This is a genomic window from Streptomyces sp. NPDC001796, assembly GCF_042892355.1.
Taxonomy (GTDB): domain Bacteria; phylum Actinomycetota; class Actinomycetes; order Streptomycetales; family Streptomycetaceae; genus Streptomyces.
In genome coordinates, this window is record NZ_JBIAUC010000010.1 from 171,453 (window position 1) to 265,801 (window position 94,349).

Sequence of the window (94,349 nt, forward strand, 5' to 3'; positions counted from 1 at the left end):
TCGCTCATCGTGGTCTCCCGAAGTGCGTCGAAGTGCTTCACAGAACGTCTGGGTTGGCCACGGGCTGTGTGGCGGATTCAGCAAATTTTGAAGATATATGTCCAAGTATGGTGAGGCTGCGGTTCACGCCGAAGCGGAGGATCTGATGGAGCGGACCACGTGCTGCGTGGTGGGTGGCGGCCCCGCCGGAATGGTCCTCGCCCTGCTGCTGGCCCGGTCCGGCGTGGAGGTCACCGTCCTGGAGAGGCACGGCGACTTCCTGCGCGACTTCCGCGGTGACACCGTGCATCCCTCGACCCTGGCCCTGCTGGACGAGTTGGGGCTCGCCGAGCGGTTCGCCCGGCTGCCGCAACGGCGGGTGAGGACCGTTCAGTTGCCGATCGGCCCGGACGGTTCACTGGTCACCGTCGGAGACATCGGCGCGCTGAGGGGCACGTACAACTACATCGCCATGGTGCCGCAGTGGGACCTGCTCGACCTCCTGGCGGACGAGGCCCGGCGGGAGCCGTCGTTCTCCCTGCGGATGAACACGGAGGCGACGTCCTTCCTGGTGGAGCGCGGAAGGGTCACGGGGGTGCGGTACCGCACGTCCGACGGCCGTACCGGTGAGCTGCGGGCCGCCCTCACCGTCGCCTGCGACGGCCGGGGCTCGCTGGCCAGGGCACTGCCCGAACTGCGGCTGCGGCAGTTCCCCTGCCCCATGGACGCCTGGTGGTTCCGGCTGCCGCGGCGGCAGGAGGATCCGCAGGGGCTCGTGGGAGGCGTCGGCGACCGGCTCCTCACGGCCATGATCGACCGTGGGGACTACTGGCAGTGCGCCGTGCTGATCCCCAAGGGATCCGATGGCCGACGCCGTGCGGCCGGCCTGGAGCGGTTCACGGCCGACTTCACGGCCGCCGTCCCCTGGCTCGCCGACCGTGTGCACACCCTGCGGTCATGGGACCAGGTGAAGCTGCTCGACGTACGCCTGGACCGCCTGAGGCGCTGGCACCGCCCGGGTCTGCTGTGCATCGGCGACGCGGCGCACGCGATGTCACCGGTCTTCGGCATCGGCATCAACCTGGCCGTGGAGGACGCCGTGGCGGCCGCGCGGCACCTCGTCGAGCCGCTGCGCGCGGGCACGCTCGGCCTGCGTGACGTACGCGCCGTGCAGCGCCGCCGTCGGCCCACCGCGGCCGCGACCCAGGCGCTGCAGCGGACCGCCCATGCCCGGGTCATCGAACCGCTGCTGGCGGGCCGCCCGCCCTTCGGGAACCCCGGGCGGGCACAGCGTATGGCCGGCCTGCTCACCACCTCGCGGTGGCTGAGTCGGGTGCCGGCGTACTTCCTCGCCTACGGCGCCGTGCGCGAGCGACCGCCTGCTGCGGCGGTTCGCTGAGGGTCGGTTCGTTCTCCGTCGAAGCTCTTCTCCGCCCTCTTCTGACTCCAGCCCAGCGGCGATGAAACCGCCGCCCTTCAGACCAAGCGGCCCACCGTGATTGAGGCCCACTGCGCTGCTCCTATAGCTTCGCGGCCCGGCCGGCGACGCATCCGGCATCGTTCAGAGGACCGATCAGACCTGCCGAATCATGCGGGCCGGGCCTCCCGGCCCGGGTGAGCACGGACAGTGATGACGTCGGTCACAGTCCGCTGTCCGCCCGAACCGGGCACTGCAGGCGGTCCACACGGGCAACGCTGGATGGGACAAAACGAACGGCGCCGCTGTGACCTGCGGGTTCACGTAATCCCATCAGGCATCATCGGGCGATTTCAGGCCCACTGTGGGCCACTTTGCGCCAAAAGTTGGTTGGTATAAATGTGCGGCAAGACCGGGCACGCCGTGCCCGGACCGGGTACGGAAGGCGAGGTGAGTGCGATGAACGCCGAAGAGCGTCAGAGCCGGATTCTCGCGCTCGCTCGTCACCATGGACGAGTCGAGGTCACCACCACGGCCGTCGACCTTGCTGTCGCACCGGAGACCATCCGTCGCGACCTCAGCGTCCTGGAACGCAGGGGCCTGCTCCGCCGCACCTACGGCGGCGCCTATCCCGTCGAGGGCGCGGGCTTCGAGACGGGCCTCCCCGAACGAGAGACCCTGCACGTCAAGGACAAGCGCCGGATCGCCGCGGAGGCGGTCAAGCTCCTCGGTGACGCGGAGACCGTGTTCGTGGACGAGGGCTACACCCCCCAGCTCCTCGCCGCACTGCTCCCCGGCGACCGGCCCCTGACCGTGGTCACCGCATCGCTGTCCACCGCAGCCGCGATCGTGGACTCTCCGCAGGTCACCGTGTTGCTCCTCGGAGGCCGTGTCCGGGCCCGGACCCTGGCCACGGTGGGCTCATGGGCCTGCGCCATGCTCGAGAGATTCGTGATCGACCTGGCCTTCCTCGGGTCGAACGGGATCTCCCGGGAGCTCGGCCTGACCACTCCCGATCCGGTGGTCGCCGACGTCAAGGCCAAGGCGCTGGCCGTGTCGCGCCGACGTGTGTTCATGGGGCACCACAGCAAGTTCGGCGCGAGCAGCTTCTGCCGCTTCGCCGGCGTGGGCGACTTCGAAGCCATCGTCACCGACATGGGACTGTCCAGCGCCGAGGCGCACCGCTACTCACTGATGGGCCCCCGCGTCCACCGGGTCTGACCGCTCAGCCCGCCCCCTACCGCCAGGGACGACTCCGCCGGAGCCGCGCCGACGGCACCTCCCTGCCTGCACAGTCGAACACCACCGTCTGCCCGATCCCACATCCCCCCTCGCCCTCCGCTGCACACACCCGACATTTCATGAAAGGGACGATCATGATTTCGAGACCGACTGTTCTGCGGCGCGCTGTACCGCTCGGCGCGCTGGCCATGTGCGGCGCACTGCTCACGGCCTGTGCGGGCGCGGGTGGCGCCGGAGGCGGCTCCGGCTCCCACTCCATCAACGTGCTGATGGTGAACAACCCGCAGATGGCGGACCTGCAGAAGCTCACGGCGGCCAACTTCACCAAGGAGACCGGCATCAAGGTCAACTTCACGGTGCTGCCGGAGAACGACGTCCGCGACAAGATCACCCAGGACTTCTCCAGCCAGGCCGGCCAGTACGACGTGGCGACGATCAGCAACTACGAGACGCCGATCTACGCCAAGAACGGCTGGCTCGCCCCGCTGACCTCGTACGCGAAGAAGGACACCGCCTTCGACCAGAGCGACATCCTGCCCGCCATGCAGCAGTCCCTGACGGCGTCCGGCCAGATATACGCCGAGCCGTTCTACGGCGAGTCGTCCTTCCTGATGTACCGCAAGGACGTCTTCAAGGAGAAGGGGCTGACGATGCCGGCCAACCCCACCTGGCAGCAGGTGGCCGCCCTGGCCGCCAAGGCCGACGGCGCCAGGCCCGGGATGAAGGGCATCTGCCTGCGCGGTCTTCCCGGGTGGGGTGAGGTGATGGCTCCGCTGACAACGGTGGTCAACACCATGGGCGGCACCTGGTTCGACAAGGACTGGAAGGCCCAGGTCGACAGCCCCGCCTTCACCAAGGCGACCAAGTTCTACGTCGACCTCGTGCGCGCCCACGGTGAGGCCGGCGCCCCGCAGTCCGGGTTCGCCGAGTGCCTCAACAACATGGAGCAGAGCAAGGTCGCCATGTGGTACGACGCGACCTCCGCGGCCGGGTCGCTCGAAGCCAGTGGGTCGCCGGTGGCCGGCAAGATGGGCTACGCACCCGCACCGGTGGACCAGACCAAGAGCTCGGGCTGGCTCTACACCTGGGCCTGGGGCCTGCAGAAGGCGAGCAAGCACCAGGACGACGCCTGGAAGTTCATCTCGTGGGCGTCCAGCAAGCAGTACGAGGACCTGGTGGGCAAGAAGCTCGGCTGGTCCCGCGTCCCCGCGGGCAAGCGGACCTCCACCTACACCAACCCGCAGTACGTCGCCGCGGCGTCGGCCTTCGCCGATGCCACCGCGAACGCGCTGAAGTCCGCCGACCCGAACAACCCGGGCGTGCAGCCCCGGCCCGCCCCCGGCATCCAGTTCGTCGGCATCCCCGAGTTCACCGACCTGGGCACGCAGGTCTCCCAGCAGATCAGCTCCGCCATCGCGGGCAAGACCAGTGTCGATCAGGCACTGAAGGCCGGCCAGGCGCTCGCCGAGAAGGTCGCCGCCAAGTACGCCGACAAGTGATCGCTCCCCGTTCCACCCGACGTTCCCGCACTCCCGGTCCCGCCCTCGCGGGACCGGGGGACGGGGGCACAGCGGAGACACACCGATGACCCTCACTCACTCGCTCACCAGGCGTGCCCGAGCGCCGCAGACCGCCGGGCAGGCGGCACCACCACGGCGATCCCGCGGGGCATGGGCCCGGCGGGCCCCGCTGCTCCCGGCCCTGATCTTCATGATCGTGGTCACCCAGCTGCCGTTCGTCGGCACCGTGGCGATTTCGTTCATGCGCTGGAACGCCCTCGACCCCGGTAACCGGGCCTTCGCGGGCCTGCAGAACTACAAGGACGCGGTCACCGACCCGCAGCTGCGTTCCTCCCTGCTGACGACCGTGGCGCTGACGGTCACCGTGGTGCTGGTCAGCCTGGTTCTGGGCCTCGGGCTGGCTCTGCTTCTGGACCGCCGGTTCCGCGGCCGCGGCATCGTCCGCACCATGCTGATCACACCGTTCCTCGTCGTGCCCGTGGCCTCCGCGCTGCTGTGGAAGCACGCGCTGTACAACGCCACCTACGGGCTGATCAACGGATCGCTGACCTGGCTGTGGAGCATGTTCGGCAGCGACACCGCGCCGCAGCCCGACTGGCTGTCCTCGCTGCCGCTGATGTCCGTGGAGGCATCGCTGATCTGGCAGTGGACGCCCTTCATGATGCTGATCCTGCTGGCCGGACTGCAGAGCCGCCCCATGGACGCCGTCGAGGCGGCCCGCGTGGACGGAGCGACCACCTGGCAGGTCTTCCGCTACCTCACCTTCCCGCACCTGCGCCGCTATCTGGAGCTGGCCGCACTGCTCGGCAGCATCTACGTGGTGCAGAACTTCGACGCCGTCTTCACGCTCACCGGCGGCGGCCTGGGCACCGCCAACCTGCCCTACACCGTCTACGAGACCTTCTACCAGGCGCACGACTACGGGCAGGCCTCAGCGGAAGGCGTCATCGTCGTCCTCTGCTCCCTCCTCGTAGGCAGCTTCGCGCTTCGTACCGTCTCGTCCCTGCTCCGAGAGGAGACCCGCTGATGGCCGCGACCATCGCCACCCCCGGGAGCCTTGCGTCGCGTCGCCGGAGCGGAGCGCTCGGCCTGCTGGCCTGGCTCTGCGGAGTCGCATTCTTCCTCCCGGTCGCCTGGATGGTGCTCACCTCGCTGCACAGCGAATCCGACGCCGCCACCAACCCACCGAGCCTGGGGGCGCCGCTGACCCTCCAGGGCTACCGGGAGTTCTTCGGCGCGAGCACCGGCGTCTCCCCCTGGCCGCCGCTGATCAACTCCTTCTCGGCGAGCCTCATGTCGACGCTCCTGGTGCTGGTGCTGTCCATCCCGGCCGCCTACGCCCTGTCCATCAAGCCGGTCCGCAAGTGGACGGACGCGATGTTCTTCTTCCTGTCCACCAAGATGCTGCCCGCGGTGGCCGGACTGCTGCCGATCTACCTGATCGCCCAGAACAGCGGCCTGCTCGACAACGTCGCGCTGCTGGTCATCCTCTACACCTCGATGAACCTTCCGATCGCGGTGTGGATGATGCGTTCGTTCCTCGCCGAGGTCCCCGTCGAGATCCTGGAGGCCGCCTCCATCGACGGCGCCGGACTGCCCACCGTCCTCGCCCGGATCGTCGCTCCGGTCGTCGCCCCCGGCATCGCCGCCACCTCGCTGATCTGCTTCATCTTCAGCTGGAACGAACTGCTCTTCGCACGTGTGCTCACCGGCGTCGTGGCCGGCACCGCTCCCGTGTTCCTCACCGGCTTCGTCACCAGCCAGGGCCTCTTCCTGGCCAAGGTGTGCGCCGCCGCCGTCTGCATCTCCCTGCCGGTTCTCATCGCCGGATTCGCCGCCCAGGACAAGCTTGTCCAGGGCCTGTCCCTTGGAGCAGTCAAGTGAAAGCCGCCGTCATCAGCTCGCCCGGCCAGGTCGGCGTCGAGACCGTCGACGACCCCACGCCGGGCCCCGGGCAGGTGGTGATCGAGGTCTCGGCCTGCGGCCTGTGCGGCACCGATCTCCACATCCTCCAGGGCGAGTTCGCCCCCACCCTGCCCATCATTCCCGGGCACGAGTTCGCCGGCGAGGTCGTCGCGCTGGGCTCCGGGGTACGCGACCTCAAGGTCGGCGACCGGGTGGCCGTCGACCCCTCGTTGCACTGCCACGAGTGCCACTACTGCCGTATCGGGCGCGGCAACCTGTGCGAACGCTTCAACGCCATCGGTGTCACCGTCCCCGGCGGCGCGGCACAGTACACGGTCGCCCCGGCCGCCAACTGCGTCAGGCTCCCCGAGCACGTCCGCACCGAGGACGCCGCCCTCATCGAGCCGCTGTCCTGCGCGGTACGCGGATACGACATCCTGCGCTCCACACTCGCCAGCAACGTGCTGATCTACGGCTCGGGCACGATGGGCCTGATGATGCTGGAACTCGCCAAGCGCACCGGCGCGGCCACCGTCGACATGGTCGACCTCAACGAGGACCGGCTCGCCACCGCCCGCACGCTCGGCTGCAGCAACGCGGTGACCACCGCCGACGCCCTCGTGCGCCCCCGCGGCTGGGACGTGGTCATCGACGCCACCGGCAACGCCCACGCCATCCAGGACGCCCTGGGCCGGGTCGGCAAGGGGGGTACGTACCTCCAGTTCGGCGTCGCCGACTACGCGACCCGAGCCACCATCGACCCCTACCGCATCTACAACGAGGAGATCACCATCACCGGATCGATGGCCGTCCTGCACAGCTACGAGCGCGCCGCCGAACTGTTCGCCGGTGGAGTCCTCGATCCGGAGATCTTCATCAGCGACCGGCTGCCGCTGACGGACTACGCCGAGGCCCTGCGGCAGTTCCAGGCCGGGAAGGGCCGCAAGATCCAGGTGCTGCCGTGACCGGGAGTACCGGACCCCGCCCCGGTCGAGCCCGCACCGAGCCGACGTCCGGGGCCCTGGCCGGCGGGGACACGGCAGCCCCCGGACTCCCGGCGCTCGTCATCGGCGAAGCCCTGGTGGACATCATCGCCGGTCCCGACGGCCCGTGCCGCAGCCACCCCGGTGGCAGCCCCGCCAACGTCGCGCTGGGGCTGGGCAGGCTCGGCCACCCGGTACGGCTCGCCACCCGCGTGGGACACGACCACTTCGGCAGCCTGGTCCGACAGCACCTGGAGTCCGGCGGTGTCGGCCTGGTACCGGGATCCGTGGTCGAGGCCGCCACCTCCACGGCGACCGCCGTACTCGATGCTGCGGGCGCCGCGAACTACACCTTCGACATCACCTGGGCGCTGTCGGCGGCCGTCGAGGAAGCGCTGCGCGAGGGGCCGCCGGCGCACGTCCACACCGGATCCATCGCCACCGCCCTGAGTCCGGGAGCCGACCAGGTCTTCGGCATCCTGCACGCCCTGCGGGCCTCGGCCACCGTCTCCTACGACCCCAACCTGAGGCCCGCGCTGCTCCGCCCCGCGGCGCAGGAGCGTGAACGGGTGGAACAACTCGTCGTCCTCAGCGACGTGGTGAAGGCGAGCGAAGAGGACCTGGTCTGGCTCCACCCGGGCGAGAACCCCGACAGGACGGCGGCCCGCTGGGCACGGAACGGCCCGGCGCTGGTCGTCCTCACCCTGGGAGCGAACGGCGCCCGGGCCTGGTGGCGACACGGCTGCCAGGACATCGCGCCGGTGCCCGTCCAGGTCATGGACACCGTGGGGGCGGGCGACGCGTTCATGGCCGGCCTGACCAGCCGACTGCTGCACGCCGGGCTGCTGGGCGGCGGCCCCGGAGCCGAGGCGGCGACCGCACGCGCGGCACTGCACGCGGCGACGGACACCGACCGACTGCCCGCGGTGCTCGGCGACGCGCTGGCGGTCGCCGCCCGAACGGCCGCTCTCACGTGCGCCCGTGAGGGAGCGGACCCGCCCACAGCGGCAGAACTGATGGTGTGAGCCGACGATGGCCGTCCGTCCCGCTCCGGCGTGGCCGGAGCGGGACGGACGAGCTGTGCAATCGTGCATCTGCTGCTCGGCGCGGAACTGGTTGCCGGTGGACAACGAGTAGCCGTTGCCGCTGCCATTGCCGGAGGCGGACCTGGCCGGCCGCGGTGAACGGCTGACGATCCTGCCCCCCTCGGCGGCCGATCGTCGTCGCGGAGATGCCGGCGTCCGCCTCTTCGACGGGCCCGTGGCGCGGTACGGGAGGCGCGGCACACGGTGCCGAACACCGTGAAGGCGGCGGCGCGCCCCGTATGACGGAGGCCCGGTCGCTCCACAGGAACGACCGGGCCGGACTCAGCGCCGGGTCAGGACAGCTTCCATTCCCCGGTCTGATTCGCGAATCCCGAGTCCATAGTGAACTGGACCGTCGCCACCTTCGAGCCCTTGGGGACCTCGAACACGATCCAACCCAGCGCCTTCGCGCCCGGCTTGAGCTTCACATCGGCGGACATGGACGGCCCGGCGGTGATGTCGGCCAACGTCGACTCGAACTGCTGCCCCTGCCCGTCGGCGACCTGGGCGCCGTTGGACGGGCTGTCGCTGTAGGCGGCGCTACCGGTGTTGACGAGCCGGAACTGCACGCCGACGTACCGCTTCCCGGGATCGGGGGTCATGAAGTCGTCGCTGGACTTGGCGGGGTCGACCATCTTGACGACGGTCACGTCGAGTTGGCTGCCGTCCTGCGTCCCCTTCACCGTGATGGTGTCGCCGACCTGCGCCACGTCAGGCTTCTTCGCGGCCGGCTTCTCCGTGGCCTTCTGCTGACTGCCGCCCGCGCCTGCGGTGGCGGAGGTCTTCGCCTGCGGCTTGTCCGTGACGGTGCTGCCGCCGCCGCTGCCGGCGACCGCGGCGATGATGCCGATGACGACGGCTACGGCGACCAAGCCGAGACAGCCGAAGCCGATCACCTTGCCTGCGCTGGACTTCTTCGGCGGCTGCGGCTGGAACGGCGGCGGCGTGCCGTAGCCAGGCTGCTGCGGGCCACCCCAGCCGGGCTGCTGCTGCGGGTACTGCTGCTGACTCATGGTCCCCCCATGGCTCGTGTTGTACGTGTGATGGACACGCAAAGGATCAGTATGGTTGCACGATTCACGTAAAAAAGTGGAGGGGTGGAAGCAACCTGCGTCGCCGAACTTGCGTCCGCCCTCACGCAGTACGTCCGCTCCCGCACTCCATCCGGCGTCACCCGGCGAGCACGACCGCCAGTTCCTCCGGTGAAAGAGCCGCGTCCACGCAGCTGCGCCCGCCGGACAGCCACCTCCCGCGCGTAGGCGCACCCGCTGCGGCGGGCCACGGCGAAACCGCGTCAGGGATACCTCAGGGGCGAACGGCGACTCTGGGACACACGCACATCCGGGCGACTACGGGGCGGCTACGGGCAGCTCTCACCGAACTTCACCGCGGCGAACTCCACCGGCTGCCCCCTCAACGCCGCGTCAGCGGCGGGGTTCTGGCTGCACACCTGCCAGTTCGACTCGACGAGCACCATCCGGTCCTGCCCGGACGCGTCCTTCACCGTGATCGACGTGCTCGAGTCGAGCGCATCCCGGGCGGCCTTCACGCTCTTGCCGCGGAAGTCCGGCATCTTCCCGCCCGCGGCCGACGGCGGCGCCTGGTCGTGGGCGGGGCAGGTTTCGGCGAGCTTTACCGCGCCGAAGTCCAGCTCCGTGCTGGTGGCCGCTGCGCTGCCCGCCTTCACGTTCTGGGAGCAGACCTTCCAGTCGCGGTCGAGGATCTGGTGCCGGCCTCGACCGAGGGAGTCGTGCGACTTGAGCGCGTAGAACCCGGTGGACTGGGCCGTGTCCTGGGCGGACTGGAGGCCCATGCCGACGAAATTGGGCACGGCCTTCCGGGCGGCGGTCGTGCCGACGCCGCTGCTGCCGGCGGCTGCAGCGGTGGCGGCTGTAGCGGTGGCGGCTGTAGCGGTGGCGGCCGCAGCGGTGGCGGCGCTGCCGCCACCGCTGGTCGTCTTGGTGGGCTGGCAGGCGGTGCCGACGCCGAGGACGGCGATGATGACGGCGGTGGAGGCGAGTGCTCTGCGGCTCATGGTCCCCTCTGGGTTCATTGGTGTTACATGTGCAGGACATGTGAAGGAACCGTATGGTTGCACGGACCATGGAAAAAAGTTGAGAGCCGGAGCAACTCGAACGCCCATTCCAACGTCCGCACCGGGATCGCAGAGTTCGAGGCGTCCCACAAGCGCCGAGGGAGCATTGCGGCCGACGGCAGCGAGCCGAAGCCGTGCCTACGACGGCAGTGACCACCGCTGGTTCGGTGTGCCTGCGCAGCCCCAGATCTGCAGACGCGTGCCGTTGGCAGAGCTGTTGCCGATCGCGTCGAGGCACTTGCCGGACTGCGGGTTGACCAGCTCGCCGTCGGCCTGGTGCTGCCACCGCTGGGCGCCCGTGCCGTTGCAGTCCCACAACTGGGTCTTTGCGCCGTCGGCGGTCGACCCGCCGGACACATCAAGGCATTTCCCAAGGGCTCGGACGGTCCCGTCACCGGAAAGGGTCCAGTGCTGGGCACCTGTGCCGTTGCAGTCGTACAGCTGCACCGCGGTGCCGTCGGCGGTGTTCGCACCCGCCACGTCGACGCATTTGCCGTCGATGCCGCGGATGGGGCCGGAGGTGCCGGAGGAGGAGACGATCTGCTCGGTCACCACGATGTGGCCGGGATCGGGCGAGAGTGCCGCGAGACGGCTGAACGCGCCGTCGGTGAGGTCGAGGCACACCGGCGAGGTGAAGGTGCCCCGATCGTTTATGCGAACGGTGACGGATGCGCCGTTGGCCACATTGGTCACCTTGACCAGGGTTCCGAACGGCAGCTGCGGATTGCGGCTGAGGGACGTCGCGGCGGTCAGCGCGTTGCGGTCGAAGACCTCGCCGCTGGAGGTGAAGGAGCCGGGCGGTATCTCGGAGCCGTAGTGCGTGGCCCAGCAGGTGGCGTCCGCAGACGTTGCCTTGTGGGCGTCGGCGGGTGCCGCCGCAGCGGCCGGCGACGTGGGTGCTGCAACGAAGCCGGCGAAGGCCGCCGCAGCGGCGAACGCACCGGCAAGCAGGCGGCGTGAAAGCAGGGATCGGGTGTTCACAGGATCCTTCCGAGCATGTGGGAGATGTCGGTGAGCGGGGGCGCTGCTTCACTCTGAGGGGTGCGCGTTGGCGCAGCACGGCGCGCGTCGCCGTTTCACCGTGCAGGGTTGACCGGTCCACGACCTGCCGGCTTGGTCGGGTGCCGATACCGGTGGTCTTCCGATCGCCGGATCAGACGGCGGTCGGCACCGCATGTGCCGGCGTCAGCGACAAAGCCGGTGAACAGGGTCCACTGCTGGAGTGTGCGACCGCCCGACCCGACCGGTCGGCCTTGGGTGAGCCCGGGCGACGGCAGAGGGGCCGCCGCCGGGCGGGGCGGCACCTCTGCCCCCGTGTGTCACATGGTCTGCGCCGGAATCAGGGGTAGTTGACCAGGTACGCCACGTTGTTCCCGGCAGTGACCTGGTTGCCGGTGTTGTCGATGATGTGATTGATGGTGCCGGCGCCACCCAGAACCGTGGTGACCATGCTGTGGAACTTCACCGTGGGCGTGGTGGGCACCTCGATGGCATGGCCCAGTACCACGGAGGGGTTGTCGCGGAGGTAGGCGTAGACCCCCACGCCCCAGGCCTCGTGGGAGGTGACCGAGTTGGCGACCTTGTACGAGGCGTAGCCGAGATCGCCTCCGCTGGTGGTCCAGCTGGACTGATCGGGGACGTCGTAGGGGGTCTCGCTCTGGTAGAAGTACGTGCGGCCGCCGTTGCCGTTCCAGGTGGTCTGGTACTTCTGGTAGTGCTCCACGGCCAGGCCGTACACGGTGACGTTGTTGCCGTTGACGATCAGTCCGTTGACGGCCGGGTTGGTCGTCCAGCCGACGCCGTTGGTGTGGTCCGCCCGCCACAGCCACAGGTCGTCGCCGATGACGTCGTTGCTGTTGATCACCAGTGTCCGGGTGGCCTTGCCGGCGATGTCGCCGCCGATGCGGAAGAACACGTCGTGCAGCACGATGGGGTCGGCGGTGTGAGCGGCGGTCGAGCCTGCCGGCCCGACCTGCATCAGCGTGTTGGAGTTGGTGGTGTTCGCGCTGATCAGCAGCCCGGCGATGTCGATGCCGTCGACATCGGCGGTCGTGATCGCGGTGACGCCGTTGTCCGGCACGAGGGTGGCCAGGCCCAGCCCCAGCACCACCGTGTCGGGCCGGGTGATGTTCAGCGGGGCGGACAGGTGGTAGACGCCCGGAGTGACGATCAGGTTCTTGCCCGCGGCGAGCGCGTTGTTGATCGTCGTCGCGGTGTCACCCGGCTTGACGATGTAGAACTGGCTGATCGGCAGCGAGGTGCCCGGGGCCGTCCCGTTGACCCAGTCCGGGCCCTGCACATTCGTGCGCACCGACGGGACGAACACCTGCCAGTTGCCCGAGCCGTCGACGTAGATGAACGGCTTCTCGCGCATCACCGGGCTCTGGGCGACGGTGGTGTACTGCGGATTGGGGAAGCTGGTCGCAGGGGCGCCCGTGTCGCCGACGAAGACCATGTTCCAGTTGTGCCCGGTCCAGCCGCCGTCCATGGCGGTGTCCTGGGTCAGGAACTGTTGCTGGGTCCCGGAGTTGATCTGGCCCGAGATGCGGGAGTTGCCGATGTAGCCGCCGCTGGACCAGTTGGTGGTCGTGCCATGGGTGTCGTCCCACAGCTTCATGCTGCCGTGGACGTCCATCCGCCGGAACGGGTCGGCCTGCGAGACGGCCCACATGGTGCTTCCCGAACTCGGGCTCACCGACATGTTCTCGACGTCGCGCCAGAAGTTCTGGGTGGCGTTGCCGTCGCTGGTGTGACCCTCGACGTGCACGCCGCCGCCCGTGATCGACACCTGGTCCGGTGACAGGCCGAGACCGGAGACCTGGGTGTAGTAGCCGACGGGTATGTCGACGTTGTAGGTGCCGGGGGTGAACAGCAGCGCGTTGCGCTGGGTGCCGAACTCGTTGGTCCGCTGGGTGCTGTAGACCGAGTTGATCTCCGACTGGATGGTGGACATCGGCATCGACGGATCGAACACCGTGACGTTGGGGCCGAAGTCCGGTGTGTTGGGCGGCGGGGTGACACCGCCGGAGAGCGTGAAGGACTGGGCGGCGGTGCCATTGCAGGTGTACTGCTGCAACTGGACGCCGTCGGCGGTGGACGCCGACGGCACGTCGAGGCACTTGCCGCTGTTGCGGTTGACGAAGTGGTACGTCCCGGAGGCCTCCGCGACCGGCAGCCACTGCTGGTTGGCGCCGCCCCCGTAGAGCCACAGCTGGGTCGGCGCGCCGTCGGCCGTGGATACGCCGGTCTCGTCCCAGACCTGATCGGGCGCGGAGGCCGCGCCGATCCGGTAGTAGCCGCTGTCGGTCGCGGTGAACTGCCAGGACTGGGCGCCTGTGCCGTTGCAGGTGTACTGCTGCACGGCGGTGCCGTTGCCGGTGGCAGCGGCACGCGCGTCAACGCACTTGCCGCTGCCTGCGTTGACGACGGTGGTCGCAGTGGTGGGGATGGTCGCGGCGCCGGCACTCGGTGCGGAGGCCAGCGCGATACCGGCGGCGGCCGGCAGCAGGACGGCGGTCGTGAAGGCGGCAGTGCGTCTGCGGTACCGGGGGGCGCGGACGAGCACGGCGAGAACGTCGGTCACACGTATCTCCTGGGTCGCGTTGGGGGGCGCGATGTTGATCGGACGTTAGGCGGCGCCCGACCGGCCGTCAATACAAACGAAAAGTTAAGTCGTGAATTATGCGACGGGAAGGGGGCGCGGGAGGAGATAAGTCTCAACTGTCCTTATTGCCATCGCAGTTACTGGGCGGCTTCTGGGCTGCTGTCGATCCGGACACGTCCCGTTCGACGTCATGATGTGCGGCGCTCCGCCACACCATGCCGGGACGAGGGAACACATGGATCAACTGCTGAGAGTCATGAACTTCAACGTCTCGAGTGACGGAATCGGTGCCGGTGAGCACCAGAGTCTCGAGCGGCCGTTCGGCCACGACCATCCCGAGACGTTGTTCGCCTGGGCCGGAGCCACGGCGAGCTGGCCCATGCGCACGGATCCTGGGGGGAACCGGGGCCTCGACGACTACTTCACGCGAGACTTCGCTCGCAACATCGGTGCCGAGATCATGGGCCGCAACAAGTTCGGGCCTCAGCGCGGGCCCTGGCAGGACCATGAGTGGCGCGGCTGGTGGGGGGAGGAGCCTCCGTTCCGCACGCCGGTGTTCGTCATGACCCACCACAAGCGTCCGTCGTTCACGCTCTCCGACACCACGTTCCACTTCGTCGACGGCGACCCGGCCACGGTCCTCGAACGGGCGCGGGAAGCGGCACAGGGCAAGGACGTCCGACTCGGCGGCGGGGTCACCACCATCCGGCAGTTCCTCGATGCTGACCTCGTCGACACCATGCATGTGGCCGTCTCGCCGGTGAAGCTCGGGTCCGGACTACCACTGTGGGAGTCCCCCGATGAACTGCTCGACCGGTTCCATCTGGAGGTCGTGCTCAGCCCGAGCGGCGTGATGCACCACCTGTTCTGGCGTAGGTGACGCGAGGGCCCGCTCGGGTTCAGGCTGCGACTGCGAGGGGGCGTCCGCCCCGGCGGACGCCCTTCTCGCCGCGGATGCGTCATCGAGCGCCCGGTCACGCAGGGGCGCAGCGGAATGCCGAGCACGTGGCCGAGCCGGCCGAGGACTTCGAGGGCCTGGACGGAGCGGTCGTGACCGTACTGGCCACCGTCGGCGACGCGCTGACGGAGTTCGCGGCCGGCGGTAGCGGCGGAACATCGAAGAGGCGGCGTTCGACAACGTATGGCATCGGTTCGCGCTCGCTGCCGCCGACTCCCGGATCGCTCCCGCTCATACGTCAGGGGCCCTCCGAAGAGAGCCTCTGACCTGCGGAAGCATCCGACTTCACCGTCGGGACGACAGGATTTGAACCTGCGACCCCTTGACCCCCAGTCAAGTGCGCTACCAAGCTGCGCCACGTCCCGTCGCGCTTCCGCTCGTTCCGCGGGAGTGCGCAGGTAAACCCTACCGCACTGGCCTGAGGGGCCCTCATCCGGCAGTCGGCGCCGGCTGCCGGCCGCCGCCCGTGGCGCCCTACTCCGGCGGTGTCGGCGTGTCGTGGGTGCGGTACATCGCCTGGACGTCCAGCTCCAGCTGCACCGTGGGGCCGACCACCGCGATGCCCCGGGCCAGCATCGAGCGCCAGTTCAGGGTGAAGTCCTCACGGTGCAGCTCCGCCTTGGCCAGGGCCGCGCAGCGCAGTTCCTCGCCGTACCCGCCGTTCACCATGCCCAGGTACGTCGTGTCCAGCGCGACCGAGCGGCTCACGCCGTGCATGGTGAGGGAACCCTGCAGCGTCCACTTGCTGCCGCCCCGGTACGCGAAGCGCGTGCTGGTGAAGTCGATGTACGGGAAGCGCTCGACGTCCAGGAAGTCGCCGGACCGCAGATGGTTGTCGCGGGTGGTGTTGCCGGTGTTGATGCTGGAGGCGTCGATCCGGACGTGGACGCGTGACTGCGTCATGTCCTGGGCGATCTGGATACCGCCGTCGAAGCGTTCGAAGCGGCCGTGGACGTTGGCCATGCCGACGTGCTTGGCGATGAAGCGGATCGCCGTGTGCGGCGGGTCGAAGAGCCAGGCGCCCGGCATCGGCAGCTGCTGGGCCTCGGCCGGCTGCAGCCAGATCCGCTCGGTGCGCGCCGCCGTCCCCGCCACGATCTCGACGGTCTCGCGGTGCGGCCTGAGGCCCTCCGCAGCGACCAGCAGGCTGTAGTGGCCCGGCGGCAGCGCGGCGAGGAAGAAGCCGTACGGGTCGGTCGTGCCACGGGCCGCGACGCGGTGCGTGTCCAGAGCGGTGACGGTGACGTCCGCGGACCCCATCGGCGAGCCCATCGGGTCGACGATCTCCCGTGCGACGGCACCCGCGCCGGGCGGGAGGGGGAGCGAGAGGCCCGCCGCCTCGGCCGAGGCGCCCCAGGGGCGCCGACGCCGGAGCAGTGAGAGGGCCATGATGTTCACCTTTCTTCACGGTGGCGCAGCCGTGCGAGCGGCGGCTCGGGCCACGCCGAAGCGGCCGCGCCTGCATGCGGTCCCCCCCCTTCTCGATCTTGGGTCGGATCGCGTCGCCGCGGGTGTCTCATTACGAGACAGTTCAGACGACAGGGTGCATGCGCCGTCGTGCAGCCCCTGTGCCGCAACCCCCTATGCCGCGGCGGTCTCCGGCGGCCGTCCTTCGTACGCCGCCCTCAGCACGCCCCGCACCCCCTCCGCCGTCACCGGGCGCGGGTTGGCGTACGGCTGGGCCGCCACCTGGGCGGCGGCCGCCGTCACGTCGGGCTCCGCGAGGCCGAGTTCGGCGAGGGAGCGCGGCGCGCCGAGGCGTCCGCCCAGTTCCCACAGGGCGCGCGCCACGTCCTCGGCGCCGAGCGCCCGCCGCAGCGCGGTCACCGCCTCGGGGGCCGCGGGAGCGTTGTGGGCGAGGACGTGCGGCAGCACCACCGTGTGCGTCTCCGCGTGCGGCAGCCCGAAGGTGCCGCCCAGCACGTGGCACAGCTTGTGGTGCAGCCCCATCGTGGTCGAGCCGAGACAGGCCCCGCACAGCCACGCCCCGTACAGTGCGCGGCTGCGCGCCTCGAGGTCGCCCGGGTCGGCGGCGAGCAGCGGCAGCGCCTCGGCCATCGCCCGGGTGCCGTCCTCCGCCATCAGCTGGACCAGCGGGGAGGTGTCGGGGGCGTACAGCGCCTCGACGGCGTGGGCGAGCGCGTTGATGCCGCTGGTCACGGTGAGCGGTACGGGCAGGGAGAGGGTCAGTTCCGGGTCGTAGACGACGCTGCGGGGCTGGACCTGCGGGTCGCGGCCGGTGCGCTTGGCCCCGTGTTCGGTCAACCCCCACACGGGGGTCATCTCGGAGCCGGAATAGGTCGACGGAACGGCGATCAGCGGCAGCCCGGTGCGCAGCGCGATCGCCTTGCCGAGGCCGATCGCGGAGCCGCCGCCGACCGCCACGCACCCGTCGGCCCCGGCCGCCCGCGCCGCCTCGACGCCCCGGTCGGCGATCTCGGCCGGTACGTGCATACGGGCCTCGGCGTGCAGTCCCGCGCAGGCGTCGCCGAGGGCGGCGGCGACCGACCGTGCGGTGGGCTCGCCGCGGCTGCCGGAGATCACGAGCAGCCGCCGCAGGCCCAGGCGCGCCGCCTCGTCCGGGGTCGCGGTGACGGCGGCGCCGGGCCGGAAGACGACCCGCACGGGCCGCGTCTCGTAGGTGAAGTCGGTGGTGAAGGTCATGTCGCACGCTCCAGGACGAGGTCGAAGCGGGCCTGCCGGAACGGGTTGGGTACCCCGAACTCCCCTGCCTGGAACGGGTCGTCGGTGAGCGTGAAGTCCTGCACCAGGCTCTTCTTGACCGCGAACACGGCGTCGGAGTCCAGGTAGTCGCTGCCGGCCACGAAGATGTGCGTGGTGACGGGGGTGTGTCCGTCGGCGGTGGCGATGAAGTGGATGTGTGCGGGGCGGTACGGGTGCCGGCCGCTGGCCCGTAGCAGTGCGCCGACCGGGCCGTCGGTGGGGATGGGATACGGGGCCGGTACGCAGGTGCGGAACCAGAAGCGGCCCTCGGTGTCGGCGGTGAACAGCCCGCGTCCGTTGCCCGCGGGCCGGAGGTCCGGCTGCTGCACGTCGTAGTGGCCGTCGGCGTCGGCCTGCCACACGTCGAGGACGGCGCCCGGCAGGGGTGTGCCGTCCTCGGAGAGCACCCGGCCGCTGACCACGCACGGCTCGCCGCTGCCCACCAGGTCGATGTCGTCGCCGAGTTCACGCACCGGGGACTCGGTCATGTGGAAGGGGCCGAGGACGGTCGACTCGGTGGCGCCCGGTGCGCGGTGGCCGTTCAGGGTCTCGACGAGCATGGAGACGCCGAGGACGTCCGACAGCAGGACGAACTCCTGACGGGTGTCCGTGCAGGCCTGCCCGGTCGCCGTCAGGAAGCCGACGGCCTGCTCCCACTCCTCCTGGGTGAGTCGCGTCTCGCGCACGAAGGCGTGCAGGTGGCGGATCAGGCCCGTGAGCAGCTCACGGAGCCGGGGGTCGGCGGTCGCGCCGATACTGGCGACGGCCTCCTCGGTGACCGTGTCCTGTACGGCGGTGCTGTCGATCGTCATGCCGTGCTCCTCGTCGTCCACGACCTGTCTGTCGCTCCCTCCATGCTCCCGCGTTCAGGCGTGTCCGAGGATGCGCCGCAACGCCTCGGACAGCATTTCCCCGGCATCCGGGGCGGCGGACGCGTGCCGGAACGCGACGAAGCCGTCGGGCCGCACCAGCAGGGCGCCCGCGTCGGAGATCTCGCGCAGCCGCGCCCAGTCTCCGTAGGGGTCCTCGTACTCCTGGCCCGGACCGATCACCACGGTCGCGATCCCGGTCTCCTGGGCCTTCGCCGCCCGCACCCAGCACTCGCCGCCGATGCCGGTGAGCAGGGTGAAGCGGCCCTTGCCGACCGTGTCGAGGGTGGACAGGGTGCGGGTTCCGGAGGTGATCCAGGCGTGCGGGAGCCGGGCGCCGGGGCGGGAGGAGGGCTGGTGGTACAGCTCGGGGTCGCGGGTGAAGCCCGGGTCGGGGGTGCCGTCCGGGACGATCGCGTCGGAGACGTAGCGCTGGTTGAGGTCGACGCCGTGCGCGTTGAACTCGTACACCTTGAAGGCGATCGCCTCGCGCAGCTTCGCGCGCTGCTTCTCGGCGGCCTCGGTGGCTTCCCTGCGTGCGGCGATGTTGGCCCACAGCTGCTCGGGGGTCTGCGGGGACAGCCCGTCGAGCGCCTCGAAGACGGGCGCGGTCTCGCCGATGGACCGGTTGGCGCGGGTGACGATCTGCTTGCCGACGGGGGCGCGCTCGGCGGTGTAGGACTGAAGCAGCTCGGGGCTCGCCGTGCCGTCCAGGACCAGCTTGAGCTTCCAGGCCAGGTTGTAGGAGTCCTGGATGGAGGTGTTGGAGCCGAGGCCGTTGGACGGCGGGTGGCGGTGCACGGCGTCCCCGGCGCAGAAGACACGCCCGCTCGAGTAGGTCTGCGCGTACATCTCGTTGACGGTCCACGCGGAGGACGACTTGACGGTCACCGGTATCTCGTCGTCGCCGACCAGCCTGCGGATCACGGACTCGGCGTACTCGGTGGTCAGGTCGGGGGCGCCCGCCTCGACGTCGTAGCCCCAGACGATGAGCCACTCGGTCCAGGGCCGCACGCAGCGCACCAGTCCGGCGCCGATGCCGCCGACCGTCGCTCCGGGTGCGAGGACCCAGTAGAGGGTCGAGGGGCGGTGGGCCGTGTACTTCGTCAGGTCGGCGTCGAAGACGATGTTGATGCTGCCGGCGACGCCCATCTGACCGCCCATCGGCAGGCCCGCGTCCTCGGCGACCCTCGAGCGGCCGCCGTCCGCGCCGATCAGGTACTTGGCGCGGATCTCATAGGTGTCCCCGCGCTGCCGGTCGCGGACGGTGACCGTGACGCCGTCGGCGTCCTGGGTGTGGGAGAGGTACTCGGTCTGGAAGCGCAGCTGCGTGCCGCGGGCGACGGCCGCGTTCACGAGGACCGGCTCCATGAGGTGCTGCGGCATGTCGCACATACGGGTGGGGCTGGCGAGTTCGTGCGCGGCCTGCACCAGCGGGTCGTTGCCCCAGGAGCGCACCCGACCCAGTTCCTCCCCGGCGAGGCTGGTGCAGAAGGTGGTGTTGCCCATGAGGTGCTGCGGGGTGGCCTGCCGGACGACGTCCTGTTCGACGCCGAGGTCGCGCAGCACCTCCATCGTGCGCTGGTTGGTGATGTGCGCGCGGGGCGTGTCGGCGAGGCTCGCGTAGCGGGTCACGACGAGGTTGGGCACGCCGTAGGTGCTCAGGGCGAGCGCGGCCGAGGCACCGGCCGGGCCGCTGCCTACGATCAGAACGTCGGTCTCGACGACGGTGGACACGGGGCGCTCCTGATGGGGGGGCGGACAGCGAGCGTTCATGATCTTGGGTCCGCGCGAGGGCGTGCGGGTGTCTCATTACGAGACATTGCGCCGTCCGCGTGGCACCGGGGGCGGTTGTTGCATCTTCAACCGACCCGCTACGGTGGGGACGTTGTGACCACCACAGAGGAATCCCCCGCACGCTCCGCGCTCGACCCGCTGCGTCTGGCACGCGAGCGGTTCCTGTCGGGGCGTCCGCTGCCCGACGGCGTGCCGGAGGAGGTTGTCGCCGCCTGGCGGCGCGCGAGGTTCTTCGGGGTGCCGCACGACTTGAAGGAGCCGCCCGCCGATCCGGTACGTCCGGTGGAGTCCGCGCTGCTGGAGGCGGCCCGGCCCGTGCTCGGACGGATCGCCCCGGCGCTCGGCCGAGGACGGTCGGTCCTCGTCCTCACCGACGAGCGGCTGCGGGTGCTGTGGACGGCCGGGAGCGTGGCCGGGCTCGGTCCCTGGCCGGATCTGTCGGAACGGGCGGTCGGCCACAACAGCGCGGCGCTCGCCCTGCGCACTCGGCGGCGGGCCGAGGTGCACGGGCCGGAGCACTTCCTCGACCGGTGGCAGGACGTGTCGGCGGTCAGCGTCCCGGTGTCGGCGCCATGGACCGGGCAGACGCTCGGCTCGGTGACCGTGGCGTCACAGCTGCGCGCCGGGTGCCGGCCGCATCCGGGCGCTGCGCTGGCGGAGGCGGCCGCCGCGGCGGTGGAGGCCGAACTGCTCGCCCGGGCACGGCCCCCCGAGCGGGTCCTGCTGGACGCCTATCTGCGGGCGGCACGCGGGCCGGAGGCCGCGGTGGCCGCGCTGGACGGCCTCAGCCGCCTGGTCAGCGCGGCGGCGGAGCGCATGCTGGCGCCGGAGTCCCTTCAGGCCCTGGAGCGTACAGCGGTGGCGGCACGGCACCAGGCGCACGTGCCCGCCGAGGCCGTCCTGCCCGAGGGCGCGGGGTGCACCGCGCGGATCACTCCGGTATGCCGGGACGGCGCGGTCATCGGCATCGTGGCCGTACTGGAGCCGCTGGCCGATACCCCACCGCCGGTGCCGCGCCCGGCCGTCGCCCTGGTCGGCTGCTCGGTCCCCTGGCGCCATGCCGCCGGGCGCGCCGTCGAGCTGGCCCGCTCCCGGGAGCCGCTGTTGCTGACCGGTGAGCGCGGCACGGGGAAGACCGCGCTCGCGCGGGAGCTGCTGGGCGAGCGTGCCGCACGGGTGGTCGACGCGGCGGAGAACGGGGAACTCGACCGCGCGCTCGCCGAGCTGGTCGAGGGCCGCCCTCTCCTGCTCCGCCACGCCGAACGGCTCGCCCAGTCCGGTGTGGCCGCCCTCAACACCCTGCTCGACGCGCATCCCGAGGCACCGCTGCTGGTCACCTACACGCCCGGTGCGCCGCCCGGCCCGTGTCTCCAGCGGCTCCTCGACACGCTGGCCGCCCGTTCGGTCACCCTGCCCGCACTGCGCGAGCGCCCCGAGGACATAAGGGAGTTGCTGCCGGCGCTGGCCCCGCGGCCCGCACCCGGCCGGCCGCCGTTGACCTGGGCACTGGACGCCCTGCGCGCCCTGGAGCGGTATCCGTGGCCCGGGAACGTGACCGAACTCGCGCATCTCGTGAGGGCGCTGGCGGAGCAACGCCGGGCGTCCGGGCCGGTGCGCCGGGCCGAGCTGCCGGATCCCGTGCGCGACGGACCCGCGGTCCGCCCGCTCAGCCCGATGGAGCACGCCGAGCGCACCACGATCCTGGAGGCACTGCGCCGCCACGGCGGCAACAAGGCGCGTACGGCGGCGGCGCTCGGCATCGGCCGCGCGACGCTCTACCGCAAGCTGCGCGGTTACCGGGGCTGACCGCAACGTCGTTGCAACGTGTCCGGTGCTGGGATCGTGGCGTGACCATGGACATGATTCCGCGCGTGGAGCTGACCCCTGCGGCCGCCGAGCTGGTGCGGCGGCTGCGGGAGGTCCACGGGCCGCTGATGTTCCACCAGTCCGGCGGCTGCTGCGACGGCAGCGCGCCCATGTGCTACCCGGAGGGCGAGTTCCGCACCGGCGGCTCGGACGTGCTGCTCGCGGAACTGGAGGTCGACGGGGTCGGCGAACCGGTCGGTTTCTGGATGTCCAGGAGCCAGTACGAGGCGTGGAGCCACACCCGGTTGATCGTCGACGTGGTGCCGGGCCGTGGCAGCGGCTTCTCCCTGGAAGCACCCGAAGGAGTGCGTTTTCTCATCCGTTCCCGCGTCGTCGACGCCTGAGCACCGCGCGGGACACCGCCGTCTGGTGCACTTCCCCCGAGTCCTGCGCAAGTTGACGAGACATCAGGGGGAGCTGTGACGCGTCGCGACAGACGGTTCAGAGCCGTACTGACGGCTTTGCTCGCATGGAGCGCACTGGCCGGTGCCGCCCTCGCGGGGGCCGCACCGGCCAGTGCCGCGCCGGGCGCGCGGAGGATCGCGCCGGGTGTCCAGTACAGCGAGTTCGACATCTCCGCGGCCCACGGGGTGACGCGCGCGCACCTCGTCACCGTGGACCTGCGCGATCCGCGGGTACGGGTCGACCTGCTGCATCCGCGTGCCGTGGCCGCCCGCGCCACCGTCTCGCAACTCGTCGGCGCACAGCGTGCGGTGGCGGGCATCAACGGCGACTTCTTCAACATCACCGAGACCCAGCATCCGTGGGTCCCCGCGACCGGCTCGGCCGTGGGCCCGGCGGTCGCGGGCGGGCACACGCTCAAGGCCGCCGTGCCGCGCGGTCAGCGCTTCGGACCGGCCCTGCCGCCCGGCACGAGCACCGAGGACGTGCTCGGCGTGGGCACGGACCGTACGGCGCGCCTCGACCGGCTGACCCTGGACGGCTCCGTGACCGCACCGGGCGAGCGACTGCCGCTGCGCGGGCTCAACCAGTACGCGCTGCCCGAGGGGTCGATCGGGGCGTACACCTCGGACTGGGGCAGTGTCTCGCGGCTGCGCGCCATCTGCGGGACCGACACCGACCGGGGCGGGCCGTGCAGCGCGGACTCGTACGAGGTGACCATCCGGGGCGGCCGGGTCGCCGCCACGGCCGATCATCCGGGCAGCGGCCCCATCGCGGCAGGCAGCACGGTCCTGGTGGGCCGTGAAGCGGGGGCGCAGCAGCTGCGCAAACTCTTCAAGGGCGAGAAGGTCCAGGTGCGGCACCGGCTGGTGGCGGCCGAGTCCGGGGTTCCGTACCGCTTCGCCGTCGGCGGCTTCCCGGTACTGCGGCACGGCACGCCGCTGGCCGGCCTCGACGGCAGGACATCCGCCGTGCGCACCGCGGTGGGCATCGAGGACGGCGGCCGCCGTCTGCTGCTGCTCGCCCTGGACGGCTCGGCCGCCTATCGCAGCGGCCTGACCGTCTCGGAAGTCGCCCGGACGTTGCGGATGCTGGGTGCCACGGACGGCTTCAATCTCGACGGCGGCGGCTCCACGACCCTGGTCACCCGGTCGTCGGACACGGGCGCGGTGAGCGTGCGCAACCACCCCAGCGGAGGAGCCGAACGCCCCGTCCCGGACGGGATCGGGGTGTTCAGTTCGTGAGCCTCATGGGCGCAGGCTGCTGACGATCTGCGCGGTCGCCGCGAGCCCCTGGTGGATGGTCGGGGCCATGCTCGTACTGGCCAGGAAGAAGCCGAGCAGGATGCAGACCAGTGCGTGCGAGATCTTCATGGCGTTGTTGCGCACGAAGATCACCGCAATGATCAGGAGCAGCAGCACCACTGAGATGGAAACGGCCATCATCGTCCTCCTCCGCCACGCCCACTTCGCGGCTTTCGGCCGCAAGTGTGGCGTAGCGGAGGGTTCATCCGGGCGGCTGACGTGTCCGCCGAACGTGTGGTTCTAGGACCGTTCGTGGGCGTCGAGGAACGCTTCGAGGCCCGCGAGGTCGTCCGTGTTGACGAAGTCGACCCCGGCGGCCAGCAGTTCGCTCCACAGGGCGTCCCGGGCCGGGCCCGCCGCGTCGGGGGTGGCCCAGAAGCGCACCTTCTGCCGGTGCGCGTGCGCCCGGGAGAGGATGTCGCGCAGCTGCTGCCGCTCGGCGTCGGGGAAGGGCCCCTCCCCCTGCCAGCTGAAGTTGAGGGTCCAGTTGTCGCTGATCAGTGGGACGAAGGTGGCGGGCGCAGAGCTGCCGAGGTCGCCGAGGCGGCCGTCGTAGAAGGCGTGACGCACGGTCTGCGCCTCCATCGGGACACGGGCGGCACGGTCGCCGGAGATGACCGCGGTGACCGGCCCGGGGTGCACGCGGCCGTGCGCGTACGTCGTGAACAGGTGCCGGTGGCGCCTGAGACGGCGGTCCAGTTCCAGGTAGGTCGAGGAGCCCTCGGTCTTGATGTCTATGAGGAGTTGCAGGGGGCTCGGCCCACCGCGGTAGACCGCACCGTCGTTCGCCTTGACGAGGGCGGCGAGCGGGTCGAGGTAGAGGGATTCCAGGGTGCGCCGGGGGTCCAGTTCGACGGGGTCGTGAGCGACGAGGAGCTGGTCGCCGACGAGGTAGATGTCGGCTTCCACGCTGCCGAAGCGGTGGTCGAGGGCGTCGAAGAGGGGTCGCGGGTGCTCGTAGTCGTTGTGGGCGTGGGCCCGCCACAGCGGGCGCGGGCCGCGCTTGCCCTCGCCCGCCCAGGCGTGCGCGGTGGGCAGGGCGAGCGAGCCGGCGAGTGCGGCTCCCAGGGTGGTGAGGGCTCTGCGACGGGTCGTGCCTGCCATGCTCTGCCTCCCTTGATGTGCCGTACGGGACTTCAAAGGAGTATGGGTGCCCCTGCGGCTTGGGAAGCAGGGGCCGGCGGGGAGTTGGCCGGACCGCCGTCCCTCGTTCATCTCGCTCGCCGGGCGCACACGGAAAAGCCCGCCCCGGGCCGGGCGGGCTTCTCCCGGGCGTCACATCAGGGGGCCTGGAGGTCGACCAGGTCGGCCAGCGCCTCGAGGTGGGCGCCCGCCGTGCCGTAGGCGATCGAATCCGCCTTGGCCCGCTTCAGATACAGGTGGACCGGGTGCTCCCAGGTCATGCCGATCCCGCCGTGCAGTTGCAGGGCCTCCTCGGCGGCACGGACGGCGACGGGTGCCGCGTACGCCTCGGCGACGGCGACCGCGATGTCCGTGTCCTCGCTGTCCGTGGCGAGCGCGTCGGCCGCGTGGCGGGCGGCGGCCCGCAGGCCCGCGACCTCCAGCCACAGCTGTGCGAGCCGGTGCTTGAGCGCCTGGAAACCGCCGACGGGCCGGTTGAACTGCTTGCGCTCCTTCAGATAGCGCACGGTCTCCGTCAGGCACCAGTCGGCGACGCCGAGTTGCTCGGAGGCCAGCAGTCCCGCGCCGGCCCGCAGGGCTCGTCGCAGGGCCGGTGCGGCGTCCGCGGTGACCAGGCGCCCGGGCGCGCCGTCGAGGGTGACCGTGGCCGGCGGGCGGGTGAGGTCGAGGGCCACCTGCGGGGTGATCGTGACGGCGGCCGCGTCCACGGCGTACAGGCCTGAGTCGTCCACCGGGACCAGCAGCACATCGGCTGCGGCCGCGTCGGCGACGGCGCTCAGTTCCCCGTGCAGCGCGCCGTTTTCCTGTCGTACGACGCCGTGGGCGGCGCCGGGCCCGGCGGACAGCCCGACCGCGAGCACGGCCACGGTCCGCCCGGACGCGAGCTCCGTCAGCAGCTTGGCGGCCTCGTCGCTGTCGCAGGCGAGCAGGGCCTCGGTCGCCACGACCGCGCTCGTCAGGTACGGCACCGGGGCGACCGCGCGCCCCAACTCCTCCAGGACCACGGCGGCTTCGCGGTGCGAGGCGCCATGGCCGCCCAGGGACTCCGGTACCAGCAGACCGGCGAGCCCCATGCCGTCCGCGAGTGCCTGCCACAGCGAGCGGTCGTGCGGGGCGTCCGACTCGATGCGCGCGACCACGCCCGCGGGGTCGCAGTGGTCCCTGAGGAGGTCGCGGACGGCGGAGCGCAGCGCCTCTTCCTCCTCCGAGTAGAGCAGATCGGGCTGCGTGCTCGTCGTGCTCATCGGGCCAGGTCCTTCCATGCGACGTCCTTGTCGGTGCGCGGCTCGGCGGGCAGGCCCAGGACGCGCTCGGCGACGATGTTCAGCAGGACCTCGCTGGTCCCGCCCTCGATGCTGTTTCCCTTGGAGCGGAGGTAGCGGTAGCCGGCGTCACGGCCGGTGAAGTCGACGAGTTCGGGCCGGCGAAGGGTCCAGTCGTCGTACAGCAGGCCCTCCTCGCCGCGCAGTTCGACCTCCAGGCCGCTGATCTCCTGGTTGAGGCGGGCGAAGGCGAGCTTCATGCCGGAGCCCTCGGGTCCGGGCTGGCCCACGGCGAGCTGCTGGCGCAGCCGTTCGCCGGTGAGCCGGACGACCTCGGCCTCGACCCACAGCCTCAGCAGCCGCTGATGCAGGTCGTGGGTGCGCAGTTCGGGGCGCTCGCGCCAGGTCCTGGCGACCGGGCCGATCATGCCACCCTCGCGCGGGATGCGCATCCCGCCGATGGACACCCGCTCGTTCATCAGCGTGGTCTGCGCGACCCGCCAGCCGTCTCCGACGTCGCCGAGGCGGCGGTCGTCGGGGATGCGGACGTCGGTGAGGAAGACCTCGTTGAACTCGGCCTCACCGGTGATCTGGCGCAGCGGCCGGACCTCGACGCCGGGGTCGGTCATGTCGCAGATGAAGTAGGTGATGCCCTGGTGCTTGGGCACGTCCGGGTCCGTGCGGGCGATGAGGATGGCCCAACGGGCGATGTGGGCGCTGGACGTCCACACCTTCTGACCGCTCACGACCCAGTCCTCGCCGTCCCGGACGGCCCGCGTGCCGAGGGCGGCGAGGTCCGATCCGGCGCCCGGCTCGCTGAACAGCTGGCACCACACCTCCTCCCCCGTCCACAGCGGCCTGAGATAGCGCCGCTTCTGCTCCTCGGTGCCGTAGCGCAGGATCGTCGGCGCGGCCATGCCGAGCCCGATGCCGATGCGGCGGGGGTCGTTGTCGGGGGCCCCGGCGGCCTCCAGCTCGGCGTCCACGACGGCCTGGAGGGAGCGGGTGGCGCCGAGGCCGCCGAGGCCCTCCGGGTAGTGGACCCAGGCGAGTCCGGCGTCGAAGCGGGCCCTGAGGAACTCGAGGCGGTCGGTGGTCGCCGGCGGGTGCGCAGCGAGCAACTCCCGGGTACGGCGGCGCAGTTCTGCGACGTCGGTCATGCGGCGGCTCCGTTCTCCAGGACGACGGCGACCCGGCCGGTCGTCACGCCGTCGGCCACGCGCTGCACGGCGGCCGCGGCACCGCTCAGCGGGACACGCTCACTCACCAGGGGCTTGATGGCGCCGCGGGCGGCCAGCTCGGTGAGCTGCTCGTGGCAGTGCTGGACCAGCTTCGGGTTCTTGGTGTTGTACAGGCCCCAGTGCAGGCCGAGGATCGAGTAGTTCTTGACCAGGGCGTGGTTGAGCGCCGGGCTGGGGATGGACCCGCTGGCGAAGCCCACGACGACGATCCGGCCCTCGAAGGCGACGACCTTCGCGGACTGCGCGTAGGCCTCCCCGCCCACCGGGTCGTAGATCACGTCGGCGCCCCGGCCGCCGGTGGCCTCCTTCACCGCGGCGACGACGTCCTCGGCGCGCCGGTCGATCACCACGTCACAGCCGAGCTCCCGGGCGACGGCCGCCTTGTCCGCGCCCCCGACGACGCCGATGACCCTCGCACCGGCCGCCTTGCCGAGCTGTACGGCCGCGCTGCCGACCCCTCCTGCGGCAGCGTGGACGAGCAGCGTCTCGCCGGCTTCCAGCCCGGCCCGGCGGTGCAGACCGAACCAGCCCGTCTGGTAGCCGATGTGCAGGGCGGCGGCCTCGGAGTCGTCGAGGGAATCCGGGGCGGGCAGCAGGGCCGCGGCGTCCGCGAGCGCGTACTCGGCGAAGCCGCCGTACGGCAGCGCCGGGTTGGCGATCACGCGGCGCCCGTCCTCGGTCTCGCCGCAGATCTCCACTCCCGGCGTGAAGGGCAGCGGCGGGCGGACCTGGTACTGCCCGCGGCACAGCAGCGCGTCCGGGAAGTTGACGTTGGCCGCCCGTACCTTCAGCAGGACCTGGCCGTCACCTGGCGTGGGCCGCTCCACCTCCGCGAGGCGCATCACCTCACTCGGCTCACCGTTCTCGTGCACTTGCCATGCCTGCATGCGGGGCCTCCACCGACTGCTCTGTCCGACCGGGCTCGTCGCATACTAAGCGGTCGCTTGCCCATTGGGAACAGTCGGATGCGTCACGAACGGGCGGGCCGCGCCCGTACGTGCATCCGCTCCCCCTGCGGCCCGAACAGGCTGAGGAACTCCACCGACCCCTCCCCCGTCGACCCGAACCAGTGCGGCACCCGCGTGTCGAACTCCGCCGCCTCCCCCGCGGTCAGCACCACGTCGTGCTCGCCCAGCACCAGCCGCAGCTTTCCGGACAGCACGTACAGCCACTCGTAGCCCTCGTGGGTCCGCGGATCGGGTTCGAGCTCGCGCTGCGGTTCGAGGACCTTGAACGCCTGGAGGCCGCCGGGCTGCCGGGTCAGCGGCCAGTGGGTGCGGCCGCCCCGGACGATCGGCTCGGCGCGCACCCGCGGGTCCCCCACCGGAGGCGCACCCACCAGTTCGTCCAGCGGTACCTGGTGGGCCTGAGCGATCGGCAGCAGCAGTTCGAGGCTGGGCCTGCGCAGGCCCGACTCCAGTCGGGACAGGGTGCTGACGGAGATGCCGGTGGCCTCCGACAGCGCCGCCAGCGTCACCTCCCGCTCCTTGCGGATCCGTCGCAGCCTCGGGCCCACGCCCGCGAGAACGTCGTCGGTACTCATGACTGCATTGCAGTTTCGGCAAACCCATTTGTCAATGCCGCACCGTCGGGGCTGCTTCGCCGCCGACCGGTGAAGACGAAGGTGTAGGCAGGCCGGCCGAGGTGCACCATGACTGCATGCTGCTGAGCCGGCTCGCCCGTGTGTCCCAGGAGGTCGCCGCCACGTCGGCACGGTCCCGGAAGATCGCGCTGCTCGCCGAGCTGTTCCGGGCCGCCGACGCGGACGACGTGCCGATCGTCATCCCGTATCTGGCGGGACGCCTGCCCCAGGGGCGGCTCGGCATCGGCTGGAAGCTCCTCGGCCAGGGCGTACCGCCGGCCGAGGAGCCCACACTCACGGTGCGGGACGTGGACGCCCGGCTGACCCGGATCGGCTCGGTCACCGGCACCGGCTCGCAGGCGGAACGCAAAAGGCTGGTCGGCGCGTTGCTGGCCGCGGCCACCGCCGAGGAGCAGCGGTTCCTGTTCGGGCTGCTCACCGGGGAGGTGCGGCAGGGGGCGCTGGACGCCCACGCCGTGGAGGGACTGGCCGAGGCGACGGGCGCCGACCCGGCGGACGTACGGCGGGCAGTCATGCTCGCCGGATCGCTGCAGACCGTGGCGCGGGCCCTGCTCGCCGACGGCCCGGCGGCCCTGGAGGCGTTCCGGCTCACGGTCGGCCGGCCGGTGCTGCCGATGCTCGCGCAGACCGCGTCCTCGGTCGCCGAGGCCGTCCGCAAGCTGGGTGCGTGCGCCGTCGAGGAGAAGCTCGACGGCATCCGCGTCCAGGTCCACCGGGACGGCGACGAGGTGCGCATCCACACCCGGACCCTGGACGACATCACCGACCGGCTGCCGGAGATCACCTCGGCCGCGCTCGAGATGCGGGGCGAGCGGTTCATCCTGGACGGCGAGGTCATCGCCCTGGACGAGGACGGCAGGCCGCGTTCGTTCCAGGAGACCTCGGGGCGTGTCGGTTCCCGGGTGGACGTGGCGACGGCCGCCGCGTCCGTGCCCGTCTCCCCTGTCTTCTTCGACGCGCTGTCCGTGGACGGCCGGGACCTGCTGGACCTGCCGTTCACGGACCGCCACGCCGAGCTGGCCCGGCTGGTCCCGGAACCGATGCGGGTGCGGCGCACGCTCGTGCACGCCCCCGGGGACCCCGAGGGCGTCGCCGCCGCGGAGACCTTCCTCACCGAGACACTCAAGCGCGGTCACGAGGGCGTGGTGGCCAAGGCGCTCGACGCCCCCTACAGCGCGGGCCGGCGCGGCGCCTCCTGGCTCAAGGTGAAACCGGTGCACACCCTCGACCTGGTGGTGCTGGCCGCCGAGTGGGGCCACGGTCGCCGCACCGGCAAGCTGTCCAACCTCCACCTCGGCGCCCGCAACCCCGACGGCTCCTTCGCGATGCTCGGCAAGACGTTCAAGGGCATGACGGACGCGATGCTGGCCTGGCAGACCGAGCGGCTGAAGGAACTGGCCGTCGAGGACAACGGCTGGGTGGTGAAGGTACGGCCCGAACTCGTGGTCGAGATCGCCTACGACGGGCTGCAGCGCTCCACCCGCTACCCGGCCGGCGTCACCCTGCGCTTCGCCCGGGTGGTGCGCTACCGGGAGGACAAGAGCCCCGAGGAGGCCGACACCGTGGAGACGCTGCTGGCCGCCCACCCCGAGGTGGCGTCGTGAGCGGGCGGAGCCGGCGCAGCGCGGGTCTGCTGCTGTTCCGGCGCACCGACCACGGTCCGGAGGTCCTGCTGGCCCATATGGGCGGCCCGTTCTTCGCCCGCCGCGAGGCCGGGGCGTGGACCGTGCCCAAGGGCGAGTACGACCCCGACGAGCCGTCCTGGGACGCGGCCCGCCGCGAGTTCCGGGAGGAGCTGGGGCTGCCTCCGCCCGACGGGGAGGCCGTCCCGCTCGGCGAGGTGCGGCAGAGCGGCGGCAAGACCGTCACCGCCTGGGCGATCGAGGCGGACCTCGACCCGGCTGCGATCGAGCCGGGCACCTTCACGATGGAGTGGCCGCCGAAGTCGGGGCGCCTGGAGGAGTTCCCGGAGGTGGACCGGGTGGCGTGGTTCGGCTTCGACCGGGCCCGGGAGGTGATCGTGAGCGCGCAGAGGGCGTTTCTGGACCGGCTTGCGGAGCACTCGAGCGTGGGCGGTGTCCGATGACACCGGGACAACGCCGCCCGCGTTGCGGCCGCCACCGCCGCGCGGGAAGGTCGAAACAAGCCTTTCCAGGAGGTCAGCCATGCCCATCGCCACCGTGAACCCGGCGACCGGCGAGACGCTCAAGACGTACGACGCCCTGGGCGCGGAGGAGATCGAGCGCAGGCTCGCCGCCGCCGAGGCCGCGTTCCGCACCCATCGCACCACGACGTTCGCCGAGCGGGCGCTGCTCATGCGCAAGGCGGCCGACCTGCTGGATGAGGACCAGCAGGCCATCGCGCGGGTGATCACCACCGAGATGGGCAAGCCGGTCAAGCAGGCCCGCGCCGAGGCCGCCAAGTGCGCCAAGGCCATGCGCTGGTACGCCGACCGCGCCGAGGAGCTGCTCGCCGACGAGGAGCCCCCCGACGTCGACGTGAAGGACTCGGGCGCCTCCCGGGTGATCGTGCGCTACCGGCCGCTCGGCCCGGTGCTCGCCGTGATGCCGTGGAACTTCCCGCTGTGGCAGGTGATCCGGTTCGCGGCGCCCGCGCTGATGGCGGGCAACGTGGGCCTGCTCAAGCACGCCTCCAACGTCCCGCAGACCGCCCTCTACCTGGAGGACCTGTTCCGCCGGGCGGGCTTCCCCGAGGGCTGCTTCCAGACCCTGCTGATCGGCTCCGGTGAGGTCGAGAAGGTGCTGCGCGACCCGCGGGTCAAGGCGGCCACGCTCACCGGCAGCGAGCCGGCGGGCCGGTCCGTCGCCTCGGTCGCCGGGGACGAGATCAAGAAGACGGTGCTGGAACTGGGCGGCAGCGACCCCTACATCGTCATGCCGTCCGCAGACCTGGACCGGGCCGCGCAGGTCGCGGTGACGGCCAGGGTGCAGAACACCGGGCAGTCCTGCATCGCCGCCAAGCGGTTCATCGTGCACTCGGACGTGTTCGACGCGTTCGCCGAGCGGTTCACGGCCGGGATGAAGGCGCTCAGGGTCGGCGACCCGATGGAGGAGGAGACCGAGGTCGGGCCGCTGTACAGCGAGCGGGGCCGGGCCGACCTCGAGGAACTCGTCGACGACGCGGTGGAGGCGGGCGCGACCGTGCTGTGCGGCGGCGAGCGGCCCGACCGGTCGGGCTGGTACTACCCGCCCACCGTCCTCGCGGACATCACCCCGGAGATGCGGATCCACCACGAGGAGGCGTTCGGCCCGGTGGCCACGCTGTACCGGGCAGCGGACCTGGACGAGGCGGTGGCGATCGCGAACGACTCGCCGTTCGGACTGAGTTCGAACGTCTGGACGCGCAACGGGACCGAAGTGGACCGTTTCGTGCAGGACCTGGAGGTCGGCGGGGTGTACGTCAATGGGATGACGGCGTCCCACCCGGCGTTCCCGTTCGGCGGGGCCAAGCGCTCCGGTTACGGGCGCGAGCTGGCCGAGCACGGAATCCGCGAGTTCTGCAACATCACCACCGTGTGGCACGGGGCGTGAGCGCCACGCGGTTACGATCGCCTCTGTGAACCGCGAAGTGACCCTGCCTCTGATTGTCGACGACCGCGGGACCTTGCAGGTGACTGCCGCCGATGTGAGCAAGTTGCTGCGCAGGCTGGGCGGTCGATGGGTACGGCTTGTGGAGGAGGGGGAGCAGGGGTTGGACGAGGACACGGTGGCCGCGTTGGCCATCGAGCTGGCGAAGCTCGCGGACCGGATCGACGTCGCGTGCATCGCGCACAGCAGTGGTTCGTAGGGCTGCCCGGGACCGCTGCGGTCAGCCCTTGCCGTCCAGTTCCCACAGCGCGTGCCAGAAAGCGGTCTCGTGGTTCTGGATCAGGCGGCCGTAGCGGAGGGCGCGCTCCTCGTTCAGGCGGTCGGCGTCAAGGCCCTCCTGGATGGCCGCGCTCGCCTTCCGGTCCAGGTCCGGGGACGGCTCCGCGAACAGGTCGAAGAAGGCGCAGGCCTCGTCGGTGAAGCCGTAGTAGTCGCGCAGCGCCTGCGCGATCCTGGCGCAGTAGTCGCCCCAGGTCGCGAAGTTCGCGCTCAGGGCCAGGACGACGTCGGCCGGTTCCCCGTTCAGGGCCAGCCAGGCCACGTAGGCGGCATACCCCTGGCAGTCCGCCATCGGCTCGTACCCGGCCGGCTTCGCCTCCTGGCAGGCGGCGGCGTACGCGCCCAGACGGTCCTGGGCCACGGCCTCCGCCTCGGCGAGAGCGGTGAAGAAGTCCGCGCACGCCGGCTGGTCCCGGCAGCGCTCGGCGAGGTGCTGGAACGCCCGGCGGTCGGAGGCGATCACCTCCCGCTGTTCGGCGGCCAGGGCGGCGAGCGTGGCGGGCCGGGCCGCCCCGCGGGCGATCAGCGGAAGCAGCCGGTTGGCGTGCGGGTCGGGGGCGAGCCTCTCGGTGGCCGTCTCCAGCAGTTCCCTGGCCGTAGCTGTCATCGGCTCTCCTCCTCAAACCGCGGGTCTGCGACTCTTCGCGCACACGTCGTCACTGTACGTCCACCACTGGATCGGAGTAGCACCGCGAGATATCCCCGCTGCGCCGGGTGATCGTGGGTGGACCACCCGCGTACGGGTGACGAACCCCCCTTCCGCCGGAGGACGAGGAGTCCTCCGCCAAGGCGAAAGAAGGCGCGCTCCATGGCGACTCTGTGCAAGCCCGCGGTTTCTGTCCCGGAACACGTGATCACGATGGAGGAGACGCTGGACCTGGCGCGCTCCCGCCACCCGGACCACCCCCAACTCCCTCTTGCGCTGCGGCTCATCGCGAACACCGGGGTCAAGACCCGGCACATCGTGCAGCCGATCGAGGAGACCCTGAAGCACCCGGGCTTCGAGGAGCGCAACAACCTCTACGAGGCCGAGGCGAAGGCCCGCGTGCCCGCGGTGGTGCAGCAGGCGCTGGACGACGCCGAACTGCTCACCACCGACATCGACGTGATCATCTACGTGTCGTGCACCGGGTTCATGATGCCCTCGCTGACCGCGTGGCTGATCAACTCGATGGGCTTCAGCACCGACACCCGGCAGATACCCATAGCCCAGTTGGGCTGCGCCGCCGGCGGCGCAGCCATCAACCGGGCGCACGACTTCTGCACGGCCTACCCCGACGCCAACGCTCTCATCGTGGCCTGCGAGTTCTGCTCGCTGTGCTACCAGCCCACCGACCTGGGCGTCGGCTCGCTGCTCTCCAACGGCCTGTTCGGCGACGGCATCGCGGCGGCGGTCGTGCGCGGCAAGGGCGGCACCGGCGTGAAGCTGGAGCGCAACGCCTCGTACCTGATCCCGAAGACCGAGGAGTGGATCGCGTACGACGTTCGGGCCACCGGATTCCACTTCCTCCTGGACAAGCGGGTGCCCACCACGATGGAACCGCTGGCTCCGGCGCTCGACGGACTGGCCAGGCAGCACGGCTGGGACGCCTCCGAGCTGGACTTCTACATCGTCCACGCGGGCGGCCCGCGCATCCTGGACGACCTGAGCAAGTTCCTGCACGTGCCGTCGGAGGCGTTCCGGTTCAGCCGGGCTACGCTCACCGAGTACGGCAACATCGCGAGCGCCGTCGTCCTGGACGCGCTGCGCAGGCTGTTCGAGTCGGGCGGTGCCGAACACGCGGCACGCGGGCTGCTGGCCGGTTTCGGACCGGGCATCACGGCGGAGATGGCGCTGGGCCGCTGGCACATCTCCGGGAACGGGAAGAAATGAGATGACCACCGACACGGACGACAGGCGGCGCGCCGCGGCCGGGGGGACGAGCGGCGGGAGCCTGCCGCCGGTCCGCCCCTGGCCCGCCCTCCACCCGCCCGGCCCGGGCTTCGACCCGGACCTGGCCGAGCTGATGCGCGAAGGCCCGGTCATCCGGGTCGGGCGGCCGGACGGCGAGGGCTGGGCCTGGCTCGTGACCCGCTACGACGATGTGCGCGCGGTCACGAACGACCCCCGGTTCGGCCATGAGCCGGTCAGGGACGGTCGGCCGGCCCGGCTCGCCCCGCACGTCGTCCCGCAGCGGGACGCGGTCGCCTTCCCGAACCCGTCCGACCCTGCCCGGCCGCGCCGCTCGGTCGCCGCGGCCTTCACGGCGCGCGGCGTCGAGCGGGTGCGCGAGACGGCGCGGCGCATGCTCGACGAACTGGTGGACGAACTGCTCCAGGACGGGCCTCCCGCCGACCTCACCGCGGCGGTCCTCGGCCCGTTCCCCGGTGCGGTGATCTGCGAGCTGATGGGAGTCCCGGCCGCCGACCGGCACGACATGCGCACCTGGACCCGGCTCATCCTCTCCCCCGCGCACGGCACGAAGGCCGGTGAGCGGGCCAGGGACGAGATGAGCGCGTACTTCACCGGCCTGATCGGCGCCCACGAGAGCGCCACCGGCGAGGACGTCGTCTCGCTGCTCGGGGCCGCCGTCGGCCTGGGTGAGGTGGCACTCGACGAGGCGGCCGGCCTCGCGGTGCTGCTGCAGATCGGCGCGGAGGCGGTCACCGGCCACACCGGCCGGATCTTCCACCTGCTGCTCACCCGCCCGGATCTGACCCAACGTCTGCGGGCCGAGCCGGCGATCCGCCCGCAGGCCATCGACGAACTGCTGCGCTACGTCCCGCACCGCAACGCCGTGGGACCGCCCCGGGTCGCGACGCAGGACGTGGAGGTCGGGGGCGTACGGATCCGGAGGGGTGAGGCGGTGTATGTGTCGTACGCCGCGGCGAACCGCGACCCGGGCGTCTTCCCGGACCCGGAGACGATCGACTTCGCGCGCTACCCGAACCCGCATGTGGCGTTCGGCTCCGGCCCGCATCGATGCCCGGGCGGCATGCCGACCAGGATGGCGTCCGAGATGCTGCTGGACGCCCTCCTGGACCGGGTGCCGGGGCTGCGGCTCGCGGTGCCGCCGGATGAGGTCCCGTTCCGCGAGGGCGCGCTGACCCGCGGGCCCGAGGCCCTTCCCGTGACGTGGTGAGCGCTCATGACGACGACTGACAGACCAGTGGCCACCGAGGGACTGTTCGTGCCTCCGGGTCATGGACGTGTGGTCCAGACACCGGCCCAGCACGTGACGTTCAAGGTGACGGGCTCGCACTCGCGCATGGCGTCCACGTTCGAGGTGATCGTACCGCCGGGCTTCGACGTCGGCGCCCATGTGCACACGCGCAGCGAGGAGTTGTTCTACGTGCTCGAGGGCGAGCTGGACGTGCTCGCCTTCGAGCCGCGCGTACGGACCCCCGACAACTGGCAGAAGTGGGAGTCGAGCTCGGGCCGCCGGGTGCTCCGCGCCACCCCGGGCACGGTCATCGTCGTACCCCCCGGCTGCCCCCACGCCTTCGCGAACCCGACGGAGACCCCGGCGAAGATGTTCTTCCAGGCGTCCCCGCCCCCGGACCACGAACGCTACTTCGAAGAGCTCCTGGAGATCCTGGGCAACGGGGGCCCACCGGACCAGGAGGCGATCGAGGCGCTGCGGAGGCGGTACGACATCGAGCAGCTGACGCCGCTCAAGCACCGTTAGAGCCTGTGGTGAGGGACCTCAGCGAATGGGCATGCCCGAGATCGTCCGGGCGATCACCAGCCGCTGGATCTCGCTCGTGCCTTCGAAGATCGTGTAGATGGCCGCATCCCGGTGCATACGCTCCACGGGGTACTCCCGGGTGTACCCGTTGCCCCCGAGGATCTGTATCGCCTGCGCCGTGACCTTCTTCGCCGTCTCACTCGCGAACAGCTTCGACATAGACCCCTCGGCAGCGGTGAACGGCTTGCCGTTGACCGCCATCCACGACGCCCGCCACACCAGCAGCCGCGCCGCGTCGATCTGCGTCCGCATGTCCGCGAGCTGGAAGGCGACGCCCTGGTTGTCGATGATCGGCCGTCCGAACTGCTCGCGCGTCCCGGCGTAGTCGAGGGCGACCTCGTAGGCGGCGCGGGCAGTGCCCACGGCCATCGCGCCGACGGCCGGGCGGGACGCCTCGAACGTGGCCATGGCCGCGTTCTTCACGCGCTCGCCGCCCTTCTTCGCCTTCTCCCGGGCGCGAGCGAGCCGCTCGTCCAGCTTTTCCTTGCCGCCCAGCAGGCACGAGCCGGGGACGCGGACGTTGTCGAGGATCACCTCGGCGGTGTGCGAGGCGCGGATGCCGTGCTTCTTGAACTTCTGGCCCTGGGCGAGGCCCGGCGTGTTCGGCGGGACGATGAAGGACGCGTGGCCCTTGGAGCCGAGCTCGGGGTCGACGACCGCGACCACGACGTGGACGTTGGCGATGCCGCCGTTGGTCGCCCAGGTCTTGGTGCCGTTGATCACCCACTCGTCCTTGGCCTCGTCGTAGACGGCGCGCGTGCGCATGGAGGCGACGTCGGAGCCGGCGTCGGGCTCGGAGGAGCAGAAGGCGGCCACCTTGACGTCGTCGGCGTCGCCGTACATCTGGGGGATCCAGGTACCGATCTGCTCCTCGGTGCCGTTGGCGAGGACGCCGACGGCGGCGAGTCCGGTGCCGACGATCGACAGGGCGATGCCCGCGTCACCCCAGAACAGCTCCTCCATCGCCATGGGGATGCCGAGCCCCGTGGCGTCGAAGTACTGCTGGGCGTAGAAGTCGAGGGAGTAGATGCCGACCTTCGCGGCCTCCTGGATGACCGGCCAGGGAGTCTCCTCACGCTCGTCCCATTCGGCGGCCGCGGGGCGGATGACATCGGCGGCGAAGCCGTGCAGCCAGTCCCGGACCTCCTTCTGTTCGTCGTTGAGCTCCATGGTGAACTCGGCCATGTCCCCTCCAGCACTGCGCTAACGTGTTACTTGCGGTAACAGAAGTCTGTTACTCACCAGTAGGAGAAGTCAACTCCCGGGCCTGCCGGTCCGCCGCCTTGGTGAGTCGGCAGCTCGTTCGATACCGACCCGCCATTCAGTGTTACTTTGCGCAGGCGTCACCGAATCAGGACGGGTGGGGAGAGATGATGGACACCACGCAGCGGACCGATCAGGAGCGGTCCGCCGACCGCCGACGGCGAGAATTGCTCGAGGCCGCCGACCGAGTGGTGCTGCGCGACGGCCCCGGGGCCTCGATGAACGCCATCGCCGCCGAGGCCGGCATCACCAAGCCGATCCTCTACCGCCACTTCGGCGACAAGGGCGGGCTGTACGCGGCGCTCGCCAAACGCCACACGGACGCGCTGCTCGACTCGCTGAGGGCGGCGCTGGACGCCCCGGCGGACCGGCGCGAGCGCGTGGAGTCCACGCTGGACACGTACCTGGCGGCGATCGAGGCACGGCCGCAGGTGTACCGCTTCCTGATGCATCCGGCGGAGGGCGGCTCGCAGAACGACCAGGGCTTCGACACCGGCCGCCACTCGATCCCGCTGCTGCGCCGCATGGGTGAGGAACTGGCCCAGGTCATCGAGGAACGCCTGGACCTCGGCCCGGACACCCACCAGCTGGCGCGGGTGTGGGGCCACGGCATCGTCGGCATGATGCACGCCGCCGGCGACTGGTGGCTGGGGGAACGGCCGTGCTCGCGGGCGGAGTTGGTCCGGAGTTTGGCGGACTTGCTGTGGGGTCGTCTGGCTGCGGCCGGGGACCGTATAGGAGGCCCCGGGTTCTGAGGCGCGCCCCTCAGGGGGCGCGGAACTGCGCGACCGGCCGAAGCGGCGAGCGGTCGCCGACGTTCATCGCCCCCACGGCGCTCGCGCGGCCTGCCGCAACGCCCTCCGCCTGCGCCACCCCGAGAGGTGATCCACGTACAGACCACCGGCCAGGTGATCGCACTCGTGCTGCAGGCACCGGGCGAACCACCCGGTGCCCTCCACCCGCACCGGCTCCCCCTGCACCGTGAACCCCTCTACGACAGCCCTGTCGTACCGCTCCGTCCCCGCCTCGAGCCCCGGCAGGGACAAGCACCCCTCCGGACCGCGCAGCACCACACCGTCCGCCGCCACAAGGCGTGGGTTGACCACGTGCCCCAGATGACGGACGTCCTCGTCGTCCGGACAGTCGTACACGAACACCCGCAACGGCTCGCCGACCTGATTCGCGGCCAGGCCGACCCCCCGTGCGGCATACATCGTCGCGAACATGTCCTCGACGAGCCGGGCGAGTTCGGGGCCGAAGTCGGTGACGTCCCGGCACGGCTCGCGCAGTACGCGGTCGCCGAGCACGGTGATGGGCCGGACGCGCCCTCGGGCGCCCGGGATGGTGCGATGTGGCATGCCGGCAAGGGTACGGTCGGCAGGGCCGCGCGGGCGCCGGGGTGGTGCCGCGGTTCGGGGGCGTGCGGGGATCTCGATAGGCTGAGGCCCACACGTTGCCGGAACAGGGCGCGGCGCTGTACGCAAGGAGGATCGAGAACTGATGGCAGGCAACTCGGACCCGCTGACGCCGCGGGCCAAGCTGGCCGTGACCGCGGGCAAGGCGGTCGCTGCGGCATCGCGCGCCGCGGGGCGCGGCAGCGGTTCGGTGATCGGCGGCCGAGTGGCGCTGAAGCTCGACCCCGACCTCCTCGCCCGGCTCGCCCAGAACCTGGACGTCGTACTGGTCTCGGCGACCAACGGCAAGACCACGACCACCCGGCTGATCGCGGAGGCGCTGCGCGCGGCGGGCCCGGTCGTCTCCAACGCGCTCGGCGCCAACATGCCCGCCGGCATCACCTCGGCGCTGGCCGGCGGTTCGGACGCCAAGTTCGGTGTGATCGAGGTCGACGAGAAGTACCTCGCCGGGGTCGCCCGCGACACCGACCCGAAGTGCATCGCGCTGCTGAACCTCTCCCGGGACCAGCTCGACCGCGCCGCCGAGACCCGTATGCTCGCCGAGAACTGGCGTGAGGGCCTGGCCGGGTCCAAGGCCGTCGTCGTCGCGAACGCCGACGACCCGCTGGTCGTGTGGGCCGCGTCCTCCTCGCCCAATGTGATCTGGGTCGCAGCCGGCCAGATGTGGAAGGACGACGCCTGGTCCTGCCCGTCCTGCGGCGGTGTGATGCAGCGCCCCGGCGACGACTGGTACTGCGGCGAGTGCGGCTTCCGCCGGCCGACCGCCAGCTGGGCGCTGTCCGGGGACCACGTCCTCGACCCGCACGGCTCCGCCTGGCCCATCCACCTCCAGCTGCCGGGCCGCGCCAACAAGGCGAACGCCGCCACCTCGGCCGCGGTCGCCGCCGTGTTCGGCGTGCCCCCGCAGGTCGCGCTGGAGCGCATGTACCAGGTGCAGGCGGTGGCCGGACGCTACGACGTCGTCCAGTTCCAGAACCGGGACCTGCGGCTGTTGCTGGCGAAGAACCCGGCCGGCTGGCTGGAGACGTTCTCGCTGATCGACCCGCCGCCGACCCCGGTGATCCTCTCCGTGAACGCGCGCTCGGCCGACGGCACCGACACCTCCTGGCTGTGGGACGTCGACTACACACGGCTGACCGGCCACCCGATCTTCGTCATCGGCGACCGCAAGCTGGACCTCGCCGTGCGCCTGGAGGTCGCGAACCAGTCCTTCCAGGTCTGCGAGAACCTCGACCAGGCGGTGCAGGTCGCGCCGCCGGGCCGGATCGAGGTCATCGCCAACTACACCGCGTTCCAGGACCTGCGCCGCCGCGTCGGCAACTGATCACGAAGGACGATCATCGATGAGTGACAACCAGCTGCGTCTGGTGTGGATCTACCCGGACCTGCTGAGCACCTACGGCGACCAGGGCAACGCGCTCGTCGTGGAGCGCCGGGCCCGTCAGCGCGGCCTCGACGTGGCGCGCCTCGACGTGCGCAGCGACCAGCCGATCCCGACCTCCGGCGACATCTACCTGATCGGCGGCGGCGAGGACCGTCCGCAGCGGCTCGCGGCCGAGCGGCTGCGCCGTGACGGGCATCTGTACCGGGCCGTGGAGAACGGCGCGATCGTCTTCTCCGTCTGCGCCGGCTACCAGATCCTCGGCCACGAGTTCATCAACGACCTCGGGCAGCGCGAGCCGGGCCTCGGCCTGCTCGACGTGGTCTCGGTGCGCGGCGAGGGCGAGCGGTGCGTCGGCGACGTCCTCGCGGACATCGACCCGCGCCTCGGCCTGCCCCCGCTCACCGGCTTCGAGAACCACCAGGGCGTCACCCACCTCGGCCCGACCGCGCGCCCGTTCGCGCAGGTGAAGCTCGGCAAGGGCAACGGCACGGGCGACGGCACGGAGGGCGCGTACAACGACACGGTCTTCGGCACGTACATGCACGGTCCCGTGCTGGCGCGCAACCCGCAGATCGCGGACCTGCTGCTGAAGCTGGCGCTGGACGTCAACGCGCTGCCGCCGGTCGACGACCGCTGGTACGAGGCGCTGCGCAACGAGCGCATCACGGCGGCGCAGCAGCCCGCGTAGGCAGAGCCGCGCAGCAGCCCGCGCGGGCACAGCCGGGCGAGCCGGTACGGGCACACCTCGCCGCAGCCCGGCGGAAACGGTTCCGCAGGGTTGCGTCCGGCGGGCCGTACACCGGCCGGCCAACCTGCGGCAACCGGCCCGTCTGACGGTGCGTCCGCACAGCTGAGCGGGCGCGTCCAGCAGGCGGACGCACGGTGCCTCCCCGCCCCCCTTCGCCGGTAGGGTGGCGGGGATCGAGCCGGACAGCGCGGTCCGGTCCCGTGCCCACGTTGAGAAGGTATTTCGGGCTATGCGCATTGGTGTCCTCACGTCCGGCGGTGACTGCCCCGGTCTGAACGCCGTCATCCGGTCCGTCGTGCACCGCGCCGTCGCCGACCACGGCGACGAGGTCATCGGCTTCCGGGACGGCTGGAAGGGTCTCCTGGAGTGCGACTACCTCAAGCTCGACCTGGACGCGGTCAGCGGCATCCTGGCCCGCGGCGGCACCATCCTCGGCTCCTCCCGGGTCCGTCCCGAGCACCTTCGGGACGGCGTGGAGCGGGCCCGGGGCCATGTCGAGGAGCTGGGTCTCGACGCGATCATCCCGATCGGCGGTGAGGGCACGCTCAAGGCGGCCCGGCTGCTGTCCGACAACGGTCTGCCGATCGTCGGCGTGCCGAAGACCATCGACAACGACATCGCCGTCACGGACGTCACCTTCGGCTTCGACACGGCCGTCGGCGTGGCCACCGAGGCTCTGGACCGGCTGAAGACCACCGCCGAGTCCCACCAGCGGGTGCTGATCGTGGAGGTCATGGGCCGCCACACCGGCTGGATCGCGCTGCACTCCGGCATGGCGGCCGGCGCCCACGCGATCGTCGTGCCGGAACGCCCCTTCGACATCGAGGAGTTGGCCGCCCGGGTCGGCGAACGGTTCGCCGCGGGCAAGCGGTTCGCCATCGTCGTCGCCGCGGAGGGGGCCAAGCCGAAGCCCGGCACGATGGAGTTCGACGAGGGCGGCAAGGACATCTACGGGCACGAGCGGTTCGCCGGGATCGCCCGGCAGCTCTCCCTGGAGCTGGAGCAGCGGCTCGGCAAGGAGGCCCGCCCGGTGATCCTCGGCCATGTGCAGCGTGGCGGTACGCCCACGGCGTACGACCGGGTGCTGGCGACGCGGTTCGGGTGGCATGCGGTCGAGGCCGTGCACCGGGGCGAGTTCGGCATGATGACCGCGCTGCACGGCACGAAGATCGTGATGGTGTCGCTGGCGGAGGCGGTGGAGACGCTCAAGACGGTGCCGATGGAGCGCTACGCCGAGGCGGAGTGTGTTCTGTAACGCATCGGCAGGCTTCAGCCGCCCCCGGTCGCAGCCGCGGCCGGGGGCGGTTCTACTCTGGGTGCGGACAGACAGCTGTGGACAGACAGCGCACAACCCCCACGAAACAGGAGCCGGCGGATGGATCACAGCGGGCACGGCATGACCATGGATCTGCCGCCGTTCACGCTGGGGCGGGGGCTCGTCTGGTCGACGGACCCGTTCTTCCTCGTCGCCTGCCTGGTGGGCCTCGCTCTGTACGGGTGGGGAGTCGTCCGGCTCGTGCGCCGCGGGGACAAGTGGCCGGCCGGCCGTACCCTCGCCTATGTCGTCGGCGTACTGATCGTGCTGCTCACGATGTGCACCAGGCTGAACGACTACGGCATGGTCATGTTCAGCGTGCACATGGTGCAGCACATGCTGATCAGCATGCTGGCGCCGATCCTGATCCTGCTCGGTGCGCCGATCACCCTGGCACTGCGCGCCCTGCCGACCGCGGGCCGTGGCCGCAAGGGGCCCCGCGAGCTGCTGCTGATGCTGCTGCACAGCCGCTACCTGCGGATCATCACGCACCCGGCGTTCACCATCCCGCTGTTCATCGCGAGCCTGTACGGGCTGTACTTCACCCCGATCTTCGACTTCCTGATGGAGTCCAAGGCCGGGCACATCGCGATGATGGTGCACTTCCTCGCCGTCGGTCTGGTGTTCTTCTGGCCCATCATGGGCGTCGACCCGGGCCCGCACCGGCCCGGACATCTGATGCGGATGCTGGAGCTGTTCGCGGGCATGCCGTTCCACGCGTTCTTCGGTATCGCCCTGATGATGGCGTCCACACCGATGGTCGACGCCTACCGGCACCCGCCCGCCTCACTCGGCATCGACGCCCTGGCGGACCAGACGTCGGCGGGCGGCATCGCCTGGGCGTTCAGCGAGGTCCCGTCCGTGCTGGTGCTGCTCGCGCTGCTGTTCCAGTGGTACAGGTCCGAGCAGCGGCAGGCCAAGCGGAAGGACCGGGCCGCCGACCGTGACGGAGACAAGGAACTCGAGGCGTACAACGCCTATCTGGCCTCACTCAACGCACGCGGCCGCTGAGTTCCGTCACAGCGCTGAATTCCCTTTCTTTTCAGGCTGCCTGAAGTACCGCTCCATTCGGTAGCCTGGTGCGGTGACGCCCTGCCGCCGCTCTGCAGGGCGCGGGGGACCGCAGGGGGGAGCGGTGATGACAATGCGCGTGTCTCTGCACAGGGCGGGGAAATCCCTGGCCCGAAGGATCGGCGTTCTGCTGCTCGCGGTACTGGTCGTCGCCGGATGCGGAAAAAGCGCACAGACGTTCGTGGTGAAGGCCGTCGCCGTCGGGATTCCGTCGCTGAATCCCTTCTTCGACGAGCGCAGCGGTCTCGGGCGCGATGCCACGGTCCGCATCCGGGAGGTGCCCGGAGGCCTGCAGGCCGGGAACACGCCCGGCCTCTACGGCGGTTCCCGGCAGCCCACGATCTGTGACGTCGAGCGGCTGAAGGAATTCCTCACCGATCCCGCGAACGACCGCAAGGCGAAGGTCTGGGCGCAGGTCCTCGGAATTCCCCAGGCGCAGATCCCCGACTATCTCGACCGGCTCACACCGGTCCTGCTGCGTCACGACACTCTCGTTCAGAACCACGACTACAAGAAGGGCAGGGCCACCCCTTTCAACTCGCTGCTCCAGGCCGGAATCGCCGTATTGGTGAACGACCAGGGGCAGCCCACGGTCAAATGCTCCTGCGGAAACCCACTGCGCCCGTTCCAGGGCGACACCACACGGATTTCGGTCACGTTCGAGGACGGCAACAGGAAATGGGCCGGATACGACCGTTCCTCGGTGGTTGCGGTCAGGCCCGCGCCGCGACCGCTGACCCGGCTGGTGCTCGTCGACGTCGACGACCCGGGCCGCGGGATCAGCCGGCCCGTCGGGACGGCCGGTGGTCACGACTCCCCCTTCGACGCCCGGGTGCGGCACCGGGTGCCCCGGGTGACGGGGATGCCGTTCGCCGAGGCCGGCCGGCGGCTGACGGACCTGGGACTCGCGGTCGCCTACGCCGGGAAGGGGGCGCCGCCCGACGAGGCCGTGGTCACGGGTTCGGATCCCGGGCCGGGCACCGAGCTGGCGTTCGGACAGTACGTCACGCTGTCGGTGGACACCGCCACGGCGGCCGGAACCGGCGGCACGAGGGCGACGTCCACTCCCCCGTCGTCGGGCGGGACGACGACCCCGGGGAAGGGCGGCAGCACCTCGCCCTCGACGCCGGCCGACAGCGGGAAGGTGTCCTCCCCGCCGGCGTCGGGCGGCTCCGGCTCCTCCTCGCCACCGGGCTCCTCCTCGCCACCGGGGGGCGGCGCAAGCACCTCGGGCGGTTCCTCACCGTCCAGGACCACCCACCCGCCCGCGTCGGGCAGCGAGGCTCCGTCCGGTACGGCGCCCGGGGCGACCGGTTCCCCGACCACCGGCAAACCGGACTCGAGCAGCGCGCCCGCGACGTCGGCACCCGGCCCTTCCAAGACGTCCGGCCCTTCCAAGACGTCCGGCTCGTCCAGGTCGCCCGGACCCTCGAAGCCGCCCGACTCGTCCGAGCCCCCCGGCCCGTCAAAGCCCCCCGCCTCGTCCAAGCCCCCCGCCTCGTCCAAGCCGTCGAAGCCCGCCACCTCGGCGCCCGAACCCGGCAGGCCGTCGACCGGCACGCCGCCGACCGGGAGACCGGCCACGAGCAAGCCCGCCACCGGCGCACCGACCACCGGTGCGCCACCGGTCACGCACAGCACGTGATCGGCCGGCCCGGACATCCCGCACAGACCGCCGCATCAGACCGGGGAGCGACGCGATGCCATCAGGATCACCGCAGTCGGGAGTGGGCCGGACCATCGCCGGTCGTTACCTCCTGCTCAACCGGCTCGGCAGCGGCGCAATGGGCCATGTGTGGCGCGCCCATGACCAGCGGCTGGACTGCGAGGTCGCCCTCAAGGAGGTCGTGTTCCGCAACCCGGTGGAGGCGATCGAGGAACGGGCAGCCCGGGTCGCCCGCGCCCGCGCCGAGGCCCGGCACGCGGCCGGGCTGCGCGGGCATCCGCACGTGGTGACCGTGCACGACGTGCTGGAGCACGAGGGCCTGCCGTGGATCGTCATGGAGTACGTCCCGGGCGCGCTCGACCTGCGGGAACTGGTCCGCAGTCGCGGCCCGCTGGCCCCCTCGGAGTGTGCCCGCATCGGGCTCGCCGTGCTGGACGCCCTGACCGCCGGACACGAAAGGGGCGTCATGCACCGGGACGTGAAGCCGGCGAACATCCTGCTGGCGCCGGACCGCGGAGGGGCCCCGCACGCCCGGGTCCTGCTCACCGACTACGGCATCTCGGTGCAGCCGGACGCGGGCGAGCCCCGGTACACACTGACGTCCGCACTCGTCGGCACGCCCGGCTATCTGGCGCCCGAGCGTGCGACCGGCGGTCCGCCCACCGCGGCGGCCGACCTGTTCTCACTGGGCTGCACCCTGTACTTCACGGTCGAGGGGTGCGGGCCCTTCGAACGGGACACCCAGCTCGCCGAGATCACCGCGGTGGTCCTGGAAGAGCCCCGGCCTCCGTTGCGGGCCGGGGCTCTGGGGCGACTGCTGTCCGCCGTACTGGTCAAGGACCCGGCCCTGCGGATCACGGCGGCGGACACGGCGGCGGCCCTGACGGCGATCGCGGCTCCCAGCCGCCCGGTTCCGGGCTCGCGGACGCGGTGGGCACGTCCGCACGCGCCGACCCGGACCTCGCACAGCCCGACGGCAGGCGGCCTGCCGATGTCCCCGGCCGCGGCCTCCCCGTGGAACGGGCAAGCACCCCACCCGGGACGCGCGCACCTCCTGCGCGCCCTCCTGGCCTGCGCCCTGGGCCTGGTGCTCGCCCTGGGCGGGGTCTGGTACGCGGTGGTGCACCCGTCAGGCGGTGGGGCGGCCGAACCGTACGGGGACGCCGTCGGCCTCGCGCGGCCCCTGAAGGACGGTGACTGTGTGGTCGCCGACTGGCCCGGGAGCCCCTTCCAGAGCGGTCCTCCGCGGCTGACCGTGGATCCGAGCTGCTCCGAGAGGACCCCGGACGGGCAGGTGATGGCGCTCGTCACCAGCCCGTCCGCGGACGAGGCCCGTCGGCACGGGCCCGACGCGTGCGAGCAGCGCACCCAGGAGGTCCGCGGGAAGCTCGCCGACGTGCGCGGTTACGCCATCGTCCCGACCCGGGCCGGATTCGAGGCGGCCGGGCGGCGCACCGCGTGTCTGGTGCTGGGCGCGCACGGGCCGGTGTACGGGCCGCTCGGGGACCACCGCAAGCCGGGGATGCCGTTCGCCGACACGGCCGACATGCAGAAACGGGACTGCCTGGACGCGCCCTCCCTGCGGGTCGCCCGCCTGGTCTCCTGCACGGGCACACACGACCAGCAGGTGCTCGGCTTCACCCGGCTCGGTCCCGACACCACCCTGACCGAGGCCAAGAGTCTGTCCGACGCGGCGTGCGCGCGGGACGTGCCGCCGAAGGACTACGGCTTCGACCCGTCCCGCTATGAAGCCGCGTCCTGGACGGGCACGAGCGCCTGGTTGTCCGGAACTCATCTGGTCGTCTGCACCGTGCGCAAGCAGAACGGGGGCACCATGGGTAAGGACGAACCATGAGGAGGGTGTTGCCATGCCCGGTTCCACGAAGGCGATGGGGGTGCTCACCGTCGGTGCGCTCGTCGTGGTGACGGCCTACACGGTGGCGCTCGGCAGCAGCGGCTGGCTGTGGTTCGGCTGGATCGTCCTCGGCCTGATCACGCTCGGCATGGTGGTCACCACCCGCAGTCCCTGACTGGGACACAGACTCTCACGGGCGCGGCAGCCGCCCCGCCGAGTGCACCCCCGGCTGGTACTTCGGCAATCGGATCGTGATCTTCATGCCCGCCCCCGGCGCGGTCTCGATGACGAGCCCGTGGTCGTCGCCGTAGACCTGGCGCAGCCGGTCGTCGACGTTGGACAGTCCGATCCCGCCGGACGGGCTGATCTCCCCGGCGAGGATGCGGCGCAGCAGCTCCGGGTCCATTCCCGCGCCGTCGTCCTCGATGACGACCAGGGCCTCGGCGCCCGCGTCCTGCGCGGTGATGCCGATGTGCCGCTGGTCGGTGGTGCCCTCCAGGCCGTGCTTGACGGCGTTCTCGACGAGCGGCTGGAGGCAGAGGAAGGGCAGGGCGACCGGCAGCACCTCCGGCGCGATCTGCAGGGTGACGGTGAGCCGGTCACCGAAGCGTGCCCTGACCAGCGCCAAGTAGTGGTCGATGGCGTGGAGTTCGTCGGCGAGCGTGGTGAAGTCGCCGTGCCGGCGGAACGAGTAGCGGGTGAAGTCGGCGAACTCCAGAAGGAGTTCACGGGCGCGCTCGGGGTCGGTGCGCACGAACGAGGCGATGACGGCCAGCGAGTTGAAGATGAAGTGCGGGGAGATCTGGGCGCGCAGGGCCCTGATCTCGGCCTCGATGAGCCGCGTACGGGACCGGTCGAGGTCCGCCAGCTCCAGTTGTACGGAGACCCAGCGCGCCACCTCCCCCGCGGCGCGGACGAGGACCGCGGACTCACGGGGCGCGCAGGCGACCAGCGCGCCGTGGACGCGGTCGTCGACGGTGAGCGGTGCGACCACGGCCCAGCGCAGCGGGCAGTCGGGCGCGTCGCAGGTCAGCCGGAAGGCCTCGCCGCGGCCGGTCTCCAAGGGGCCCGTGAGCCGCTGGAGCACCTCCTCCCGGTGGTGCTCCCCCGCGCCGTCCCAGGCCAGCACGGTCTCCCGGTCGGTGAGGCAGAGCGCGTCGGTGCCGAGCAGGGAGCGCAGCCGTCGCGCGGACTTGCGGGCGGTCTCCTCGGTGAGCCCGGCACGCAGCGCGGGTGCGGCCAGGGAGGCGGTGTGCAGGGTCTGGAAGGTGGCGTGCTCGACGGGGGTGCCGAGTCCGCCGAGGCGCTCGGGTCGGGCGGTGCGCCGACCGAGCCAGAACCCTGCGGCCAGCAGAGGCAGGACGGCCACGCACAGTCCGGCGAGGAAGCCGCTCACGCCGTCACCTCCGCCCGCAGTTCCTCGGGCAGGTGGAACCGGGCCAGGATCGCCGCAGTCCCGGCCGGCACCCGCCCGGGCGTGGCCAGGGACACCAGCACCATGGTCAGGAAGCCCAGCGGCACCGACCACAGCGCGGGCCAGGCGAGCAGGGCGTGCAGGGTACCGCTGCCGGGGTAGCCCGCCATGGTGGCCGCCACCGCGAGGAACGCCGCACCGCCTCCGGCGAGCATCCCGGCCGCGGCGCCCGGCGGGGTGAGCCGGCGCCACCAGATGCCGAGCACGAGCAGCGGGCAGAACGACGACGCGGACACCGCGAAGGCGAGGCCCACCGCGTCGGCCACCGGCAGCCCGCCGACCAGCACGCTCGCCGCCAGCGGCACCGCCATCGCCATCAGCGTGCCGAGCCGGAAGTGCCGCACGCCCCGCGTCGGCAGCACGTCCTGGGCGAGCACCCCGGCCACCGCCATGGTCAGCCCGGAGGCGGTGGACAGGAACGCGGCGAAGGCTCCGCCCGCGACCAGTGCGCCCAGCAGGTCCCCGCCGAATCCGCCGATCATCCGGTCGGGCAGGAGGAGGACGGCGGCGTCGGCGTCGCCGGTGAGGGTCAGTTCGGGGGCGTAGAGCCGGCCCAGGGCGCCGTAGACGGGCGGCAGGAGGTAGAACGCACCGATCAGGGCGAGTACGGCCACGGTGGTGCGGCGGGCGGCGACCCCGTGCGGGCTGGTGTAGAAGCGGACGACGACGTGGGGCAGGCCCATGGTGCCGAGGAAGGTGGCGAGGATCAGCCCGTAGGTGGCGTACAGCGGGCGTTCCGCGCGACCGGAGACGAGCGAGGTCGACATGCCGCCGTTGCCGCCGTGCTCGGCGACGGGGACGGGATCGCCGCGGGTGAAGGTCAGCCGGGTGCCGCGCTCGATGCGATGGGTGCCGGCGGCGAGGTTCGCGCGCCGTCCGTCGTACCGGCGGCCGTCGACGGTGCCCGAGGCGCTGACGGCGAGCGGGCGGGACAGGGTCAGGTCGAGGGTGTCGTCGATGCGCACCACGCGGTGCTCGCGGAAGGTCGCCGGTTCGGCGAACGCTCCGCGGGGTGCGCCGTCGCCCTGCCAGGCCAGCACCAGGAACAGGGCGGGGACGAGCAGGGCGGTGAGTTTCAGCCAGTACTGGAACGCCTGGACGAAGGTGATGCTGCGCATGCCGCCCGCGGCGACGGTCGCCACCACGACGACGGCGACGATGATCCCACCGAGCTGCTGGGGAGCCCCGGTCAGCACGGCCAGGGTGAGTCCGGCGCCCTGGAGCTGGGGCAGCAGGTACAGCCAGCCGACGCCGACGACGAACGCTCCGGCGAGCCGCCGCACCGGCTGGGAGGCGAGCCGGGCCTCGGCGAAGTCGGGCAGGGTGTAGGCGCCGGAGCGGCGCAGCGGCGCGGCGACGAACAGCAGCAGGACGAGGTAGCCGGCCGTGTAGCCGACCGGGTACCAGAGCATGTCCGGGCCCTGGACGAGGACGAGTCCGGCGATACCGAGGAAGGAGGCCGCGGACAGGTACTCGCCGCTGATCGCGGTCGCGTTCAGGCGGGGGCCGACGGCCCGGGAGGCGACGTAGAAGTCCGAGGTGGTGCGGGAGACGCGCAAACCGAAGGCGCCGACGAGGACGGTCGCGAGGACGACGAGGGCGACGGCGGGGACTGAGTAGTTCTGGTTCACGGCTCTGGCCTCAGCGGTCCTCGACGAGCCGGACGAAGTCCTTCTCGTTGCGTTCGGCGCGGCGCACGTACCAGCGGGCGAGCAGGGTCAGCGGCGGGTAGATGCCGAACCCGAGCACCGCCCATTCCAGACCGCCCGTGCGGGTAGCGGCGAAGAACAGGGGAAGGGGCCCGATCAGGAGCACCAGCACCGTGAAGACGGCGAGGGCCACGCGCAGTTGGCTGCGGATCAGTGAGCGGACGTAGGTGTGGCCCAGGGTGGTCTGCTCGTCGATCTCGGTGCGCGGGCGGTTGTAGCCCAGGGCGCGGCGGCGTCCGCTCCGGGGCGGCCCGGTGACGACGACGCGGCGTTCGGTGGGGTCCTGCGGCACGCCGTCCCCCTAGCCCGCGGTCCGGCGTATCAGCATCTCCCGCAGTTCGCGGGCGTGCCGGCGGCTGACCTGGAGTTCGACGGAGTCGACGAGCACGCTCACGGTGCCGGCGTCCAGCCGGAGTTCCTCGATGTGCCGCAGGGCGACGAGGTGGCGGCGGTGGATGCGGACGAATCCGCGCGAGCGCCACCGCTCCTCCAGAGTGGACAGCGGGATCCGCACGAGATGGCTGCCCTGGGCGGTGTGCAGGCGGGCGTAGTCGCCCTGCGCCTCGACATGGGTGATGTCCTCCACGGGCACGAACCGCGTCACGCCGCCGAGTTCCACCAGGACGTGGTCGGGATCCGGCTCGTGCACCGGGATCAGCGGCGTGGTCTCCCTGAGCTGTTCGGCGCGGCGCACCGCCTCCGCGAGTCGCTCACGGCGTACGGGCTTGAGGACGTAGTCGACGGCCTTGAGATCGAACGCCTGTACGGCGAAGCCCTCGTGAGCGGTCACGAACACGACGAGCGGGGGCTTGGCCAACCCGGTGAGCAGCCGGGCCATCTCCAGGCCGTCGAGGCCGGGCATGTGGATGTCGAGGAAGACGACGTCGATCGCGTCGGGGCCGTCGGGGCCGGACTCCAGGGCGCGGTTGATGCGGCGCAGCGCCCCGGTGGCGTCACCCGCGCCCTCCACGCTGCCGATCCTGGGGTCCGCGCGGAGCAGGTAGAGCAGTTCCTCGAGCGAGGGGCGTTCGTCGTCGACGGCGAGGGCGCGCAGCATGAAGGTGGAGTCTAGGAGCAATCCGCAGCTGTGGGGATGTGCGGAGCATGGACGTGCTCGCTGGATCCGGTGGCGGCGCGGCGCCGGACACGGCGGTGGTCCGGGTCTCGTTACAGTGCCCGCATGAACAGCAGGCCGGCATCGTTCGACGAGCTCGACCGGAAGATCATCACTGCTCTGATGGCGAACGCAAGGACCAGTTTCGCCGAGATCGGCGCGGCCATCGGCCTGTCGTCCACGGCGGTCAAGCGCCGGGTGGACCGGCTGCGCGAGACGGGTGTGATCACCGGGTTCACGGCCACGGTGAAGCCGTCGGCGCTGGGCTGGCGCACGGAGGCGTACGTCGAGGTGTACTGCGAGGGAGCGGCGCCGCCCCGGCGCCTGGCGGAGGTGGTCCGCAACCATCCGGAGATCACGGCGGCGATGACGGTGACCGGCGGCGCGGACGCACTGCTGCACGTGCGGGCGAGGGACGTCGAGCACTTCGAGGAGGTGCTGGAGCGCATCCGCGCGGAGCCGTTCATCCGGAAGACGATCAGCGTGATGGTGCTCTCCCACCTGCTCCCGGAAAGCCCGGAGGCGGGCGCGACCCAGGCCGCCCCGGACGGCGCCCGGGACGACGCAGCAGACGTGCGCTGACCGCTCCCAAGACGCAGCATTGCTGCGCGAACACGCAGCTCTCGTTGCTTGTCGTCCGTATCCGCCGCTTTCTACCTTGGTGTCAACCCTCAGTCGACACTCCAGGAAGCGGAGGAACCCCTCTGTGCCTGACAGCCGTGTGCCGCGCCGGCGGCGCTTCCTCGTCTGCGAACCCAGACACTTCGCCGTGCAGTACGCGATCAACCCCTGGATGCATCCCGACACCACGGTCGACGTGGATCTGGCCCATGAGCAGTGGCAGGGGCTGATCCGCGCCTACCGCGCCCACGGCCACGCCGTCGACGCCGTGGACCCGGTCCCCGGTCTGCCGGACATGGTGTTCGCCGCGAACTCGGCGGTCGTCGTCGACGGCCGGGTCTTCGGCTCCCTCTTCCACGCACCCGAGCGGCGCCCCGAGTCCCTCCACTACGAGACGTGGTTCAAGGCGGCCGGTTACGACGTCCACCGGCCCGAGTCCGTCTGCGAGGGCGAGGGCGACCTGGTGTGGACGGGCCGGTACCTGCTGGCGGGCACCGGGTTCCGTACGACCCGGGAGGCGCACCGTGAGGCGCAGGAGTTCTTCGGCCACCCGGTGATCAGCCTGACGCTCGTCAACCCGTACTTCTACCACCTGGACACCGCGCTGTTCGTCCTCGACGACGACAACGTCGTGTACTACCCGGAGGCGTTCTCCCCGGGCAGCCGGGAGGTGCTGGCGCGGCTGTTCCCGGACGCGGTGCTCGCGACGCACGAGGACGCGATGGCGTTCGGCCTGAACTCCGTCTCCGACGGACGCCATGTCTTCATCGCGCCGAAGGCGGAGGCGCTGGCCTCACGCCTCGCCGACCAGGGTTACGACCCCGTCCCCGTCGACCTGTCCGAGTTCCACAAGGCCGGCGGAGGCATCAAGTGCTGCACCCAGGAGATCCGGGAGACCCGTTCATGACCGCACCCGCCCGTACGCGTTCGTCCGCCGAGCTGATCCAGGCCGAGGAGCCCGTCCTCGCGCACAACTACCACCCGTTGCCCGTGGTCGTCGCCCGCGCCGAGGGCACCTGGGTGGAGGACGTGGAGGGCCGCCGCTACCTCGACATGCTCGCCGGGTACTCGGCCCTCAACTTCGGTCACCGCAACCCGGTTCTGATCGAGGCGGCGCGCCGTCAGCTGGACCGGCTGACGCTCACCTCGCGGGCCTTCCACAACGACCAGCTCGCCGAGTTCGCCGAGTCCCTCGCGGGGTTGACGGGCCTGGACATGGTGCTGCCGATGAACACGGGCGCGGAGGCGGTGGAGAGCGCCGTCAAGGTGGCCCGGAAGTGGGCGTACGAGGTCAAGGGCGTGCCGGCCGACCGGGCGACGATCGTGGTGGCGGCCGGGAACTTCCACGGCCGTACGACGACGATCGTCAGCTTCTCCACGGACGAGACGGCGCGGGCGGGGTTCGGGCCGTTCACGCCGGGCTTCCGGATCGTCCCGTACAACGACCTGGCGGCGCTCGAGGCGGCGGTCGACGAGACCACGGCGGCCGTGCTGATCGAGCCGATCCAGGGCGAGGCGGGTGTGGTCATCCCCGACGAGGGTTACCTCACCGGGGTCCGGGAGCTCACGCGCCGGGCGGGGTGCCTGTTCGTCGCGGACGAGATCCAGTCGGGTCTCGGGCGTACCGGTCGCACGCTGGCCGTGGAGCACGAGGGCGTGCTGCCGGACGTGCTGCTGCTGGGGAAGGCGCTCGGCGGCGGGATCGTGCCGGTGTCGGCGGTGGTGGCGCGCCGGGATGTGCTCGGTGTGCTGCGGCCGGGCGAGCACGGATCGACGTTCGGAGGCAACCCGCTGGCCGCGGCGGTCGGTTCGGCGGTCGTCGACCTGCTGAAGACGGGTGACTTCCAGCTGCGGGCCACCGAGTTGGGTGTGGTGCTGCGGGACGGTCTCACCTCGCTCGTCGGCCAGGGCGTCGTGGGCTTCCGCTCGCGCGGGCTGTGGGCGGGCGTGGACGTCGACCCGGTGATCGGCACCGGGCGCGAGATCAGCGAACGTCTGATGGCGGAGGGGATCCTGGTCAAGGACACCCACGGCTCGACGATCCGCCTGGCACCGCCGCTGACCATCACGGAGGAGGAGCTGCGGTCGGCGCTCGGGGCGCTGGAGAAGGTGCTGGCCGCTTGAGAGCGGCGCCGCACCGACTGTGATTCGCGCCCGCCGGGGCTCCGCCCCCGGACCCCCGCTCCTCACACGCCGGAGGGGCTGAATTCCCAGCCCGTCCCGCGTGTGCGGACGAGGCCGTAGGCCGACGGCGGGGGTCCGGGGGCACAGCCCCCAGGGACGGAAAGAGCAGGGGCGGCGGGGGCGAAGAACCCGTGTCGGTCAGGGCCAGAGTCCCGTCACGTCCAGCGCCTCCGCCGGCGTCCGCGCGTACCGTACGCCGGGCACCTCACGCCCGTCGGCGTCCACGAGGCGCCAGCCGTCGCCGAGCTGGACGACGGGCACGCCGCCCCGGCGCATCGCCAGGGCCAGTTCCGAGAGCGTGCCCCAGGAGCCGCCGATCACGATGACGGCGTCCCCGCTGTGCACGATGACGCTGTTGCGCGCCTGTCCGAGACCGGTGGCGATCGCGACGCTCAGGTCCGGTCCGGCGCCGGTACGGTCGGCCCCGGGGAGCACCCCGACGACAACGCCGTCGCGGGACCGGGCGCCCGCCGCGACCGCGGCCATCACCCCGCCGTGCCCGCCGCAGATCACCACAGCCCCGCGCTCCGCCAGCAGCCGGCCCACCTGGTACGCGAGGGCCCGCTCGCTCTCCGCGCACTGCGCGGGCCCGCACACCGCCACCTGTACCGCCATGGCCCGGTCAGGTACGCCGCCGCAGGCGGCGGGCGAGGGCCGCCGCGGGGGCCGCCGTCAGGGCGGCGGCGACGGCCGTCGTCGCCCAGGCGCCGAGGCGTGAGGGTGGCGCCGGCCGCTCCGCCAGACACTCCGGCAGGTCCGCGGGCAGGGTTCCGTCCAGGCCGAGGGCCAGTGCCTCGGCCAGGTGCAGGGCCCGGCGGCCCGTGCCGCCCTGCTCGATCTGGGTGCGGCAGCTGAATCCGTCCGCGAGGACCAGACCGGACGGGGCGGCCCCGCGCACGGAGGGCAGGACGCCCTGTTCCGCGACGGCCATGGACACCTCGTGGTGGCCCCGCTCGAACCCGAAGTTGCCGGCGAGCCCGCAGCAGCCCTCGTCGAGGACCTCCGCGTCGAGGTGGGCGCGCCGCATCAGCTCCTGGTCGGCCTCGAACTTCATGATCGCGTGCTGGTGACAGTGGGTCTGCACGGTCGCCTGCCGGGCCAGGGCGGGCGGCTGCCAGTCGCCGGGGGCGTGGTGGACGAGGTGTTCGGCGAAGGTGCGGAACTGCCCGGCCAGGCGCTGCACGTCCTGGTCGGCCGGCATCAGTTCCGGCGCGTCCGCGCGGAAGACGGCCGTACAGGACGGTTCAAGGCCGATGACGGGCGTACCCGCCTCGATCCACGGGCGCAGCACGTCGAGCGAGTGCCGCAGGACCTTCTTCGCCACCGTCAGCTGCCCGGTGGAGATCCAGGTCAGTCCGCAGCACACGGGCCTGCCGGGTACGGCGACCCGGAAACCGGCGTCCTCGAGGACCCGCACCGCGGACCGCGCGATCGCGGGGTGGAAGTAGGTGGTGAAGGTGTCGGGCCACAGCACGACGGCCCGCTCGTCGCCGGGCTCCGGTTCTTCGCTGCCGCGCGCCCGCCACCACTGCAGGAAGGACTCCTCGGCGAACACGGGGGCCTGGCGCGCGCCGTCGACGCCGGCCAGCCGTTTGCCGGCGGCGGCAAGTCCGGGCGCGTGCAGCAGGTTGTTGACGACCGGCGGGGCGAGACGGGAGAGCCGGGCCCACACCGGCAGCCAGCCCATGGAGTAGTGGGCGGCCGGGCGGGGCCTGCCCGCGTAGTGGTGGGCGAGGAACTCGGCCTTGTAGGTGGCCATGTCGACGCCGGTGGGGCAGTCCGACTTGCAGCCCTTGCACGCCAGGCACAGGTCCAGGGCGTCGCGGACCTCGGTGGAGCGCCAGCCGTCGGTCACGGCGGAGTCCGCATGGCCGTCGAGCATCTCGAACAGCAGCCGTGCCCGGCCGCGCGTGGAGTGCTCCTCCTCCTGGGTGGCCCGGTAGGACGGGCACATCACCCCGCCGTGGTGGGTGCGGCAGTTGCCGATGCCGACGCAGCGCAGCACGGCGCGGGTGAAGGAGTGTTCGTCCTCCGGATAGCCGAAGTGCGTGTCCAGGGTCGTGGGCCGCCAGGTGGAGCCGAGCCGCAGCTGGCCGTCGACGGGGTTGGGGGCGACGACCTTGCCGGGGTTCATCCGGTTGTGCGGGTCGAAGAGCGTCTTGAGCTCCCCGAACGCGGCCACGAGCCGCTCGCCGAACATGCGGGTGAGCAGCTCGCCCCGGGACTGGCCGTCCCCGTGCTCGCCCGACAGGGAGCCGCCGTAGGAGGCCACGAGGTCGGCGGCGCGCTCCAGGAAGCGGCGGAAGTCGGCGACACCCTCGGCGGTCTTCAGCCCGAACGGGATGCGGGTGTGCACACAGCCCTGCCCGAAGTGCCCGTACAGCGAGGGGTGGTCGTAGTCGAACTCCTCGAACAGCCCCTTGAGGTCGCGCAGGTAGTCGCCGAGGCGGTCGGGCGGCACGGCGGAGTCCTCCCAGCCCTCCCAGGTCTCGCGGTCGTCCGGGGGCCGTGCGGTGACCCCGAGTCCGGCCTCCCGGGCCTTGAGCATCCTCTGCTCGCGCTCGGGGTCGTCGGAGAAGGCGACGGTGGACTCCTTCTCGTCCCGGCCGACAGCGCGCAGCAGGGCGTGCGCCTTCTCGTCGACCTCCTCCTGGCTGTCGCCGCTGAACTGCAGCAGCAGCCAGCTGTCGCCCTCCGGAAGGGAGTTGAGGGACTCCAGGTAGGCGTGCTCCTCGCGCATCAGCTGTGCCATCCGCCCGTCGAGCGCCTCCAGCTGGCTGGGTGAGCAGTGCTGAAGGAGGTGGGGGACGTCGTCCGCTGCGGCGCAGATGTCCTCGTATCCGAGGACGAGCAGCGACTGGTGACGGGGCACCGGGACCAGATCGAGTTCCGCGCGCAGTACGGTCACCAGGGTTCCCTCACTGCCGACCAGAGCCTTGGCGACGTCGAAGCCGTTCTCCGGGAGCAGGGAGTCCAGGTTGTATCCCGAGACGCGGCGCGGGATCTTCGGGTAGCCCTTGCGGATGTCCGCCAGGTACTCGGTGACGATGCGGTCGAGGCCGTCGTAGATCTCCGCCCTGCGCCCGCCCTCGGCGGCGATCTGCGCGCGCCCGGCCTCCGAGGTCGGCCCCACCCACATGCGGGTCCCGTCGTAGGTGAGGACTTCCAGACGGCGTACGTTGTCCACCGTCTTGCCGTACGCCTGCGCCGACGCCCCGCACGAGTTGTTGCCGATCATGCCGCCGAGCGCGCAGTGGCTGTGCGTGGACGGCTTGGGCCCGAACTGCAGGCGGTGGTCGGCGAGCTTGCGGTTGAGCTCGTCCAGGACCAGCCCGGGCTCCACGACGCAGGTGCGGGCGTCGGGGTCGACCGACACCAGGGCGTCGCAGTACTTGGTCCAGTCGATGACGACGGCCGTGTTGGTCGTCTGGCCGGCCAGGCTGGTGCCGCCGCCCCGGGACAGGACGGGCGCGCCGAACCGCGCGCACACCTCGACCGCCCTGGCTCCCGCCTCCACACCGCGCGGGACGACGACGCCGATGGGGACCTGGCGGTAGTTGGAGCCGTCCGTGGAGTACGCGCCCCTGCTGCCCGCGTCGAACCGGATCTCCCCGTCCACGGCGCTGCGCAGCGCCGCCTCCAGCCCGGCCACGTCGAGCGCGGTTCCCGCCCGGCCGGGGGCCGGGGCCGTGTCGTTGCGGGATGTCAGGGCCATGGATCGAGACCGCCTTCCTGCACCGTTGGACTATGCGAGGGAGTTTCGCGATCCGTGCCGCCCAAACGGACTGGCGGGCGACCTGCGGGCCCTGGTGGCCCCACCGCGGCTCAGCCGACCTTGCGGCCCTGCATCGGTGCCGTCGGGGCGCCGGCGCCCTCCTGCAACCCGTGCAGGAACTCCTCCAGCACCTCGGTCGCCGTCCGCCGCGGCTGCCAGCCGAGCACGGTGCGCGCACGGCTGCAGTCCATGAGGGGCAGCCTCAGGACGGCGTCGAAGAGGTGGGGTGAGGCGGGCAGCAGCCGCAGTCCCCAGGCCGCGGCGATCGCCGATCGTGCGGCCGTGCGCGGCAGCCGTACGGGGCGGGACCCCAGCAGCTCGCCCAGGATCTCGGCGTCGAGGGGCGGATCGGCGGCCAGGTTGAAGGCGCCCCGGACCTCGGTGTGGATGGCGAGCTGGTAGGCGCGGGCCGCGTCGTCGGTGTGCAGGGCCTGCACACGGAGCCCCTGAATGTCCGGCAGGAAGGGCAGCAGTTCCGGGCGGGCCAGCGGTCCGGGCAGGAACTTTCCGCCGAAGATGCGCCGCTGTTCGCTCGCCGATTCACGTTTGAACAGGAACGCGGGCCGCATCCGTACGACCCGGATCCCGGGGTGCCGGAACTCGAAGGTGTCGAGATACCGCTCGAGATAGGCCTTCTCCCGGGTGTAGGCGGCGTCGGGCCAGCCGTGGGTGGGCCAGGACTCGTCCACGGAGCGGTTCTTGGGCCCCGGGGAGTAGGCCCCCACGGAGGAGGCGTGCACCAGTGTGGGCACCGTGGCGGTCGCGGCGACGGCCTCGAAGACCCGGATGCTGCCGAGGACGTTGGTCCGCCAGGTCGCGACCGGATCGTGCGTCGGCTGGAAGGCCCACGCCAGGTGGACCACCGCGTCGGCGCCCCGGAACTCCCGTACGAGATCGACGTTCTTCGCCGCGAGGTCGACCTTCGACCACTCCACGCGGTCCGGGCCTAGGTCGGGGATGCGGCGCGCCAGGCCCCGTACGCTCGCGACGGCCGGATCCTCGGCGAGCAGTCGCACGAGGCTGGTGCCCACATTGCCGGTGGCACCCGTGACCACGATCTTCCTGCCTGCTTCGGTGCTCACTTCGGGCTCCTCTCGGTGACCGGTGACCGGGACCTGCGAGTACCCACGGTGAGGGGCGTTACTGCTGTTGGCGCTGCCTGCCGTGCTCGGCGTCCTGCCGGACGAGGAGGGCGAGCAGCTCGGCGACGGTCAGGCTGGCCTCCGCCGGGTGGCGCAGCGGCGTACCGGGCTGGATGTGGTACGTGTTGCTGCGCCCCTCGCGGGTGTGCGTGAGATAGCCGTCCTGCTCGAGATCGGCGATGATCTTCTGAACGGCACGCTCCGTCAGCCGGCAGTGGGCCGCGATGTCACGGATGCGGACACTGTGGTCGTCGGCGATGGCCGCCAGCACGCGTGCGTGGTTGGTGAGGAACGTCCATCCCGTATGCGGCTCACGCACTCCACCCATGGATAGAGAGTAGGCGCTGCGATTCGCGAATACAAAAAGGTGAATTCGAATTCGTGTATCTCTTGACATATGACCCTGGGCGGGCAGAGGCTGGGTTGGGGGTGCCCGGCGGGAATCGGCGGACGCCCCCCGGGTCGGGGGCGCGGTGTGGGCGAGCTCGGGAGGCTGCCATGGACGAGCGCGTACTTCCCGAGCCCGACAGCGCGGACGGTGACGTCCGGGTCACCTGGGCGCACCCGCCGCAGCACCTCCTGCCCCCCTGCCTGCGGGTCGAGAGCCACCAGGACGGGGACCGGGTGGCCGTGACGGTGTCCGGTGAACTGGACATCGACACCGAGCAGGCTCTGCAGGACGCCCTGCGGGAGGCCGTACAGCGCTCGGTGAGAGGTGTGGACGTGGATCTCGGCGGTGTGGACTTCTGCGACTGTTCCGGCCTCAACGTGCTGCTGAGCGCCCGCCGCCAGGCCCTGACGGACGCCAAGACGCTCACACTCGGTCCGACCGGCCCCTCCGTGGACAGGCTGCTCTCGCTGACCGGCACGCGGGCCCTGTTCGGCACCTCCCCCTCCGTCGGTACGGCCGCGGGAGACGGCCAGGACGGGCGGCTCCGGCAGCAGCACGGCCCTCCGCAGCGGCAGGAGCGGCCGGAGGACCCCGACCTGGACCCGAACAGCGCCCCGGACCTGGCCCCTGACCGGGACCTGGACCCGGCGGGCGAGCGGGACCTGCACATAGAGCTGGTCCAGCTCAGGCGGGCCATGCAGACGCGGCCGGTGATCGACCTGGCCCGTGGGGTGCTGATGGCGTCCTTCGCACTGAGCGCGCAGGACGCCTGGGACGTCCTGGTCACCGTCTCCCAGAAGACCAACACGAAGCTGCACAACGTCGCCGAGGAACTGGTGGCGGCCGTCAACGGCGACGCTCCGCCCGGCCCGCTCCGCCTGGAGCTGGCGGCCGCGGTCACCGCGCTCAAGGAGCCCTCGGGCGCGCGTCCCGCGGACTGAGGCCCACCACGCGCCGGGGTGCGGTTCATGGGCCGCGGTTCCCCCGCCCGGGTGCAGGCCCCGGGGCGCCACCACCCGTCGGCGCTGCGCGCACCGCCTCGGAAACAGCGGCAGGGTAAGCCTTCCCCCATGACCTTCAAGAGTCCCGCCCACCGCGGCGGCCCCAAGCGCGGAATGTTCGAGGAACTGGCGGAGAGAGCCTCCAACTTGACCAGCTCTCCGCTCTTCTTCCTGATCTGCCTGGCCTTCGTCGGCTTCTTCATCGCCGCGCACGCCGCGCATCTGCCCCTGGAGCTGCTGCTGCTCGCCGGGGAGTCGATGACCGCGGTCACCCTTCTCCTCCTCGCCCTGCTCAAGAACTCGGAGATGCGGGCGGAGCACGCCATCCAGCGCAAGCTCGACGCCATCGCACGCGCCCTGCTGGACATGAACGAGGACAGGGACAGCCGCGCCCTGAGGGAGCTCAAGGAGTCGATTCGCATGGAGGAAGAGACATAAGATGACATTCACCTATACGAGGGGAGTGAGCCGATATGGCCGACCGAGAGCATGGCCGGTACGCGGACGGCTCCGGCCACCTCAGGGACATGACCGAGGAAACCCTCGGCGCCCAGGAGCAGGCACGCCAGGAGCGTCAGCACCGGCTCGAGCAGCAGCAGAGCGGCGGTCGGGCGGACGACGAGTCCACCTACCCCGAACTCTTCGACCAGGGAGAGGACGACTATCTGTGAGGGCCGTTCCCGGGCGGTGACCGACCGCTGCTTCAGCACTCGATGACGCGGCTGACGACGTCGCCGAGGGCCCTCCCTCCTTACCGCCCTGCCGGGCCGCTCACCCGTATTCCACGGCGGCGTCCAGCAGCCAGTCCGTCAGGTAGCCGGCGAAGGAGGAGCGCACCAGTACCCAGAAGCCCGCCCTGGCTTCGTCGCGGGCGACCAGGACGACCTGCGTGCGTGCCAGCGTCGTCTGGGCGCAGCGACCGGGGCCGAAGGCGCGCGGGTGCAGGTCCAGCGCGCAGCCGTGGGACAGCAGGTCGCGGGCGCGGGGTCCGGCGACCAGGAGGGTGGTGCGCTGGGCGGAGACGTCGGTGACGGAGACGGGCTCGTCGCCTGCCGCCGCACGGATCCGGCCCTCCAGCTCCCGCTGGGTTCCGGGCGGCCCCACGAGCAGCCATTCGTCGGGACCGAGCCACACCGCGGTCAGGTCGCCGGCCCGTACCACGGTGTTCGGCTCCAGGGGCAGCTGGCACCCCAGGGCGAGACCCACGGCGTCCGCCGCCGGGCTCTTGGCGTCGAGGCGGACGTTCACCTGAGCCAGGAAGGGGAGTTCGGCCAGGCGGACCGCGCCCCCGCAGGAGCGCGTCGCGGCGGCCAGGCGTTCGGCGGCGTGCGCCAGGGGGCTGCGCTGCCGTGCGGTCAGGGCGGTGTCAGCCATCGCGGCGGGCTCCCTCGGGGTCGTAGAGGACGGGGTTGGCGACGGTCACCGGGACCAGCCGGTCGCCGACGGGTGCGTAGAGGCGTTCCCCGATGCGGTCGCGGCCGCCCTTGACCAGGGCGAGTGCGAAGGTCCGGCCGAGCGCCGCGCTGCGGTAGCTGGAGGTGACGTGGCCGAGCATCGGGACGGGCGGGGCGGGCAGTTCGCTGTCGGCGACCAGGTGGGTGCCCTCGGGGAGGAAGGCGGCCGGGTCCTCGGGGAGGAGGCCGACGAGGTGCTTGCGGTCGGGGCGCACGGTGTCGGCGCGGGCGTGGGAGCGCTTGCCGATGAAGTCCGGCTTCTTCTTCGACACCGCCCAGCTCATGCCGAGGTCCTGCGGGGTGACCGTGCCGTCGGTGTCCTGGCCGATGATCGGGTAGCCCTTCTCGGCACGCAGGACGTGCATGGTCTCGGTGCCGTACGGGGTGATGCCGTACGGGGCGCCGGCCTCGAACAGCGCCTCCCACAGGGCGAGGGCGTCCCACGGTGACACGTTGATCTCGTAGGCGAGTTCGCCGGAGAAACTGATCCGGCACACACGCGCGTCGATGCCGGCGACGGTCGTCTCCCGCCACGCCATGAACGGGAAGTCCTCGTTGCTCACGGCCAGTTGCGGCGCGAGCGAGCCGAGGACCTCGCGGGACTTCGGGCCGACCAGGGCCACGGTCGCCCACTGCTCGGTGACCGAGGTGCAGTGGACCCGCAGTTCGGGCCACTCGGTCTGGAGCCACTCCTCCATCCAGTCCAGGACGGCGGCCGCGTTGCCGGTGGTCGTGGTGACCAGGAAGCGGTCCTGCGCGAGCCGGATGACCGTGCCGTCGTCGAAGACCATGCCGTCCAGGCGGCACATCACGCCGTAGCGGATCATGCCGACCTTCAGGGTGCTCATCATGTTGGTGTAGAGCCGGTCGAGGAAGAGCGCGGCGTCCGGGCCCTGCACGTCGATCTTGCCGAGGGTCGAGGCGTCCATGAAGGCCACGCCCTCGCGGGCGGCACGGCACTCGCGCAGCACGGCGGTCTCCATGTCCTCGCCGTCCTGCGGGTAGTACCAGGGCCGCTTCCACTGGCCGACGTTCTCGAACAGGGCGCCGTGCGCCACGTGCCACTCGTGCAGGGCCGTCGTACGGACCGGGTCGCTCAGCGCGCCGCGGTCGCGCCCGGCCAGGGCGGCGAAGGACACCGGGGTGTACGGCGGCCGGAAGGTGGGCAGGCCGAGCGCCGAGATGTCCACGCCCAGGAGTTCGGCGACGACTCCGCTCGCCAGGACGCCGCCCGTCCTGCCCTGGTCGCCCCCGGTCCCGGCGGTGGTGTAGCGCTTGGTGTGCTCGACCGAGCGCAGGCCCGCGCCGGTCGCCCGGGCCAGATCGTCGACCGTGACGTCGCGCTGGAGGTCGACGAACCGGGGGGCGCCGGTGTCGGTCGGGACGGTGAAGACCTCCATGGGCGGGGTCTGCGGCTGGGCGGCCACGGCCGGGAGGGTCGGCACCTCGGGGGTGTATCCCTCGGCCTCGACCGCGCGGGCCCCGGCCGCCGCGCCCTGGGCGAGGACCTCGGCCAGGTCGAAGGCGCCGTTCGCGCTGCCCGCGACCTCCACCGCCTGCCGGCCGTGGTCGGGCACGAACGTGCCGAGTGCGGCGTCGTGGCGGAGCTTGCCGCCCGCCTGGCTGAACAGGTGCGCGACCGGGTTCCAGCCACCGGAGACCAGGAGCAGGTCGACGGCGAACTCCCGCTGCCCGGCGGACTCCCTGTACGGGGCGACCGTCACGGCCGTGAGACGGTTCCCGCCCCGCGTGCCGGTGACCGCGTGTCCGGCGAGCACCTCGATCCCGGCGGACCGGGCGCGCTCGGCCCACTGCCCCGGCTCGGGCCGGGTGTCGACGATCGCGGCGACGTCCACGCCCGCGGCCGAAAGGTCGAGCGTTGCGGCGTAGGCGCTGTCGTTGGTGGTGAACACGACCGCGTGCCGGCCGGGCAGCACGGCGTACCGGTGCAGGTAGGTCCGGGCCGAGGAGGCCAGCATCACGCCGGGCCGGTCGTTGTCGCCGAACGCCAGCGAACGCTCGTGGGCACCCGTGGCGAGTACGACGTGACGGGCGCGGATCCGCCAGACACGCTCGCGGGAGACGTTCGCCGGGGCCTCGGCGCCCAGGTGGTTGGTGCGGCGCTCGACGGCGAGGAGGTGGTTGTCGTCGTAGTGGCCGAAGACGGTGGTGCGGCGCAGGACGCGTACCTCGGGGGCGGCTTCGAGCTGGGCGCGCGTGGTCTCGACCCAGTCGTGGTGCTCGCCGGTGCCGAGCAGGCTGCCGCCGAGTTCCGGCTGGTCGTCGGCGAGGATGACGCGGGCGCCGCTCCGCGCTGCCGCCGCCGCGGCGGCGAGGCCGGCCGGGCCCGCGCCGACGATCAGCAGGTCGCAGTGGGCGTGTACGGCGTCGTAGCGGGCGGGGTCGGGCTCGGTGGCGAGCCTCCCCTGGCCCGGAAGGCTGCTCGCGACCAGACCCTCGTACAGCTCGACGGTCGTGGCGGGGAGCATCGGCTCGGGGAAGGGTTCCTCGATCTGGACGACCGCGTTGGGTTCCTCGACGCCGGCCGAGAAGATGCCGCGGGGGCGGCCCAGCTTGATGCTGGTGGCGGCCTGGATGACGCCGTTGGCGAGGAGTGCCGATGCGAGGGTGTCGCCTCGGAAGCCCTGGTACTCGGTGCCGTCGAAGGTGAACGTCAGTCGGTCGTCGCGGTCGATGCGGCCACCGGTGGCCAGGCGGTGCGGTTGGCTCGCGAGCCGTGCCGGGCGCTCCGCCCCGGGACCCCTGACCGGCTGCGGGCCGGCCTCGGCCTCGATCGCCGGACCGGCTGGTTGTTCCGGACGCGGTTGAGCGATGACCGGACGCGGCTCAAGCGTCACCGGGCGCGACTCGCCCGCCTTGTAGACGGCGAGGACCTCGTTCGTCGCCGTGTCCCGTACCGCGTTGAACCACTTGCGGCAGCCCGCCGTATGGCTCCACCGCTCGGCGAACGGGCCCTTCGGGTTCGCACGGAAGAACAGGTAGCGCGCCCACTGCTCGTCGGTGAGGGCCGCGGGGTCCTCGGGGTAGGGCACATGGGCCTGGCCACCGTAGTGGAACTCGGCCTCGTCACGGGGCCCGCACCACGGGCAGGAAATGAGCAGCATGGTTCGGCTCCCTAGTGGGCCACCGCGGCCGCGCCGTGCTCGTCGACGAGCGCGCCGGTGGTGAAACGGTCGAGCGAGAAGGGGGCGTTCAGCGGGTGGGGGGTGTCGTGGGCGATGGTGTGGGCGTAGACCCAGCCGACCCCCGGGGTGGCCTTGAAGCCGCCCGTTCCCCAGCCGCAGTTGAGGTAGAGGTTGTCGACCGGGGTGAGGCCGACGATGGGCGAGGCGTCCGGGCTGACGTCGACGATGCCGCCCCAGGTGCGCAGCACGTGGGCGCGGGCGAAGACCGGGAAGAGCTCCAGGGCGGCGGACATCTGCTCCTCGATGATGTGGAACGCGCCGCGCTGGGTGTAGGAGTTGTACGCGTCGATGCCGGCGCCCATGACCAGTTCGCCCTTGTGGGCCTGGCTGACGTACACGTGGACGGCGTTGGACATGACGACCGTCGGGTGCACCGGCTCCAGGAGTTCGGAGACCAGGGCCTGCAACGGGTGGCTCTGCAGCGGGAGTTCGATGCCCGCCATGGCGGCGAGGACCGAGGTGTGACCGGCGGAGCACAGGGCCACCTTGCCCGCCGCGATCGGGCCGAGCGTGGTCTGTACGCCGACCACCCGGCCGCCGACCACGTCGAGGCCGGTGACCTCGCAGTTCTGGATGATGTCGATGCCGGCTGCGTCCGCGGAGCGGGCGAAGCCCCAGGCCACGTAGTCGTGCTTGGCGATGCCGGCGCGCGGCTGGTACGTGCCGCCGAGGACCGGGTAGCGCACGTCGGGTGAGGTGTTGACGATCGGGCAGACGTCTTTGACCTGTTCGGCGTCGAGCCATTCGGCGTCGACGCCGTTGAGCCGGTTGGCCTCGACGCGGCGAACGCTGTCGCGGACGTCCTGCAGGCTGTGGGCGAGGTTCAGCACGCCGCGCTGGGAGAAGAGGATCGGGTAGTCGAGCTCCTCCTCCAGTCCTTCCCAGAGTTTGAGGGCGTGCTCGTAGATGCCGGCGCTCTCGTCCCAGAGGTAGTTGGAGCGGATGATCGTGGTGTTGCGGGCCATGTTGCCGCCCGCGAGCCAGCCCTTCTCCAGGACCGCGACGTTGGTGATGCCGTGGTTCTTCGCCAGGTAGTGGGCGGTGGCCAGGCCGTGTCCGCCGCCGCCGACGATCACCACGTCGTACGACCGCCTGGGCTCGGGGGTGCGCCAGAGCCAGTCGGGGTGGTCGGGGAGGTCGGCGCCGGGGGTGCGGGGGCTCATCGGGCGTCTCCTGAAGGACCGGAAAGGTGCGGGTAGAGCGGGTGCTCGGCGGCCAGGGCCGCCGTGCGGGCGCGCAACGCGGCCACGTCCGGCCCGGGCTGGAGGGCGAGGGCGATCACGTCGGCGACCTCTGTGAAGTCCTCCTCGGTGAAGCCCCGGGTGGCGAGCGCCGGGGTGCCGATGCGCAGGCCGGAGGTGACCATGGGCGGGCGCGGGTCGAAGGGGACGGCGTTGCGGTTGACGGTGATGCCGATCTCGTGCAGCAGGTCCTCGGCGCGCCTGCCGTCGAGTTCGGACTCACGCAGGTCGACGAGGACGAGGTGGACGTCCGTGCCGCCCGTCAGCACCTTCACTCCGGCGGCGGCCGCGTCGGGCTGTGTGAGGCGCTCGGCGAGGATGCGGGCGCCGGTCAGTGTGCGGGCCTGGCGCTCGGCGAACTCGGGCGATGCCGCGACCTTGAAGGAGACCGCCTTCGCGGCGATGACGTGCTCCAGCGGGCCGCCCTGCATTCCGGGGAACACCGCCGAGTTGATCTTCTTGGCGAGGTCGGCGTCGTCGGTGAGGATCACTCCGCCGCGGGGACCGCCGAGCGTCTTGTGCGTGGTGGTGGTGACCACGTGCGCGTGCGGGACCGGGCTGGGGTGCAGTCCGGCGGCGACCAGGCCGGCGAAGTGCGCCATGTCGACCATGAGGAGGGCGCCGACCTCGTCGGCGATGCGTCGGAAGGCGGCGAAGTCCAGCTGCCTCGGGTAGGCCGACCAGCCCGCGATGATCATCTTGGGCCGGTGCTCCTTGGCCAGCCGCTCGACCTCGTCCATGTCGACGAGGTTGTCCGCCTCGGAGACGTGGTAGGGCACGACGTTGAGCATCTTGCCGCTGTAGTTGATGCGCATGCCGTGGGTCAGGTGGCCGCCGTGTGCGAGGTCGAGGCCGAGGACGGTGTCGCCCGGCTGGAGGAGGGCGAAGAAGACGGCGGTGTTCGCCTGCGCGCCCGAGTGGGGCTGGACGTTGGCGAAGCCCGCGCCGAACAGCGACTTGACGCGCTCGATGGCCAGGCGTTCTGTGACGTCGACGTGTTCGCAGCCCCCGTAGTAGCGGCGGCCGGGGTAGCCCTCCGCGTACTTGTTGGTCGCGACCGAGCCCTGTGCCTCCATGACGGCGGAGGGCGCGAAGTTCTCGGAGGCGATCATCTCGAGGGTGGACTGCTGGCGGTGCAGCTCGGCGCCGAGGGCGGCGTGGACCTCGGGGTCCAGCTCCGCCAGCGGGGTGTTCAGCACGTTCATACGGTGTTCGCGTTCCTCTCGGCGGCCTCGACGACGTTGGCGAGCAGCATCGCCCGGGTCATGGGTCCCACTCCCCCGGGCATCGGCGCGAGCCATCCGGCGACCTGGGCGGCCTCCGGGTGGACGTCGCCGACGAGCCCGTGCTCGGTGCGGGTGATGCCGACGTCCAGGACGGCCGCGCCGGGGCGCAGCATGTCCTTGGTGATCAGTCCGGGCGAGCCGGCCGCGGCGACGACGATGTCCGCCTCGCGTACGTGCCAGACCAGTCCCTTGGTTCCGGTGTGGCACAGGGTCACGGTGGCGTTCTCGGACCTCCGGGTGAGCAGGAGCCCGATCGGCCGTCCGACCGTGATGCCCCGGCCGATCACGCACACGCGCGCCCCGGCGAGCGGGACCTCGTACCGGCGGAGCAGTTCGACGATGCCGCGCGGGGTGCAGGGCAGGGGGGCGTCGACGCCGAGGACGAGCCGGCCGAGGTTGACCGGGTGCAGTCCGTCGGCGTCCTTGGCGGGGTCCATGCGCGTGAGGACGGCGCCCGAGTCCAGGTGGCGTGGGAGCGGGAGCTGGACGATGTAGCCGGTGCAGGCGGGGTCGGCGTTGAGTTCGTCGATGACGTCCTCGACCTGCCGCTGGGTCGCGTCGGCGGGCAGCTCGCGGCGGAGCGAGGCGACTCCGATCTGCGCGCAGTCGCGGTGCTTTCCGGCGACGTAGGCGTGGCTGCCCGGGTCGTCGCCGACCAGGACCGTGCCGAGACCCGGCGGGCGGCCGGTCCGGGCGGTCGACTTGGCCACGCGCTCGGCCAGTTCACGACGGATGGCGGCTGCGGTCGCCTTGCCGTCGAGCAGTTGTGCGGTCACCGGCGATACCTCTTCCCCACGGTCAGCCACGAAGTCGGGACATGGTCGGGTCGAACAGGGGCTCCTCGGCGACGACCGCCTCGACGCGCTGGTCGAAGTAGCCGATGCGGACGGTGGTGCCGGGGGCGGCGAGCTCGGCCGGCAGCCAGGCGTAGGCGATGCCCTTGCCGATCGTGTAGCCGTAGGCGGCGCTGGTGACGTAGCCGACGGCGCGGTCGCCGTCGTACACCGGCTCCTTGCCCATGACGACCGAGTGCGGGTCGTCGATGGTGAGGCAGGTCAGCTTCCGCCGTACGTCCGCCTTGCGGCGCTCCAGTGCGGCCTTGCCGATGAAGTCGCCCTTGTCGAGCTTGACGGCGAAGCCGACGCCGGCCTCGTAGGGATCGTGCTCGTAGGTCATGTCGGTGCCGAAGGAGCGGTAGCCCTTCTCCAGGCGCAGGCTGTTGAAGGCGCCACGGCCGGCGATGATGCCGCCCAGCGGTTCGGCCGCCGCCCACAGGGTGTCCCACAGCTTCTGGCCCAGGTCGGCGGTGGTGTACAGCTCCCAGCCCAGTTCGCCGACGTAGCTCAGGCGCATCGCGGTGACCGGGACGGAGCCGATGTGGGCGCGCTTGGCGCGGAAGTACTTCAGGCCGTCGCCCGAGAAGTCCTCGTCGGTGAGGGGCTGGAGCACCTCGCGGGCCAGCGGGCCCCACAGGCCGATGCAGCAGGTGCCGGCGGTGATGTCGCGGACCTGGACCGTGCCGTCGGCGGGGAGGTGGCGGGTGAACCAGTCGAGGTCCAGGTTGCCGTTGGCGCCGACCTGGAAGAGGTCGCGGGCCAGGCGGGCGACGGTGATGTCGCTGCGGATGCCGCCGTCGTGGTCCAGCAGCAGCGTGTACGTCACCGAGCCGACGGACTTGGCGACCTTGCCGGTGACGAGGCCCTCCAGGAAGCCGGCCGCTCCGGGGCCGCTGACCTCGAGGCGCTTGAGGGCCGTCATGTCGTACAGGGCGACCGTCTCTCGGGTGACCTGGGCCTCGGCGCCGACGACGGGCGACCAGTACTTCGCGGCCCAGTCGTTGGGCGTGGGGATGGAGCGCCCTTCGACGAGCGAGGCGTTGGCCTCGTACCACTGGGGGCGCTCCCAGCCGTTCGCCTCCAGGAAGAACGCGCCGTGCTCCCGCTGGCGGGCGTGGAAGGGGCTGGTGCGGATCGGGCGCGGCTTCCCGGCCGGCTGGAGGGGGTGGAGGATGTCGTAGACCTCGACGAAGTTCTGGCAGTCCCGGGCCAGGACGTACTCCGGGGAGAGCTGGTGCGGCTCGAAGCGGTTGACGTCGCACTCGTGCAGGTCGAAGGAGGAGCAGTAGCCGTCGACCAGCCACTCGGCGACGGCCCGGCCGACGCCCGCCGAGTGGGTGACCCACACGGCCTCCGCGACCCAGAAGCCCTTGACGTCCGGGGACTCACCCAGCAGCGGGTAGCCGTCGGTGGTGAAGGAGAACAGGCCGTTGATGCCCTCCTCGACCTTGGCCTCGCGGGTCGCGGGGAGCAGCGACTGGGTCTCGGTCCAGGCGTCCTCGAAGTCCTCCTCGGTGAACTTCAGGACCGAGGGCATCTGTTCGGCCTCCTCCACGGAGAGGATGTCGTCGGCGGAGACGGGCATGGGGCGGTGGCCGTAGTAACCGATGCCGATGCCGTCGAAGCGGTCGCGGTAGTAGAGGTCGGCGTCCTGGTGGCGCAGGATCGGGCGGACCGCTTCCTCGGTCTGGCCGGCGAGGGCGGGAATCGGGCCGGTCCAGGCGAGCTGGTGGGCGAGCGGGGTGAGCGGCAGGTTCACCCCGACCATGCGGGCGATCTTCGGGCCCCAGATGCCGGCGCAGCACACGACGATGTCGGCGGGGATCTCTCCCTGGTCGGTCAGCACGCCGGTCACCCGGCCCTCGCTCTGCCGCACGTCGAGGACTTCGTGGCGGGCGAGGAAGCGCACGCCGCGCCCGGTGGCCCGGCGGATCTGCGCCTCGACGGCGAGGACGGCCTTGGCGAGGCCGTCGGTGGGGACCAGGAGACCTCCGAGGACCTTGTCGCGGTCGACCAGCGGGTGCTGCTCCACGCACTCGTCGGCGGTCAGCAGGCGCGCCTCGATGCCCCAGGCGGTGATCCAGCCGTGGCGGCGGTGGAGTTCGGCGAGGCGCTCGGGGGTCGTCGCCACTTCCAGGCCGCCGACCTGGAGGAAGCAGGGCTTGCCGTCGACGTCCAGGGAGCAGAACTTCTCGACGGTGTAGCGGGCGAGCTCGGTCATGGTCTTCGAGGGGTTCGTCTGGAAGACGAGGCCCGGGGCGTGCGAGGAGGAGCCCCCGGTGGCCGGGAGGGGGCCCTGGTCGACCACGGTCACCTCGGTCCAGCCGCGTGCGGAGAGCTCGTCGGCGAGGGCCGCTCCCACGACGCCCGCTCCGATGATGACCACTCGGGGTCCCGCCATCGCCCAACCTCCGAACTTGGAAACCGGTTCAGTTGCTGTCTGCGCAACTCGATTCAGGCTGCGCAACTCAATGTGCCTGTCGCCGATGAGGGGTGTCAAGGGGGTGCGTGACGTCGGAAAACAGCCCGAAACACGGCCACGCCCGGCGGGCGGTGCGCACAGGTGCGCACCGCCCGCCGGGCGTCTTCAACCGGCCTTTTCCGTCTGCTCGGGCCCGTGCCTAATGCTTCAGCCAGGCGTCGACCTTGTCGCGGTTGGCGTCGACCCACTTCTTGGCCGCCGCGTCGTCCGACATCTTGTCCACCGCGATGTACTTGGCCACGGTGTTCTGGTCGTCGTTCGTCCAGTTGAAGTTCTTCACCAGGTTGTAAGCAGGGCTGCCGGACTTCGCGAAGCTCGCGCTGACGATCTTGTCCAGGTTGTAGACGGGGTAGTCGCACGCCACCTTGGCCGCATCCGCGTCACAGCCCGTCTTGTACGCCGGCAGGTTCACCTTGACCAGCGGCACCTCGGACATGAACCACTGTGGCTCGTAGAAGTAGCCGATCATCCACTGCTTGTTCTTCTCGGCGGTCCGGAACGCCTGGATGAGGGCGGTCTCGCTGCCCGCGTACACCACCTTGAAGTTCAGCTTCAGGTTCTTCACCAGCGCCGCGTCGTTGGTGACGTAGGACGGGTCCCCGTCGAGCAGTTGGCCCTTGCCGCCCGACTCGGAGGTCCTGAACTTGTCGGCGTACTTGTCGAGGTTCTTCCAGTCGGTGATGTCCGGGTGGGCCTTGGCCAGCCACGGCGGCACGAACCAGCCGATGATGCCCTTGTTGCCGGTCTGCCCGGCCTCCACGGCGGTCTTCTGCTCGGTGATGTATTTCTTCTTCAGGTCGTCGTGGCCCCAGTTCTCCAGGACGGCGTCGACCTCGCCGGTCCCGAAGCCCTGCCAGGCGATCTCCTCCTTCAGGTCCTTCTTGTTGACCGTACAGCCGAGATCGTGCTGTGCGACGTACGCGACGACCGCCGCGTCCGCCTCGTAGCCCACCCACGGATTGACGGCCAGGTTGAACGTGCCGCACTTGCCGCCGGAGGACTTCGAGCCCGCGGAGGAGCTGTCGCCGACCTTCGCCCCTGCGCACGCCGTGAGGGTGAGGCCGAGGACGGCCAGGCCGGCCGCGCCGGCTCGCCAGTGTCTTGCCATGGTGTCGTGCTCCTTATGCCCTGGTGCGTCGCGCCGCAGCCTGAGTGATCCGGTCGAACATGACTCCGAGCAGTACGATGGCGAGTCCCGCCGCCAGCCCCTTGCCGTACAGCTCTCCCTGCGAGAATCCGGCCACGACGTCGTAGCCGAGGGCGCCGGCCCCTACCAGGCCGCCCACCACAACCATCGACAGCACATAGATCAGCCCCTGGTTGGTCGCTAGGGTCAGGGCGCTGCGTGCCATCGGCAGCTGAACCTTGGTGATGATCTGCCAGGTGTTGCACCCGGCCGAGGTGGCCGCCTCCACGGTCGACTCGGACACGTTCCGCACACCGTCCGCGATGATCTTGATCGCGACGGGCGCCGCGTAGACGACGGCCGCGACGATCGCGGTGAAGCGGGTGGCGCCGAACAGCGCCAGGAACGGCACGAGATAGACGAACGGCGGCATCACCTGTGCGGCGTCCAGGGTGGGCCGCACCAGCCGGTCCACGAGCAGGCTGCGTCCCATCCACACGCCGAAGACGACACCGAGCAGCATGACCAGCACCGTGGCCACGGCGGTCGAGGCGAGGGTCGTCATGCTGTCCGACCACAGGCCCGTTCCGACGAGCAGCCCGACGCACACGGCGGCCGTCACCCCGGCGCGCCAGCCGCCGAGCACCGCGCCGAGCGCGACCAGGGTGACGCCGACGAGCCACCACGGGGAGTCGGTGAGCAGCGTCTGGAACGGGTTGAGCAGGCCGTTGCTGATGACGTCGCGAAGTGCGTTGGTCAGGCCCGAGAGATGGTCCTGCAGCCACGTGGTCGCGGTGTCGGCCGCGCTCGCGATGTGACTGCCGGTGCTGCCGTTGCCGGGGAACTCGGCCGCCCAGACGTAGGTGTGGGACAGGTAGACCAGGACCGCGGCCGTGATCCCGCCGGCCACCAGCAGCGGCCGGCGCCACTTGAGGAGCGGGCCGCCCGTGCGTCGGGCCGCCTCGGTGCGTGCGGCAGCGGCCGTGGTGACCCGGTCGAGGACGATGGCCATGACGACGATGGCGAGGCCGGCGTTGAAGGCGGTGCCGACGTCGAGCGACTGCAGGGCCTGGACGACGGTCTTGCCGAGGCCGGGGGCGTCGATCAGGGCGGCGATGGTCACCATGGCCAGGGCGGCCATGATGGTCTGGTTGACGCCCATGACGACCGTGCGCTTCGACATCGGCAGCAGCACCTTCAGCAGTTGCTGCGTCCGCGTGGTGCCGAGCGAGTCGGCCGCCTCGACGGTGGTCTCGGGCACGGAGCGGATGGCGTGCGCGGTGATGCGGATGGCGGGTGGTGCCGCGTAGATCACCGTGGTGATCACGGCCGAGGCACCGCCGATGAGGAAGACCAGGGTCAGCGGGGCGAGGTAGACGAAGGTCGGCATCGTCTGCATGAAGTCCAGGAAGGGCGTCATGATCCGGTTGAACCGGTCGGAGAGGCCGGCCCACACACCCAGCGGGATGCCGATGAGCAGCGCGACGAAGACCGCCGACAGGGTCAGCGCCAGGGTGTCCATGCTCTCCTGCCACAGCCCCTGCAGCCCGAAGAAGGTGAAGCCGGCCACGGCGAGCAGGGCGACCCGCCAGTTGCCCACGGCCCATGAGACGTAGCCGGTGAGGCCTGCGACGCCGAGCCAGCCGATCTGCGGGACCGGGCGGCCGCCGGTGGGCTGCGAGATCAGGGACTGGACGAAGGTCACCAGGTTGTCGATGACCAGGCGGATCTCGTTGAAGAAGTACAGGAAGAGCGGATTGGAGTTGCGGTTGGCGCCGATGCTGTCGTTGACGTCGTTCAACCAGCGGTGCAGACCGGTGAGGTCGGCCGCGGCGAGGGACAGGGTCTGCCGGCCGCGCAGCACGGCGAAGAGCGCCACCCAGGCGAGCAGGATCGCCGCCACCACCATGGGACGGCCGACCTTTCTGCGTACGGTCGCGACCGGCGCGGCCGCGTCGGCGGCGACGGCCATCACGCACCGCCTTCCTGCCCGGCGACGACGGAGAGGATCTCCTCGTCGCCGACGATGCCGAGCAGCTTGCCGCCCTCGACCACCTTGACGGGCTTCTCGGCCGCCAGCACCGCCCGGGTTGCCTCACGCACCACGACGTCCGGGCCCAGCTCGGGGCCGTCGAGTGCGTCGTCGGGCTGCGCGGGGCGCATGATCCAGCGCAGGGTCAGGACGTCACCGCGCGGCACGTCCTTGACGAAGTCCCGTACGTAGTCGTCGGCGGGGGCGCCGACGAGTTCGTCGCCGGTGCCGCACTGGACCACCTTGCCGTCACGCATGATCAGGATGCGGTCGCCCAGCTTCAGGGCCTCGGAGAGGTCGTGGGTGATGAACACCATGGTCTTGCCGACCTCGTGGTGCAGGCGGATGACCTCGCTCTGCATGTCGCGGCGGATCAGCGGGTCGAGGGCGGAGAACGGCTCGTCGAAGAAGAGGACGTCGGGGTCGCCCGCGAGGGCGCGGGCGAGGCCGACGCGCTGCTGCATGCCACCGGAGAGCTGGTCGGGATAGGAGTTCTCGTATCCGGCCAGGCCCACCAGTTCCACGACCTCCAGAGCGCGCCTGGTCCGCTCGGCCTTGCCCATGCCACGGATCTCCAGGCCGAACGCCACGTTGTCGACCACTCTGCGGTGCGGCAGCAGGCCGAAGTGCTGGAAGACCATGGAGAACTTGCTGCGCCGCATGTCCCGCAGCCGCCTGGTGTCGGCGCCGCGGATGTCCTCGCCCTCGAAGACCACCTCACCCGCGGTGGGTTCGATCAGCCGGGTCAGACATCGCACCAGGGTGGACTTGCCGGAGCCGGACAGGCCCATGACGACGAAGACCTCGCCGGGCGACACGTCGAAGTTCACGTCGCGGACGGCGGCGGTGCACCCGGTGCGGTCCATGAGCTCGCGGCGGGTCAGCCCGCACAGTTCCTCGGAGTCCGGCACCTGGTCGGCCTTCGGCCCGAACACCTTCCACAGCCGGCGCACGGAGATGACCGGGGTCCGGTCCTGGGGGTCCTGGGACGTGCCGCGCCGCTGCGACACCTCGGTCTGTGTGGGGGTCACGATCGACCTCTTTTCGGCGTTCAGCCGCGGAACCAGTGCTGCGGCCGGGGTTGGATGTTCTGCCAGACGTGCTTTGGCTCTCGGTATTCGTCGAGACCGGTCGGTCCCAGCTCCCGGCCGACGCCCGAGTGCCCGAAGCCACCCCATTCCGCTTGCGGCACATAGGGGTGGTAGTCGTTGATCCAGACCGTGCCGTGGCGCAGCCGGCGGGCGACCCGCTGGGCCTTGCCGGCGTCCTGCGTCCAGACGGCGCCGGCGAGGCCGTACTCCGTGTCGTTGGCGATGCGGACGGCGTCGTCCTCGTCACGGAAGCGCTCGACGGTGAGCACGGGTCCGAAGGACTCCTCGTGCACCACGCGCATGTCCTGGCGGCACTCGTCGAGGACGGTGGGCGGGTAGTAGAAGCCGCCCGCCAGCGCGGGGTCGTCGGGGCGCTCGCCGCCGCAGCGCAGTACGGCGCCCTCGGCGAGCCCCGCGGCGACGTACGCCTCGACCTTCTCCAGGTGCTGTGCGGAGATCAGGGCCCCGGTCTCGGCCTGAGGGTCGAACGGGCCGCCGAGGCGGATGAGCCGGGCGCGGCGCACGATCTCGTCGACGAAGGCGTCGTGCAGGCAGTCCTCGACGATCAGACGGGCGCCGGCCGAGCAGACCTGTCCGGAGTGCAGGAAGACCGCGGTGAGCGCGAAGTCGACCGCCGTGTCGAAGTCGGCGTCGGCGAAGACGACGTTGGGGTTCTTGCCGCCGAGTTCCAGGGCGACCTTCTTCACCGTCGCGGCGGCGGCGGCCATGATGCGGCGCCCCGTCTCGAGGCCCCCGGTGAAGGACACCATGTCGACGGCCGGGTGCTCCGACAGGGGTGCGCCGGCCTCCGCTCCGGCGCCCAGGACGAGGTTGGCCGCGCCGGCCGGGAGCCCGGCCTCCTCGAGCGCCTTCATCAGCAGGATGGAGGTGGAGGGCGTGAGCTCGCTGGGCTTGAGCACGATGGTGTTGCCCGCGAGGAGGGCCGGGGCGACCTTCCAGGACGCCTGCAGCAGCGGGTAGTTCCAGGGGGTGATCAGTCCGCAGACACCGACGGGTTCGTAGGTGACCCGGCTGAGTGCGTCGTCGCGGCCGGTGTCGACCACCCGGCCGGCGCTGGTGCCGGCGATGCCGCCGTAGTAGCGGAAGCAGGAGACGACGTCGGCGATGTCGTACTCGCTCTCGACCAGGCGCTTGCCGGTGTCGAGCGACTCGGCGCGGGCGAACTCCTTGGCGTCGCGCTCGAGGATGTCGGCGGTGCGCAGCAGCAGCGCGCCGCGCTCGCGCTCGGGGGTGCGCGGCCAGGGGCCTTCGTCGAACGCGCGCCGGGCCGCGGCGATCGCGGCCTCGGTGTCGGCGCGTGTCCCCTCGGACACGGTCGCGACCGGCGTGCCGTCGGCGGGACAGCGGATCTCCCGGTGGCCTCCGGCCACCGCCTCGCGCCATTCTCCGTCCACATACAGGTCTGCCACGCGCGGAGCCCTTCAACCGTTCGTTGCGCATCGCGCATCGAATTGCTTGTGGGGGAACCCTGACCGAAGGGCCGACGTACGTCAAGAGGTCCCGTCGTTTTCCCAAGGGACGAACGCCCCCGGTCTTGACCGCCGACCGCCCTCACCCCAACTATGTTGCGTATCGCTCATCGCGTTGTGCATTACGCATCGACCGGAGGCCTGCGCATGTCCCCTCGACCGCAACCCGGCGACGAGTACGTCCTCACCTTCTCGTGCCCGGACAGGGCCGGACTGGTCCATGCCGTGAGTGGCTTCCTCGTCAGGAACTCGGGCAACATCCTGCAGAGCCAGCAGTTCGACGACCGCCTTCAGGACCGCTTCTTCATGAGGGTCCACTTCGATGTGTCCGATCCGGACATCACCCTGGAACAACTGCGTTACCGCTTCGGCCCCGTCGCCGAGGCCCACGGCATCTCCTGGACCCTCCAGGACGCCGCGACGCCGACCCGGACGCTGATCATGGTCTCGAAGTTCGGCCACTGCCTCAACGACCTGCTCTTCCGCCGCCGCACCGGCGCCCTCAACATCGAGATCCCGGCCATCGTCTCCAACCACCGGGAGTTCGAGGCCCTCGCGGAGACCTACGGCATCCCCTTCCACCACATCCCGGTGACCAGGGAGACCAAGCCCGCGGCCGAGGCGCGCCTGCTGGAGCTGGTCCGGGAGCTGGACGTCGACCTCGTCGTCCTGGCCCGCTACATGCAGGTGCTCTCCGACGACCTGTGCAAGGAGCTGGAGGGCCGCGCCATCAACATCCACCACTCCTTCCTGCCGAGCTTCAAGGGAGCGAAGCCCTACCAGCAGGCGTACGAGCGCGGGGTGAAGCTGGTCGGCGCGACGGCCCACTATGTGACGCCGGACCTGGACGAGGGCCAGATCATCGAGCAGGACGTGGTCCGGGTGGACCACTCCCTCGACCCCGACGAACTGGTCACGGTCGGCCGCGACGTGGAGGCCCAGGTCCTGGCCCGCGCGGTGAAGTGGCACACCGAGAGCCGCGTGATGGTGGACGGCAACCGCACGGTGGTCTTCCGCTGAAGCGCTTCTGCCGATCGGGCGGGGCCGGAACCAAGGGGGTTCCGGCCCCGCCCGATGTCCGTACACGGTGAGGCTGTTGTATACGGCTGTCCGGTACATACGGCTGTCCGGGCTCAGCCCAGCCTGTCGAGCAGTGCGCGGCGCCAGCGCTCGGTCTCCGCGATCTGGTTGAAGGTGAACAGGTGCAGGCCCGCCACCCCCGCCGAAGGCGCCGTGAGCGTCTCCGCCGCGCGCGTGAGCAGCCCCTCGGGCGCGTACCCGCCCGGCGTCGCGAACCGCAGGAACCACGACGGGTGCCTGGTCAGGAAGCGCGTCGACTCCCCCACCCCGATCTTCGTCGCCATGGACAGCAGCCTGGCCCGCTGCACCGGCCCGGCGACCCCCACGTACAGGGGCAGGGTGACGTCCCGGCGCCTTATCCGGGCGATCCAGCCGCCGAGCACGCGCGGGTCGAAGCACAGGTTGCTGACGATGTACGTGGCGTGCGCCCGCTTGTCCCACATCGCCTGGACGGTGATGTCGTCGTGGATGAGCGGATGGCTCTCCGGATAGCCGGTGATCCCCATCTTCGCGAAGGGCCTGCCCAGCTCGCTGAGCCGGCGCAGCACCGGCAGGGCCCCGTCGTAGGGCCCGGCCGGCGGATCGGCGTCCCCCGCCGGCACGAACACGTCGTCGACACCCGCCGCACGCAGCCGCTCGGCGACGTCCTTCAGGTGCGTGTCGTCCCGCAGCAGCCGTGCGGGCACGTGCGGGACGACGCGGAAGCCGTGCGCGGTGAGCCGCTCGGTGAGGGCGAGGGTCGGCTCCAGGCCCTTGACCGGCGACGCCGTCACCGTGACCACGACGTCGCGCGGGACATGGGCGAGGACCTTCTCCTCGGTCGCCTTCGCCGGCAGCACCTCGTAGCGGACGCGGCCGAGCAGCGCCCGCAGCGCCTCGGCGCCCAAGGCCTACCCGGCCTGCTTCTGGGCGTCGCGGTGCCGGTAGTAGGCGGCCTTGGAGGGCGCCAGAGGCTCCTTGCCGAGAATGAGGTCGGCCGCCTTCTCGGCGATCATCATCACGGGAGCGTAGATGTTGCCGTTGGTGACGTACGGCATCACCGACGCGTCCACCACACGGAGCCCCTCCAGGCCGTGCACCCTCATGCTCAGCGGATCGACGACGGACATCTCGTCGGTGCCCATCTTGCAGGTGCACGAGGGGTGCAGGGCGGTCTCGCCCTCCTTGGCGACCCAGGCGAGGATCTCCTCGTCGGTCTCGACGGAGGGTCCGGGCGAGATCTCGCCGCCGTTGTAGGGGGCGAGCGCCGGCTGGTTGAGGATCTGGCGGGCGACGCGGATGGCCTCGACCCACTCCCGGCGGTCCTGCTCGGTGGACAGGTAGTTGAAGCGCAGCGCGGGGTGCTCGCGCGGGTCCCTGCTCTTGATCTTCACGGAGCCGATGGCGTCGGAGTACATGGGCCCGACGTGCACCTGGTAGCCGTGGCCGCCGGCCGGTGAGGAGCCGTCGTAGCGGACCGCGACGGGAAGGAAGTGGAACATCAGGTTGGGGTACTCGACGTCCTCGTTGCTGCGGGCGAAACCACCGGCCTCGAAGTGGTTGGTGGCCGCCGGGCCCTTGCGGAACAGCCACTGCAGCCCGATGAAGGGGGCGCGCCACTTGGCCATGTACGGCTGCATGGACACGGGCTGCTTGCAGGCGTACTGGACGTACACCTCCAGGTGGTCCTGCATGTTCTCGCCGACCCCCGGCAGGTCGTGGACGACGTCGATGCCGAGGGCGGACAGCTCGGCGGCGTTGCCGACGCCGGAGAGCTGGAGCAGCTGCGGGGAGTTGATGGCACCGCCGCAGAGGATGACCTCACCGGCCCGGACCTGCTGGGCGGCGCCACGGCCGTGGCGGTACTCGACGCCGACGGCGCGCCTGCCCTCGAAGAGGACCCGGGTGACGAAGGCGCGGGTCCTCACCGTGAGGTTCGGCCGCTTCATCGCGGGCTTGAGGTACGCCTTGGAGGCCGACAGCCGACGCCCGCGGTGGATATTGCGGTCGAACTTGGCGAAACCCTCCTGCCGATAGCCGTTGACGTCGTCCGTGGGTGCGTAGCCCGCCTCCTGGGTGGCTTCGAGGAAGGCGGTGAAGAGCGGGTTGGTCGCCGGTCCGCGCTCCAGGACGAGGGGGCCGTCGTGGCCGCGGAACTCGTCGTCGGGGTCGGCGGCGAGACAGTTCTCCATCCGCCGGAAGTACGGCAGACAGTGCGCGTAGTCCCAGGTCTCCATGCCGGGGTCGGCGGCCCAGCGCTCGTAGTCCATCGGGTTGCCGCGCTGGAAGATCATGCCGTTGATGCTGCTGGAGCCGCCCAGCACCTTGCCGCGGGCGTGGTAGATGCGCCGGCCGCCCATGTGGGGCTCGGGCTCGGACTCGTACTTCCAGTCGTAGAAGCGGCTGCCTATGGGGTAGGTCAGCGCCGCGGGCATGTGGATGAACACGTCCCATGGGTAGTCGGAGCGGCCCGCCTCCAGCACGAGCACCCGGTTTCCGGGGTCGGCCGAGAGCCGGTTCGCCAGTGCGCTGCCGGCTGATCCACCGCCGACGATGACGAAGTCGTAATGCAGGGGAGCCATGGTGCCTCGTCTCGCTCGCTCGCGCCGTCGATACGCGGGGCATGCTAGTACGGGTATCGCGATACGCACTAGGTTGCGGAACGCGCAACTTGGAAGGTCTTCGTTTCGCGGGGGTTACTTGCGTGGTCGTTGTTTACTGCGCGTATAGTTTCACCATGAGCAACTTCAGTCCGGATACCGAAACGAACGGTTCACAGGCCGGCGGGGTGCAGTCCGTCGACCGCGCCATCAGTGTGCTCGAGATCCTGGCCCAGCGCGGCGAGGCGGGCGTCAGCGAGGTCGCCGCCGAGATCGATGTCCACAAGTCCACCGCGTTCCGGCTGCTCGGAGCCCTGGAGGCACGCGGTCTGGTGGAGCAGTCGGGCGAGCGCGGCAAGTACCGACTCGGTTTCGGCATCGTGCGCCTGGCGGGCGCGGTCACAGGGCGCCTCGACCTCACCCAGCAGGGCCGTCCGGTGTGCGAGCGCCTCGCGGAGGAGATCGGCGAGACGGTCAACATCGCCGTCATGCAGGAGCACTACGCGATCAACCTGTACCAGGTGCGCGGTCCTGCCGCCGTCGCCGCGCACAACTGGGTCGGGGAGCTGACCCCGCTGCACGCCACCTCCAGCGGCAAGATCCTGCTGGCCCACCTGCCCGCCAAGGAGCGCGCCGCGCTGCTGGCGGAGGCCGGCCTGAAGAAGGTGACCCCGCACACGATCACCGCGAAGACGAAGCTGGAGAAGAACCTCGCGGAGGCCCGCGAGCGCGGCTACGCCTGGACGCTGGAGGAGCTGGAGATCGGACTGCACGCGATGGCGGCGCCGATCCGCGACCGCGAGGGCCAGGTCATCGCCTCGATCAGCGCCTCCGGGCCCTCTTACCGGTTCACCGAGGAGCGCATGCACGAGCTCGCTCCGGTGCTCCTCAAGGGCGCGGAGGAGATCAGCCACCGCATGGGATACCTCGGCTGAGCGTGCTCGCGCGCAGGCGCCCGCCGCGGGCCCCCCACCCCGCCGGGGGCTACTCCGGCTGCCGGGTGCCGAGGCGCTCGTGCACCCAGTCGTGGAAGGCGCCGATGTGGTGCTCACTGGGCACGAGCACGCCGCCCTTGGCGTACAGCCGGGAGCTCATACCGGGCTGCGTGCGCTCACAGGCGTCGAAGTCCTGGCGGTTGACGCGGTCGAAGAGCTCCACGGACCGGCTGACGTCCTTGCCGCTCTCCACCACGCCCGGCAGGTAGAGCCAGTCGCACTCGACGATCGTGCGGTCGACCGCCACCGGGTACATACGGTGGAAGATCACATGGTCGGGCACCAGGTTGATGAAGACCTGCGGCTTGACGGTGATCGCGTAGTAGCGGCGGTCCTGCTCCTCGGAGACACCGGGGATACGGTCGAGGCCCTCGGAGCCGTCGACGGTGAAGCCCTGGATCTCCTCGCCGAACTCGGCGCCGTGGCCGACGTAGTACTGGGCGGCGTAACCGTCCGCGAACTCGGGGAGCACCTCGGTCAGTTCCGGGTGGATCGTTGCGCAGTGATAGCACTCCATGAAGTTCTCGATGATGAGCTTCCAGTTCGCCTTGACGTCGTAGACGATCCGCTTGCCCACCGCCAGGTTGTCGATGTCGTAGCGCTCGATCGACTCAACGTCACCGAGGCGGGTGATCACCTCGCCGATGACGTCCTCCTCGAAGGAGGGCGGGTTCTCCGCGAGACACACCCAGACATAACCGAGCCATTCGCGGACGGCCACGCTCACCAGGCCGTACTCGGTGCGGCCGACGTCGGGCATCTTGGTGAGGTTGGGCGCCGCGACGAGCTTGCCGTTCAGGTCGTAGGTCCACGCGTGGTACGAGCACTGGAAAGCGCGCTTGACCTCGCCGGTCTCCTCCGTGCAGAGCTTGGCGCCGCGGTGCCGGCAGACGTTGAAGTAGGCGCGTACGGAGTTGTCCCGGGCCCGGGTGACGAGGATGCTCTCGCGGCCCACGTCGACGGTGCGGAAGGCGCCGGACTTGGGCAGGTCGGACGCCCGGGCGACACAGAACCACATCGTCTCGAAGATGCGCTCCTGTTCCTGGGCGAAGATGCCGGGGTCCGTGTAGGACGAGCCGGGGAGGGTGGCGATGAGGCTGTCCGGCAGGCTTGTCGAGGTCACGCTGCACTCCTCGGGAAACGTCGTGGAAGGGGCGGGCACGCGCCAGGAAGAGCGACTTCGGGCGGCGTTGTGTATGAGGCAACGCTGCGTGTCATATGCAACGCAGCATGAGAGGCCGCATCAGCGGTGTCAAGGCCTGGCCGCGGTGAACTGCTTGCGCCAACGGGTGAACAGCCTCGGCTGGTTCATCCCGAGCACGGCGACCGGCGTACCGGCCCTGCGGTAGACCGCCAGGAAACTCCGGTCGTCGGTGGCGCCTTCCTCGACCGTCACACTGTCGGCACCGGCGGCCTGGCCGACGAACTGGATCTTCACGCCGTACTGGTCGGACCAGAAGTACGGCGGTCGCGGCACGCCCGGCTGCGTCGCGCCGTACGCGAGCAGCGCGGCCACGGCTGCGTCGGGGCGCTCCAGTGCACCGGTCCAGTGCTCCACGCGGCGGTGGGTTCCGGTGTGCGGGTCGTACCAGTTGGCGCAGTCGCCGACGGCGACGACTCCGGCGAGGCCGGTGCGGCCGTCGGCCCCGCACTTCACGCCGTTGTCGAGCGCGACGCCGGATCCCTCGAGCCACTCGACGCACGGACGCGCGCCCACACCAACGACGACGGTGTCGGCGGGAATGCTGCGGCCGTCCTCGAGCAGGACGGCGTCCACCCTCCCCCGGACCCCGTCCGGGGGGACCCCCGTCTCGCTTCGCTCGCCCCCGCTCAGCCCTTTGACCCCCACCCCGCACAGGAGCCGTACGCCGTGGTCGGCGTGGAGGGCGGAGACGACACCGCCCATGACCTCACCGAGCGGTCCGGCCAGTGGCGTCGGCGCGGCCTCCACGACCGTGACGTCGAGGCCGAGGGCGTAGGCGGTGGAGGCGACCTCGGCGCCGATGAATCCACCGCCGATCACCACCAGTCGTCCGCCGCGGGCCAGGTCGTCGCGCAGGGCGCGGGCGTCGTCCAGGGTGCGCAGCACATGGACGCCGGCGAGGCCCTCGGTGCCGGGCAGCCTGCGCGCGGCCGCACCGGTCGCGATGACGACACCGTCGGCACGGATCTCCCGGCCGTCGGCGAGCCGGATCGCCCGCTCGGCGCGGTCGAGCCCGGTGGCGCGGGTGCCGAGCACCCATTCCGCCTGCAGGTCCTCGTCGTCCCTCTCCAGCGCGAGATCCGCTTCGCCGAGGGTGCCGGCGAGGAACTCCTTGGACAGCGGCGGCCTGTCGTACGGACGGTGGGGCTCGTCGCCGATGACGACCAGCCGACCGTCGTACCCCCGTTTCCGCAGCGAGCGCGCGGCCGACAGCCCGGCCAGCGAGGCGCCCACCACGGCGACGGTCCTCACGCGGGGCCTCCGGCCAGGCGGGAGGCGAGGCAGGGCGGCAGGTTGGGGGCCTCGGTCGACAGCCGGACGTAGATCATGCCGTCCTCGACCAGGACCTCGTGGGTCCGCACCGGCAGCTTGGCCGGCGGGGCGTCCACCGCTCCGGTCCTCAGGTCGAACTTCGAGGCGTGCAGCGGGCATTCCACCTCGCAGCCCTCCAGCCAGCCGTCGGCGAGCGAGGCGTCCTGGTGGGTGCAGGTGTCGTCGATGGCGAAGAGCTCGCCGTCATCGGTGTGGAACACCGAGACCGGCGGGTCGATGTCGAGCCGGTGGGCCTCGCCTCGCGGCAGATCCGCGAGACGGCACGCGGGAATCATCATGACACCTCGGTGCGTATAGCGAAACGGATTGCGATTAGCGCAACGCCAGTCTGCGGGCCGCCCTGAACCGTTGTCAAGGCGTCCAGGGCCCGGGTTGAGCCGGGTCCGCGGCCGGTCTACGCGCACGACGAAGCGGCCTCGAAAGCGGAGGTGAGCAGGCGCGAGAGGTGCGGCGCGGGGCAGCGACGGCCTCGCCGCCGATGCCGTCGTCGGACGTCACCTGGGCGAGGCCGTGAAGCGGCGGTCAGAAGCCGCGGGCGATCCACTCCTGAAGGTGCGGCGCTTCGGCGCCGACGGTGGTCGTCTGCCCGTGGCCGGTGTGCACGACGGTGTCGCCGGGCAGCGCGAGGAGGTGTCGGCTGATCGAGTCGATGATGGTGGGGAAGTCGCTGTACGACCGCCCCGTCGCCCCGGGACCGCCGGCGAAGAGCGTGTCGCCGCTGAACAGGGCGCCGAGAGCCGGGGCGTACAGGCAGACGGCGCCCGGGGCGTGGCCGGGCGTGTGGAGCACGGTCAGCTCGGCGCCCGCGACCACCACGGTCTGCCGGTCGGTCAGTTCCGCGTCGGGCGCCCGGTCCGGATGGGTCTGCTTCCACAGCGGCAGATCGTCGGGGTGCAGGAGGACCGGGGCGCCGGTACGGTCGGCCAGAGCGGGGGCCGCGTCGATGTGGTCGTTGTGGGCGTGGGTGCACACGATCGCCGTCAGGCGCCGGTCACCGACAGCGGCGGCGACGGCGTCGGCGTCGTGCGCGGCGTCGATGACGATCACCTCGTCGTCGTCGCCGACGATCCACACGTTGTTGTCGACGTCCCAGGTGCCGCCGTCGAGGGTGAACCGCCCGGAGGTGACGAGCCGTTCGATGCGTGCGCCCATCACAGCACCACCACCGAGCGCAGCACGTCGCCGTCGTGCATGCGCTCGAAGGCCTTCTCGACCTCGTCCAGGGCGATGGTCTCGGTGACGAAGGCGTCCAGGTCCAGGCGGCCCTGCAGATAGAGGTCGATGAGCATGGGGAAGTCGCGGGAGGGCAGGCAGTCGCCGTACCAGGACGACTTCAGCGCCCCGCCCCGGCCGAAGACGTCCAGCAGCGGCAGCTCCAGCTGCATCTCCGGGGTCGGTACGCCGACCAGAACGACCGTGCCGGCCAGGTCGCGGGCGTAGAAGGCCTGCCGGTAGGTCTCCGGACGGCCCACCGCCTCGATGACGACATCGGCGCCGAATCCGCCGGTCAGGTCACGGATCGCCGCCACCGGATCGGTCTGGCTCGAGTTGACCGTGTGGGTCGCGCCCAGCTTCTTCGCGGTGGCCAGCTTGCGGTCGTCGATGTCCACCGCGATGATCTTCGCCGCTCCCGCCAGGTTGGATCCGACGACCGCCGCGTCCCCGACACCGCCGCACCCGATGACGGCCACACTGTCACCGCGTCCCACGTTCCCGGTGTTGATCGCCGCGCCGATGCCCGCCATCACTCCGCACCCCAGCAGTCCGGCGGCGGCCGCCGACGCCGCCCGGTCCACCTTGGTGCACTGCCCGGCCGCCACCAGAGTCTTCTCCGCGAAGGCGCCGATGCCGAGCGCCGGAGACAGCTCCGTGCCGTCGGTCAAGGTCATCTTCTGCTTTGCGTTGTGCGTGTCGAAGCAGTACCACGGCCGGCCGCGCAGACAGGCGCGGCACTGGCCGCACACCGCACGCCAGTTGAGGATGACGAAGTCACCGGGGGCCACGTCCGTGACGCCCTCGCCCACCGCTTCCACCACACCCGCGGCCTCATGGCCCAGCAGGAAGGGGAAGTCGGCACTGATGCCGCCCTCGCGGTAGTGCAGATCGGTGTGGCAGACCCCGCAGGCCTCTATCTTGACCAGCGCCTCACCCGGACCCGGGTCGGGCACGACGATCGTTTCCAGGCTGACGGGGGCGCCCTTGCCCCGGGCGACGACAGCACGGACCTGGTGAGCCATGGCCACTCCTCGGCTGACAGAAGGTCGAGACGTTGCCTATTACGACACGCATCTCGTATTTCGCAACACAGCATCGTGGAGAGCGAACCAGCGGTCAAGGATCCGTCACGCAATCCGCGCTCCCCGGTGAAACCGGGGGGGAACGCAGACCTGGACGGGGCATCATCGCCCTGACGTCACTTCGAAGCGGGCGGTGCGGCGGGCTTCCGAAGGAAGCCCTCGAAGCAGCATGAGCCTGACCAAAGGCGGTTACAGATGACTACAGTCGCACCTGGGCCAACCCTCGGGATCCTGGCCTTGACCTCGGAAAAGCGCCGGCTCGAAGCCGACCTGGCAGAGTGAGGGGCCCGCCGTGTTCTATTACCTGCTCAAATACGTCCTTCTCGGACCGCTGCTGAGACTGGTCTTCCGGCCGCGCATCGAGGGCCTCGAACACGTTCCGGCCCAGGGGCCGGCCATCATCGCCGGCAACCATCTCTCCTTCTCCGACCACTTCCTGATGCCCGCGATCCTCAAACGGCGCATCACCTTCCTGGCCAAGGCCGAGTACTTCACCGGCCCCGGCATCAAGGGTCGGCTCACCGCCGCGTTCTTCCGCAGCGCCGGTCAGATCCCGGTGGACCGCTCCGGCAAGGACGCCGGGCAGGCCGCGATCCGCGAGGGCCTCGGCGTCCTCGGCAAGGGCGAACTGCTGGGCATCTACCCGGAGGGCACCCGCTCCCACGACGGCCGCCTCTACAAGGGCAAGGTGGGTGTCGCGGTGATGGCCCTCAAGGCGAAGGTGCCGGTCATCCCCTGCGCGATGATCGGCACCTTCGAGGCACAGCCGCCGGGCCAGGTCATCCCGAGCATCCACCCCGTGGTGATCCGCTTCGGCAAACCCCTGGACTTCTCCCGCTACGCCGGCCTGGAGAACGAGAAGGCCGTCCTGCGCGCCGTCACGGACGAGATCATGTACGCCATCCTGACCCTGTCCGAGCAGGAGTACGTCGACCAGTACGCGGCGGTCGTCAAGGCGGAGGAGGCGGCGAAGAACGTGGAGCGCGCTCGCAGGCTCCCGCGGCTCCCGCTGAGTTGAGGCGCGTCGGCCGACGACGAAGGGGCGGCCGGGATCGGCCGCCCCTTCGCGCGTGCGGTGCTGCGCAGACCGCGTACTACGGCTTCGGCGTGGCGTGCGGCGTGCACGTCACGTCGGCGCTGTCCGTCCTGCCGGTGAGCAGGTAGGTGTCGACCCGGTTGTTGATGCACGGGTTGACCAGACCGGTCACGCCGTGGGAGCCCGCGTCCTTCTCGATGATCAGGCGGGAGCCCTTGAAGCGCTCGTGCAGCTCGACCGCGCCGTCGAACGGCGTCGCGGCGTCACGGGTGGACTGCACGATCAGGACGGTCGGCAGGCCCTTGCCGGTCCCCACGTCGACCGGGTTCTGCTGCTTGACGGGCCAGGTGGCGCACGGCAGGTTCATCCATGCGTTGGCCCAGGTCATGAACGGGTAGTCCTTGTTGAGCCGGGTGTTGTCCCGGTCCCACTTCCGCCAGCTCTTCGGCCACTTGGCGTCGGTGCACTCGACGGCCGTGTAGACGGCGTTGCCGTTCTCGGAGGCGATGTTGCCCGCCGTGTCCGACAGGTCCGGCGCCGCGGCGTCGACGAGCGCCTTGGTGTCTCCGGCGACGTACTTGCTGAAGACGGTGGCGACCGGCACCCACGAGGAGTCGTAGTACGGGGCGCTCTGGAAGAAGGAGATCAGCTCGGCCGGGCCGACGACACCGCCGATCGGGCTCTTCTTCGCCGTGGCGCGCAGCTGGAGCCACTTCTCCTGCACCGCCGCCCGGGTCGTGCCCAGGTGGAAGGAGGCGTCGTTCGCGGCGACCCAGTCCTCCCAGTCCTTCCAGCGGCCCTCGAAGGCGACGTCCTGGTCGAGGTTTGCCTGGTACCAGATCTTCTCGCGCGACGGGTTGACCACGCTGTCGACGATCATGCGCCGGATGTGGCCCGGGAAGAGCGTGCCGTAGACGGCGCCCAGGTACGTGCCGTACGACACGCCCAGGTAGTTGAGCTTCTTCTCGCCGAGCGCGGCACGGATGACGTCCAGGTCACGGGCGGTGTTGGGCGTGGTCATCTGCTGGAGCATCGCGCGGCCGGTGCGCTCCAGGCAGCCTTCCGCGTACTCGCCCGCCAGCTTGCGCTGGGCGAGCTTGTCCGCCTCGGTGTCGGGGACCGGGTCCGCCTTCGGCGCCTTCACGAACTCCTGCGGGTCCTCACAGGAGATCGGCGCGGAGTGGCCGACGCCGCGCGGGTCGAAGCCGACGAAGTCGTACGCCTTCGCCACGTTGGCCCAGACGGGGTTCTTGGTGGTGACCCGGCGCGGGAAGCGCAGCCCGGAACCGCCGGGGCCGCCGGGGTTGTAGACGAGGGCGCCCTGGCGCTCCTGCTTGGTGCCCGTGTTCCCGATGCGGTCGACGGCGAGCCTGATCTGCTTGCCGTTCGGGTGGGCGTAGTCGAGCGGGACGGTCACCCAGCCGCACTGGATGGGCTTCTCCAGTCCCCAGTCGGCCGGGCAGTCCTGCCAGTCGATCCCGTCCTTGGCGGCCCGTGCGGCGGCGATCGCGGCGCCGCGGGCCTCCCGGTCCTGGCCGTGGCGCGAGTCGGCGGTGGCCGACGGTGCCGCCACGGCGCCTGCTATCAGCGTCGCCGTGACGAGCGCCCCCGCGGAGCCGAGCGCGGACGCTCGCCTCGTCGGTCTGATTCCCCTCAAGTGGGACCTCCCCGTACATCGTTGCGATGGGTACGGGGGATCCTTTCGGCTGTGAGCTCCCTGAGAACAGGGGGTATTTGACTTTCTTTACCAATCCGATAACCGGTACAACGCTGTCCGTTGAGCGGAGAGTCGGGTTTCAGCCAAGTGCACGCAACGCCTCGTCCAGCGTCCGCCGCAGCCGCAGCGCGTCGGGCGCGACCGCGGTGACGAGCACACCCGGCCCGGCCAGCGGGGTGAGCGCGGCGCACTCCCCGAGCGGCCGTGCCGTCGCGGGCGTTCGCTCGAACTCCGGCCGTACGACGACCAGTTGCCCGAGCGCCCGATGCCCCGCCAGCACGGCGGGCCCGTCCCAGCCGCCGGGGGCGCCCGGTCCGCAGGCCACCTCCTGGTCGAGCAACGGCCGTCCGTCCAGCCGTACGGTGAGACGGCTGGTGAGCCGTCCGGGCTCCTCACCGGCCCGCCCGAGGACCTGTTCCTCTCGGAAGACCAGACGGGCGCCCGGCGCGAGGTCGATGCGCGAGGAGACGTACAGCTCGCTTCCCTTGGCCGAAATCAACTGTTCGGGCAGCCAGCGCATTTCACCGTCGGCGGCCACGCAGAGCCGGACGTCGTAACGGGCCTCGCCCTTCGCCTGACCGGGCAGCGCGATGGTCGCGGCGGCCGATGCGACGTGCAGCAGGGCGCCGCTTTCCACTTCGGCCTCGACGGTGAAGTGGTCGCCGCCGAGCGGCCCGCTCATCGCGCCGACGAGCATCACGCGCGCCTCCTCGCCCCGCGCCCGCGTCCGGCGCAGCGCGAGCGGCCCCTCGCCGGCCAGCACCGGCAGAGCCGTACCGCCCCGGCCGTCGTCCCGGGCCACGATCCGCGCCGTGGCCCGTACCCCCCAGGTCACGCCGCCCATGCCGTGAGCCGCTGCCGCACCCAGTCGGCGACGGCGCCGACACCGGCCTCACCACGCAACGACTGGAAGACGACGGGCAGCTCCCCCCGCTGTGCCTTGGCGTCGGCGGCCATCCGGGCGAGGTCGGAACCGACGTACGGCGCCAAATCCGTCTTGTTGACGACGAGCAGATCGGCGGTGGTGACACCGGGACCGCCCTTGCGCGGGATGTCGTCCCCGCCGGCGACGTCGATGACGAAGATCTGCGCGTCGACGAGCCCCTTGGAGAAGGTGGCGGTGAGGTTGTCTCCGCCGGACTCGACGAGAACGAGGTCGAGCGGCCCGACGGCGTCCTCCAGGTCCTCGACGGCTTCGAGGTTGGCCGAGATGTCGTCCCGGATGGCGGTGTGCGGACAGGCGCCGGTCTCGACGGCGGTGATCCGTTCGGGCGGCAGTACCGCCTCCCGCAACAGGAACTCGGCGTCCTCCCGGGTGTAGATGTCGTTGGTCACGACAGCGAGCGACAACTCGTCCCGCAGGGCCCGGCAGAGCGCGGCGACGGTGGCGGTCTTCCCTGACCCGACGGGCCCGCCGAGCCCGATACGCAGGGCACGCCGGGATCCGTCGGGGCGGTGGGCGTCGGCGCTGAGGGCGACGGGGCTGTGGTGGGTGTGGTCGAGGTGCATATTGCGGCTCCGTGGATAAAGCCCGTCTGGGGTCCCCTGCTCGAAGAGCTTGGGGAGCTTGAGGACGAGACCGTTCAGGCCGATGGCGGTCGAGGGGGCGAAGCCCCCCTGGCGGGGTCGCAGGGGCGGAGCCCCTGAGGGACGGGGATGGTCAGGTGCGGCGGGGGCGGACCTCCTACGACGCGAACAGACGTACAGGCCAAGCGGCATGCGCCTCCGCCCCGACCTCCAGCAGTGGAGCGGACGCCGCAGGCAACGCGTCGACCCCGTCGTGGAGCACACGCCGCGCCGCCTCGCTCGCCTGGTCCACCACCAGATCCAGCTCCGGCGCCAACCGCGCGAGCACCGCCGTGGCATCGAAGGGATCAAGACTGAGCAACCGCACCACGGCGGTGGCCGGCCCACTCACACTCTCGTACGCGCAGCAGTGCGCGGCGTCCTCGGCACCCAGCCCCGCCGCCCGAGCCGCGACGCCCAGCACAACCGGCTGATGCGCCCCTCTGGGAAACTCCCGCGCCACCGCGTCCAGTTCCCCGGAAGGCCACGCGGCCCGAGCGGCCCGCATCAGCTGCCGTCCCAGCCTGCGCGCGGCGACACGCAGGGCGGCCGAGGGCGTACGGGCGTCCGCCGCGGCGTCCAGCGCGGCCGGATCCACACCGAGCGCGGCCGCCGCGGCCAGCGAGGCGGACACCAGCCCGGCCGTGTGCAGCCGCCCGCGGCAGAAGTCCTCCAGGCTCGCGGCCCCGGTGATCCGTCCCGCGCGGACGGCCGCCTCGGCCCCGCCGGAGTGGGCGTGCCCTCCGGCGGGGAAGCGGCCGTCGGCCAGGACGAGAAGCGCTGCCCGGGACATCAGAAGAGGAAGTAGCGCTGGGCCATGGGCAGTTCGGCGGCGGGTGTCGCCTCGACCAGCTCGCCGTCGATGTGGACGGCGAAGCTGTCCGGGTCGACCTCGACCCGCGGCCGGGCGTCGTTCTCGCGCATGTCCGCCTTGGTGACGCCGCGCGTCGAGTCGATGGCCACGAACTTCTTCCCCAGTGCCAGCCGCTCCGGCAGCCCGTCCTCGATCGCGAGCGGCGCCACGAAGTTGAACGAGTTGGACGCGGGCGCCCGCCCGATCGCCCCGTACATCGGGCGCGGCAGGATCGGCTGCGGGGTCGGGATGGACGCGTTGGCGTCGCCCATCTGGGCGTACGCGATCTGCCCGCCCTTGATCACGAGCTGAGGCTTGACCCCGAAGAACGCGGGCTCCCACAGCACGAGGTCGGCGAGCTTGCCGGTCTCTACGGACCCGATCTCACGGGCGAGGCCCTGCGCGAGCGCCGGGTTGATCGTGTACTTGGCGACATAGCGACGTACACGGTGGTTGTCCGCGCGGCCGGCGCCCGGCAGCGCGCCCCTCCGCCGCTTCATCACGTGGGCGGTCTGCCAGGTCCGCAGGACGACCTCGCCGACGCGCCCCATGGCCTGGGAGTCGGACGAGATGATGGAGATCGCGCCCAGGTCGTGGAGGATGTCCTCCGCCCCGATCGTGGACGGCCGGATCCGTGACTCCGCGAAGGCCAGGTCCTCCGGCACGGCGGGGTTCAGGTGGTGGCAGACCATCAGCATGTCGAGGTGTTCCTCGGCGGTGTTGACGGTGAACGGCCGGGTGGGGTTGGTGGAGCTGGGCAGCACGTGCGGCTCGGACACCACGGTCATGATGTCCGGCGCGTGCCCGCCGCCCGCGCCCTCGGTGTGGTAGGCGTGGATGCCCCGTCCGTTGATCGCGGCGAGCGTGTCACCGACGAACCCGGCCTCGTTGAGCGTGTCCGTGTGGATGGCGACCTGGATGCCGGTGCGGTCGGCGACGGTCAGGGCAGCGTCGATGACGGCGGGCGTGGAGCCCCAGTCCTCGTGCAGCTTCAGGCCGAGGGCGCCGCCGCGGACCTGGGAGAGCATCGCGTCGTGCGAGACGGTGTTGCCCTTGCCGAGGAGGCCGATGTTGAGCGGGTGACCCTCCATCGCCTCCAGCATCCGGGCGAGGTGCCAGGGGCCGGGCGTGACGGTGGTCGCCTTGGAGCCCTCGGCGGGTCCGGTGCCGCCGCCGACCAGCGTGGTGATACCGGCGGCGAGGGCCTCGTCGGCGATCTGCGGGCAGATGAAGTGGACATGCGCGTCGATGGCGCCGGCGGTGAGGATGCGGCCGTTGCCGGCGATGATCTCCGTCTCCGGGCCGAGCACCAGGTCCGGGTGGACCCCGTCCATGGTGTCCGGGTTGCCCGCCTTGCCGATGGCCGTGATGCGGCCGTCGCGGATGCCGACGTCCGCCTTGACGATGCCCCAGTGGTCGATGATGACGACACCGGTGATGACGGTGTCGGGGGTGCCGTCCGCGCGGGTGGCGCGGGACTGGCCCATGGATTCCCGGATGACCTTGCCACCGCCGAACACGGCCTCGTCACCGGCGAGCCCGGGACCGCCGGAACGATCCTCCTCGACCTCGATCAGGAGGTCGGTGTCGGCGAGCCGGATCCGGTCCCCGGTGGTCGGGCCGAACAGGTCGGCGTACGCCGCGCGCGAGATCTCAGGCATCGAGGGCACCTCCGGTCTCCCCGCGCAGTCCGGGCACGACACGGGCTCCGGCCAGCGGGACGAGTTCGACGTCCACGGGGATACCGGGCTCGAAGCGCACGGCGGTCCCGGCGGCGATGTTCAGCCGCTTGCCGCGCGCGGCGGCCCGGTCGAAGTCCAGACCGGGGTTGGCCTCGGCGAAGTGGTAGTGGGAGCCGACCTGGACGGGCCGGTCGGCGGCGTTGAGGACGGTGAGCCGGGTGACCTCGCGGCCCTCGTTGTAGACGATCGGGCCGTCGTCGAAAAGGATCTCTCCGGGAATCATGCGGCCTCCCCCGTCAGACGATCGGGTCGTGGACGGTGACGAGCTTGGTGCCGTCCGGGAAGGTCGCCTCGACCTGGACGTCGTGGATCATTTCGGGAACGCCCTCCATGACGTCGTCCCGGGTGAGCAGCTTGCGCCCGGAGGCCATGAGCTCGGCGACGGTCCGTCCGTCCCGTGCGCCTTCGAGGATGTGCGACGTGATGAGCGCGACCGCCTCGGGGTGGTTGAGCTTCAGCCCCCGGGCCCGGCGCTTCTCGGCGACGTCGGCCGCCACATGGATCAGCAGCCTCTCTTGCTCGTGCGGGGTCAGTTGCACGTCCCACCTCACAGTCCTCGCTCCGGACCGTGCGGGGCCCGGTTGCCGCAGCCACGGGGCAAAGTCCCTGGTGGCGTGGAGGGGCAGGCTAATTGCACCGGGTTTCGGGCACGTTAACCGGAGACCTGTTGCGCCGGGTTTCGGGCACGTTAACCGGGGATCTGCGGCCACTGCGGCGGGCGCGAGTCCGGCGGGTCGCTCGACGAGTGCGAATCCGGCGGCGCCGCTCGCCGAGCCCGAGCCCGGATCCGGCGGCGCCGCTCGCCGAGCCCGAGCCCGGATCCGGCGGCGCGCCGTCCATCGCCCCTGGACCGTCCTGCGGGGCCTTAGCCTTGATCCACCGATTCGATGTCTGTGGATAAGTCTTCTTGAAACGAGGAAGTGCCTTGTGACCTGCGATGATGGGAGTTCTTCAGGCTTCCA

85 protein-coding genes and 1 tRNA gene (1 of these 86 only partly in view) are annotated in these 94,349 nt (G+C 71.2%); 35 read left to right on the forward strand and 51 right to left on the reverse strand.

Annotation, left to right across the window (positions count from 1 at the left end; all coding sequences use genetic code 11):
• Positions 1 to 8, reverse strand: the 5' portion of a protein-coding gene (locus tag ACFYZE_RS21845; protein ID WP_388996454.1) for a cytochrome P450. 1,246 nt of this gene lie to the left of the window's left edge; 8 of the gene's 1,254 nt are visible here — the first part of the coding sequence; its start codon is at positions 6 to 8; the stop codon falls past the left edge of the window.
• A gap of 137 nt (positions 9 to 145) precedes the next feature.
• Between ACFYZE_RS21845 and ACFYZE_RS21850 the strand changes: the two genes are divergently transcribed.
• From ACFYZE_RS21850 to ACFYZE_RS21880, 7 genes are all read left to right on the forward strand, one after another.
• A complete protein-coding gene (locus tag ACFYZE_RS21850; protein ID WP_388996457.1) occupies positions 146 to 1,378 on the forward strand; it encodes an FAD-dependent oxidoreductase in 1,233 nt (410 codons plus the stop codon).
• Between the two features lie 477 nt (positions 1,379 to 1,855).
• Positions 1,856 to 2,617, forward strand: a complete 762-nt coding sequence (locus ACFYZE_RS21855; protein WP_200422018.1) for a DeoR/GlpR family DNA-binding transcription regulator — start codon at positions 1,856 to 1,858, stop codon at positions 2,615 to 2,617.
• A gap of 155 nt (positions 2,618 to 2,772) precedes the next feature.
• The gene (locus tag ACFYZE_RS21860; RefSeq protein ID WP_388996460.1) at positions 2,773 to 4,137 is read left to right on the forward strand and encodes an ABC transporter substrate-binding protein; all 1,365 of its coding nucleotides are present in this window, start codon (positions 2,773 to 2,775) and stop codon (positions 4,135 to 4,137) included.
• Positions 4,138 to 4,222: 85 nt separating this feature from the next.
• Positions 4,223 to 5,185 carry a carbohydrate ABC transporter permease gene (locus tag ACFYZE_RS21865; RefSeq protein WP_388996463.1) on the forward strand — a complete coding sequence of 321 codons (963 nt, stop codon included), beginning with the start codon at positions 4,223 to 4,225 and terminating at the stop codon, positions 5,183 to 5,185.
• The gene (locus ACFYZE_RS21870) at positions 5,185 to 6,042 is read left to right on the forward strand and encodes a carbohydrate ABC transporter permease (protein WP_388996467.1); all 858 of its coding nucleotides are present in this window, start codon (positions 5,185 to 5,187) and stop codon (positions 6,040 to 6,042) included. The genes ACFYZE_RS21865 and ACFYZE_RS21870 overlap by 1 nt, the downstream gene beginning before the upstream one ends.
• Positions 6,039 to 7,028, forward strand: coding sequence for a zinc-dependent alcohol dehydrogenase family protein (locus ACFYZE_RS21875; protein WP_388996470.1), 990 nt, complete (start codon positions 6,039 to 6,041; stop codon positions 7,026 to 7,028). Before ACFYZE_RS21870 ends, ACFYZE_RS21875 begins: the two co-directional genes overlap by 4 nt.
• Positions 7,025 to 8,071, forward strand: a complete 1,047-nt coding sequence (locus ACFYZE_RS21880; protein ID WP_388996473.1) for a carbohydrate kinase — start codon at positions 7,025 to 7,027, stop codon at positions 8,069 to 8,071. Before ACFYZE_RS21875 ends, ACFYZE_RS21880 begins: the two co-directional genes overlap by 4 nt.
• 353 nt (positions 8,072 to 8,424) lie before the next feature.
• Here the strand turns inward: ACFYZE_RS21880 and ACFYZE_RS21885 are convergent, their stop codons facing one another.
• From ACFYZE_RS21885 to ACFYZE_RS21900, 4 genes are all read right to left on the reverse strand, one after another.
• Positions 8,425 to 9,144, reverse strand: a complete 720-nt coding sequence (locus ACFYZE_RS21885; RefSeq protein WP_388996476.1) for a DUF4352 domain-containing protein — start codon at positions 9,142 to 9,144, stop codon at positions 8,425 to 8,427.
• Between the two features lie 347 nt (positions 9,145 to 9,491).
• Entirely contained in the window at positions 9,492 to 10,166 is a 675-nt protein-coding gene (locus ACFYZE_RS21890; protein ID WP_388996478.1) for a hypothetical protein, read from the reverse strand.
• 198 nt (positions 10,167 to 10,364) lie between these two features.
• A complete protein-coding gene (locus ACFYZE_RS21895) occupies positions 10,365 to 11,207 on the reverse strand; it encodes a lectin (protein ID WP_388996481.1) in 843 nt (280 codons plus the stop codon).
• Positions 11,208 to 11,565: 358 nt separating this feature from the next.
• A complete protein-coding gene (locus ACFYZE_RS21900) occupies positions 11,566 to 13,809 on the reverse strand; it encodes an RICIN domain-containing protein (RefSeq protein WP_388996484.1) in 2,244 nt (747 codons plus the stop codon).
• A gap of 256 nt (positions 13,810 to 14,065) precedes the next feature.
• Between ACFYZE_RS21900 and ACFYZE_RS21905 the strand changes: the two genes are divergently transcribed.
• A complete protein-coding gene (locus ACFYZE_RS21905) occupies positions 14,066 to 14,710 on the forward strand; it encodes a dihydrofolate reductase family protein (RefSeq protein WP_388996487.1) in 645 nt (214 codons plus the stop codon).
• 369 nt (positions 14,711 to 15,079) lie between these two features.
• Here ACFYZE_RS21905 and ACFYZE_RS21910 read toward each other — a convergent pair.
• From ACFYZE_RS21910 to ACFYZE_RS21930, 5 genes are all read right to left on the reverse strand, one after another.
• Positions 15,080 to 15,153 (reverse strand) — tRNA-Pro (locus ACFYZE_RS21910).
• A 109-nt stretch (positions 15,154 to 15,262) separates the two neighbouring features.
• On the reverse strand, positions 15,263 to 16,177 hold the full coding sequence (locus ACFYZE_RS21915) for a YceI family protein (protein WP_388996490.1): 915 nt from the start codon (positions 16,175 to 16,177) through the stop codon (positions 15,263 to 15,265).
• A gap of 192 nt (positions 16,178 to 16,369) precedes the next feature.
• Positions 16,370 to 17,452 carry a maleylacetate reductase gene (locus tag ACFYZE_RS21920; protein ID WP_388996492.1) on the reverse strand — a complete coding sequence of 361 codons (1,083 nt, stop codon included), beginning with the start codon at positions 17,450 to 17,452 and terminating at the stop codon, positions 16,370 to 16,372.
• On the reverse strand, positions 17,449 to 18,324 hold the full coding sequence (locus ACFYZE_RS21925; protein ID WP_388996495.1) for an intradiol ring-cleavage dioxygenase: 876 nt from the start codon (positions 18,322 to 18,324) through the stop codon (positions 17,449 to 17,451). The genes ACFYZE_RS21920 and ACFYZE_RS21925 overlap by 4 nt, the downstream gene beginning before the upstream one ends.
• Positions 18,325 to 18,378: 54 nt before the next feature.
• Positions 18,379 to 20,157: an FAD-dependent oxidoreductase gene (locus ACFYZE_RS21930; protein WP_388996498.1), complete on the reverse strand. Its 1,779-nt coding sequence runs from the start codon at positions 20,155 to 20,157 to the stop codon at positions 18,379 to 18,381.
• 114 nt (positions 20,158 to 20,271) lie between these two features.
• Here ACFYZE_RS21930 and ACFYZE_RS21935 point away from each other — a divergent pair, with 114 nt between their 5' ends.
• The 3 genes from ACFYZE_RS21935 (at position 20,272) to ACFYZE_RS21945 (ending at position 23,690) form a co-directional block, all read left to right on the forward strand.
• Entirely contained in the window at positions 20,272 to 21,984 is a 1,713-nt protein-coding gene (locus tag ACFYZE_RS21935; protein ID WP_388996501.1) for a helix-turn-helix domain-containing protein, read from the forward strand.
• 47 nt (positions 21,985 to 22,031) lie between these two features.
• A complete protein-coding gene (locus ACFYZE_RS21940) occupies positions 22,032 to 22,388 on the forward strand; it encodes a DUF779 domain-containing protein (RefSeq protein ID WP_103839059.1) in 357 nt (118 codons plus the stop codon).
• A gap of 75 nt (positions 22,389 to 22,463) precedes the next feature.
• A complete protein-coding gene (locus tag ACFYZE_RS21945) occupies positions 22,464 to 23,690 on the forward strand; it encodes a phosphodiester glycosidase family protein (protein WP_388996504.1) in 1,227 nt (408 codons plus the stop codon).
• 3 nt (positions 23,691 to 23,693) lie between these two features.
• On the opposite strand, the gene ACFYZE_RS21950 is transcribed toward ACFYZE_RS21945, so the two are convergent.
• From ACFYZE_RS21950 to ACFYZE_RS21975, 6 genes are all read right to left on the reverse strand, one after another.
• Positions 23,694 to 23,888 carry a hypothetical protein gene (locus ACFYZE_RS21950; protein ID WP_388996507.1) on the reverse strand — a complete coding sequence of 65 codons (195 nt, stop codon included), beginning with the start codon at positions 23,886 to 23,888 and terminating at the stop codon, positions 23,694 to 23,696.
• Between the two features lie 102 nt (positions 23,889 to 23,990).
• Positions 23,991 to 24,854, reverse strand: coding sequence for a phosphatidylinositol-specific phospholipase C/glycerophosphodiester phosphodiesterase family protein (locus tag ACFYZE_RS21955; RefSeq protein ID WP_388996509.1), 864 nt, complete (start codon positions 24,852 to 24,854; stop codon positions 23,991 to 23,993).
• Between the two features lie 176 nt (positions 24,855 to 25,030).
• The gene (locus ACFYZE_RS21960) at positions 25,031 to 26,137 is read right to left on the reverse strand and encodes an acyl-CoA dehydrogenase family protein (protein ID WP_388996512.1); all 1,107 of its coding nucleotides are present in this window, start codon (positions 26,135 to 26,137) and stop codon (positions 25,031 to 25,033) included.
• A complete protein-coding gene (locus tag ACFYZE_RS21965) occupies positions 26,134 to 27,315 on the reverse strand; it encodes an acyl-CoA dehydrogenase family protein (RefSeq protein ID WP_388996514.1) in 1,182 nt (393 codons plus the stop codon). Before ACFYZE_RS21965 ends, ACFYZE_RS21960 begins: the two co-directional genes overlap by 4 nt.
• Entirely contained in the window at positions 27,312 to 28,283 is a 972-nt protein-coding gene (locus tag ACFYZE_RS21970) for an NADPH:quinone oxidoreductase family protein (RefSeq protein WP_388996518.1), read from the reverse strand. The genes ACFYZE_RS21965 and ACFYZE_RS21970 overlap by 4 nt, the downstream gene beginning before the upstream one ends.
• Before the next feature lie 83 nt (positions 28,284 to 28,366).
• The gene (locus tag ACFYZE_RS21975; RefSeq protein WP_388996521.1) at positions 28,367 to 28,939 is read right to left on the reverse strand and encodes a helix-turn-helix domain-containing protein; all 573 of its coding nucleotides are present in this window, start codon (positions 28,937 to 28,939) and stop codon (positions 28,367 to 28,369) included.
• A 116-nt stretch (positions 28,940 to 29,055) separates the two neighbouring features.
• Between ACFYZE_RS21975 and ACFYZE_RS21980 the strand changes: the two genes are divergently transcribed.
• The 4 genes from ACFYZE_RS21980 to ACFYZE_RS21995 all read left to right on the forward strand — a co-directional run bounded on the left by ACFYZE_RS21980 (position 29,056) and on the right by ACFYZE_RS21995 (position 32,806).
• Positions 29,056 to 30,603, forward strand: coding sequence for an ATP-dependent DNA ligase (locus tag ACFYZE_RS21980; RefSeq protein WP_388996524.1), 1,548 nt, complete (start codon positions 29,056 to 29,058; stop codon positions 30,601 to 30,603).
• Positions 30,600 to 31,085 carry an NUDIX domain-containing protein gene (locus ACFYZE_RS21985; protein WP_388996527.1) on the forward strand — a complete coding sequence of 162 codons (486 nt, stop codon included), beginning with the start codon at positions 30,600 to 30,602 and terminating at the stop codon, positions 31,083 to 31,085. Before ACFYZE_RS21980 ends, ACFYZE_RS21985 begins: the two co-directional genes overlap by 4 nt.
• Before the next feature lie 79 nt (positions 31,086 to 31,164).
• Positions 31,165 to 32,550 carry an NADP-dependent succinic semialdehyde dehydrogenase gene (locus ACFYZE_RS21990; RefSeq protein WP_388996530.1) on the forward strand — a complete coding sequence of 462 codons (1,386 nt, stop codon included), beginning with the start codon at positions 31,165 to 31,167 and terminating at the stop codon, positions 32,548 to 32,550.
• 25 nt (positions 32,551 to 32,575) lie between these two features.
• Positions 32,576 to 32,806: a DUF6213 family protein gene (locus ACFYZE_RS21995; RefSeq protein WP_388996533.1), complete on the forward strand. Its 231-nt coding sequence runs from the start codon at positions 32,576 to 32,578 to the stop codon at positions 32,804 to 32,806.
• A gap of 21 nt (positions 32,807 to 32,827) precedes the next feature.
• On the opposite strand, the gene ACFYZE_RS22000 is transcribed toward ACFYZE_RS21995, so the two are convergent.
• A complete protein-coding gene (locus tag ACFYZE_RS22000; RefSeq protein WP_388996536.1) occupies positions 32,828 to 33,493 on the reverse strand; it encodes a transcriptional regulator in 666 nt (221 codons plus the stop codon).
• A 117-nt stretch (positions 33,494 to 33,610) separates the two neighbouring features.
• Between ACFYZE_RS22000 and ACFYZE_RS22005 the strand changes: the two genes are divergently transcribed.
• From ACFYZE_RS22005 to ACFYZE_RS22015, 3 genes are read left to right on the forward strand one after another with little or no spacing between them, the layout of a single operon-like run.
• Positions 33,611 to 34,759: a type III polyketide synthase gene (locus ACFYZE_RS22005; protein WP_388996539.1), complete on the forward strand. Its 1,149-nt coding sequence runs from the start codon at positions 33,611 to 33,613 to the stop codon at positions 34,757 to 34,759.
• A 1-nt stretch (position 34,760) separates the two neighbouring features.
• Complete coding sequence (locus tag ACFYZE_RS22010) at positions 34,761 to 36,008, forward strand: cytochrome P450 (protein WP_388996542.1); 1,248 nt, start codon at positions 34,761 to 34,763, stop codon at positions 36,006 to 36,008.
• A gap of 6 nt (positions 36,009 to 36,014) precedes the next feature.
• The gene (locus ACFYZE_RS22015; protein ID WP_388996545.1) at positions 36,015 to 36,554 is read left to right on the forward strand and encodes a cupin domain-containing protein; all 540 of its coding nucleotides are present in this window, start codon (positions 36,015 to 36,017) and stop codon (positions 36,552 to 36,554) included.
• An 18-nt stretch (positions 36,555 to 36,572) separates the two neighbouring features.
• Here the strand turns inward: ACFYZE_RS22015 and ACFYZE_RS22020 are convergent, their stop codons facing one another.
• The gene (locus tag ACFYZE_RS22020; protein ID WP_388996548.1) at positions 36,573 to 37,799 is read right to left on the reverse strand and encodes an acyl-CoA dehydrogenase family protein; all 1,227 of its coding nucleotides are present in this window, start codon (positions 37,797 to 37,799) and stop codon (positions 36,573 to 36,575) included.
• A 188-nt stretch (positions 37,800 to 37,987) separates the two neighbouring features.
• On the opposite strand from ACFYZE_RS22020, the gene ACFYZE_RS22025 reads away from it, so the two are divergent.
• Positions 37,988 to 38,632: a TetR family transcriptional regulator gene (locus ACFYZE_RS22025; RefSeq protein ID WP_200422164.1), complete on the forward strand. Its 645-nt coding sequence runs from the start codon at positions 37,988 to 37,990 to the stop codon at positions 38,630 to 38,632.
• Between the two features lie 63 nt (positions 38,633 to 38,695).
• Here the strand turns inward: ACFYZE_RS22025 and def are convergent, their stop codons facing one another.
• Positions 38,696 to 39,235, reverse strand: a complete 540-nt coding sequence (def, locus tag ACFYZE_RS22030; RefSeq protein WP_388996551.1) for a peptide deformylase — start codon at positions 39,233 to 39,235, stop codon at positions 38,696 to 38,698.
• Between the two features lie 142 nt (positions 39,236 to 39,377).
• Here def and ACFYZE_RS22035 point away from each other — a divergent pair, with 142 nt between their 5' ends.
• The 7 genes from ACFYZE_RS22035 to ACFYZE_RS22065 all read left to right on the forward strand — a co-directional run bounded on the left by ACFYZE_RS22035 (position 39,378) and on the right by ACFYZE_RS22065 (position 47,506).
• The gene (locus ACFYZE_RS22035) at positions 39,378 to 40,616 is read left to right on the forward strand and encodes a MurT ligase domain-containing protein (RefSeq protein WP_388996554.1); all 1,239 of its coding nucleotides are present in this window, start codon (positions 39,378 to 39,380) and stop codon (positions 40,614 to 40,616) included.
• Between the two features lie 19 nt (positions 40,617 to 40,635).
• Positions 40,636 to 41,364, forward strand: coding sequence for a type 1 glutamine amidotransferase (locus ACFYZE_RS22040; protein WP_388996556.1), 729 nt, complete (start codon positions 40,636 to 40,638; stop codon positions 41,362 to 41,364).
• A 289-nt stretch (positions 41,365 to 41,653) separates the two neighbouring features.
• Positions 41,654 to 42,679: a 6-phosphofructokinase gene (locus ACFYZE_RS22045; protein WP_388996559.1), complete on the forward strand. Its 1,026-nt coding sequence runs from the start codon at positions 41,654 to 41,656 to the stop codon at positions 42,677 to 42,679.
• Positions 42,680 to 42,799: 120 nt separating this feature from the next.
• Positions 42,800 to 43,750, forward strand: coding sequence for a cytochrome c oxidase assembly protein (locus ACFYZE_RS22050; RefSeq protein ID WP_388996562.1), 951 nt, complete (start codon positions 42,800 to 42,802; stop codon positions 43,748 to 43,750).
• A gap of 133 nt (positions 43,751 to 43,883) precedes the next feature.
• A complete protein-coding gene (locus ACFYZE_RS22055) occupies positions 43,884 to 45,455 on the forward strand; it encodes a DUF6777 domain-containing protein (protein WP_388996707.1) in 1,572 nt (523 codons plus the stop codon).
• 55 nt (positions 45,456 to 45,510) lie between these two features.
• Positions 45,511 to 47,331, forward strand: a complete 1,821-nt coding sequence (locus ACFYZE_RS22060) for a protein kinase (RefSeq protein ID WP_388996565.1) — start codon at positions 45,511 to 45,513, stop codon at positions 47,329 to 47,331.
• A gap of 13 nt (positions 47,332 to 47,344) precedes the next feature.
• Positions 47,345 to 47,506: a hypothetical protein gene (locus ACFYZE_RS22065; protein ID WP_388996567.1), complete on the forward strand. Its 162-nt coding sequence runs from the start codon at positions 47,345 to 47,347 to the stop codon at positions 47,504 to 47,506.
• 15 nt (positions 47,507 to 47,521) lie between these two features.
• On the opposite strand, the gene ACFYZE_RS22070 is transcribed toward ACFYZE_RS22065, so the two are convergent.
• Genes ACFYZE_RS22070 through ACFYZE_RS22085 form a run of 4 tightly spaced genes read right to left on the reverse strand, consistent with a single transcriptional unit; the run spans position 47,522 to position 51,571 of the window.
• Entirely contained in the window at positions 47,522 to 48,727 is a 1,206-nt protein-coding gene (locus ACFYZE_RS22070) for a sensor histidine kinase (RefSeq protein WP_388996570.1), read from the reverse strand.
• Positions 48,724 to 50,436, reverse strand: coding sequence for a cation acetate symporter (locus ACFYZE_RS22075; RefSeq protein ID WP_388996573.1), 1,713 nt, complete (start codon positions 50,434 to 50,436; stop codon positions 48,724 to 48,726). Before ACFYZE_RS22075 ends, ACFYZE_RS22070 begins: the two co-directional genes overlap by 4 nt.
• 10 nt (positions 50,437 to 50,446) lie before the next feature.
• The gene (locus ACFYZE_RS22080) at positions 50,447 to 50,806 is read right to left on the reverse strand and encodes a hypothetical protein (protein WP_388996576.1); all 360 of its coding nucleotides are present in this window, start codon (positions 50,804 to 50,806) and stop codon (positions 50,447 to 50,449) included.
• A 9-nt stretch (positions 50,807 to 50,815) separates the two neighbouring features.
• A complete protein-coding gene (locus ACFYZE_RS22085) occupies positions 50,816 to 51,571 on the reverse strand; it encodes a LytR/AlgR family response regulator transcription factor (RefSeq protein WP_388996579.1) in 756 nt (251 codons plus the stop codon).
• Positions 51,572 to 51,694: 123 nt separating this feature from the next.
• Here ACFYZE_RS22085 and ACFYZE_RS22090 point away from each other — a divergent pair, with 123 nt between their 5' ends.
• The 3 genes from ACFYZE_RS22090 (at position 51,695) to rocD (ending at position 54,373) form a co-directional block, all read left to right on the forward strand.
• Positions 51,695 to 52,210, forward strand: a complete 516-nt coding sequence (locus ACFYZE_RS22090; RefSeq protein ID WP_388996582.1) for an Lrp/AsnC family transcriptional regulator — start codon at positions 51,695 to 51,697, stop codon at positions 52,208 to 52,210.
• A 124-nt stretch (positions 52,211 to 52,334) separates the two neighbouring features.
• Positions 52,335 to 53,156 (forward strand): dimethylargininase, encoded by an 822-nt coding sequence (gene ddaH / locus ACFYZE_RS22095; protein ID WP_388996585.1) that lies wholly within the window; start codon positions 52,335 to 52,337, stop codon positions 53,154 to 53,156.
• Positions 53,153 to 54,373 carry an ornithine--oxo-acid transaminase gene (rocD, locus tag ACFYZE_RS22100; protein WP_388996588.1) on the forward strand — a complete coding sequence of 407 codons (1,221 nt, stop codon included), beginning with the start codon at positions 53,153 to 53,155 and terminating at the stop codon, positions 54,371 to 54,373. The genes ddaH and rocD overlap by 4 nt, the downstream gene beginning before the upstream one ends.
• 198 nt (positions 54,374 to 54,571) lie before the next feature.
• On the opposite strand, the gene ACFYZE_RS22105 is transcribed toward rocD, so the two are convergent.
• The 4 genes from ACFYZE_RS22105 to ACFYZE_RS22120 all read right to left on the reverse strand — a co-directional run bounded on the left by ACFYZE_RS22105 (position 54,572) and on the right by ACFYZE_RS22120 (position 59,678).
• Positions 54,572 to 55,048, reverse strand: coding sequence for a TIGR00725 family protein (locus ACFYZE_RS22105; RefSeq protein ID WP_388996591.1), 477 nt, complete (start codon positions 55,046 to 55,048; stop codon positions 54,572 to 54,574).
• Between the two features lie 7 nt (positions 55,049 to 55,055).
• A complete protein-coding gene (locus tag ACFYZE_RS22110) occupies positions 55,056 to 58,148 on the reverse strand; it encodes an FAD-binding and (Fe-S)-binding domain-containing protein (RefSeq protein ID WP_388996593.1) in 3,093 nt (1,030 codons plus the stop codon).
• A 110-nt stretch (positions 58,149 to 58,258) separates the two neighbouring features.
• Positions 58,259 to 59,290: an SDR family oxidoreductase gene (locus tag ACFYZE_RS22115; RefSeq protein ID WP_388996596.1), complete on the reverse strand. Its 1,032-nt coding sequence runs from the start codon at positions 59,288 to 59,290 to the stop codon at positions 58,259 to 58,261.
• Positions 59,291 to 59,348: 58 nt separating this feature from the next.
• Positions 59,349 to 59,678, reverse strand: a complete 330-nt coding sequence (locus tag ACFYZE_RS22120) for a helix-turn-helix transcriptional regulator (RefSeq protein ID WP_388996599.1) — start codon at positions 59,676 to 59,678, stop codon at positions 59,349 to 59,351.
• 170 nt (positions 59,679 to 59,848) lie between these two features.
• On the opposite strand from ACFYZE_RS22120, the gene ACFYZE_RS22125 reads away from it, so the two are divergent.
• From ACFYZE_RS22125 to ACFYZE_RS22135, 3 genes are all read left to right on the forward strand, one after another.
• Positions 59,849 to 60,682, forward strand: a complete 834-nt coding sequence (locus ACFYZE_RS22125) for an anti-sigma factor antagonist (protein WP_388996602.1) — start codon at positions 59,849 to 59,851, stop codon at positions 60,680 to 60,682.
• 129 nt (positions 60,683 to 60,811) lie between these two features.
• The gene (locus ACFYZE_RS22130) at positions 60,812 to 61,180 is read left to right on the forward strand and encodes a hypothetical protein (RefSeq protein ID WP_388996605.1); all 369 of its coding nucleotides are present in this window, start codon (positions 60,812 to 60,814) and stop codon (positions 61,178 to 61,180) included.
• A gap of 35 nt (positions 61,181 to 61,215) precedes the next feature.
• Positions 61,216 to 61,413: a hypothetical protein gene (locus ACFYZE_RS22135; protein WP_388996608.1), complete on the forward strand. Its 198-nt coding sequence runs from the start codon at positions 61,216 to 61,218 to the stop codon at positions 61,411 to 61,413.
• A gap of 100 nt (positions 61,414 to 61,513) precedes the next feature.
• Here the strand turns inward: ACFYZE_RS22135 and ACFYZE_RS22140 are convergent, their stop codons facing one another.
• The 10 genes from ACFYZE_RS22140 to ACFYZE_RS22185 all read right to left on the reverse strand — a co-directional run bounded on the left by ACFYZE_RS22140 (position 61,514) and on the right by ACFYZE_RS22185 (position 76,926).
• Positions 61,514 to 62,116, reverse strand: coding sequence for a sarcosine oxidase subunit gamma (locus tag ACFYZE_RS22140; RefSeq protein WP_388996611.1), 603 nt, complete (start codon positions 62,114 to 62,116; stop codon positions 61,514 to 61,516).
• On the reverse strand, positions 62,109 to 65,321 hold the full coding sequence (locus ACFYZE_RS22145) for a sarcosine oxidase subunit alpha family protein (protein ID WP_388996614.1): 3,213 nt from the start codon (positions 65,319 to 65,321) through the stop codon (positions 62,109 to 62,111). The genes ACFYZE_RS22140 and ACFYZE_RS22145 overlap by 8 nt, the downstream gene beginning before the upstream one ends.
• Before the next feature lie 11 nt (positions 65,322 to 65,332).
• Positions 65,333 to 66,565: a sarcosine oxidase subunit beta family protein gene (locus tag ACFYZE_RS22150; protein WP_388996617.1), complete on the reverse strand. Its 1,233-nt coding sequence runs from the start codon at positions 66,563 to 66,565 to the stop codon at positions 65,333 to 65,335.
• Positions 66,562 to 67,848, reverse strand: coding sequence for a serine hydroxymethyltransferase (gene glyA, locus ACFYZE_RS22155; protein ID WP_388996620.1), 1,287 nt, complete (start codon positions 67,846 to 67,848; stop codon positions 66,562 to 66,564). Before glyA ends, ACFYZE_RS22150 begins: the two co-directional genes overlap by 4 nt.
• A complete protein-coding gene (locus ACFYZE_RS22160) occupies positions 67,845 to 68,705 on the reverse strand; it encodes a bifunctional methylenetetrahydrofolate dehydrogenase/methenyltetrahydrofolate cyclohydrolase (protein ID WP_388996623.1) in 861 nt (286 codons plus the stop codon). Before ACFYZE_RS22160 ends, glyA begins: the two co-directional genes overlap by 4 nt.
• 22 nt (positions 68,706 to 68,727) lie before the next feature.
• Positions 68,728 to 71,166, reverse strand: a complete 2,439-nt coding sequence (locus tag ACFYZE_RS22165; protein ID WP_388996626.1) for an FAD-dependent oxidoreductase — start codon at positions 71,164 to 71,166, stop codon at positions 68,728 to 68,730.
• A 220-nt stretch (positions 71,167 to 71,386) separates the two neighbouring features.
• On the reverse strand, positions 71,387 to 72,355 hold the full coding sequence (locus ACFYZE_RS22170) for an ABC transporter substrate-binding protein (protein WP_388996629.1): 969 nt from the start codon (positions 72,353 to 72,355) through the stop codon (positions 71,387 to 71,389).
• Positions 72,356 to 72,368: 13 nt separating this feature from the next.
• The gene (locus tag ACFYZE_RS22175; RefSeq protein ID WP_388996632.1) at positions 72,369 to 74,345 is read right to left on the reverse strand and encodes an ABC transporter permease; all 1,977 of its coding nucleotides are present in this window, start codon (positions 74,343 to 74,345) and stop codon (positions 72,369 to 72,371) included.
• Positions 74,345 to 75,436 (reverse strand): glycine betaine/L-proline ABC transporter ATP-binding protein, encoded by a 1,092-nt coding sequence (locus ACFYZE_RS22180; RefSeq protein ID WP_388996635.1) that lies wholly within the window; start codon positions 75,434 to 75,436, stop codon positions 74,345 to 74,347. Before ACFYZE_RS22180 ends, ACFYZE_RS22175 begins: the two co-directional genes overlap by 1 nt.
• A 20-nt stretch (positions 75,437 to 75,456) precedes the next feature.
• Entirely contained in the window at positions 75,457 to 76,926 is a 1,470-nt protein-coding gene (locus ACFYZE_RS22185) for an aldehyde dehydrogenase family protein (protein WP_388996638.1), read from the reverse strand.
• A 207-nt stretch (positions 76,927 to 77,133) separates the two neighbouring features.
• Here ACFYZE_RS22185 and purU point away from each other — a divergent pair, with 207 nt between their 5' ends.
• Positions 77,134 to 78,006: a formyltetrahydrofolate deformylase gene (purU, locus tag ACFYZE_RS22190; protein WP_388996640.1), complete on the forward strand. Its 873-nt coding sequence runs from the start codon at positions 77,134 to 77,136 to the stop codon at positions 78,004 to 78,006.
• Positions 78,007 to 78,119: 113 nt separating this feature from the next.
• Here the strand turns inward: purU and ACFYZE_RS22195 are convergent, their stop codons facing one another.
• Together ACFYZE_RS22195 and betA are read right to left on the reverse strand one after the other, a co-directional pair.
• A complete protein-coding gene (locus tag ACFYZE_RS22195) occupies positions 78,120 to 78,953 on the reverse strand; it encodes a 5,10-methylenetetrahydrofolate reductase (protein WP_388996642.1) in 834 nt (277 codons plus the stop codon).
• 3 nt (positions 78,954 to 78,956) lie between these two features.
• Entirely contained in the window at positions 78,957 to 80,627 is a 1,671-nt protein-coding gene (gene betA, locus ACFYZE_RS22200; RefSeq protein ID WP_388996644.1) for a choline dehydrogenase, read from the reverse strand.
• Between the two features lie 155 nt (positions 80,628 to 80,782).
• Between betA and ACFYZE_RS22205 the strand changes: the two genes are divergently transcribed.
• Positions 80,783 to 81,580, forward strand: a complete 798-nt coding sequence (locus ACFYZE_RS22205; RefSeq protein WP_388996647.1) for an IclR family transcriptional regulator — start codon at positions 80,783 to 80,785, stop codon at positions 81,578 to 81,580.
• 49 nt (positions 81,581 to 81,629) lie between these two features.
• Here the strand turns inward: ACFYZE_RS22205 and ACFYZE_RS22210 are convergent, their stop codons facing one another.
• The 5 genes from ACFYZE_RS22210 to ACFYZE_RS22230 all read right to left on the reverse strand — a co-directional run bounded on the left by ACFYZE_RS22210 (position 81,630) and on the right by ACFYZE_RS22230 (position 86,413).
• Positions 81,630 to 82,763, reverse strand: a complete 1,134-nt coding sequence (locus ACFYZE_RS22210; RefSeq protein ID WP_388996650.1) for an aromatic ring-hydroxylating dioxygenase subunit alpha — start codon at positions 82,761 to 82,763, stop codon at positions 81,630 to 81,632.
• A 129-nt stretch (positions 82,764 to 82,892) separates the two neighbouring features.
• Positions 82,893 to 84,095, reverse strand: a complete 1,203-nt coding sequence (locus tag ACFYZE_RS22215) for an NAD(P)/FAD-dependent oxidoreductase (RefSeq protein ID WP_388996653.1) — start codon at positions 84,093 to 84,095, stop codon at positions 82,893 to 82,895.
• Entirely contained in the window at positions 84,092 to 84,454 is a 363-nt protein-coding gene (locus ACFYZE_RS22220) for a bifunctional 3-phenylpropionate/cinnamic acid dioxygenase ferredoxin subunit (RefSeq protein ID WP_388996656.1), read from the reverse strand. Before ACFYZE_RS22220 ends, ACFYZE_RS22215 begins: the two co-directional genes overlap by 4 nt.
• A 244-nt stretch (positions 84,455 to 84,698) precedes the next feature.
• Positions 84,699 to 85,328, reverse strand: coding sequence for an MBL fold metallo-hydrolase (locus ACFYZE_RS22225; protein ID WP_388996659.1), 630 nt, complete (start codon positions 85,326 to 85,328; stop codon positions 84,699 to 84,701).
• Complete coding sequence (locus ACFYZE_RS22230) at positions 85,328 to 86,413, reverse strand: S-(hydroxymethyl)mycothiol dehydrogenase (RefSeq protein WP_388996662.1); 1,086 nt, start codon at positions 86,411 to 86,413, stop codon at positions 85,328 to 85,330. The genes ACFYZE_RS22225 and ACFYZE_RS22230 overlap by 1 nt, the downstream gene beginning before the upstream one ends.
• 352 nt (positions 86,414 to 86,765) lie before the next feature.
• Between ACFYZE_RS22230 and ACFYZE_RS22235 the strand changes: the two genes are divergently transcribed.
• Positions 86,766 to 87,491 (forward strand): lysophospholipid acyltransferase family protein, encoded by a 726-nt coding sequence (locus tag ACFYZE_RS22235; protein ID WP_388996665.1) that lies wholly within the window; start codon positions 86,766 to 86,768, stop codon positions 87,489 to 87,491.
• Between the two features lie 76 nt (positions 87,492 to 87,567).
• Here ACFYZE_RS22235 and ACFYZE_RS22240 read toward each other — a convergent pair whose 3' ends face one another.
• From ACFYZE_RS22240 to ACFYZE_RS22270, 7 genes are all read right to left on the reverse strand, one after another.
• On the reverse strand, positions 87,568 to 89,166 hold the full coding sequence (locus ACFYZE_RS22240) for an alpha/beta hydrolase (protein WP_388996668.1): 1,599 nt from the start codon (positions 89,164 to 89,166) through the stop codon (positions 87,568 to 87,570).
• 139 nt (positions 89,167 to 89,305) lie between these two features.
• On the reverse strand, positions 89,306 to 90,070 hold the full coding sequence (locus ACFYZE_RS22245; RefSeq protein ID WP_388996671.1) for an urease accessory protein UreD: 765 nt from the start codon (positions 90,068 to 90,070) through the stop codon (positions 89,306 to 89,308).
• On the reverse strand, positions 90,058 to 90,735 hold the full coding sequence (gene ureG, locus ACFYZE_RS22250) for an urease accessory protein UreG (RefSeq protein WP_388996674.1): 678 nt from the start codon (positions 90,733 to 90,735) through the stop codon (positions 90,058 to 90,060). Before ureG ends, ACFYZE_RS22245 begins: the two co-directional genes overlap by 13 nt.
• Positions 90,736 to 90,910: 175 nt before the next feature.
• Positions 90,911 to 91,585: an urease accessory protein UreF gene (locus tag ACFYZE_RS22255; protein WP_388996677.1), complete on the reverse strand. Its 675-nt coding sequence runs from the start codon at positions 91,583 to 91,585 to the stop codon at positions 90,911 to 90,913.
• A complete protein-coding gene (locus tag ACFYZE_RS22260; protein ID WP_388996681.1) occupies positions 91,585 to 93,306 on the reverse strand; it encodes an urease subunit alpha in 1,722 nt (573 codons plus the stop codon). Before ACFYZE_RS22260 ends, ACFYZE_RS22255 begins: the two co-directional genes overlap by 1 nt.
• Positions 93,299 to 93,610 (reverse strand): urease subunit beta, encoded by a 312-nt coding sequence (locus tag ACFYZE_RS22265; protein ID WP_200422093.1) that lies wholly within the window; start codon positions 93,608 to 93,610, stop codon positions 93,299 to 93,301. Before ACFYZE_RS22265 ends, ACFYZE_RS22260 begins: the two co-directional genes overlap by 8 nt.
• Before the next feature lie 13 nt (positions 93,611 to 93,623).
• Positions 93,624 to 93,926: an urease subunit gamma gene (locus ACFYZE_RS22270; RefSeq protein WP_103838990.1), complete on the reverse strand. Its 303-nt coding sequence runs from the start codon at positions 93,924 to 93,926 to the stop codon at positions 93,624 to 93,626.
• Positions 93,927 to 94,349 lie beyond the last annotated feature (423 nt).

Coding starts and splice junctions, on each gene's coding strand:
- ACFYZE_RS21920 (WP_388996492.1), bottom strand. CDS start 17,452: ATGACCTTCACCACCGACTTCACCTACGAGACGCGGCCCGTGCGGGTC.
- ACFYZE_RS21955 (WP_388996509.1), bottom strand. CDS start 24,854: ATGGCAGGCACGACCCGTCGCAGAGCCCTCACCACCCTGGGAGCCGCA.
- betA (WP_388996644.1), bottom strand. CDS start 80,627: ATGGCTCCCCTGCATTACGACTTCGTCATCGTCGGCGGTGGATCAGCC.
- ACFYZE_RS22145 (WP_388996614.1), bottom strand. CDS start 65,321: ATGCTGCTCATTTCCTGCCCGTGGTGCGGGCCCCGTGACGAGGCCGAG.
- ACFYZE_RS22085 (WP_388996579.1), bottom strand. CDS start 51,571: ATGCTGCGCGCCCTCGCCGTCGACGACGAACGCCCCTCGCTCGAGGAA.
- ACFYZE_RS21855 (WP_200422018.1), top strand. CDS start 1,856: ATGAACGCCGAAGAGCGTCAGAGCCGGATTCTCGCGCTCGCTCGTCAC.
- ACFYZE_RS22045 (WP_388996559.1), top strand. CDS start 41,654: ATGCGCATTGGTGTCCTCACGTCCGGCGGTGACTGCCCCGGTCTGAAC.
- ACFYZE_RS21915 (WP_388996490.1), bottom strand. CDS start 16,177: ATGGCCCTCTCACTGCTCCGGCGTCGGCGCCCCTGGGGCGCCTCGGCC.
- ACFYZE_RS21865 (WP_388996463.1), top strand. CDS start 4,223: ATGACCCTCACTCACTCGCTCACCAGGCGTGCCCGAGCGCCGCAGACC.
- ACFYZE_RS21885 (WP_388996476.1), bottom strand. CDS start 9,144: ATGAGTCAGCAGCAGTACCCGCAGCAGCAGCCCGGCTGGGGTGGCCCG.
- ACFYZE_RS22040 (WP_388996556.1), top strand. CDS start 40,636: ATGAGTGACAACCAGCTGCGTCTGGTGTGGATCTACCCGGACCTGCTG.
- ACFYZE_RS22170 (WP_388996629.1), bottom strand. CDS start 72,355: ATGGCAAGACACTGGCGAGCCGGCGCGGCCGGCCTGGCCGTCCTCGGC.
- ACFYZE_RS22135 (WP_388996608.1), top strand. CDS start 61,216: ATGGCCGACCGAGAGCATGGCCGGTACGCGGACGGCTCCGGCCACCTC.
- ACFYZE_RS21850 (WP_388996457.1), top strand. CDS start 146: ATGGAGCGGACCACGTGCTGCGTGGTGGGTGGCGGCCCCGCCGGAATG.
- ACFYZE_RS21940 (WP_103839059.1), top strand. CDS start 22,032: ATGGACATGATTCCGCGCGTGGAGCTGACCCCTGCGGCCGCCGAGCTG.
- ACFYZE_RS22090 (WP_388996582.1), top strand. CDS start 51,695: ATGAACAGCAGGCCGGCATCGTTCGACGAGCTCGACCGGAAGATCATC.
- ACFYZE_RS22130 (WP_388996605.1), top strand. CDS start 60,812: ATGACCTTCAAGAGTCCCGCCCACCGCGGCGGCCCCAAGCGCGGAATG.
- ACFYZE_RS21930 (WP_388996498.1), bottom strand. CDS start 20,157: ATGAACGCTCGCTGTCCGCCCCCCCATCAGGAGCGCCCCGTGTCCACC.
- glyA (WP_388996620.1), bottom strand. CDS start 67,848: ATGAACGTGCTGAACACCCCGCTGGCGGAGCTGGACCCCGAGGTCCAC.
- ACFYZE_RS21860 (WP_388996460.1), top strand. CDS start 2,773: ATGATTTCGAGACCGACTGTTCTGCGGCGCGCTGTACCGCTCGGCGCG.
- rocD (WP_388996588.1), top strand. CDS start 53,153: ATGACCGCACCCGCCCGTACGCGTTCGTCCGCCGAGCTGATCCAGGCC.
- def (WP_388996551.1), bottom strand. CDS start 39,235: ATGCCACATCGCACCATCCCGGGCGCCCGAGGGCGCGTCCGGCCCATC.
- ACFYZE_RS22205 (WP_388996647.1), top strand. CDS start 80,783: ATGAGCAACTTCAGTCCGGATACCGAAACGAACGGTTCACAGGCCGGC.
- ACFYZE_RS21925 (WP_388996495.1), bottom strand. CDS start 18,324: ATGACGATCGACAGCACCGCCGTACAGGACACGGTCACCGAGGAGGCC.
- ACFYZE_RS22015 (WP_388996545.1), top strand. CDS start 36,015: ATGACGACGACTGACAGACCAGTGGCCACCGAGGGACTGTTCGTGCCT.
- ACFYZE_RS21980 (WP_388996524.1), top strand. CDS start 29,056: ATGCTGCTGAGCCGGCTCGCCCGTGTGTCCCAGGAGGTCGCCGCCACG.
- ACFYZE_RS22010 (WP_388996542.1), top strand. CDS start 34,761: ATGACCACCGACACGGACGACAGGCGGCGCGCCGCGGCCGGGGGGACG.
- ACFYZE_RS22220 (WP_388996656.1), bottom strand. CDS start 84,454: ATGATGATTCCCGCGTGCCGTCTCGCGGATCTGCCGCGAGGCGAGGCC.
- ACFYZE_RS22175 (WP_388996632.1), bottom strand. CDS start 74,345: ATGGCCGTCGCCGCCGACGCGGCCGCGCCGGTCGCGACCGTACGCAGA.
- ACFYZE_RS21960 (WP_388996512.1), bottom strand. CDS start 26,137: ATGAGCACGACGAGCACGCAGCCCGATCTGCTCTACTCGGAGGAGGAA.
- ACFYZE_RS22265 (WP_200422093.1), bottom strand. CDS start 93,610: ATGATTCCCGGAGAGATCCTTTTCGACGACGGCCCGATCGTCTACAAC.
- ACFYZE_RS22125 (WP_388996602.1), top strand. CDS start 59,849: ATGGACGAGCGCGTACTTCCCGAGCCCGACAGCGCGGACGGTGACGTC.
- ACFYZE_RS21975 (WP_388996521.1), bottom strand. CDS start 28,939: ATGAGTACCGACGACGTTCTCGCGGGCGTGGGCCCGAGGCTGCGACGG.
- ACFYZE_RS21890 (WP_388996478.1), bottom strand. CDS start 10,166: ATGAGCCGCAGAGCACTCGCCTCCACCGCCGTCATCATCGCCGTCCTC.
- ACFYZE_RS21905 (WP_388996487.1), top strand. CDS start 14,066: ATGGATCAACTGCTGAGAGTCATGAACTTCAACGTCTCGAGTGACGGA.
- ACFYZE_RS22060 (WP_388996565.1), top strand. CDS start 45,511: ATGCCATCAGGATCACCGCAGTCGGGAGTGGGCCGGACCATCGCCGGT.
- ACFYZE_RS22260 (WP_388996681.1), bottom strand. CDS start 93,306: ATGCCTGAGATCTCGCGCGCGGCGTACGCCGACCTGTTCGGCCCGACC.
- ACFYZE_RS22055 (WP_388996707.1), top strand. CDS start 43,884: ATGCGCGTGTCTCTGCACAGGGCGGGGAAATCCCTGGCCCGAAGGATC.
- ACFYZE_RS22120 (WP_388996599.1), bottom strand. CDS start 59,678: ATGGGTGGAGTGCGTGAGCCGCATACGGGATGGACGTTCCTCACCAAC.
- ACFYZE_RS22140 (WP_388996611.1), bottom strand. CDS start 62,116: ATGGCTGACACCGCCCTGACCGCACGGCAGCGCAGCCCCCTGGCGCAC.
- ACFYZE_RS22165 (WP_388996626.1), bottom strand. CDS start 71,166: ATGGCGGGACCCCGAGTGGTCATCATCGGAGCGGGCGTCGTGGGAGCG.
- ureG (WP_388996674.1), bottom strand. CDS start 90,735: ATGCACCTCGACCACACCCACCACAGCCCCGTCGCCCTCAGCGCCGAC.
- ACFYZE_RS22020 (WP_388996548.1), bottom strand. CDS start 37,799: ATGGCCGAGTTCACCATGGAGCTCAACGACGAACAGAAGGAGGTCCGG.
- ACFYZE_RS22105 (WP_388996591.1), bottom strand. CDS start 55,048: ATGGCGGTACAGGTGGCGGTGTGCGGGCCCGCGCAGTGCGCGGAGAGC.
- purU (WP_388996640.1), top strand. CDS start 77,134: ATGTCCCCTCGACCGCAACCCGGCGACGAGTACGTCCTCACCTTCTCG.
- ACFYZE_RS21950 (WP_388996507.1), bottom strand. CDS start 23,888: ATGGCCGTTTCCATCTCAGTGGTGCTGCTGCTCCTGATCATTGCGGTG.
- ACFYZE_RS21965 (WP_388996514.1), bottom strand. CDS start 27,315: ATGACCGACGTCGCAGAACTGCGCCGCCGTACCCGGGAGTTGCTCGCT.
- ACFYZE_RS22255 (WP_388996677.1), bottom strand. CDS start 91,585: ATGTCCCGGGCAGCGCTTCTCGTCCTGGCCGACGGCCGCTTCCCCGCC.
- ACFYZE_RS22050 (WP_388996562.1), top strand. CDS start 42,800: ATGGATCACAGCGGGCACGGCATGACCATGGATCTGCCGCCGTTCACG.
- ACFYZE_RS22225 (WP_388996659.1), bottom strand. CDS start 85,328: ATGGGCGCACGCATCGAACGGCTCGTCACCTCCGGGCGGTTCACCCTC.
- ACFYZE_RS22025 (WP_200422164.1), top strand. CDS start 37,988: ATGGACACCACGCAGCGGACCGATCAGGAGCGGTCCGCCGACCGCCGA.
- ACFYZE_RS22000 (WP_388996536.1), bottom strand. CDS start 33,493: ATGACAGCTACGGCCAGGGAACTGCTGGAGACGGCCACCGAGAGGCTC.
- ACFYZE_RS22150 (WP_388996617.1), bottom strand. CDS start 66,565: ATGAGCCCCCGCACCCCCGGCGCCGACCTCCCCGACCACCCCGACTGG.
- ACFYZE_RS21870 (WP_388996467.1), top strand. CDS start 5,185: ATGGCCGCGACCATCGCCACCCCCGGGAGCCTTGCGTCGCGTCGCCGG.
- ACFYZE_RS22230 (WP_388996662.1), bottom strand. CDS start 86,413: ATGGCTCACCAGGTCCGTGCTGTCGTCGCCCGGGGCAAGGGCGCCCCC.
- ACFYZE_RS22035 (WP_388996554.1), top strand. CDS start 39,378: ATGGCAGGCAACTCGGACCCGCTGACGCCGCGGGCCAAGCTGGCCGTG.
- ACFYZE_RS21970 (WP_388996518.1), bottom strand. CDS start 28,283: ATGCAGGCATGGCAAGTGCACGAGAACGGTGAGCCGAGTGAGGTGATG.
- ACFYZE_RS22065 (WP_388996567.1), top strand. CDS start 47,345: ATGCCCGGTTCCACGAAGGCGATGGGGGTGCTCACCGTCGGTGCGCTC.
- ACFYZE_RS22245 (WP_388996671.1), bottom strand. CDS start 90,070: ATGGGCGGCGTGACCTGGGGGGTACGGGCCACGGCGCGGATCGTGGCC.
- ACFYZE_RS22110 (WP_388996593.1), bottom strand. CDS start 58,148: ATGGCCCTGACATCCCGCAACGACACGGCCCCGGCCCCCGGCCGGGCG.
- ACFYZE_RS21990 (WP_388996530.1), top strand. CDS start 31,165: ATGCCCATCGCCACCGTGAACCCGGCGACCGGCGAGACGCTCAAGACG.